Source organism: Leucobacter edaphi, assembly GCF_016522535.1.
GTDB classification, from domain to species: domain Bacteria; phylum Actinomycetota; class Actinomycetes; order Actinomycetales; family Microbacteriaceae; genus Leucobacter; species Leucobacter edaphi.
Genome location: NZ_JAEHOI010000002.1, coordinates 341,847 through 453,511, shown reverse-complemented (window position 1 = coordinate 453,511; position 111,665 = coordinate 341,847). Strand labels below are relative to the sequence as shown.

The window sequence follows — 111,665 nt, the reverse complement described above, 5'->3', positions numbered from 1 at the left end:
CATGACCTGCATAGAACCCTACCGCCGGGCGAGTCGCACACCGCCGAAACACGGCGCGAACACGCCGATCAGCGCGCTCACAGGGGCGGCGCGACCGCGATCCCCGCGAGCCCGAGTGCGGGGATCATGATCCCCGGAATGCAGAGCAGCGCGTTGACGAGGAAGTGGGCGAGCACGATGGGAAAGAGCCTTCCCTCACGGCGCACGGCGTACGCGGACATGATCCCCCACACGGAAAAGGCCACGAAGTAGATGACCGCGCCGGTCGCGGAGGCCGCGAACAGGGCGTGCTGCGCGCCGAACAGGACGGACACGAGCGCGGTGCCGAGCGGCCTGCCGATCCAGGGAATCACCCCCGTCAGCCCGTATCCCCGATACACGAGTTCCTCGGCCGGTGCGTTGGTGAGGAGGAACGGAACCGTGGCGAGCGCGGCGATCAGGAGCAGCCACGGCGGCGTGCTCGCGGGAACCGCTGCCGCCGCGAACAGGTATTCGACGGCCGCCGCGGGAGCCTGGGAGCCGAACATCACGAGCAGCATGATGGCGATCGCCGCAAGGAACGGGAGATTCACGACGAGCACCCACCGCAGGGAGCGACGAAGATCGGCGGCGAACGCGCCGGGCACCACCCCGAGCGCCTCCCGGAGCGAGCTCCCGCGCCGCGCAAGATCGCGTCGCATCACCCACAGGCAGAGCAGGTTCGCGGGAAGCAGCCCGATCGTTGCCCAGGTGCCGTTCAGAGGAAACCCAGCCCCGGCCGGCGTGCCGGCGAGGGCGAGCCAGAGCAGCACGGCAGCGGCGGCGACCGTCGCGAGTCGCATCCCGATGAGCGCGAGGGAACGCACGGGGCTGATCGCGAGTGGGAACCCCCGCGGCGGAACCGGCACGGGGCCGGCTCGCTTCGCTTCGCTGCCGCCCGTCCCGCTCATTCCATCAGAGTATCGAGCGAACGCCCCCGGTCAAGAGTGCATTCGACCGGCTCTGCTTCGGGGCTACTTCCGACGCCCGAACCAGCCCTTCCGCTTCGGCTTCTCCGCGGGCGACTCCTGCGCTGCGGTCAGCTCGGACGCTGGCACGAGGTTCAGTACGGCGCCCATGCCGATCTTGCTCTCACCCGTCACGAGCGCGTATTGAGCGCCGTCGATCGCGACGGTCATCCCACCGGCGGGCAGCGCGCCCCCGTCGAGCAGGTCGGCCACCGCTCCGCGCAAGCCGAGGTAGGCCTGTGCCGGGTCGAGAGCGTTCGAGACGAGCTGCACCTCGCTGCCTCCCAGGTGACCGAGGCCGATCGTGTGGGCGATCGCCGTCGACTCGTCGAGCTTCGCCGCCATCGTGTTAAACCAGACGAGCGTGGAGCGGTCCATCATGTCGTTCGTATAGATCACGTCGGTGGCGACGTAGTCGGCGTCGGGCAGCCACACGGCAAGACCGTTGTCGTCGTCGGCGTAGTACGCCGCGAGGTTCGCAAGGAGGTCGCTGTTCTCGAACAGGTCGCCGCCTGCCTCGACGCTCACCACCACGTAGCCGCCGTGCTCGGCGAGGATCGGCTCCAGCCGCGAGCGCTGCGCGGACTGGGCGACCGCGTACTCCAGCTCCTGTGCCCGCAGCGGCCCGTCACCGAGTTCGAGCGTCACCGGCGTACCGTTCACCCGCGTCGGCACGACGCGGAGGGTGGGGTCATCGATGTGGCTCGCGGCGTCCGGCACGAAGAGGCCCAGCGCCTCGGCGGCGTCGCCGAACGGGCGCTTGAGCAGGATGACGGAGCGGAGTTCCGGGGCAGCGGGGATTGCGTTCATTCGGGCACCTTTCGGGATCAATCCCGCCAGCCTATCTGCGATTCTGTGGACTCCCCCTGAAGTGTAGAGGCGTTGTCGATGAACAGTGAGCAACCGAATCGCGCGAAGCCAGCGCCGCAGCGGCCCTGGACGCTCCGGCCGCCGTTGCCTACGCTTGATCACATGACCTTCGCGAATGTGGGCACCCTCGGAACCGTCCCCGGCAAGCGCGAGGAGCTCGTGCAGATCCTCACGCGCCGCAGTTCCGAGCTCTGCGAGATGGGCTGCCTGCTGTACGAGGTGGGCACGAACGAGGACTCCCCCGACACGGTGTTCGTCATGGAGCTGTGGGAGACCGCCGAGGCCCATCGCGCCTCGCTGCAGCTCGACAGCGTGCGCGCCGCGATCGCGGAGGCCCGTCCGCTGCTCTCGGGCGAGATGGGCGGCTTCAGTTTCGACGTCGCCGGGTCGCCGCTCCGCGTCGAGTTGAGTTGAGTTGAGTTGAGTTGACCGTTCCCGCCCTCCCGGAAGCGCTGCTCGCCGGCCCGCGTGGCCGACGATTCTTGCTCGGCTTGGCCAGTGATCTGGACGAGAGGGAGTCTGGCGCCGGCGCGCGCGAGGGCCTGTTTGCCCTGATCCACGCGGCGTCCCACGCACTGGAACCGGAGCGGGGCCGCGCATCGGTGCCCCTTGCGAGCGAAGGTTCGAGGGGCAGAGCAGCGGCACCGATCGCCCCGGTCTCCACCGAGGAGATCGCAGCGGCGATCGATCGCCTCGAACTTCCTCGGCTCGAGGCAGGAGCAGCGGCGCTCCGCGAGGCGCTCGCTTCCGCCGTGCGAGCCGCGCGGTACTGGCAGTGGCCGGATGGAACCGACGCGCTCGCAGCGACCCCGATCGTGCGCGACGCCCTCGCCCGCATTTCGCGGCACGTGGCGGGCTCGCCCGCTGCCGAATATCTCACGGCTGAATTCTCCTCGCGCTCACAGGTCAGTACCGCGTTCGATGGAGCCGAGCACCCGGCCCCGCTCGGCGCGACGAGCCGGGTCCTTGCGGACTGGCATCGCGACACTGTTAGATCGGAGGGTGAGGCCAGCCTGGCGTACCCCGCGGACCCGGCGGACTGCCCCGGGGGTGAGTGGTGGTCGACACCGCCGTTCGGAGTGCCGATGAGCACACCGCGCGAGCCCGATGGAAGCTCCGCTGCACTCTGGTTCACCGAGGACGAATTCGGCTGGGAGCGGGCGCAACTGCAGCCCCTCGGGAGTCCGGCGGAGCTGCGCGTCTTCGAGATCGACGGTCCGGAGGCGTGGGCCGAACTGTGCCGCCGATTCCCGCTCGACGTCTCGGCGCTGGTGCGTCGCGACTGGTTCGAGACCACGGGCCGCCCCGGCGACTGGGTGGTTCCCGACTGGCACGCGGCGAGCAACCACTTCGACGCGATCCATCTCACCGTCCTCGGCTATCTCTCGGCAGCGGGATCGGCAATACCGGTCGATGCGGGGCGCGCGAGCGTGATCGCCGGGTGGACCCCAGGTGGCACCTCCTGGCTCACCGACCGATTCCGCTACCTCGGAGAACCCGAAACGTGGGCGCGCGAAGACACCGCGGGGATCGGGGCATGGAGGCGCGTCGGTTCCTGAGCGGAGACGCGCGCACCTGGTCCTCGGCCCACTCGGCCTACTCGGCCTCCCACAGCCGGCGATAGTAGGCGATGCGCTCGGGATCAGGATCGATGCCGTACGCCTCCCAGAACACGGCCTCGTCGTACTCCGGATAGTTCCACTCGAGCGACAGTGACATGACCGCAAGATCCGCCCAGCGATCCGCGAGCCCGAGGCGCGCGAGGTCGACGTGGGCGAGGAACGATCCGTCCTCGCCGAGCAGCGTGTTGGGCGCGCAGGGATCCCCCTGGCAGATGACCAGCCGATCGATGGGCGGCGCCTCACCAAGCTCGCTGACATCGCGGCCTGCGGAGCCGCCAGCGGCCAAGAGCCGCTGATCAACGCCCCAGTCGAAGGGGCAGTCGGCCGCGGTGAGGTCGTGCAATCGGCGAAGCCCTTCACCGAGGGCGCGCAACGCCCGATCCGGCTGGACTTTCCAGCGTTCCGAGACCGCGGATCGGCCCGGGAGCGCGCGGGTGAGCAGGATCTCTCCCGCCCCCGCCATGATCATCGCCTCGACGCTCGGGACCGGGTGCTTGCCAGCGAGCCAGCGCAGTCGCTCGGCCTCCCCGACCAGCGACTCGCCGCTCCCCACGGGATTCCACTTGACGAAGTACTCGGGAGAACCCGGCTCGACCGTAGCGGCAGGAATGACGGCGAAGGTGAGACCGCCGGCTTCGTTGCGCCACACCGGCTCGACCTTCGCCGAGCCCAGCCCCAGCGCCGAGAGGGCGGCCTGAAGTTCGGGCGGAACGGGGGTTTCTTCGGGCGGCGGGCCTGCGATGTCTGAGGGATGCACCATGCCGGCGATTCTTCCGCATGCGCCGGACCCGTCTCCCCGGCGCGCCGCTGAAGCGCCGGACGTAGACTGAGCGCCATGTTCGGGACGCCCACCCTTCCCATTCGCCGCGTCGAGGAGCATCGCCTGGCCCCGCTCGAGCGAGATCAGTGGCCGGCGTGGGTGCCCGCGGTGCGGCAACTCCTCGACGAGGGGCTCGATCTCGGACCGTTGACCATCCTCGCGGGCGAAAACGGTTCGGGGAAGTCCACGATCCTCGAAGCGATCGCCGAGGCCTTCGGCCTGAACGCCGAGGGCGGAACGCGGAACGCGATGCACCGCACCCAGCGCACCGAGTCGGGTCTTGCCGAGAACCTGCAGTTGGTGCGCGGCGCCGGAGCATCGAAGAAGGGGGTATTCCTGCGGGCCGAGACCATGCACGGCCACCTGGCTTACCAGTCGGAGATCAACGGCGGCCGGCACAACTTCCAGAGCCACGGCGAATCGTTCATCGAGTTCTTCAGCTCGCGGAGCATGATCCGCGGACTCTGGTTGTTCGACGAGGCCGAATCAGCGCTCTCGTTCACCGGCTGCCTCGCGCTCGTCGCCCACATCACCGGGCTGATCGAAACGGGATCACAGGTCATCGTCTCGACCCACTCCCCGATCCTCGCGGCGATTCCCGGGGCGGAGATTCTCGAGCTCGACGAACACGGCTTCCACCGTTGCGAATACGACGATCTCGAGCTGGTGCGCAGCTGGCGTCAGTTCCTAGATGGCCCGGATCGGTTCTTGCGGCATCTGGGGTGATTGTGGCGCGTGCGGCCGTCAGTCGGCCCGCTTCACCGTCCGGACTCGGCTGCACGACCCCGCGACGCGATCCCGTCGATGACCGCCGCGAGCCCGTACTCCCAGGCGCGCTCAACATCCCCGCCCAGATTGAAGCTCCCGCCCAGCTCCATCGCGATGAACCCCGTGGTCCAGGCGGTGAGCGTGCGCGCGGCTTCCAGGGCCTCCGCCTCGCCCGCGAGGGTTCCGGCGTGGCGCAGCACTTCCTCGCTCGCGCGCGCGAGGAGATCCTGATCAACGTCGGGATTCACTGTCCCGGGCGTCATCATGAGCCGGAACGCGGCCGGACGCTCGTGCGCGAAGGCGCGGAAGCGAGCGGCCAGCGCACGGGCATCCTCACTCCCTCGGAATCGGTCTTCGAGTTCGGCCATTCCAGCCTCGTTCACGAGCCTGATCAGCTCGTCCCGGTTGCGGACTCGCTTGTAGAGCGAGGGCGCGCGGACCCCCACGCGCTGCGCAATGGACTGCATGGTGAGCCCGTCGATCCCGTCGGCCTCGAGGATCTCTCGCGCGGCGAGCACGATGGCGTCGAGTGAGGTCTTGTCTGGTGCGGCCATACCTCAACTATAGCTATTGACATTAGCCATGATGGCTATGTAGCGTAGCCATCATGAAGCTGGACACCTCACTCCACCGGATCGGTAACGACATCATCGCCGCATATCTCGTCGTCACTCCCGAGGGCGTCACCGTCATCGACGCGGGGCTCGCGGGCCACTGGGGCGACTTCCTCACGGAGCTCGCCGCCGCAGGCAAGACGGTCGCGGACGTGCGGGGGCTGGTCCTCACGCACGGGGACGCCGATCACGTCGGCTTCGCAGAGCGTTTGCGTCGCGAGCACGGCGTCCCCGTCTACGCGCATGAGGCGGATGCCTCGCGGGCGCAGGGCGGACCGAAGCCGAAGAACGCGAAGCAGTCCCTGAAGCTCGGCCCGCTCCTGCGCTTCCTCGCCTACTCGATCCGAAAGGGCGGGCTGCGCACCACCTGGCTCACCGAGGTGCTCGAGATGCGCGACGGCGAGACGCTGCCGCTTCCCGGCTCGCCGCGGATCATCGGGCTCCCCGGCCACTCGGAGGGGAGCGTAGCGATCTCGGTCCCCGCCGTCAACGCCGTGTTCGTCGGCGACGGCTTCACGACCCGCAACGTCCTCACGGGCGCGACCGGACCGCAGCCCGCGCCCTTCACCGACGAACCCGAGCGGGCGATCGCCTCCCTCCGCCGGATCGCGGACACCGGCGCGAAGTGGGTGCTCCCCGGGCACGGTGCCCCCTGGAGCGGCGGCGTCGAGGCGGCGATTGCGGCGACCGTGGCCGCTGCCGCTGCCGCGGATGAGCCCAAGGATTCATAGGCACCCCTCCCCGATTTTCACCCGCCACGTTCAGATTCGCGTGGTTACGATACCCGCATGACCCCCACCCGAATCGTGATGACCGCACTCGGAACTCTCGCGGTGCTCGTCTACGCCGCATATGGCGCATTTCTGATGAACGAGGGCGAGGTCGTTGCGGCGAGCGAGCGACCACTGCAGGAGACGATCGCGGCAATGGAAGCGGCCGGTCAGCCGTACACGCCCGTTCCCGGAATCATCTTCGCGACCCTCGGGGCCGGCCTCGCGCTCGGGTGTGCCGTTCTCACGCTCGCGCCCCGCGTCAGACTGTCGGGCTGGTTCTCGCTGTCGATCCTCGGCGCCATCCTCGCCTGCGGTGCCGTCGCCTACTTCTTTACCTCGTTCACGAACATGAACTCCGTTGGCGACACGTTCGCCGATTGGAACGCCGACGCGGCCTTCGCACTGGCGGTGCCGCTCTATCTTGCGAGCGGGGTCGCCGCGCTCGTCTCGATCGCGGCCCTGATCGTCGGCACCGTGCAGTCTGTGCGCCGCCGCCCGTCTTCGGGTCCGGTCCCAATGCCCGTGCGAGCCGTCGGCGCGTAGCCGTCCGAAACAATCCCGCGCTACTCAACCCGGGAACCACTCACCGAGGCGTGCGCGCCGCCCGTTCCAGGTCCCGCTGGAGCCGAGGCTTCCGCCACCGCCCCACCTCCGAGAACCACTGCGTGAACGGGTAGGACAGCCGCACCACGAAGTAGTTGAGGTACTCGAATACGCCGAACGCCCACACGAGGAGCACGACGATCCCCCACGCGGTGATCGTGGGGAACCAGATCAGGATGCCCGCGAGCCCGCCGAACAGGAGCACCACGTTGAGCACGCGGAGCACACGGAAGAGCAGTGCCAGGGATCCCGGCATCGCCGAGCGTCCTACCCACGTCCGCGCGAGCAGCCAGTACGCGCCGCCCTGAAACAGGATCGCGAGGAGCGGGACGAGCGCCGCCCACAACGCATACGCGTCGCGTGCGGTGTCGAGCCGGGGCATGATCGAGAAGCGGGCGACCCCGAAGAACACCGCGACGGCGAACCACTCGCCAATCCCGAGGTTCAGGTACTGGCGTCGCGCCGTTGCAACTCGCTCATTCGTCATTGAGTGGATTGTATCGCCGGCGCGGCTCGAGAGCCGCGAGGACTCCCCGGCCGATCATCGCGAGGATCGGGGCTTTCCGATCCGAGCACACTGCAACGGCGCGTTCCGATCCGGATCGCCGAGATCGACCCGTGCGCCCGGCCAAGGCGAGCGCCGTATGGGCTTCTCTCCGGTCGGCAGAATCGCCGACGCCGGCGGCGTGCACTCGCTCACCCTGCTCACCGGTGCTCCGCCGGATCCGAGCGACGAAAAGGATGAGGAGCGTCCGCAAGAGAAACGCAAGAGAACCCCGAGGCGAATGCTCCGGGGTTCTCTGTGGTCAGGACTCAGTTGCGCTGCCCGCGGGCTTCCGTCGGCGCGGGTACTTCAGCTCCGTGACGCATGCTCGCCCGTTACGGGGTGAGCACAATGCGGCCTCGCACGTTCCCCGCTTCGAGCAGGCGGTGCGCGGTGACAGCTTCCTCCAGTGGCAGAGTGGCATGAACCCGCGGCGTAATGTGCCCGTTTGCCGCGTCGAAGAGCAACTGCGCCAGGCCGGATCCGTCGGGTGCCACCATAACCGCTTCGCTCTTGATGCCGCGGAAAGCCTCGGGAACCGCGGGCGGAATCACGCCAACGTAATGGCCATCATCAACAATGCTTGGGAGAACCTCCGGGCCGATCGCCGCCGCATCAAGTGCGGCATCGAAGGTCGACGAGGTGGGAAGCGTATCGATGAAGGATGCACCTGTGCCTGCGACGAACGCCTCGTCCGAGGACCTGGCAAGGCCAGTCACCCGGAATCCGAGTCGGACGGCAAGCTCGCACGCGTAGCCACCGACAGCGCCACCCGCGCCCGTGACCAGGAGGTGGCGCCCGTTCGGGGCGCCGAGCAGAGCGAGAGCTTGCCGCGCCGTGAGCGCGTTCAGCGGGATTGTCGCTGCAAGCACCTCGTCGAGACCGGCTGGTACCTGTGCAAGATCCGCTGCGTTCACGATAATCGCTTCCGCGCACGCGCCCGGGCCGCGGTCGACCCCATCGACGAGCGCTGCGACACGCTCCCCGCCCGCGAACCCATCGACCCCTTCACCCACCGCGTCGATGACCCCGACGACGTCCCAGCCCAGTCCGACTTCAGGCGATGAAATCCAGCCAAGCTCGTGGTACATGCCGCTCCGCGTCTGCAGATCGACAGGATTCACTGTCGCTGCTTCCACCCTGACTCGCACTTCTCCGGGACCCGGGCTGGGGACCGGAACGTTCACGAGCTCGATCGCATCCGGACCCCCGGGCGTCCGAACCATTGCCGCTCTCATCGTGCTTTCTCCCACCTGTTTCTCCATTCTGGGGGCCGTGTGACCGCTCCTGGTACCATCCTTCTCAACGCACTCTCTCTTGGGAAGTAGGCACCTGAAGGTGCGTTGGTTACCGATCATGCGCAAGGAGAGAGATGGCAACCAAGACAGCAGCCGAACGTCGAGCCGACGCGAAACTCGAGTACGACGCCTACCTGGCCGGATGCCCGAGCCGGCAGTTGCTCGATGCGCTGGGCGACAAGTGGGTTGTGCTGACTCTCTCCGCGATTTCTGACGGCCCGCAACGATATTCAGATGTTCGGCGGCGGATAGCGGGCATCAGCCAGAAAATGCTGACCCAGACCCTCCGCCGCCTTGAACGCGACGGGGCCCTCACCCGCACTGTAGAAGCAACCGTGCCCGCAACGGTCACCTACACGATCACCCCACTCGGTCTATCGCTGTTCGAGGTCGTGCAACCGATCAAACGGTGGGCCGAAGCCAACATGCTCGAAGTGCTGACCGCACGTGACGCATACGACGCAGCACGCACGACGTCCTAGATATCCCGGGCCGAAGCCCGGAACCATACAGCGTCATTCGATCCGCGACCGGATCGCCGAGATCGACCCGTGCGCCCGGTCGGGCCGCCCCTGACGCGTTTCCGTCTCTCGGACCGCGAATCCAGCAGCTTCGACACGCGCCGCAAGCTGCTCAACTGGCCAGAAGTAGGCGGGAGCAATCGCGTGCTCGAACCGTCCCGGCTCGGTTGCCGTGAAGAACCCGAGCAGCAGTCCCCCGCCTGGCCGAATCACGCGGGCGAACTCGACAAGCGCTCGGTCGATGTCTGCGGGCGGCATGTGGATCAGGGAATACCAGGCGAGCACCCCGCCGATCGCGCCGTCGGCTTCATTGAGCGATTCGCCACGTCCGAGGCGGAAACTCGACTCGGGGTAGCTGGCTTCTGCCAGCGCAACGAACTCGGGGACAGGCTCAACGCCCTCCACCCGCACGCCGCGCTGACTCAACCAGTCGGTCCACTGACCTGGTCCGGATCCGACGTCGAGCACCCGGCCCGCGATCCCCCTCGCCCACCGCAGCACGCAGTCGAGATCTGCCTGGTCGACGTGCTCCATGCGCCCGACCGCGGAAACATACTCCTCGGCGCGTGCGCCGTACGATGCGAAGACGCGCTCGTCTGCGGCTTCCCCGCTCGGTCGTTGTTCAGCGGTCATTTCCGAGGAACTTCCCTTTGGCCTTGCTCTTGTTCGCATAGTGCATCACGATCAGGGCGATTGACCAGCCCGCGATCCCCAGGCTCACGGTCGCCCCGAGGAGCGCGACGATCCCGGCCTCGGTGCTGAGATTGAACCAGCCCGCGACCACGAGACAGGGCAGCAGGATCGCGAGCATCGTGACCGTATGAACCAGCAGGCGCACCAGCACCGGCCAGCGCGCGATGTCGAAGATCGCCGTGCCAGTGAGCCCGGCGCCAAGGATCACCCCCGCGACCCGAGCGAGCACGGCGAGGTCGGGATCCGAGATGGAAAAAGAGAGCGCGACAAGGATCGCGAACACCCAGAGACCGGCGACGATCAACCAGAAGCTCCACCTCACAACGACAGCGTAACGTGGTGCGCACGGGGAGAACAGGGGCCCGCCGCTGCCAGTCGCTCGCCCGGTCTATTCGCGATAGTGGTCGGCGAGTCGCTGCGCCGCGGTGGCTGCGTCGAGTCCGGCGATCTCTTCGTCCGTGGCGCCGATCTCCACGAGGAGCCGGTACAGGTGCAGGGGAAGCGCCGAGCGGGGCCTGACTACCTCCGGCCCGCCCCGATCAGGAGTGATGGAGCGCAGGGCGCAGTCCCAGAACTCGGCGGGCGTCACCACCAACTGCTCGCGAAGGAAATGACCCCACACATTCGCGCCGCAGGTGGAGCCGTCGATCGGGCGCGAGATCCGTGTCCGCAGCACCCGCCCGCCCCAGAGCGCGAGCTCGTAGGTGCGGTGGTGAGTGGCCAGCTTTCCGATGGCGCCACGAATGAGCGTCCACTGCTCGACGGTGCAGAAATCGTCGTGGTGTTCGCTCGTGGGAGCAGGATACGTGCCCACCGTTATTCGCCGCTGGCTTCGATCCAGGACCGCAGCTCGTCATCGGTGGACAGCGTGATCAACTGTACGAGCGCCCAGTTCCCCCGGTGATTCGGAGCAGCACTCAGACGGGCCTCCCAGTCTTCCGCGTACTCACGGAGCTGGGTGATGAGATCGTCAAGCGCGGCATCGACGCTGGAGCCCTCGGAAACAACGGCCGATCACGAAGCGGGACCGCCCAGTGATCCTCTTCCCTGAACACCTCGGCACGCGCTTGCAGTGCCGACGCGAGGGAGTCCCGCAGCGGCGCGGCCGGCACGACCGCAGCGGTCTGCGAGAACCGGCGAAACGTTACCGCGCGCCCCCGCTCCGCGGAGTCGAGCACCGCACCGAGGTTCTTGCGGGCAGATGCCATCGATCCATAGTCCGGTACGAGGAGAAAGATGACCTTCCCTTCGCGGATCAGGATCCACAAGTTCGAAGGATGTACGTCGTGTACATCCAACTCGCGGTCGATGGGAAAGTCGATGGGGATCGTGCGGATCGCTCGCCCCAAAAGGCACGTGGCAGCATGCAGCACGCCCTTTGCAAGCCTCGAGCGTCTCCCTGCCCGGAGTACCGGCGCTCAAGGGCATGCGTCTCGCTGACGAGATAGGGGCGCCACTGCGTGGCTACCATGAAAAGGTGCACTGGAAAACCGAGGGCGAGGGGAAGCCCGTCCTGCTCCTACATGGTGGTGGTGTGTCGAGCTGGATGTGGCGCCCCCTACTCGACTTATCGGAAGGTAGTTTTCTGGCGATCGTGCCGGATCTTCCTGGGCACGGCCGAAGCACCGGAAAGACCTATAACACGCATGCGGAAGCGGTCGCCGAACTCGTAGCTTTGCTGGAAGAACTAGCACCGAGCGGGGCAATCGTCGTCGGGTTTTCACTTGGCGCCCAGCTCGCCACTGAGCTCGCGAGCGCGCATCCCGAGCTCGTCCATGGGGCGGTTATTGTGAGCTGCGAGGCGAAGCCAATGCGGGGACGCGGACTTGCTCTGACGTTGCTCAAATGGACGTTCCCACTCACACGCCTGAGGTGGTTCGCAAGGCTTCAAGCAAGGCAACTCGCGATCCCTGAGTTACTCATCGACGAGTTCGTGCACGAATGCAGAAAGATCGACGCAGACACGCTGCTGGCGAGCGTGGCCGAGAACATCAGCTACGAGTTGCCCCGCTCCTGGGCAAACTTCGCGAACCCTGTCAGCGTCCTCGTCGGAGCGAGGGAACGTCGCCTGATGCGCGACTCTGCGGCGCTGATTCAGGATTCACTTCCGTCTTCCAAACTCACCATCGTCAAGAACTCTGGTCATGACATCCCATTCACGAATCCGAAGCTTCTCGCCGCGACCATTCAGCGACTTGTTCGGGGAACCGGGTCTTGATGCTTCGTCCGGGGATTAGCCAGGAACTCAATCAGGGAGCAGCCGTTCAGCTCTGTAAGACGGCGCACGGAGATCGCCCGGGAGTGTTGAGGTGTGGCCTGCTTGCTTCATTCTTTTTCGATGCGACGGAAATCACCCCTAACGGACGAAACCAACTCGGAACCGGGACCGGTCTCGGGACCGAATGCTGACTTGCAATCAATCCCGCACTGCACCAAATCACTAGGTTCATCTGGAAGAAACTTTGATGGGCCCGAGCTCAAAGTTCGAGTCAAGCTCCTCTAAGCACCCCGTCCCCTATTTCCAAACCTCCACGGCTCCGACGTCCCAGAGTTCAATCTGCATCACACCGTTGTAGGAGGAAATCGTGCCGGTAGCACATACCTCCGTTCCGGTCGGCAGTGGCTCGACCCCGCCGACATCCCAGAGAACGATCGTGAAACGTGCGGGATCAGGATAGTCACGTCCGAGGTTCAAGAAGACATCGTCGTTGTCCGTGCGAGTCGACACGAGCGGACCGCACACCCGCTGCTCAGCGCCCAGGAAACCGGCCGCCACGTCCCACGAGAGACCACCAGCACGGCTCTCGCCGCGCTTCGTGGTTGATTCAACGCACTTACCATCGGCCCGAAGCAGATCAACTGCTTCTGGCCGAATTCTGGTGCCCCAGGTGGCACATGTCTCAAGCCGCCCGGAGGGTATTCCTCCACGAGATGAAAGATAATCAACCGCGACTTCATAGGCGTCCGGACAATAGTCAGCAAGGTATTGAAGATCGCTGTCAAGGTGCGATCCGGTGCTCCCCGAGCGCCCTTGCTGAATTGCTGAATTCAATGTTTGGTCGCAGGTTTGCTCCGGCTGAGGCGCCTCACTGGCATACCCGACACGACTGCATCCTCCCGCGGTCAACACGATCACGACAAATACGCCGACCAAAGACAACAAACGGAATTTCGCCATCGGTCAGCTCGCGAGGTCGCACGCCATCGCACTGTAGGAATGCAACGCTGGATCATCTGTTGCCGTGAAGTGGGAGTTCCCCTTCGGCTTGATCGTCAGACTTGCAAGGTGCGCACTTGGCATTGCTTTGTCGGCTTTGAGCGACACCAGGCTTCCATGACTGATCGTTGCATCAGCGTACATGCGGTTTCCGGCCTGATCGGTCAACACTTCATATTTCCCATCCGCGTTGACAAACACAGCCGTGCAACTATAGGAGCCGTCTTTCAAGCCAGCAAAGGACGACTGCGAATTAATCCACCAGATGCCCCCGATGCCAACGGCGACAATCACTGCGTAGGGTTTCCAAGTGCGCCAAACCGATTCACTCATTTTTACTTTCCAAAGCTAAGTTCAACAGGTTGCTGAGCACCAGCCTCGGAGCGCTCGAATGATCGCAGGCACGTCTCGCCCCTCTGCCAAAAGCGGACATAGAGCCAGGACTTATCTTAGCTGTGAATCTGCCGAATAGTTGGATTCACACCAAACTCCTTCAGAGTCCGAGGCGCATCTATGACGTACGTAATCATCTGCGTCGCTGACACCGTGTGCAGAAGTGCGATGAGCGACCGCCGATCACCAGACGCTCCATCAGAGTCCCGCAGCGTCTGCAGGGCTCCACGGTTTTTCGGTAGGCGTTGAGTGAGCGCGCGAAACACCCTCCCTATCCTCTCCTTATGCCTCCAGCTTTCAATTTGTCCTGTGGCACTGATGCAGGAGTAGGTGGCTGAACCGTCCCGGGTTTGATGACGCGTCCTTTTGAGTTGAGAGGTAGCTCCCAGGATTCTTGTCGAATCGGTCACAACCTGAAATATGACACTCGCTATTCCCACTTATGTGAACTAAAGCGAAATAGTTCGGCTCCGATTTCAGGTTGTGAGGCCCGCATGAACGAGACGCGTAGTCCCGCCACGCGTGAAGCTTCCGTACCCCTGCAGAGGCCCCGATTGAGCGCCACGGGGAGAAGATCGTCCCGTGGTCGCAAAAGGTACGGGACGGCGCTCGCGATGACCGGATGATGCGTGAAGTGACCATGAGCCTCCCCGCCAGGATTACTGGCCTCCAGTTCACCTTGCCGCCGGCCGCAACGGTAGCGTCTGACAAAGCCGTGGCCGCCATCACGCGCCTCGACTCTGAGCATGGCGAACATCTTGAAGCTCTCGCGGGGCTACTTCTGCGCGCGGAGTCCGTGGCCTCGTCGAAGACTGAAGATGTCGAGGCCTCAGCCGAAGACTTTGCCCGGGCCTTCTATGGCACTAAGTCGAACTCGTCTGCCACGTCGATGGTCGCTTCCACCCGCGCTCTGGGAGGACTCATCACAGAAGTCGGGGGAGGCGGTGCCATCACGTTGGAGAGCATCCTCGACGCCCACCGAGTACTCATGGCAGACGACCCAGGGGAATCGCACTATGCCGGACAGGTACGCGACATGCAGAACTGGATCGGAGGGTCAGACCATTCGCCTCGCGGCGCATCATACGTGCCGCCGCCGGCCGAGACAGTGCGGCCGTATCTTGAGGACCTCCTCGAGTTTGCCAATCGCGATGATGTCCCGGTGCTCGCGCAGGCGGCGATCATCCATGCACAGTTCGAATCGATCCATCCATTCACGGACGGCAACGGACGCATCGGACGCGCGCTCATCAACGCCGTACTGCGACGTCGCGGGGTCACGACAACCGTCGTGGTCCCACTCGCCTCAGCGCTTGTCGCCAAGAAGCCGACCTACTTCGACCTCCTCGCGGCCTTTCGCGAGGGTGACGCGGGGCCCATCATTCGCGCGTTCTCGCACGCAGCGGCCTCGTCTGCGCAGCAGGCAGTGGCCACAGCGCGCAGGCTGTCGGAACTGCCCGCCGAATGGAGCGACCAACTCCGCGAGGCTACCGGCCGCCAGCCACGCGCGGGGAGCGCCACAGTCGTGATCCTCGACCTGCTATTGCGCACGCCGTTCTTCACCGCCGAAGACATGAAACATCTCACCAACGCCTCCACCACGGCGGTGTACAAGGCGATCGCGGGGTTGACGGAGGCCGAAATCCTCAAGCCTCTGACGAACAAGAAGCGTGATCAGGTCTGGTGCGCGGCGGCGATCCTGGAAGAGCTCAATGACCTTGGGACCCGCATCGCGGCCGAAACGAACACAGATGATTTCTGGCTCGATACCCAAGGTACCGTGCAGCGATTCTTGCGCAGTTCGTGGTCGATTCGGTCCCGAAACATGGTGAGCGTTCGACAGCCGAGCGAGAATGCTCAGGGCACTGCTCCAAGCACCGAATGAGGTCAATCGGCGCAGTAACTCATCGCCGTTTCTGGCACACCGCGCAGTAATGCGCGGACCGGCCGCCCACCACGATCCGCCGGAGCAGACTAGCGCAGCGCGGGCACGGCTCGCCCCCGCGCCCATAGGCGTTCAGCGAGTGCGCAAAATAACCACCCTGCCCATTCACGTTCACGTACTGCTCGTCGAAGCTCGTTCCGCCCTCCGCGAGGGCCTGCGCGAAGACATCACGCATGTGCGCCAGCAGCTCAGTGAGGCGGCGCACGGAGATCGCGCGGCCCGCGGTTTCGGGGTGCAGGCGGGCGCGCCAGAGGGACTCGTCGGCGTAGATGTTGCCGACGCCGCTCACGAGCGACTGGTTCAGGATCAGGGATTTGATGCCGGATCCGCGGCCGCGGAGCGCCGCGATGAATGCCGCGTCGTCGAAGGACGGGTCGAGCGGGTCTCGCGCGATGTGCGCGGCCTGCGACGGCAGCAGCGGCGCGGAGAACGCGCCCAGCGCGGCGGCGGCGGTCTCCGGATCCGGATCGGCCGGATCCCTCCCCCGCAGCAACCCGGCCCCGGCGTATCCTGCGGGTGCGCCGTCGGCGGTCGGCTCGAGCGCGTCGATCGCGAGAGAGCCGAACAGCCGCTGATCGGCGAAGTCGAGGCGCAGCTCACCGTGGTCCGGGTGCTCGATCCAGAGGCGGATTCGCAGCTGGCGATCGTCCGCCGCGTCGACGGATCGCAGCAGCATCTGACCGCTCATGCCGAGGTGGGCGAGCAGCGCGGTCGTCGGCGCAACTGCGGGAGCGGGAGACACCGTGGAATCCCCTGCTCCCCCAACAGAACCGCCCGCGATCGGCACCCACAGGAACTTCCCGCGCCGCACCGGGCCGAGCAGCCGCGCCCCGGTGATGCGCCGCTCGAAGTCGGCGGCGCGCGCAGCGGCGGCTTCGACCGGCAGCGTGACGCCGTGCCCGCCGAGACCGTCGTCGCCGCCGAGTGGCACGTGTCGCTTCAGCGCGCGCCCGTCGAACACCTGGGCGCCCGTGACGATCGCTCCGGTGAGCGCCGGCGCGAGCCCCGCCCGCACCACCTCAACCTCGGGAAGTTCGGGCACGCTAGTTCTTCGGGCCGCCCAGCCGGGCCACGGCGTCGCGTGCGGCGGCCAGCTCGGCAGCCTTCTTGCTCGTGCCGCGCCCCTTGCCGGTCACGCCGTCGAGCGTGACGCGGGAGACGTAGCGGCGATCATGATCCGGACCGGATCCCTCGGTCTCGTATGGCGGATGCGGCAGACCGCGGCGCGCGGCCTCCTTCTGCAGCGAGGTCTTCGGATCGAGCGCCGTGGTGAAGCGGTTCGGATCGTCGAGCAGCGGCGCGACGAGGTCGAGCACGAAGCGGTTCGCGGTCGCCGGATCGGTCGACAGGAACACCGCCCCGATCACGGCTTCAACCGTGTCCGCGAGGATCGAGTCCTTATCGCGGCCGCCCGTCTGCTTCTCACCCTTGCCGAGCCGCAGCGACGCGCCGAGGCCGAGCCCGCGGGCCACCTCTGCGAGCGCGGCAGTCGAGACGAGCGCGGCGCGGCGCTTCGCGAGCTCACCCTCCGGCAGCTCCGGGTAGTCGCCGTACAGCTTCACCGTGACGGCCTGACCGAGGATCGAATCGCCGAGGAACTCGAGCCGTTCGTTGTGCGGCGTGCCGCCGTTCTCGTAGGCCCACGAGCGGTGGGTCAGGGCGAGTTCGAGCAGCGAAGGCTCAACCGCGACGCCGAAAGAATCGAGAAAGCCGCCGGGCTCACCCTGTGGCGACCCCGACGGCTTTCCCCCTTCGGCGGGCGGGAGCGAATCAACGTTCCCGTTCACACGAAACGACTTAAACGTCGGCGACCTTGCGGCCCTTGTACTCGAGGAAGAGGGCGTTGCCCTGCGAGTCCTCGACGACGCGAGCGCGGTGCGGGAGGCTGTAGACGGTGCGACCGTTCTCAACGGTCTTGACCAGCTTGGGGGCCTCGGCCTTCCACGCCGAACGGCGGTGACGGGTGTTCGAGCGCGACATCTTCCGCTTGGGAACAGCCATGGTGTTCTCTCCTACTTGCTTACGGATGCGGACTCGTCGTCCGCATCGGGTTCTTCATCAGCCTTGAAACCGGCCAGGGCTGCCCACCGCGGATCAACATCCGCAACAGGCGACTCTGCAGCCTCGGCCTCGCGCAGCTCACCGGACTCGGGATCGAGTCCCGGGCAGTCCGGGCGACACACAGGCTGGAACGGCAGTGCAAGCACTACCGCGTCTCGGAGCGGAGGTTCAAGATCCACGTGATCACCGTGAACCTCATACTCGTCGGCCTCCGTAGGAGTATACGCGAAAAGCTCCTGGAACTCGACTTGAAACGGCGTGGCGAATTCTTTGAGGCAGCGACCGCACTCGGCGTGGACCGTCGTCGAGACGTCGGCCGACACGAGGATCCCCTCGTGCACCGACTCGAGCCGGACGTCGAGATCCATGCGCTCACCGGCGCGAACCTCAGCGAGGCCCTCGCCGAGTTTCTCGGGGACGATCAGCTCGCGGGAACGCTCACGCATCTCCCCCGGCCGGTTGATCAGGTCCCGGATGTTCTCTTCGTATACGCGCGTCGTGCTCATCAGGCTGGCCTCGTCTTGTCGAGAAAACGGCCAACGGCCGCGGGAACGTAGGGCGAGACGTCGCCGCCGAGGGAGGCGACCTGGCGAACGAGCGTGCTCGAGACGTGGGCGTGCTGCGGATCGGGCAGCATGAACACGGTCTCGACGTTGGCGAGGCTGCGGTTCATGAGCACCATCGGGGTTTCGTAGGAGACGTCGATCTGCGAGCGGATGCCCTTCACGAGCACGCTCGCCCCGACCTCGGTGCAGTAGTCGACCAGCAGGCCCACCGACCAGGAAGCGACGAGGATGTTGTCCGGCATCTCCGGATCCTCGTCGATCGACTTCTGGATCAGCGCGACGCGCTCCGTGATCGGGAGCATCGCGTTCTTGCCGGGATTGTGGACGACAAGGACGTGGACCTGATCGAAGATCCCGGCGGCACGGCGGATCACGTCGAGATGGCCCAGTGTCACCGGATCGAATGACCCGGGTACGACGGCGATTCTGCTCATGCCTCTAGCCTACGGCCTCGGGCCAGCACTTTTCTGAGGCGGCACGCTCCCGGGTTGCGCGGGTGGCGAACTCGCCGCCTGCTACAGGCCGTGCTGCTTCGCGAAGATCACGGCGTGCACGCGGTCGCGGAGCTGGAGCTTCGCGAGCACGCGTCCGACGTGCGTCTTCACCGTCGACTCGGAGAGGAACAGTTCCCCGCTGATCTCGGCGTTGTTGCGCCCCTCCGCGATGAGCTTGAGCACCTCCGTTTCACGCTCGGTCAGCACCTCGAGCGCGGGATCGGGCTCGCCGGATCCCGCCTGAGCGATGCCCGCAAAGCCGACCGGCTCCCCGCCCGCGTTGCGGAGCTGCTCCATGAGGCGCCTGGTGACGCTCGGCGCCATCGTCGCGTCACCGGCCGCGACGCGATGGATCGCGTCGACGAGCTCGCTCGGGCGGGCATCCTTGAGGAGGAATCCGCTCGCCCCGGCCTGGATCGCGCCCGCCGCGTACTCGTCGAGGTCGAAGGTCGTGAGCACGATCACGCGCGTCGCCGGATGGCGGGCGACGATCCTCGTGGTCGCCTCGATCCCGTTCATTCCCGGCATGCGAACGTCCATGAGCACGATGTCGCAGCCGGAGCCTTCCGCAGCGAGGCGGTCGAGCACGGCGAGCGCGTCAATGCCGTCCGATGCCTCCGCGACCACTTCCATGCCGGGCTCGGCGAGCAGAACGAGCTTGAATCCGGTGCGGATCAGCTCCTGGTCATCGACGAGCATGATCCGGATCGTGCTCTCGCTCATTGCGCCTCCCTCATCGTGCGGTGCGTTCGGCGCCGCTGTAGTTCCATTCTGCCTGCCCGATCGGGGCCGGGGCGCCGCAGGGCGCGCAGGCCCACGCCCGGTGTTCCGGTCATCACGGGTTTTCTGGCGCCTGCGGATCCCCCCCAAGGAACACCGGCGCGCGTCGGCTGGCCGCGACCGGCAGTTCGGCCCAGAGTCGCCAGCCGCCGCCCTCAGCGGCCGGCACCGGACCCGATTCGATGCGCCCGCCGAACACGCGGGCGCGCTCGGCGAGGCCGGTGAGTCCGCGACCGGAGCCCAGCCCCTGCACGGGGAGGTCGGCGTTCGCGGGCCGGCCATAGTCCCGCACCTTCACCGTGGTCCGCATCGCTTCCTGCCTGATCGTCACCTCGACCCGCGCCCCGGTCCCCGCGTAGCGCAGCACGTTCGTGAGCCCCTCCTGCACGATCCGGTAGATCGCGAGTTCCTGGCCGCGATCGCCCGCTCCCTGCCCGTTCACCGTGCACTCGATCTCGAGACCGGCTCGACGGAAGCCCTCGACCAGGTCGTCGACCTGGTCGACGCCGGGCTGGGGCACCAGCTCTGCCTGTTCCTCGCCCGAGGAGTGGAGGGCGCCGAGCAGTCGCCTCATCTCCGTGAGCGCCGTCCTGCCCGTCTCGGCGCTGCGGCGCATCGCGTCGGCTGCCGCATCGGGAGCCGTCGCGGACGCGCGGGCGGCCCCCTCGGAGAGCGCGATCATGACCGAGACCGAGTGGGCGACGATGTCGTGCATCTCGCGAGCGATCCGCGATCGCTCCTCGGCGACCGCGAGCTGGGCGCGCTGATCCCGCTCCCTGGCGAGCTGGTGGGCCCGGTCGATGATCGCGGCGAGGTAGCGGCGCCGATTGCCGAGGTTGATGCCGAGCATGAGGATCGCGAGATACCAGACGGCGGTCATGACGATGATCAGGATCGAATCGTTTCCGGTGATCCCGGTTCCGATGCTCGTCGTCACCCCTTCGGTGCCGGTCCCGTCATTCACGCCGACACTCGGTCCCACCAGGGTCATTCCGCGGGGTCCCACGGGAACGTAGACCGCGAGCACCGCCCCGACGAGGGCAATCCCGTAGCCGAGCCAGCCGGCGCGCACACTGCGATACACCGGAACGGCGTAGATCATGAACAGCACGGCGACCGAGTTCGCCAGGTCTACGGCGCCCTGCGGCCCGAAGACCGCGAGCACCGCGACGATGAGGCCCGCGAGCGGGAACCGCCTGCGGAAGTAGAGCGCCGCGGCCACGGCGAGGGTGCGGATGACCGCGAACAGCAGGAGCGGCCAGGTCATCTGCGCCGGGTTCATGAACGGGGATGCCGGGTCGTTCACCAGAACCGTGACATCGATCAGGACGCCCAGTCCGGTTCCGATGAAGTACCAGATGACGATGAAGATATCGACGGCCCTCGGGTGCGCAGCGAGCGCCCGCCGGATCACTCCCGGCGGGCGCGGCAGGCGCACCTCGGCTTCGCTCATCACCCCCTCACCTTAGCCAAGCGCACCTGATCAAGCGGCTACTTCGCGTCGCGGCGGCGGAACGAGAAGAAGGCAGGGACGAGCGCGACGGCCGTCCAGATCGCCATCGTGAGCGCGGCGATTCCGTAGCTCGGCACCGTCTCGCCGGAGAACCCGCTCGACAGCGAGCTACCGAGTGGCAGCGGCAGGTACTGCATCGCGGTCTCGATCCAGGCCCACCCGGTGATCATGAGGACCTGGAAACCGATCGGGAGCACAAAGATCAGGCCGACGATCGCCGAGATGCCACCGGCAGTGGAGCGCAGCAGCGCCGCGATCCCGAACGCGAGCAGCGCGATCAGCACCTGATACACCACCGTGCCCAGGATCCCGGAGAGCACCTCCCAGGTGAGGATCTGCGAGGCCGACGCCGGGAAGTAGATGACCGCGATCAGCAGACCGACCGCTGCAATGATGAACGCCACGACCGCCGCGATGGCCGAGAGCACGAGCGCCTTCGCAACGAAGACCTGGCCGCGACGCGGCGCGGCGGCGAGCGTGGAGAGGATCATGCCGCTCGAATACTCGCTCGTGACCGAGAACACCCCGAGGACGCCGAACACCATCGCGAGGAACGGCGCGGCGAACGTCGAGACGGTCAGCAGGTACATCTGCAGGACAGTCGGGGACGGGTCGGCGCCGCCCTGGGCCTGCACCATCTCGAGTCCGGCGAAGCCCATGAGACCGGCGAGGCCGATCCCCATTGCAAGCGTCAGGAGCAGGGTGATCTTCACGCTGCGCAACGACAGGAGCTTGATGCGCTCCGAGCGGAGGACGCCGCCGAAGCTGAGACTCGAGCCGGGGGCGGCCCCCTGGCGCGCGGGCCGTCCTCCGTGGCGTGCCGCGGTCGCCTCGGCGGGCGATCCCTGCTCGGCGATCGGGGCGTCCGGTGCCGCGTCGAGAAGGAGCGAGCCACCCTGGGGGCTCGCGTCCGGTCCGGGGACGCCGACGGGGCCGCTCGCGGGGTTCGTGGGGAGATTCTGATGCGTCATGATGCTGTGCCTCTCGTGCGTTTCCGGATCAGGCGGCTGCGCCGGCCGGGGCGTACTCGATCTCCTCGCGGCTGAGCGCGAGGTAGGCGTCCTCAAGGCTGGCTGCGACGGGGCGCAGCTCGTGGAGGACGATCCCCTCGGCGGCTGCGATGCCGCCGATCTCGGGAGCGGTAATTCCGTGTGCGGAGAACCCGCCGCCCTCGGCGGGCGCAAGGTCGACTCCCGACGGGAAGGCGGCGAGGAGCGCCGCGGCGAGACGGGCGTCGTCGGGGCTGCGGACGATCACGTGTGCGCCACCGGCTCCGGTGACGAACTCCGAGATCGAGGCGTCGGCAATCACCCTGCCGCGTCCGAGGACGATCACGTGGTCAGCGGTTTGCGCCATCTCGCTCATGAGGTGGCTCGACAGCAGCACCGTGCGCCCCTCGGAGGCGAGATGCCGGAGGAGCTGACGGACCCAGAGGACGCCATCGGGATCGAGGCCGTTGACCGGCTCGTCGAGGATGAGCGTCGCGGGATCGCCGAGGAGCGCGGCCGCGATTCCGAGCCGCTGGCCCATCCCGAGGGAAAAGCCGCCGACGCGCTTGTTCGCGACGGCGGTGAGACCCGCGAGCGCGAGGACCTCGTCGACGCGGCCGTCGCTGATGCGGTGGGTCGCCGCGAGTGCGCGGAGGTGGCTGCGAGCGGTGCGCCCGGGGTGGACGCCCTTCGCGTCGAGCAGCACGCCCACCTCGTGGACGGGCGCGGCGAGCTCGCCGTAGCGCGAGCCGTTGACCGTGACGGTGCCGGACGTGGGGCGGTCGAGGCCGACCATGAGGCGCATGCTCGTGGATTTGCCGGCGCCGTTCGGGCCGAGGAAGCCCGTGACGGTGCCGGGCCGGACGGTGAAGGTGGCGTCGTCGACGGCGCGCTTCGCACCGTACGACTTGGTGAGGCCGCGTGCTTCGATCATGGGTTCCTCCTCGTGTTCGGGGACCACCCGCGATGGGCGATGGTTTCACGCTACGTGGATGGAGGGCGCTGCCGCGTCGCCCCGGGGTGCCTGGCAGTGGTACCGCGGTACCGTTCGGAGCGCACGCCGGGCCAGAACCCACGCGGGGCGTCGCTCAGGACTTGGCGAGGTTGTCGATGTGTCCGGCCGCGCGCTCGCGCGCGAGCAGCTCGGCGAGCCCGGGGGCCGCCACGAGTTCGGGGTCGGCTTCGAGGAGGGCGCCTGCGACATCGCGGGCGTGCTGGATGAGTTCGCCGTGCTCGGCGACCCGGAGGAGTTTGAGCGTTGATCTGCCGCCGGACTGCGCGGTGCCGAGGATGTCCCCCTCGCGGCGGAGCTCGAGATCGACCTCGGCCAGCGCGAATCCGTCCGAGGTCGCGGCGATCGCGTCAATGCGTTCGCGGGCGACGCTGCCCGCCTCGGCGCGGGTCATGAGGAGGCAGAGGCCCGCGTGTTCGCCCCGGCCGACGCGGCCGCGCAGCTGGTGCAGCTGGGAGATGCCGAAGCGGTCGGCGTCGCGCACGATCATGGTTGACGCGTTCGGAACGTTGACGCCGACCTCGATCACGGTGGTGGCGACGAGCATCCCGATCTCTCCCGCCGCGAACTCTGTCATGATCCGGTCTTTTTCGGGACCAGGGAGCGCGCCGTGGAGGCCCTCGATGCGCGCGCCCGCGTACTCGGGGCGAGCCCGCAGCTCGGCGACCGTCTCGGCGACGTTCGCGATGGGTCGCTGCTCCCCCGCGGCATCTCCCGCGTCTCCCGGCTCCTCACCGGACGGCGTCTCGGCCTCACCGGGAGCGATTGCGGGGCAGACGACATAGATCTGGCGGCCCTTCACGAGCTCCTCGGCGGCCCGCTCCCAGACGCGCGCCGCGCGGCGCGGCATCTCGATCTCGGGGACCGCGAAGGTCTCGATGCCCTGGCGACCGGGCGGAAGCTCGCGGATCGTGGTCACCTCAAGGTCGCCGAAGGCGGTGAGCGCGACGGTGCGCGGGATCGGGGTGGCGGTCATGGCGAGCACGTGGGGCTGGGTGCCCTTGCGGCGCAGCGCCTCGCGCTGATCGACGCCGAAGCGGTGCTGCTCGTCGACGACGATGAAGCCGAGGTCGAAGAACGTGACGTTGTCGCTGATGAGAGCGTGGGTGCCGATCGCGATCCGGGAGGTGCCCGAGGCGAGGGCGAGCAGGGCGCGCTTGCGCTCCGCGGCAGGCATGCGGCCGGTGAGCAGCACGGGGTTCATCTCGGACGCGAGATCGGGGCCGAGGGCCTCAACGACCGAGCGGAAATGCTGGGCCGCGAGCACCTCGGTCGGGGCGAGGAGGGCGCTCTGCCCGCCGCTGCCAGCGACCTGCAGCATCGCGCGCAGCGCGACGAGCGTCTTACCGGAACCGACCTCACCCTGCAGCAGCCGGTGCATGGGGTGCGGCTGAGCCAGCTCCGCGGCGATGGCGGCGCCGGCAGCGCGCTGATCCCCCGTGAGCTCGAACGGCAACGCGGCATCAAAGCGGGCGAGCGGCGCAGACTCGATCGGCCGCGGGGTGCTCGGCTCCCCCGCCGCGCGCCGCCGCCGGTCCAGGAGGGCGAGCTGCAGCTCGAACGCCTCGCGGAACCGCAGGCTCTCCCGCGCTCCCCGCCAGTCGGCGTCCGTGCGCGGCCGGTGCACGAGCTCGAGCGCGCGGCCCAGTGGCATGATCCCCTCCGAGCGGAGGATCTCCGCGGGGATCGGATCGTCGACGGGTCCGAGCGCGTCGAGCGCGAGTTCGACGGTGCGCTGCACGGTCCAGCTCGGCACCTGCGCCGTCGCAGGGTAGATCGGCACGGGAGTCTCTGACCAGGCCTTCGCGGCCGCCTCGTCCAGCTGATCGGCACCGGGGGCGTCTTCCCGATTCTCGAACAGCTCGTACTCGGGGTGCTGGAGCTGCAGCTGGCCGCGATACTCGCTGACCTTGCCAGCGAAGATGCCGCGACGGCCCGCAACGAGATCCCGCGCGCGCCACGCCTGGTTGAAGAACGTGAGCGAGAGCGTGCCCGTGCCGTCCGTGATCCGAGCTTCGAGGAGGCTCCCCCGCCGCCGCTGCATCGTGCGCTCGCGCACGTCGAGTACCTGGGCCACGACCGTGATGTGCTCGCCGGGAGGCAAGCCGGCGAGCGGTGTGAGCTCTCCGCGCCGCGAGTAGCGCCGGGGAATGTGGTGCAGCAGCTCGCCGACGGTGGTGACTCCGAACGCTTTGGCAAGCGGTTTCGCGGTGCGCGCACCCACGACCCCGTCGAGCGGGGTCTCGAGGGTCGCGGTGGTCATACGACCAGGCTATCGGCGACCGCTGACACTGACGGGCGCTACGCTCGTTCCGTGACCAGAATCATCGCCGGGATCGCCGGTTCCCTCCGACTTTCCGTCCCGAAATCGGGCACGCGCCCGACGAGCGACCGGGTGCGCGAGGCCATCTTCTCGTCGCTCGAATCCTGGGACCTCATCGACGGGGCGCGCGTGCTCGACCTGTACGCGGGTTCGGGCGCGCTCGGGCTCGAGGCGGCGAGCCGCGGAGCGCGGCGCGTCGAGCTCGTGGAGAAGCACCCTGCTGCGGCGAAGATCGCGCAGGACAATGCCAGGATCGTGCTCGCGGCGTTCACCCGCGGCGCCAGCGGCGCACAGGCGCCCGCGATCTCGGCGCTCAAGCACTCCGTGCAGAGTTACCTCGACGAGCAGGCCGCCCGACCGGCGCCTCCCGAGTGGGATGTTGCGCTTCTCGACCCGCCCTACGATCTCGCCGACGACGAGCTCACGGCGAACCTCGCGGCGCTCGCTCCCCTGATCGCGCCGGACGGAGTCGTGCTCGTGGAGCGCAGCACCCGATCGGGAGAGCCGCGCTGGCCCGCGGCGCTCGTCCCGCTCCGCGACAAGCGTTACGGCGAGACGGCGCTGTGGTGGGCCGAGCGCGCCGACCGCGCCGCTGATCAGGACTAACCGGACGCCGGGACGCCGGGCCGCGAACCGCCTCACGAATGGGTGCCGCCCACAACGCGCAATCGTCGCGGGCCGCGACCCTGGGGTGCGACTCACGACGCCGAAGGGGCCGCCGACCCCGCGCCGAAAACGACGCCCCCCAACGCGAAAGGGGCGCCGGATCCCAGTGGATCCGGCGCCCCTTGGTGCTCACGCGGTGATTAGCGCGGGATGAGCGTGTACTTCGAGGACAGGAACTCGTGGATTCCCTCGAAGCCGCCCTCGCGGCCGATGCCCGACTGCTTCACGCCGCCGAACGGTGCAGCAGCGTTGGAGACGAGGCCGGTGTTGAGACCCATCATGCCGGTCTCGAGCTTCTCGATCATCCGCATGCCGCGCCCGATGTTCTCGGTGAACACGTAGCTGATCAGGCCGTACTCGGTGTTGTTGGCGATCTCGACGGCCTCCTCCTCGGTGGAGAAGCGGATGATCCCGAGCAGCGGCCCGAAGATCTCCTCGCGCATGATCGCAGCCTGGGGGCTGATGTGATCGATCACGGTCGGCTCGAAGAAGTGGCCGGGGCCGTCCACGGCGTCGCCGCCGGTGACGATCGTGCCGCCGGTCTCGACCGCGTCCGCAACGAGGCGGGCCGTGTTCGTGACGGCCTTCTCCTCGACGAGCGCGCCGATGTCGTAGCCCTCTTCCGCGCCGCGGCCGACGGTCATCTTCGAGACGCGCTCGCCGATGCGGCGGGCGAACTCGTCGGCGACCGACTCGTGCACAATGATGCGGTTGGCTGCGGTGCAGGCCTGGCCGATGTTGCGGAACTTCGCGAGCATCGCGCCCTCGACGGCCTTATCGAGATCGGCGTCCTCGAACACGAGGAACGGGGCGTTGCCGCCGAGCTCCATCGAGGTGCGGAGCACGTTCTGCGCCGCGGCCTCGAGCAGCTTGACGCCGACCGGCGTCGAGCCCGTGAAGCTGAGCTTACGCAGGCGCGGGTCCGAGAGCAGAGCGCTCGACTGGGCGCTCGACTTCGAGGTCGCGACGACGTTCACGACACCGGCGGGGAGGCCGGCCTCTTCGAGCAGCTGCGCGAAGAAGATGGTCGTGAGCGGGGTGAGCGCGGCCGGCTTGATGACGACCGTGCAACCGGCAGCAAGCGCGGGTGCGATCTTGCGGGTGGCCATCGCGAGCGGGAAGTTCCACGGGGTGATGAAGTAGCAGGGGCCGACCGGCATCTGCGAGACGATCATCGTGCCGGTGCCCTCGGGGTTCTGGCGGAAGTCGCCGGGAACCCGGACGGCCTCTTCCGAGAACCAGCGGAGGAACTCGCCGCCGTAGTTGACCTCGCCACGAGCCTCGGCGATGGGCTTGCCCATCTCCATGCTCATCAGGAGCGCGAAGTCTTCCTTGCGCTCCATGAGGAGGTCGAAGGCGCGGCGGAGGATGTTGGAGCGCTCGCGCGACGAGGTCGCAGCCCAGCTCTCCTGCGCGGCGACGGCCGCGTCGAGCGCGCGAACCGCGTCCTCGACCGTGGCGTCGGCGATCGACTTGATGACCTCGCCGGTGGCGGGATCGTGCACGTCGAGGGTTGCCCCCGACGTCGACGGCTCCCAGGTGCCGCCGATGCCGAGACCGTCCTTGACGCTGTCGAGCAGTGCCTGCTCGTTGGGCTTCAGTGCCATGTTCGTTCGTCCTTTCGGGATCGAATTACAACAGGATTAGGCGTTCGCCTTGAGGCCCTCGGCCACGACCGAGAGGCCGTCACGGAGGAGCTCGTCCGAGATGGACAGCGGCGGGAGGAAGCGGACCACGTTGCCGTAGGTGCCGCAGGTGAGGAGGATGACGCCGTTCTCGCCGGCGAACTTCGCGAGCGCGGAGGTCAGCGCGGGGTTCGGCTTGGTGCTGCCGGACTCGACGAGCTCGACGGCCTGCATGGCGCCGCGGCCGCGGATGTCGCCGATGCGGTCATCGGTCTTCTGCAGCTCGGTGAAGAACTCCGTGATGATCGCGCCGATTTCGCGGGCGCGCTCCGTGAGGTTCTCCTTCTCGTAGGTCTCGATCGTCGCGAGGGCCGCGGCGCAGGAGATCGGGCTGCCCGTGTAGGTGCCGCCCAGGCCGCCGGCGTGAGCCGAATCCATGATCTCGGCGCGGCCGGTCACGGCCGACAGCGGCAGGCCGCCGGCGATGCCCTTCGCGGTGGTGACGAGATCGGGGACGACGCCCTCGAAGTTTGCGGCGAACAGGTCACCGGTGCGGGCGAAGCCGGTCTGCACCTCGTCGAGGATGAACACGACGTTGTTCTTGGTCGACCACTCCTGCAGCGCGGGGAGGAAGCCCTCGGCCGGGGCGATGAAGCCGCCCTCGCCCTGGATCGGCTCGATGATGATCGCGGCGAGGTTGTTCGCACCGACCTGCTTCTCGATGGCCGAGATGGTGTTGGCGGCTGCCTCGGCGCCGGTCATGCCGTCGCGGTAGGGGTACGAGGTGGGAACGCGGTAGACCTCGGGGGCGAAGGGGCCGAAGCCATCCTTGTAAGGCATGTTCTTGGCGGTCATGCCCATGGTGAGGTTGGTGCGGCCGTGGTAGGCGTGGTCGAACACGACGACGGCGTTCTTCTTCGTGAAGTGACGCGCGATCTTGATGGCGTTCTCAACGGCCTCTGCGCCGGAGTTGAAGAGTGCGGAGCGCTTCTCGTGATCGCCGGGGGTCACGGCGTTGAGCTTCTCGGCGACCTCGACGTAGCCCTCGTAGGGGGTCACGGTGAAGCAGGTGTGGGTGAACTGCTGGACCTGGTTGGTCACGGCCTCGACGACGGCGGGTGCCGCGTTGCCGACACCGGTCACGGCGATGCCGGAGCCGAGATCGACGAGCGAGTTGCCGTCGGCGTCGACCATGACGCCACCACCGGCCGCAACAATCGAGACGGGGAGGGCGACGCCGACACCGGCGGCGACGGCGGCGTTCTTACGGGCGAGGAGCTCCTGCGACTTCGGGCCGGGGATGCTGGTGACGAGCTTGCGCTCCTGCGGGAGCGAGGGTCCGCCGATGACATCGACCATGAGGTGTTCTCCATTCACTGGATCGGGCGGGGCCGCACGAAGTACCGGGCCCCAGGATTGGTTCGTGATCAGCGTACTCCTGGCGATGCGGGGCCGAGCGTGCCACAATGGCTTAGTTGGCAAGCATCTTTCGCCATACTGGCAGAACCGAACGGGGGCCGAAGTGAACGCGCAGCGCGCCGCACCGAGCGAGACCCAGGAAACACAACTTGACCAGGGATTCCAGCCCGGAGGAACCAGTTCTCCCACGATTCCCCTCGGCGAACTGCTGCATCAGTATCAGCTGGGACTCGTGACGATCGCCGGCAACTCCGCCGACGCCGGCGACCGCCCGGTGCAGTGGGTCCACGCGAGCGAGCTCAACGACCCGACGCCGTTCCTCACCCCGCGCACCGTTCTCCTCACCACCGGCGCCCGTTTCGATGATTCCCCCGATCAGGCCGACGCCGACGACTTCGTAGCCCGGCTCATCGACGCCGGCGTCACCGCCCTCGGGGTCGGCATCGGTCTGCACTGGGACCGCGTTCCCATGCGCTTCGTCTCGGCCTGCGACAGGCTCGGGCTGCCACTCTTCCGCGTGCCGTACGACACGGCGTTCATCGAGATCGTGCAGACGGCTGCCCGGCTGATCGACGCTGAGGAGCGCGCACGGGACCTCTGGTCGCTCGAGGCGCAGCGCGCGGTCTCCAACGCGGCCCTCCACCGCGACGGCCTCGGTGCCGTCGTGAGCGAGGCCGCCTCCAGGCTCGGCCGCTGGGTCTGCATCACGGATCGCAGCGGGCGCATCGTCGAGAGCGCGGGACTCGACCCGTCCGCGACGGAGTGGCTGCGTCGCGAAGCGCGACGGCTCGTCTCGCGCGGCGCCAGCGCGGCCCGCATTGAGGACGATCGCGGCGCGGGTGCGCGGCTCCAGACCCTCGGGCGCCAGCGCAGCGTGCTCGGTGTCCTCGCGATCTCGGACGACGGCACCCCGGACAGCGCCGACCGGGCGCTCCTCGGTCTCGTCTCCGCGCTCGCCACGATCCAGCTCGAGCACCGCGCCGGGATCGACACGGCCCAGGCCGCGCTGCGCACGGGCATCGTCAGACTGCTCGTCGAGGGAGAGACCCGGCTCGCCGGCCGCCTCGCCGCGAGCACCCTGGTCCGGCTCCCCGATGGACCGATCGTCGCGGCGCGCTACGCCGATTCCGACACGAGTGAGGCCTTCGAGCAGGATCTCCGCTCCCTCGACGCCGGAAGCGCCGGGCTCTTCGCCGCAACGCTCGAGGGGACGCCGCTGCTCATCGCGGAGGCCCGCCACCTCCCGGCGATCAGGCGGCTCTTCGGCGCGCACGGCGTGCCCGGCGGCGTGTCCGAGCGCGGTCGGCTGGCCGAGCTCGATGCCCTGATCCAGCAGGCGGAGCGCGCCTACGAGCACGCGAGCGCGCATGATGGCTCGGCACTGGTCGCGTACGTCCCGACGCTGCACGACGGGGTGCTCAGCATCCTCGACGCCAGCCAGGAGGCCCATCGCCGGGCGGCGATGCTGCTCGCCCCGATCAGGCAGCATGATCAGCGGCACGGCGATCGCATCGAGGAGGCACTGCGCGTGTGGCTCACCCATCACGGGCAGACGAGTCCCGCTGCGAGCGAGCTCGGAATCCATCGGCACACGCTCAAAGCGAGGGTGCAGACGGGCGCCACCCTGCTGCAGTCGGACTTCGACAACCCGGACACGCGCGCGGAACTGTGGACCGCGCTCAGGCTCTCCGCCCCGGATCAGCTCCCCGGCCAGCGCACGGTGTAGGGGTCCCAGCCGCTCGGCTCCAGAGGGGCCCCGTCGAGACGGAGCCGTGTCGCCTCGGACGCACCCGATTCTGCGACCCTCCCGATCACCCGGAAGCCCGCCGGCAGGGCCGCCCCGGCCGGGAACGCCGCGAGCAGCCCGTGGTCCTCTCCCCCGGTGAGCATCGCCGAGACGGGAACGTGCACGCCTCGCTGCTCGGAGAATCCTTCGGCGAGCAGGGAGGAGTCCAGCTCGATCGACACTCCGCTCGCCTCGGCCATTCTGGCGGCGTCGATCGACAGCGAATCGGAGACGTCCATCATGGCGCTCGCGCCCGCAATCGACGCGGCGACCCCGAGCCGGACCGGGGATTCCGGCGCGAGCTGCGCGGCGAGCGGCACCCCGAACTCGGCGTGCAACGCGTCGACCGCCCCGGCGAGCGCACGACCGTCCTCGTCGGCCGCCCGCTCGAAGAGGAGGGACAGCCCGAGTCCTGCGAGCCCCAGGTCGCCGGCGTAAGCGAGCAGCTCGCCCGGTCTGGCGCCGGTCCGCAACACGGGCTCGCGCCCCTCGAGATCGCCCAGGGCCGTGACCGCCGCCATCACGACGGGCGCGGTCCCGAGGTCTCCGCCGACCACGCCGCACCCCGGCGCGAGCGCGCGGCAGGCAGCGTCGAGGCCTGAGGCGATCGCCTCGAGGAACGCGACGGGAGTATCACGCGGCACCGCGAGCGAGACGGTGAGCGCGGTCGGGCGCGCGCCCATCGCCGCGACGTCCGAGAGATTGGTCGCTGCGAGTTTCCACCCGAGATCGCGGCCGTCGTGCCAGGCGGTCCGGAAGTCCGGCCCCTCGATCATCGTGTCGCTCGTCACCACGGTGTCGCCGGCCGAGCGCAGCACAGCGCAGTCGTCTCCCGGCCCGACCAGGGCGTTCTCCGCGTGCCCGAGGCGCGCGAGCACGCGCGCCAGAACGCCGCTCTCGCCGAGCTCGCCGACAGTCATGATCATTCGTCCAAACTACCCGAGCTAGGCTGGAGGGGTGAGTCGCAACGGGTTCAGGCGTGCCGCCGCCATCATCGCAGTGTCAACGCTCGCCGGGCTGCTCGCCGGCTGCGCGGGAGAAGTCCCGATGAAGCCAGCAGTTGACGCCGAGAACCCCGATTGCGCGAACGTGGTCGTCCGCCTGCCCAAGACCGTTGGCGGGCTCGAGAAGCGCACCACCAACGCGCAGTCCACCGGCGCGTGGGGCGATCCCGCCGCGGTGCTGCTCTACTGCGGGATCGAGCCGAGCGGCCCGACGACAGACTCCTGCGTGAACGTGAACGGCGTCGACTGGATCATCGACGAGTCGAAGGCGCCGCTGTACCGGTTCGAGGCCTATGGCCGTTCCCCCGGGCTCGAGGTCGTCGTCGACTCGCGGAAGTCGAGCGGCACCGAGGCCGTCGTCGACCTCAGCGCCGTGGCGAAGGAACTCCCCCAGACCCGCAAGTGCACGTCCCTGTCCGACACCTTCGACATCACGAAGGAGTAGGAAGGGCGCGTTCGCTCAGTAGGCGGGGCGCTTCTCGACGGCGAGCTCGATCAGCTCGGTGATCAGCTCGGAATAGCCCATTCCCGATTCCTCCCAGAGTCGGGGGTACATCGAGATCGGGGTGAAGCCCGGCAGCGTGTTGATCTCGTTGAGCACGGGGCCCTCCGCCGTGAGGAAGAAGTCGATGCGCGAGTGACCGGCGCACTGAGTGACCTCGAACGCGCGCACTGCCGCATCGCGGATCTCGGTGAACTCGGCCTCGGTGACGTCTGCCGGCAGGGCCAGTTCGACGCCCGCTGCGCCCAGGTACTTCGCCTCGAAGTCGTAGAAATCTCGGCCGGTGAACACGATCTCCCCGATCACGGAGCTCGTACGCGGGGCGGACTCGCCGCGGCCCTCGAGCACGGCGATCTCGACCTCGCGCCCCGTCACTCCGGACTCGACGAGCACGGTGCGGTCCTCGGCGAAGGCGATCTCCAGCGCCGCGGGGATGCCTGCTGGCTCCGTCACCCGGGTGACGCCGACGCTGGAACCCGCGCGGGCCGGCTTCACGAACAGCGGGTAGCTGAGGCCCTCGTCGACGCGTGAGGCGAGCGAGGGATCCCGCTCGAGCTGGGACTGGGTGATCGTGCGCCAGGGAGCCACCCGAATACCGGCGTCGGCGAGCACCGTCTTCACCACGTGCTTGTCCATGCACAGCGCGGAACCGAGCACGCCGCTGCCCACGTACGGCAGGTTCACGAGGTCGAGCATGCCTTGGATCGTGCCGTCCTCGCCGTAGGGACCGTGCAGCATCGGCAGCACGGCGTCCACCTCGCCGAGCGAGCGCATCGATCCGTCGGCCTCGATCACCGAGATCTCCCGGGTCGCGGTCGAGGCGGGCCACAGCACGCGCGTACCGTTCGCCGCGACCTGCGGCAGGTTCCCCGCCTCGAGCTGGTAATCGGCGAGATCGGACTCGGACATGAGCACCGTGGCACCGTCCGGCGTTATGCCGACGAGGATCACGTCGAATCGCTCGCGGTCGATCGCGTTGAGCACACCAGCCGCGGTGACGCAGCTGATCCCGTGCTCGCTCGAGCGTCCGCCGAACAGGATCACGACCGTGCGCTTGGCGTCCTCCACTGCAGTCCCGTTCACGAATTGCTTCCCTTCATCCAGTCCAGCATTCGGCGCCAGCGGCCCGGCTTCCCTCCGCCGAGACTGAGCTCGGCGCGCGGTACATCGTCCTCGGTGGCGAGGTGCGGGCCGAGGTTTTTCGGGGCCATCCGGCCGCTGAGCACCATTTCGACCTGTTCGACGATCGGCATCACGATACCGCGCTCGCGTGCGAGCTCGAGCACGGGGGCGACCGAGGTGATGCCCTCTGCGACCTGCTGCATCTGCTCCTTGGTCTCTTCCTGCGTGTACCCCTGGCCGATGAGGCGGCCAGCGGTATTGTTCCGCGAGAGCGGCGACTGGCAGGTGGCGATGAGATCGCCGAGCCCGGCGAGGCCCGACAGCGTCACCGGGTCGGCGCCGGAAGCGACCGCGAACTCGGTCATCTCGGCGAGCCCTCGGGTGATGATCGCGGCCTTCGTATTCTCGCCGTACCCCACGCCGTCGACAATGCCGATCGCCAATGCGATCAGGTTCTTCAGCACGCCACCAAGCTCGGTGCCCGTGACATCGGTGTTGACGTAGGTGCGGAAGTAGGGTGCAGAGGCCGCGGTTGCGATCTCCTGCGCCACCGAGAGCTCGGCGCACGACGCGACCGCACCGGTGGGCTGCTCCTTGGCGATCTCGAGCGCGATGTTCGGCCCGGAGACCACGCCGATCCGCTCGGGATCGAGGTCGAGCGTGTCGGCGATGACCTCGGACATCCGCATCGTCGTGGTCTTCTCGACGCCCTTTACGAGGCTCACGAGCACACTGCGGCGATCCAGGAACGGTTCGATGTCGAGGAGGTTCTGTCGCAGCGTCTGGCTCGGCACCGCGAGGAACACGAGGCGAGCGCCCCGGAGCGCGGTCTGCAGATCGCTCGTCGCCTTCAGCCGCTTCGGCAGGTTGATCCCCGGAAGATACTGGCTATTCCGGCGTCCGACCTGGATTTCCTTGGCAACCTCCGGGCGCCGGGCCCAGAGGGTCACGTCGCAGCCAGCGTCGCTCAGGATCTTCGCGAAGGTGGTCCCCCAGCTGCCCGCGCCGATGACGGCGACCTTGCGGCCCCGGTTGCGCGAGGTATTTGCGGTGACCACGGGAATCTGTCCGGTGCTCAAAAACGTCCCGTCTCGCTCTGCTGATGCTTGCTCGGATCCCAGCGCTCGGCGGGGGCCGGTTCGCCCCGTAGTTCTGCGAGGAGCGCGGTGATCGCGTCCATGAGCAAGTTGGTTGCCTCGCTGACCGTCTTCTGGTCGATGGTGCGACCGGTGAAGCGTGAGAGATCGAGGGGTTCACCCACCGACACGCGGATCGTCTTCCGCGGGAACGGGTGGATCTTCTTGCCGTAGCGCGGCATGAGCTCCTGCGTACCCCAGTGCGCCACGGGGATCAGGGGAATCCCTGAGACGAGCGCCAGCCGGACCGCGCCGCTCTTGCCGCGCATGGGCCACAGATCGGGGTCGCGGGTCAGCGTGCCCTCGGGATACACGATGACGCCGGCCTCGGCCGCGATGAGCGATTCGGCAGCACCGATGGGGTTCCCGCCGCGAGCGCTCGACCGGGCGGCTCCCTCCCGCTCGACCGGGATCTGGCCCGAGCGCCTCAGCAGCGTGCCGAGCACGGGCACCTTGAACAGGCTGGCCTTCGCCATGAAGCGGGGCAAACGGCCCAGGTGCCAGACGGCGGCGCCCATCGCGATCGGGTCGATCTCGCTGTAGTGGTTCGGGGCGAGGATGAACGGCCCCGACTCCGGCAGCTTCGACTGGGGAGTGAAGCGGTACCGGACCATCGCCGACCACAGGGGCAGAATCAAGCTTGCAAGCACCCAGAACACCGACGGTCGACGCTTCTCCGCCGACGACCGGCTCCGGAACTTCACCGTGTCAACCATGTCTCACATTATCCCGAAACAGGATCGCCGAGACGGAATGCCGTCCCGGCGATCGCAGATTCAGCGGTTTAGCTTTCGTAGACGAAATCTGCTCCGAGCAGGCGGAGCTTCTCGATGAAGTTCTCGTAGCCGCGCGAGATGATGCCGATGTTCGTCACCTTGGACTGCCCCTCAGCGGTGAGCGCGGCGATGAGGTGGCTGAAGCCGCCCCGGAGATCAGGAACCTCGATATCGGCTCCCGTGAGCGGGGTCGGCCCGGAGATGACCGCGGCCTGCTCGAACTCGCGGCGCTTCACACGCCGGTCGTCTGCGGCGAGGCCCTCCGGGTGGACCACAATGTTCGCGCCCATCTTGTTGAGCGCGTCGGTGAAGCCGAAGCGGTTCTCGTAGACGGTCTCGTGGATCGTGGACACGCCCTGCGCCTGCGTGAGCGCAACGACGAGCGGCTGCTGCCAGTCGGTCATGAAGCCGGGGTGCACGTCGGTCTCGATCGTGACGGGCTTGAGCTCGCCGCCGGGATGCCAGAAGCGCATGCCGTCGTCGTGGACCTCGAAGTCGCCGCCGACCTTGCGGAAGATGTTCAGGAAGGTCATCATCTCCTCCTGACGCGCACCTCCCACGAAGACGTCGCCCTTCGTGGCGAGGGCCGCGGCGGCCCAGCTCGCCACCTCGTTGCGGTCGAAGATCGCCTTGTGATCGTATCCGCGGAGCTCGTCGACGCCCTCGATGAAGATGACCCGGTTCGGCTCGACCGTGATGATCGCACCCATCTTCTGCAGGATGCAGATCAGGTCGATGATCTCGGGTTCGATCGCGGCGTTGCGCAGCTCGGTCTGACCCTTCGCGAGCACGCTCGTGAGGAGCACCTGCTCCGTTGCGCCGACCGACGGGTAGGGCAGCTCGATGTTCGCGCCGTGCAGGCCGTTGGGGGCCGTCAGGCTGATCCCGCTCGGGAGCTTCTCGACCACTGCGCCAAACTCGCGGAGCGCGTCGAGGTGGAAATCGATGGGACGATCGCCGATCCGGCAGCCGCCGAGGTCGGGGATGAACGCCTCGCCGAGGCGGTGCAGCAGCGGGCCGCAGAACAGGATCGGGATGCGCGAGGAGCCCGCGTGCGCGTCGATGTCGGCCTGGTGGGCCATCTCCACGTTCGACGGGTCGAGACGCCACTCGTCCTGGTTTTCGCTCTTCGTGATCAGCACACCGTGCAGCGCAAGCAGGCCGGCGACCACGCGAACATCCGAGATGTTCGGGACGTTGCGCAGCACGCTAGGGGTCTTGCCGAGCAGCGCGGCGACCATCGCCTTGGTGGCGAGGTTCTTCGCCCCGCGCACCTCGACGCGACCGGTGAGCGGGCGACCGCCGTTGATGATGATCTCATCGGACGTCAGGCCAACGCGGGCGCCGGCCTTCGCCGCGTCCTTCTTCAGACCAGCGGAAACGTCGGTGTCGGGGGTCGAAGCGCCGGATTCTCCCGCGATCAGCGGGGTCTCCTCCTGCAACTCGTCGCTTGCGTCGTTCATGCGGCCTCCACGGGGGTAGTTGTCGGCATCCAGCCGGGGCGCTTGGACTCGAAGTCCGAGATGGCGTCCTCGTTTCGCAGGGTGAGCGAAATATCGTCGAGGCCTTCCATCAGCCGCCAGCGAGTGTAGTCGTCCACCTCGAACGCGACGGTCAGGTCGCCGATCGAGACGGTGCGGTCTTCGAGGCTCACGGTCACGCGCGCCTCAGGATCGGCGTCCATGGCCGCCCAGATCCGCTTCACGTCGTCCTCGGCGACCTGCGCGGCGAGGAAGCCCTGCTTGCCGGCGTTGCCGCGGAAGATGTCCGCGAAGCGAGCCGAGATGACGACCTTGAAACCGTAGTCGCGGAGCGCCCACACGGCGTGCTCTCGCGACGATCCCGTGCCGAAGTCGGGGCCGGCGACGAGGATCTCAACGCCCTCGTAGCGGGGCTGGTTCAGGATGAACTCCGGATCCTGCCGCCAGTGGTAGAAGAGGGCGTCGTCGAAGCCGGTCTTGGTGACGCGCTTCAGGAAGACGGCCGGGATGATCTGGTCGGTGTCGACGTTCGAGCGCTTCAGCGGCGCGGCGATTCCGGTCAGCGTGGTGAATTTCTTCATGGTTCAGGCCTCGACCTTCTCGCTCGGTGCTGCAGTGTGATCGACGCCGTTCGCCTCATCGGCCTGGAGATCCCAGGGGCTCGACAGCGTCCCGCGGATCGCGGTCGCCGCTGCGACGAGCGGCGACACGAGATGCGTGCGCCCGCCCTTGCCCTGGCGCCCCTCGAAGTTGCGGTTTGAGGTGGAAGCGCAGCGCTCCCCCGGCGCCAGCTGATCCGGGTTCATGCCGAGGCACATGGAGCAACCGGCGAAGCGCCACTCCCCGCCGAACTCCTCGACGATCTTGTCGATGCCCTCGGCCTCGGCCTCCAGGCGAACGCGGGCGGAGCCCGGGACGACCATCAGGCGAACACCCTCGGCCTTCTTCTTGCCCTTGATCAGGTTTGCGAACGATCGCAGATCGTCGAGGCGGCTGTTCGTGCAGGAGCCCATGAAGACCGCGTCGACCGCGATCTCCTTCATGGGCGTACCCGCCTCAATGTCCATGTACTCGAGCGCGCGCTCAGCGGCCGCGCGCTCGTTCGGGTCCTCGAACTGCTCCGGATCCGGAACCGCGTCGCTCAGCAGGACGCCCTGTCCCGGGTTCGTGCCCCAGGTGACGAACGGCTCGAGCTCGCTCGCGTCGATGAAGACCTCGCGGTCGAACACCGCGCCCTCGTCCGTTGGCAGCGTCTTCCAGTAGGCGACGGCTTCGTCCCAGTCGGCGCCCTGCGGCGCGTGCTCGCGGCCCCTCACGTACTCGAACGTGGTCTCGTCCGGCGCGACCATGCCGGCACGCGCGCCGGCCTCGATCGACATGTTGCAGATCGTCATCCGGCCGTCCATCGACAGGTTGCGGATGGCCGAGCCGCGGTATTCCAGGACGTAGCCCTGGCCGCCGCCCGTACCGATCTTCGCGATCACGGCGAGGATGATGTCCTTCGCCGTGACGCCGGGCCGCAGCTCGCCCTCGACGTTGATCGCCATGGTCTTGAACGGCTTGAGCGGGAGCGTCTGCGTCGCCATGACGTGCTCGACCTCGCTCGTGCCGATGCCGAACGCCAGCGCGCCGAACGCGCCGTGCGTCGAGGTGTGGCTGTCACCGCAGACGACCGTGATGCCCGGCATGGTGAGGCCGAGCTGCGGGCCGACCACGTGGACGATGCCCTGCTCCTTGTCGCCGAGCGGGTGCGCGCGCACGCCGAACTCCTCGACGTTCTTGCGCAGGGTGTCGATCTGCAGGCGGCTCGTCAGGTCCTCGATCTGGCGGGTGATGTTCAGCGTGGGGGTGTTGTGATCCTCCGTCGCGATCATCAGGTCGACGCGGCGCAGCGGCCGATCGTTCATGCGCAGCCCGTCGAACGCCTGCGGGCTCGTGACCTCGTGGATGAGGTGGAGATCGATGTAGATGAGATCGGGCTCGCCGTTCTCGCCCTTCACCACCACGTGGTCATCCCACAGCTTCTCTGCGAGAGTTCGGGGCTGCTTCACTGCCTCGTCCTCGGATACGCGCACATCACTCATTTCAGGCTTCTCTTCTCGGTCTCAATGGAGTTCAACACCGGGCGGCGCGGATCTATTTCGGCACCGTGCGGTGGGTCGGCCATGCAAGCACTCCGCGACGGGTGGCCGATGGGCTAGACCCCGTCGCGGCTGTGAAGAAGAAGCTGCCGCCGCGGACGCATAGGACGAGTTTAGCACCAGCCGTCGCAATGCTCCGGCATCGCGAACTTTCCGTGTCGCTTTCGAAAACCTGCCCGGATCAGCGATCTTCGTGTTCCGCCGCGCCCAGACGGAGGTGTTCGCCCCGCGCCTTCGCATCCTTGTTCGCCTTCACGAGGCTCGCGATCGTGGCCACAGCCATGGCCACCACGATGAAGCCGAGCGACATTCCGGTCGTGATCTCAGGCACAGGAACGTGCTCGCCGCCGTTGATGAACGGCAGCTCGTTCTCATGCAGGGCGTGGAAGACGAGCTTCACCCCGATGAACGCGAGAATCGCGGCGATCCCGTACTTGAGGTAGGGCAGCCGCTCGAGCAGGCCGCCCAGCAGGAAGTACAGCTGGCGGAGACCCATGAGCGCGAACACGTTGGCCGTGAACACGATGAACGGGCTCTGCGTGATCCCGAAGATCGCGGGGATCGAGTCGAGCGCAAACAGCAGGTCCGTCGTCCCGAGCGACACGAGGACAAGCATGAACGGCGTCCACATCCGCTTGCCGTCGACCGTGGTGCGCAGCTTGCCGCCGTCGAAGTGATCCGTGATCGGGAGCACCTTCTTCAGCTGACGGATCAGCCAGCCGTCGCCGCCGTGCTCCTCCTCACCCGGCTTCACCTGCTGCCAGGCCGTCCACACGAGCCACGCCCCGAAGATGAAGAAGATCCACACGAAGCGCTCGATGAGCGCGGCGCCCGCGAGAATGAACACCCCGCGGAAGATGAGCGCCAGGACGATCCCGATCATGAGGGCGCGCTGCTGGTAGGCGCTCGGCACCTTGAACGAGCCAAGGATCAGCACGAACACGAACAGGTTGTCGATCGAGAGGCTGTACTCGGTGAGCCAGCCGGCCAGGAACTCGGTTCCGTGCTGCACATCCCCGAGCAGGAAGATCGCGCCGGCGAAGACGAGCGCGAGGGCCACGTAGACGCCCACCCAGATGCTCGCCTCCCGCATCGACGGAACGTGCGGGCGCTTGATGATGAGCAGGAGATCGACGGCAAGGATCGTGAGGAGCACGATCATCGAACCGATCTCGAACCAGAGCGGCAGAACAGAGGTCACAGGGAAAAACTCCTTCGGCGGGCACCCGCCCGGACGTGGAGGGTGCGCTGAACACCGAAAGTCTCTCCCCGACGCCGAACGGCGCCGCTCCGGACCGGCTGCACGATGGCGTGCAGCGTCTTGACGGCCACGGAGGAAGTCGGGATACTCCCCTTCGCTCAGACGAGTATATCCTCATGCGCCCCGAAACCCGCGCCAAACGGCACGGAATCGCCCAGCACCGGGAACTTTCGCTGCGCTACGCTGAACTCCAATCTGTCCGACGATTGGGAGATCGCCGTGAAATCAACACCCACCCCGCCCATCGAACGAGGCATCGAACGTGGGCCGGGGCCGGCCTCGCGCACACTCGCCGCTTTCATCTTTGCGAGCCGCTGGCTGCAGGCGCCCCTCTACCTCGGCCTCATCGTCGCGCAGGCCGTCTACGTCGTGCTGTTCTGCGTCGAACTGTGGCACCTCATCGAGCACTCCGTCATCGCCGGCAACTTCAGCGAAACCGACGTCATGCTGAGCGTGCTCGCGCTCATCGACATCGTCATGATCGCGAACCTCCTGATCATGGTGATCATCGGCGGCTACGAGACCTTCGTATCGAAGATCCGCGTCGAGGGCCACCATGACGAACCGGACTGGCTCTCCCACGTCAACGCGAACCTCCTCAAGGTCAAGCTCGCGATCTCGATCATCTCGATCTCCTCGATCCACCTCCTGAAGACCTTCATCGAGGTCGGACGGATGAACGACGGTCTTGTCACCGACGCGAGCGGCAAGGTCATCTACTCGTATGACGGGGTGTTCTGGGAGGTCATGATCCACCTCGCCTTCATCGTCTCCGCGCTCGCCCTCGCCTGGATCGACCGCATGAGCAAGCACGAGCCGCACGGCGGCGCGCACGCTGCCGCCCCGCGCCCGCAGGAGTTCAGCGTCGGCGCGCTCGAGGCGCAGCTCCGGCACCCGGGCGGCACCGCCGAGGCGACCGCGCCCGCGGCAGGTGCAGCGCAGCCTGCAGCCGCGCCTTCGCCGCCCGCCGGCGGGTTCATCACCGTGCAGCTGCCCGCGGGAGCCGTGCTTCCCGAGGGGGCGCGCATCGTCCGGGAAGGCGAATAAGGCACATCGCCTGCGGTCGAATCCCCCCGAGGTCAAGGGCCGAGCCCCGTGGCATCCACGCCGCGACCACCCGGTAAGGTGAATGCGGCGCCCCAACAGGGGCCACGCGCGAGTGGCGGAATTGGCAGACGCGCTGGATTGAGGTTCCAGTGTCCTCGGACGTGGGGGTTCAGCGGCGCGGTGGCGCCGCCGCGGCGGACGATCAACGCGACGCGTTGATCCCCAGCCCGCCGCGCTCCTCGCGCACACCCCAATCGCCTGCGAGTGAACTCCCAACACCCAAGACTTGCGCCCCGACCACATCCCCACCACCCACACCCGGTAGGGTGAATGCGGCGCTCTACGGCGGTCACGCGCGAGTGGCGGAATTGGCAGACGCGCTGGATTTAGGTTCCAGTGTCCTCGGACGTGGGGGTTCAAGTCCCCCCTCGCGCACAAAGAGAAAATGGTCTTTGATCAGGAGATACAAGCTCCGGATCGGGGGCCATTTTCGTTGAAAGTTCCCGAATGCGTGCGAAGCCTTGCCGAGGTCGACGGCTCGACCCAGGTGCACCTCGGCCCCGGTCCGCATGTCGATCCTGCTCATCTTGCCTCACTCATCGCCGCACTGCTGAACGGAAGCGAGTTGGAGGTCACCGAGCCGGGTGAGTCTGCGGACTTCGGTCTCGACTGGGCCGAGCCGCGAGCACAGACCGAGTTCGGAGAACCCGAAGCGACAGAACCGAGGGCATGGGCAGGGCCGCGCGCCTCGGTGACCGGACGCACCTGGGGAGGGTGCCCTGAGGTGCTCGACCAGATTGCACTGGCAAACCGGATGCCCGCGAACGACGATCTCGCCGGAGCGATCCTGCTGCTGGAAACCAGTGAGGAACGGCCCTCCGCGGAGACCGTGCGCGGAGGGATGGGTGCGCTGGGTGAGCGGGGCACGCTCTCCGTGCTTGCTGGGGTCGTTTTCGCCAGACCACCGGCCAGAAACCTCGGCGTACCCCGACCCGATGCTGACACGAGGGCCGCGTGGCGTGGTGCACAGCGCGATGCCATGATCAAGGAAATCAGCGCCTACGACCCGCACGCCGTGATCTGCAGCGCCCCCCATTAGGCCACACGCCGCACGCCGCACCAGTGGATAGGGCCCTACGGCGGAGAAATCACGCTCCATGGAGGCCGTCAGCGGCTCAGCGCCTCCTATCAGTGAGAATGCCACTTGCAGATTGTCAGCCGTCCATTCGGTGTTCCCAGTACCTCGGCTTCCGGCGGTGGTGAGCGTAGGCGACGATCACAACCTCTGTGTCAGTGAGGTAATAGAGCACTCGATACGGGAACACACGCACGCTTGCGCTTCGCACGACGGGCAACTCGGCCCAACCCGGAAACACCCGCGCCGCTTCCGGCCGATCGAGCACATCCCGCTCTGCGTCCTCAACCTCGGAAAGAAAATCATCACCGAGGTTCGTGCGCGCCCTTTCGTACCATTCGGCAGCTGCCAACAGCTCCGAGGCCGCCTCAGGGTAGACGCGGCGCGTCAGCGTCACTCGCGCATTGCCGCGAGCTTGGCACGGATCTGCGCGTGAACTTCGTCCGCGTCGAGCAGTTCGATTTTTCCGCTCTCGATGTCGTCAATTCGACGGCGAAGCTCCGAACGCCAGGCCGCATCGATTTGGGCCTGCTCATCGTCGCTGATCTGCAGGAGTGCGACCGCTGCAAGCTCGCGTTCATCGACAGAAAGGCTACGGCCTTCTGCGATGTATTCGGTGAGCTTCGGTGTCATGCCGTAAGTCTACCGCTGAGGGCCGACATTGGAGAGGGCCCGAATGATGATTGTCTTGCCGCTCTCGTCGAGCACTGCGTACTCGACCCCCGCCCTGTAACTCACATAGTGGCTCTCGGCCCGCGGGCGGTCGCCCTCGACACAGCGCAGCACATCAGCCTGGCGACCCGATATAGAAGCACGCCGTCTTTCTTTCACAAGGATCAGCACCTGATCTTCCTACCAAAGAAACCAACGTGTCTACCAAGGTGGCACACGTTTGTCTGGCTGATAGTGGCGAAGATTGGGAGTGGTGTTCGCGGCGAATATCGAATGAGAGCTGCTCCGAAAACTGCCACGGCACTCGGCAACGGCATGGATTGGCTGCGAAAAGCGCTCACGAAAGTGCCAGGCAAGGTGCAGTCCGGGGTACGGCTGTGGGGCTCGACACAGGCCAGATGCCATGGATCGTTGATTTTATGAGACAGGCCGCTCGGTCAAGATTCACGGCGCGAGGTGTCGAGGTCAGTTCAAGTCCCCCTCGCGCACACAGTCCACATAAGGCGGCACTGGGCTGTGGGCCCGTGCCGCCTCATCTCTCAGCGCACTGCTGGTCCTTTCTCGAAAGCTCTTGAAGTTCATTCAATAAGCGCGCATACTAAACGCACGGAACCGCGAACCGAACACCCGGTCCCGACAGATTCGAGGAGCGTGCAACATGAGCAACGGATGGCTGGGCGTCGTCAGCGCCGCCCACGTACGGCGCGGCGTGGAGCTGGGAATCGCGCAGATCAACCACGGGAAGCGTGCCGGTCTCGCGCGGATGCGGCCGGGCGACACGCTCGTCTACTACTCCCCCACGGAGCAGCGCGGCGATCGCGCCCCGCTGCGCGAGTTCACGGCGATCGGCACGCTCCCGGATGACGAGATCTGGCAGGCCGACGAGGGCTGCTTCAAGCCGTATCGTCGGCGGGTGAACTACCGAGACGCTGGTCCGATCCCGCTCGAGGACGTCCGGGATCGTTTGCATCTCACCCAGCAGCCGAACTGGGGATATCAGCTGCGATTCGGGCTGGTTCCGCTCGACGAGCACGACATCGAGGTGCTCGGATCGGCCATGCTGCGATGACGGGCGCCCTCGAGTCCCGGTTTCCGACGCCCGAACGCAGCACGGGACTCATGCTGTGGCGGGTGACGAACGCCTGGCAACGGGAGATCCGCGCGGCGCTCGCCCCGTTCGACTTCACCCACGTGCAGTTCGTACTGCTCGCAGTGCTCGCCTCCGCGCAGCACGACGAGCATCTGACGCAGCGCGAGCTTGCGGATCGCGCCGCGACCGACCCCATGATGACCTCCCAGGTGCTGCGCGCGCTCGAGGCGAAGGGGCTGGTGGATCGGCGCCCGCACCCGAGCGACGGTCGCGCCATCGCCCTGAGCGCGACCCCACAGGGCGTCACGCTCGCGAACCGAGCAAACGCGGCGGTCGAAGCCGCGGACCGGGCGTTCTTCGCACCGCTCGCCCCGGGCACCGAACGGTTCACCGTCGATCTCGGGCGGCTGCTCGCCTCCTGATCGGGGATCCCGCCGCGCCATCCCGCCGGCGCGCGTTCCGGCCGCTAGCCTGAAGCCGTGCCAGCCTCCCGCCGTTACGCGACCCGCAAGCCCTCGGCGGCCGCCCGTGCGCGCGCGGCGAAGCGACGTAAGGGACGCCTCTCCCGGGTGGAGAACGATCTCACCGAGGCGCAATGGGACCTGCTGCTTGAGCTATGGGCGGGATGCGCCTATTGCCGCGCAACGGACACTGCGCTGCAGCGCGACTGTATCCAGCCCGTCTCACGAGGCGGCCGCTACACGATCGGCAACGTCGCACCCGCCTGCCGATCCTGCAACGCGAGCAAGAACAACAGCGAGGTCACGGGCTGGCTGCGGCGCAGGAAACTCGACGAGCGGGCCTTCCTGCTCCGCCACGCACAGATCCTGGCAGAGCTCGCGGACAGAGAACCTGCCGCCGACGCGGGAGAGGCCGCCCCGGCCGATGCGGCTGCGCCAGAAGCGCCCCTGCGCTGCGAGTGACCGCGTTGGGCGGCTGCGTCGCGCGCGGGAACGACTCGTGAACGTTCCGCTCGCGCGCTCGACGGCCGGATCGCGCGGGGTTATCGTGAGGCCATGAACAACGTCATCGCAGCGATCCTGGTGTGCGCGTTCTTCATCGCCGCCAGGATCTGGAAGTTCCGAGAAGATCTACGACACGGGAAGCCGAGTCGCGACGAAACGCTCCGGGCCGGCGGCCCGGAGCTCCACAGCCCCGAGCGAGCCGCACGGCGCGCGCAGGGCACGACCGCCTGGACGCGAATTTCGGGGCCGTAGCAATCAGTCGAGCACCTGCCGGAATTCGAGCCACTCCCCATCCGGCAGCCCATCGGCGCCGGGACCGGCCGAGAGTTCCGCGGCGATCTCGAGCGCACGGTCGCGGCTCGCAACATCGACGACGAGCCAGCCAGCCGTGAGCGCCTTCTCCTCGGCGACCGGGCCCAGCTCGCGGGGCGGACGCCCGGGACCGTCGAAGCGCACCCACGAGGCCGCTTCCGCGAGCGCGGTCGTGGACACGAACTCCCCCGTGGCGCGGAGGCGATCCATAAGCTCGTTCATGTGGGCGACATGCGCCTCCCACTCCTCAGCGGTGCGCGGGCCGTCGTTGGCCATCGGGGGCGCTCCGCGGTAGTGCTTGAGCATTGCGTACTTGGGCATCATCGCTCCGATCACCGCCGGCCGCGCAGATTGCGGCCCGAACAGGACAATTTTCCCGCTCGAACCGCTCAGGCGTCAAGGCGATCGAGCGCGAGCGGTCTTACGCCGTGGCCTCTCCGCTGTGGGAGCGGAGCCAGGCGAGTACGCGCTGCTTCGCCTCTCCCTCGAGCCCCCGAACCGGGCGCGGGAGCGAGTTCGGGCCCGCGAGTCCGAGTTCCTCCGCAACCGCGGCCACCACGCGCAGACTCCCGTACGCGGCGTTCGCTTCCCACAGGCCGCCCATCCTGGCGTCGGCCTCGCGTGCGGCGACCTCGTCCCCGGCGAATGCCGCGCGGGCGATCCGGATCGCGGCTTCCGGGAGCGTGCCCGCGATGACCGAGTACCAGGCGTCCGCGCCCGCGAGCAGCCCGTCCGCAGCTGACGCGTCGCCCGAGAGCCCGACGATGGTGCCCGCGGGCAGCATTCCCCGCAGCTCAGCGAGCCGGCGCTCCTTCTCCGCGCGCGTCGAAGGGAGCGGCGGAACCTTCACCGCGGCAACGGCAGGGATCTCGCCGATCCGCGCGAGCAGCTCGTCGCTGAAGGTGAAGCGCGTCGTTCCCGGATTGTCGTACAGCACGATCGGGAGTTCGCTGCCCTCTGCGACATCCGCGAACAGCCCGTAGACCTCGTCGTCCGAGAGCGCCTGGTATTGGAGCGGGGCGAGCAGGACCGCCCGGGCCCCGGCAGCGGCTGCGTCGCGGGCGTTGCGCACCGCGTCCCGCGTGCGAAGCGCGGCGACGCCAGCGATGACCGGCACCTCCCCGGCGTGCCGCGTCCCGATTTCCAGCGCCCTGAGGCGCTCGTCGCGCGACAGGTAGGGCCCGGAACCCGTGGATCCGAGCACCGTGATCGAATCGACTCCGGCGTCGCGGAGCCGGATCATGATCCGCGCAGCGGCCTGATCGTCGAGTTCCTCGTCACGCAACGGGGTCAGCGGGAACGCGCTCAGGCCACGCAGGAAGTCCGTGCTCATCGCGTCACCCGGATCGCGGAAGGCCGCCGCCGTTTCGGCGGGACGGCCACGACAGCACGTGCGCCAGGCACTTCGACACTCATGTGTACCTCCATGATCAGGGTAATCGCGGATGCGAGGAAACACTCAAGCCGGATGCGAGACCGGACCGATGCACTCGTCCTCGGGGTGGAGGGTGTCGCCCGCGACGCGCTGGCCGAGGCAGGAGCTCTCGACAACGATCACGAGAGCGACCATCACCATCGCGGCGAACACCACGGCGTGCGGGAGCAGCGCCGTTGCCGCGAGTGCCACCGCACCGATCGGCACGAGCACCCGGCGCACGCCGTGCAGACGGTGCCGCAGGATGAGCGCCCACACCCCCAGCACGAACAGCGCCACCGGCACCGTGAGCGTCGCGGCAGACGCGACGGCGCCGAGCTTCCCGGTGCCGTCCTCGAGGCCGATCAGCACCGCGATCCCCGCCGAGAACGCGCCCGCGGAGGCGAACACCAGGTAGTGCCCGTAGCCGAACGGAAGCGCGGTCTTCACGACCCCGAGCTGGTCGATGACATCGGTCGCGAAGTAGACCCACCACATGCCGGCCGCGATCACGAAGCCGCCGGCCCCGAGCAGGACGAGGCCGCCAACGTGCTCCGCCTCGCCGAGCGCGTTCGCGATCGCCGTGGTCGAGGCGAGAACCGATTCGCCCAGCACGATCAGGGTGAACGACCCGTAGCGGTCGGCGATATGGTTCGGGTTCCAGGGCGTCTGCCGCGCAGACTCCGCGAACACCGGAACGGCGAGCTCGCACAGCGCGAGCAGAACGAACACCGGAATCTTGAACCCCTGCGGGGTGAGCGGATAGAGCACCCAGAGCGGCTGCACGATGAGGATCCCCGTGACATAGCGCAGCGCCGTCTTGCGGAACGCCGGGTGGCTCCGAGAGGCCCGCAGCCACTGCCCGCACAGCGCGAGCCGCATGATCACGTATCCGGCGATGATCAGGCTGAAGTCACCCGAGCGCATCGCGGGCGTCGTGCCGACGGCGAGCACCACGACGCCGGCCATCTGCGTCAGGGCGAGGACGCGATACGGCCAGTCGTCAGTGTCGAAGGCGCTCGCGAACCACGTGAAGTTCATCCAGGCCCACCAGATCGCGAAAAACACGAGCAGGTACTCGACAACGCCCTGCCCAGGCTTCCCACTGAGGCCCATCTGCCCGAGCTGCGCCGAAGCCAGCGAGACCGCGACCACAAAGATCAGGTCGTAGAAGAGCTCGAGCGCGCTCGCGGAGCGACCCTCCTCGCGCGGATCTCTGGGCCGCATCCTGCGCATGCCGAATCTGAGGAGGTCGCTCACCGCGGGGTCTGCCATCTGGGATTCCTTTGTGTTTCGAACGTCGCGATCATAACGCAACGGCCCCGCGAAGCGATCGGCCCTTGGGTCTTGCCCCCGGCTGATGCTAGGGTTCCAGCGGGCTGCCCGGTCTCGCAGCCCGCCGAGCCGCTTCGCGCGGCCGGCTCCCGGATCGAACCGAATGAGGTGATCGCGTGCAGAGCGACAGTTGCTCTCCCCAGCCGGGCCCCGCTCGCGTCGCCCGTCGGCTCACCAGCTGACGCGCTCTGCGACTTCGCCCGGCGTCCCAGAGCGTGACCCACCCGCCTCCGTCACGGAGGGGAGGCACGCTTCATCGGTCGGGGCGATCGCTCCGACCTCAACTCCCCCGCGGGGCTGATCCCGCGCGGTGACGGCGAAGGAACGAGCCCATGGCAACCGAAACCCCACTGACGATCGATGAGCGGATCGAAGAGATCGAGCGGCGACTCAACGACGAGGACCTGCTGGCGCTCTCTCAGGTCCTGACCGACACCCCCACCGCCGACCTCGTCGTCGTCCTCGAGCGACTGGGGCGCAAGCAGCGGGCGATCGTCGAGCGTCTGCTGTCGAAGGAGCGCGCCCTCGAGGTGTTCGAGGGTCTCGACCCCTCGCTCCAGAGCGATCTGCTGCACGACCTGCAGGATCACGAGGTCGCGAGGCTCTTCGAGGAGCTCGACCCCGATGACCGGATGTGGCTCCTCGACGAGGTGCCCGCTGCCGTCGCAACGCGTCTCCTCCGCGGACTCCCCGCGGAGGATCGCGCCCTCACGGCCTCGCTCCTCGGATACCCGCAGGGCAGCGTCGGACGCAGGATGACGCCCGAGTACGTGTCCGTGCGCGGCTCGCTCACGGTGGCCCAGGCGCTCGACCGGGTGCGCGCGCGACTCGACGACGCCGAGACCGTGTACACGATCCCCGTGCTCGACGACGCTCGCCGTGTCACCGGGATCGTGAGCCTCCGCGGTCTGCTCGCCGCGGACCCCGCCGCGACCGTCGCCGAGCTCGCCGTCGAAGCGCACACCGCGCGGGTCACCGACGACGACGAGGACGCGGCGCGCCGCTGCGCCGACCTCAGCCTCCTCGCGCTCCCGATCGTGGACCGCGAGAACCGGCTTGTCGGCATGCTCACGATCGACGACGCCGTCCGCATCCTCGAGCACGAGGAGAGCGAGGATGCGGCGCGCCAGGGCGGATCGGAACCGCTGCGACGCCCCTACCTCTCGACGCCGGTGACGAGGATCGTGCGCTCCCGCGTCGTGTGGCTGCTCGTGCTCGCCGTCGGCGCGACGCTCACCGTGCAGGTCCTCTCGGCGTTCGAGGCGACCATCAGCGAGGTCACGGTTCTCGCACTGTTCGTGCCGCTGCTCATCGGCACCGGCGGGAACACCGGCAACCAGGCCGCGACCACCGTCACCAGGGCGCTCGCGCTCGGCGACGTTCGTCCGCGCGATCTCGGTCGCGTGCTCTCCCGGGAACTCCGCACCGGCGCGCTGCTCGGCCTGCTCCTCGGCAGCCTCGGCTTCACGATCGCGACCCTCGCCTACGACTTCCACATCGGACTCGTCATCGGGCTGACGCTCCTCGCGATCTGCACCGTCGCCGCGGCCGTCGGTGGCTGCATGCCGCTCCTCGCGCGCGCCGTCCACGTCGATCCCGCGGTCTTCTCGAACCCGTTCATCTCGACCTTCGTCGACGCCTCGGGTCTCGTGATCTACTTCATGATCGCGCGGAGCGTGCTCGGTCTCTGACCGCCCGGAACGCCGCCGTGCACACCGCGCGGCGGCGGCCGGGGGCTCACTGATGCTCGGCGCGAGTCGCCATCCCCCAGCCGAACTGGGAAGATGGGCGTCATGCCCGCCCTGAGTGATCGACCGCCGCCCGCGCCCGTCGAGCCTCGCAGGGGTGAGGGGATGACGGCGTGAGCCCTTCGGCCTGGAGCGGTTTGGTGATCGCCTGGATCGCGGCCATCGCCCTGCCCGGACCCGACGTCTTCCTGCTGCTGCGCCTCGCCGTGCGGGAGCGGCGCGCTGCCGTGCTCGCGGCGCTCGGCATCATGACGGGGAACCTGATCTGGATCCTCGTCTCCGTGCTCGGGATCACGGCGCTGTTCGCGGTGCTGCCCGGCCTGCTCCCCGTCATGCAGGTGCTCGGGGCGCTCGTCCTCGTGTGGCTCGGCGTCCAGTCGATCCGGAGCGGGATCGCGCTCCTGCGGGCGCCCGCAGAACGCGCCTCGGCCGGGAGGGTCGTGCACCCCTGGCTGCTCGGCCTCACCACCAACCTCGCGAATCCGAAGGCGCTGATCTTCTTCACGGCGCTGCTCACCCAGTTCCTGCCCCCGCACGCGGGGATCGGCGAGCGGTCGGCGATCACGCTCGTCATGGTGGCGATCGGGGTGGCCTGGTTCGTCGGGATCGCGCTCGCGTCGTCGGGGGCGGCTTTCCGGCGCTGGTTCGGGCGGGCGACGCCCTGGTTCGACGTGGTCGCGGGAGCCCTCTTCGTGCTCGTGGCGCTCGTGCTCCTCGGCGAGGTCGTGTTCGGTCTCCTGCAGCGCTGATCGCCGGATCGCGGCGAGGCTCCTGATCAGCGAGTAGGAGCCGCGCCGCGATCCGGATGGTCTGGTTCGAGCGACCCTTCGGGCGCCGCGGTTACCAGCCCTCGGTGAGGACGAGGTCGAGCGCCGCCACCACGTAGTCCGCGCTCTCAGCGGTGAGGCAGAGCGGCGGCTTCACCTTGAGCACGTTCGAGCGCTCGGAGGTGGTGAGGACCACGACGCCGAGCTCTTTGAGTCGCTCGCAGATCGCGGCCGCCTCGGCCTGCGCGGGTTCCATCGTCTCGCGGTCGCGCACGAGTTCCACGCCGAGGTAGAGCCCCTCACCGTGCACCGGACCGATGATCGCGTGCTTCTCGGCGAGCGAGCGGAAGCCGGCGGCGAGGCGCTCCCCCACGACGCGCGCGTTCTCCTGGAGACCTTCCTCTGCCATGGCGTCGAGGACGGCGAGGCCCACCCGGCAGCTGAGCGGGTTTCCCCCGGCCGAGGAGAAGAACTGGCCCTGCGAGGCGAGCGCGTCTGCGATCTTCTTGGAGGTGATGACCCCACCGATCGGGAACCCATTGCCCATGGGTTTCGCGATCGTGATCAGGTCGGGGAGCACTCCCGACTGTTCGAATCCCCAGAAGCTCGAGCCCATGCGGCCGAAACCGACCTGGACCTCATCAGCGATGCAGAGGCCGCCAGCCGCGCGCACGCGCGCGTAGGCGTCGGCGAGATAGCCCTCGGGAAGGAGGACCCCGCCGGCGTTCCCGAGGACCGATTCGCAGATGAAACCGGCGATCTCACGGCCATCGGCGGCGAGCCGTTCGAGATCGGCCCCGAGGTCCGCGGCGTATGCCGCGCCGGTGTCGGCGCCGCGATAGGTGCCGCGGAACCGGTTCGGCACGTCGGCGACGTGCACCCAGTCCGGGCGGGTGGCGATCGCGTACGGATTGTCGTAGGCGCTCGTGGTGACCGCGTCGGAGGCCATGGTCCAGCCGTGATACGCCTCGCGCAGGGAGACGATCGTCTTGCGGCCCGTCGCCGCCTGGGCGAGCCGCAGCGCGAGGTCGACGGCCTCGGACCCGCTGTTCACGAGGAGCACGGTGTCGAGGCCGCTGTTCTCCGGCAGGAGCGCGAGCAGACGCTCGCTGTACTCCGCGAGTTCCCGGTAGAGGAAACGCGAGTTCGTGTTGAGGATCCGGATCTGGCGGTTGACGGCATCCGCAACCCCGGGATGGCCATGGCCGAGCCCGGTGACGTTATTGACCATGTCGATGTAGCTGCGACCCGTGGTGTCGACGAGGTGGTGCTTCCAGCCGCGTTCGATCTGCATCGGGCGCTCGTAGTAGCGTTCCTGCGCGCTCGCGAAGATCCGCTCGCGGCGCGCTTGCTCATCGCCGGCCTCGTCGCGCTCGGCGCGGCCGGCGATGTCGAGGAGCGCTGCGGGATCGTGTGTGAAACGCGACCAGGCCGGCACTCGCTCCGGGCCCACCAGCTGTGCCCGGCCGGGCTCCGGGACATCGACCGCGAGGATCGGGGGCTCGTGACCGAGAAGCGCGTCCGAGCGGCAGAGCGTCACGGCGAGGCTCCGCTGGCGGTCCGAAGCCGCGAGCGTGCCGATCGCCTCACCCGGGGCGATCGCCCCGCCCTCCGCCACATCGACCACAACGCCGTCAATCGAGAGGAACCAGCCGCCGGAGAGCTCGATCAGCGCCCCGCGCTCATTTGCGACCGCGACCGTCCCGGCGACGGGGGCTGCGATCCCCAGTGCGTCGCCGGCGGGCAGCCTGACCTCGGTCCCAATCGGCCAGGTCTCCGCGCCGTCCGGCGCATCGACGGCCGTGCGCGTGAGACGGTACACGCCGTAGGGCAGCACGGCAGCGGCGGCACCGGAACCGAGCGCCGCCGCGGCGAGCCGCTCCTCGGCGTCCTCCGCGAGCCACGCACCCCCGGCGAGATCAGCCGACTCGACGCCGGGATCCAGCAGCTGCACGGGGCCGTCCAGGCCGACGATCAGGCCTCCGAGCGGCACGGAATCCGAGCTTCCCCGCCCGCCGAGCAGCTCAGCGGGCAGCGACGCGAGCGCGAGTCCTGCGCCATCGGGGCGGCCCTGGAAGCCGATCCTCGCGAGCACCTGCTCGGTCGCTTCCACGAGCGGGATGGACGTCGCCGCGTCAAAAATCGCCTGTTCACCAGCGATGCGCTCTCGCGCGTACTCGTTGTCCCCGTCAATCGCCAGCTGGTGCCAGCCGCTCGCGACGAGAACCGCAGCGCGCAGCACGATCAGCGGCCACAGCGCACGCGCCTCGCTCGCCTCGAGCGGCACCTCCGCGTGGAACGCGTCGAGCGTCTCGAGCAGGCGGAGCGGCCGCTCGGGCTCGTGATGCAGCATCGAGGACGCCGTCACCGCGAGCTCGGAAACGCGCCAACCGTAGGCGAGGTCGCCGAGATCGAGGACCGTAGCGGGGTGCACGCGGGAGTCCGCGCCGCGCACACCCATGACGTTGTCGTCGGTCAGGTCACCGTGGATCGCCTGCGTCGGCAGCGCGTCCGAGACGAGGGCGAGCTGCTCCCCCGCCTCGAGCGCGGCGGCGAGGACGCGGTCGCGCAGCTCCTCATCTGCGATGGAGGGGGCGAGCTTGATCGTCTCGTCGAGCGCCGCCCGCATGACCCACATGTGGGCGCGGTCCAGACCGGGATGCCGCAGTTGAGCGAGCGCGAGCACCGAGGCGGCGGCGAGCGAGCCGAACTCGGCGAGCACCACCGGGGCGAAATAACCGAGGTCCACCATCGGCTCCCCCGCTGCGAACTCGCTGCGGCGCACCGCGAACCCGCCCCAGCGCTGAGTCGCCTCGCCGTCCAGCCCGGGGATCACTCCGGCGACGCTCACACCGGCGGCGCGGTAGGCGTCAAGCGCGGCATGCTGCGCATCCCGCTCTTCGTCGGTGAAGACGGGGTGATCGACGCGCAGCACGCTTCGCGTGCCGTCGGCTTCCTCGAGGAGGAAGTTGCGATCCTGGTTGCTGCCCAGTTCAGTGGCGGTAACGGTGATGCCGTATCGCTCGGCGGCGATGACGACGGCATCGGCCTCGGTCACGGCCGGGCGTACGAGCCCGCCCTGCACTTCGTCTGACACGACGTTCCCTCTCTCAGTGCTCTAGTTCGCTACGGATTCCGCGCCGTCGACCCGCTCTCGGATCTCCTCCGCGAGCGCGGAGAACGCGCGCGTCCGGTGCGACAGCAGGTCTTTCTCGGCTGGCGTCAGCTCGGCTGCCGACCTGGTCTCGCCCTGAGGCTGGAACACCGGGTCGTAGCCGAACCCGCCTGCCCCGGCCGGCGCGCGGAGCACCGTGCCCGGCCACACGCCGAGCCTCGTGGCCTGCGCGCCATCGGGCATGACGAGCGCCGCGGCGCAGACGAAGCCGGCCTGCCGGTGATCGTCGGCGACGTCGCTGAGCTGCCACAGCAGCAGCTCGACGTTCGCGGAGTCGCTGCGGGCCGGGCCGCCCCAGCGGGCCGAGAAGATGCCAGGGCAGCCGCCCAGCACGTCGACGGCGATCCCCGAATCGTCCGCGATCGCGGGGAGACCCGTGTGTTCCGCCGCGGCCCGCGCCTTGAGCAGGGCGTTCTCCTCGAAGCTCAGGCCGTCCTCGACCGGCTCAGGGCCGTCGTACCCGATCAGTTCGATGCCCGGAATGAGCGGGCCGAGGATCCTGCGGAGCTCCTCGAGCTTGTGCGCGTTGTGAGAGGCGAGGACGACCGTGGCACCCATGATCACGCCGCCTCGGACAGCACAGCGCGCTGCAGCTCGGAGAGCTCGCTCGCGCTCGCGAGGGCGAGATCGAGCAGGGCGTCGAGTTCCGCCCGGTTGAAGGGCACGCCCTCGGCGGTGCCCTGCACCTCGACAAAATCTCCCGATCCGGTGACCACGACGTTCATATCGGTCTCGGCGCGCGAGTCCTCGACGTAGGCGAGATCACTCATCGGGGTTCCGCCGACGATGCCGACGGACACTGCGGCGACGCTGTCCTTCAGCGGTTGCGCCTTCTTGGCGATGTGCCCCTCGGCGCGGGCCCAGGAGATCGCCTCCGCGAGGGCGACGTAGGCTCCCGTGATGGATGCCGTGCGGGTGCCGCCGTCGGCCTGGAGCACGTCGCAGTCGATCACGATCGTGTTCTCGCCGAGCGCCTTCGTGTCGATGACCGCGCGCAGGCTGCGCCCGATCAGACGGGAAATCTCGTGGGTGCGTCCGCCGATCTTGCCCCGCACGGACTCGCGCTGCATGCGATCGTTCGTGGAGCGCGGCAGCATGGCGTACTCGGCGGTGACCCAGCCGGTCCCCTTGCCGGTCAGCCAGCGCGGAACGCCGGGGGTGAAGGACGCCGTGCACAGCACCTTCGTGCGGCCGAAGGAGATGAGGGCGCTGCCCTCGGCCTGCTCGCTCCAGCCGCGCTCGATCGTGACGGCGCGCATCTGTTCGGGGGTGCGGCCGTCGGCCCGCGTGAGGTCGCTCATGGTCGGTTTCCCTCTTCCTGCTCGGTGATGGGTGGGACGAAAAGCCTGTTAGTCGGTGGCGGCGATGATGCCGGTCTGCACGCGGTCGACGGAATCGATGCCGATGCCGAGCATCCGCTTCGCCAGCTCGACGAAGTGCTCCGTGTCGGTGCCGGTGGCCTCATAGCGCAGCACCGGCTCCCCCGAGGAGGCCGGCCTGAGCAGCCCCCGCGCCGTGAGGACCTCGTACACCACGCCGGCCGTCTCGATGTCGCTCGACACGAGCGCCACATCCGGCCCGACCACCTGGCGGATGGCGCCGCGCAGGAACGGGTAGTGGGTGCAGCCGAGCACGAGCGTGTCGATACCAGCGCTCACGAGGGGCGCCAGGTACTCCTCAGCGGTCTCGATGACGCCGGGACCCGAGGTCTCGCCCGCCTCCACGAGCTCGACGAAGCGGGGTGCCGCCGCCGAGGTGAGTTCGATGTCCGGGCGCATGGCGAAGAGGTCGTCGTAGGCGCGGGACTGGATCGTGCCGCGCGTGCCGATGAGCCCGACCCTGCCGTTGCGCGTGATCGACATCGCGCTCCGCACGGTCGGTGCAATCACCTCGATGACGGGGACGTCGTATCGCTCGCGGGCGTCGCGCAGCACGGCGGCCGACGCCGTGTTGCACGCGATCACGAGCATCTTCACGCCCTGCGCCACGAGATCGTCGAGGATCTCGAGTGCGAACCGACGCACCTCGGCGATCGGACGCGGGCCGTAGGGCGTGCGCGCCGTATCTCCGACGTAGATCATCGACTCGCTCGGCAGCTGGTCCCGGATCGCCCTGGCGACCGTGAGACCGCCGACACCCGAGTCGAACACGCCGATCGGCGAGTCCGAGGTGATGGTTTGCGAGGTCACTCATCCAGCCTAGCGCGCGCCACCGACACGGACGCGTTGCGAGGCGGCTCGACCCGCAAGCCGAGAATCGAACGGCTGATCAGTGCTTGATCCAGGTCGCTCGATGCAGTTCGGTGAGACCGTGCGCGGCGATCGCTTCGTAGTGCGCCTTCGCCCCGTACCCCTTGTTGGAGGCCCAGCCGTACTCGGGATGCGCCTCGTGCGCCTCACGCATGAGCGCGTCGCGCGCGACCTTCGCCCGGACGGACGCCGCGGCCACGCTCGCGCACTGGCGATCCGCGCCCACCATCGTGCGGATCTCGAGCGGGCGCTTGAGCGCCGGCGTCAGCCAGTCGTGCGAGCCGTCGAGGAGAATCACCGCGCGCCCCACCGGCACGCCAGCGCGGTGCAGTTCGAGGAGCGCCCGCCGCGCCGATTCCGCGAGGCACGCTCCGATCCCTGCGTGATCGATCTCCTCGGCGCTCGCAAAACCGACGGCGCCGGCACCCCACTCGTGCACGAGCGGGGCGATCACGTCCCGCTTCTTCTCGCTGAGCAGCTTCGAGTCGCGCAGGCCCTCGGGAAACGTCTCGGTGCCCGCGACCACCGCGTGCACCCCGACCGCGACGGGCCCAGCGACCGCTCCGCGGCCGACCTCGTCGACGCCGATCACGAGCGAGGCCCCTTCCGCGAACAGGGACCGCTCGACGAGCAGCGTCGGATCCTTCGAGACGTCAGCCCCGGCGGCCACGCGCTAGTTCCCGCTCGACTTCGCCTGCTCGACGCCGGTGAACGTCGCGTCGGGGCGGCCCAGCCAACTCATGCGATCGAGCGGCCAGTTGCGGAAGAACGCCCGGCCGACGATCTCCTTCTCCGGCACGAAACCCTTGCCAGGCTGATCCTGGTTGTACCGCGAGTCCTTGCTCTGGTAGCGGTTGTCGCCCATCACCCAGACCGAGCCCTTCGGCACCGTGACATCGAAATCGATACCCGACGCTCGGGTCTCGCCCTGGGGCAGATGGATGTAGGGCTCGTCGAGCGGCACGCCGTTCACGGTCACGCGGCCCTGCGCGTCGCAGCAGGCCACGTGGTCGCCGCCCACGCCGATCACGCGTTTCACCACGTACTCGTGGCTGGTATCCGCCGCGAGGCCGATCGTCTGCATAAACTTCTCGAGCCCGGTGGGCGGGTTCGTGGAGCTCGGGTAGAGCCAGCCGCCCGGATCCTTGAACACCACGATGTCGCCCCGCTTCACGTCCATCACGTCGGGGACGAGCTGGTTGACGAGGATGCGGTCGTCGATCTTGAGCGTCTCCTCCATCGACTGCGACGGAATGAAGAAGCTCCGGACGAGGAACGTTTTCAGCAGGAAGGACGCGACGAAGGCGACGATCACGATGATCGCGAGATCCCTGAGGAAGCCGAGGAAGCCGCCGCCCCCTCGCCGCTGGCGGGAGGTGCTCGCCGAATCGCTCATCTGGCTGTTCCTGTCGCTCGATGTTCATCGCCCCACGGGGCTGCGTAAGACACCTCAGGCTCCCATACCCAATCGGGAGGGAGCCTGAGAGTGGATCTTCGCGGCGCCAGGTGACGCCGCGAAGCGGTTCCGCTTAGCGGTCGCGCTTCTCCTTGATCTTGGCCTTCTTGCCGGTGAGACCGCGGAGGTAGTAGAGCTTCGCGCGGCGGACGTCACCCTTGGAGACGACCTCGATCTTGTCGATCGCCGGGGAGTGGATCGGGAACTTACGCTCGACACCCACCTGGAAGCTGATCTTGCGGACCGTGAAGGTCTCGCGGACGCCCTCGCCGTGGCGGGCGATCACGATGCCCTGGAACACCTGGACACGCGAGCGGTTGCCCTCGACGATGTTGACGTGCACCTTGACGGTGTCGCCGGCACGGAACTCGGGAATGTCGCTCTTCAGCGACGCGGCATCGACGTGGTCGAGCTTCTGCATCTTGATCTCTCTCTGCGCCCACCGCAAGCTGGAACGCGGAATTTCGAAAAGTAAAAGGTGTTGGGCTCACGGTTCGTGCGGACCCTCGCGGCAGTACCGCACCGTGGCACAAGGATCAATTATGCCACATTCCGGGCGCCCCCGCGCCCAGGCCTCGCCCGCGCGTTTTCCGCCGGCGACGCGCCGCGCCAATCGCCTCGCCGAACTCGGGACTCGCGATCCTGGCCGCCTGAAACTCGTCGTGTTGGATCCCCGCTCGATCCGGGCCGAGGAGTTCAGGAAACGCGCATCGTGTTGCCACCGAATTCCCGTGACCTTTCCGTTATCATTGACGCATGGCTGAGAACATCACGGCAGAGTACGTCGCCGAGAGCGCGCAGATCGAGGACATCCCTTCGGTCGAGGCCGAGCAGACCACCTCACGCGAGATCGTGACCGGCTCGGTACTGGGCGTCGCGGCGCTGTCTTCGGTCGTCCTCGTGGGCTTCGCCCTCGCGACCGTCGCCCTCTACACGGTGACCGTGTTCGCGGCGATCTTCAGCACCGGGAGCTAAGCGCCCGCCGATCCGCGTCCCTCAGCTCTGGCACTTCGGACACCAGTAGAGCTTCCGTCCCCCAAATTCCTCGAGCTGGATCAGCGTGCCGCACCGCTTGCACGGCTGCCCCTCGAGCTTGTACACCCAGTGCCGCTCGTCGCGCTCCACGAGCGCCCGCTCGTAGTCCGCGCCCTCGAGCCCGTCGATCGTCATCATCTGGCCGACCGTGATCCCCGTGTCGAGCAGAGCGGCCCAGTCGTCCCAGAGCGATTCGAGCACGGTGCGATCCACCGTGTTCGCGGGCTGGTGCGGGTCGAGACCGGCGCGGAAGAGCATCTCGGCGCGGTACACGTTCCCGATTCCCGCGACGACCGACTGGTCCATGAGCACGAGCCCGATAGGCGTGCGCTTCTTCCCGGCACGGGTCACGAAGCGATCCCGCTCGGTCGGCGTGTTCGCGTTCGCGGGGTCGGGGCCGAGGCGCTGCACGACCGCGTCGACCTCCGCGGGCGTCAGCACCTCGCAGGCAGTGGGGCCGCGCAGATCCGCGCACACCGTTTCGTTGAGGAGTCGAACGCGCACCTGACCCACCGGATCCGGCGGGAAAGCGCCGGCGATCTCGCCTTCCTTGTCCGCCTCTGCCATGCGCACGCGGGTTCTGCGGGGCGCGCCGATCGAGGTGACCGAGTCCTCGGCGTCGCGGTCGACCGGCTTGGGGCCACCCGGGCCGGCGTTCTCACCGTTCTGCCCGAGTTTCGAGTGCCCGGGGGTGTGCCCGTGAATCTGAATCGACGGATCGATCCGCACCTCACCGGCGAAATCCCACGCCCCGTAGATCCCGAGGTGCACGCGGAGCCACCGGTCCCCCGAGAATTCGAGGAACATCTGCTTGCCGACGGCGCGCGCATCGGTCATTTCCCGCCCCGTCAGCTGCTCCGCCCCGAGCGCGAATCGGCCCTGCGGACTCGTGACCTCGGGCGCGGTTCCCACGAAATTGGCGGTGAACTGGCGCGCGATCCTGTGTACGGAATGGCCCTCGGGCACTTCGCCTCCTGATTCTGCGCCCGGCTGACGTCGGGCTCGAAGAAAACGGCGAGGGCCGCCGCGCGAACGCGACGGCCCCGCCCACAACCTACAGCGCGTCGACCTGCTTGCCCGCGATGAGTCCGGTGCGCTCGTACTCACCGAGCTGGCCGATGCGGCGCACGTGGCGCTCGTCGCCGGGGAACGGCGTCGCGATGAAGAGATCGATGAAACGGATCGCGTCTTCCACCGAGTGCTGGCGCGCGCCAATGGAAATCACGTTGGCGTTGTTGTGTTCACGGGCGAGTTCCGCCGTCGACTCGTTCCACACGAGCGCCGCGCGGATCCCCTCGACCTTGTTCGCCGCCATCTGCTCGCCGTTGCCCGAACCGCCGAACACGACGCCGAGTGCCTCGACCCCGTCCCGCTCGTCGCGCGCGACCCCGATCGCAGCGTTGATACAGAACGACGGGTAGTCGTCGAGGGCGTCGTACTCGGCCGGGCCGTGGTCGATCACCTCGTGCCCCTGCTCGCGCAGGTGCTGCTGCAACTGCGTGCTGAATTCGAGTCCGGCGTGGTCGGTGGCGACGTGGATGCGCATGCCTGGAATTCTACCCGGACCGGGGATCAGAACTGCGGTCCGACCTTGCGGCCGCGCTTCAGCTCGTAGAAGCCGTCAACGCTCGCGGCGGCGTAGATCCCGTCCCACAGCTTGAGCGCCTGCTCCCCCGAGGGCGCCGGAGTGACGACGGGACCGAAGAAGTCGACCCCGTCGATCGAAATGATCGGCACGCCAACGTCGGGTCCTGCAATGTCCAGCGCGTGATCGGTGTTCTCGCGCAGCTGAGCGTCGTACTGCTCGTCATCTGCCGCAGCGGCGAGGCCCTCGTCGAGCCCCATCGCCTGCAGCGACTCGGCGATGATGGTCTCGGTGTCGCGCTGGCCGCCCGGGTGGATCCGGGTGCCGAGCTCGGTGTAGAGCTTGCCGACGATCTGCTCCCCCACTGCGCGGCGCGCGGCCTCGACGACGCGGCCCATGCGGCGGCCCTGCGCGTAGCTCTCAGCGTGATCGTTCGGCTCGCGGCCCTCGTTGATGATCTCCAGGCTGATCGGGTGCCACTCGATATCGAACCCCCGTGCCTTCGATACCTCGTCGGCCCAGCGGCTGGTCATCCAGCACCACGGGCAGATCGGATCGAACCAGAACTCAACGGCGGGGGTATCGGTGCTCATGCGGCAAGCCTAGCCGAGCGGAATCGCTGAGCACAGGGTGTTCGCCGAACGCGATCCCGCCTGTGGAAAAGCGGACTTTGCGGGCGTTTCATCCACTTTCCCCGGGACTCGCCGGGCAGCGATCAGGCCCACGGGCATAGGCTGGAACGGTCTATTTGAACCGAGTCGCAGGAGTACACGTGCCAGGAACGAATCTCACCCGCGTCGAAGCGCAGGAGCGCGCCGCAACCGTTACGCTCGACACCTATCGTGTCGCGCTCGACCTCACGACGAGCCCCGAAACCTTCGCGGCCGACACCACGATCGAATTCGCCGCGCAGGAGGGCGCGACGACCTTCATCGATGTGATCGCGGACTCCGTGGAGAGCATCGAGCTCAACGGCGCCTCCGTCGATCCCGCGACGGCCTTCGCCGATTCCCGGATCCAGCTGCCGGCGCTCGCCGCCCAGAACACGGTCCGCATCCGCTCGACGCAGCGGTACACCAACACGGGCGAGGGCCTGCACCGCTTCGTCGATCCCGTCGACGGCGAGGTCTACCTCTACTCGCAGTTCGAGGTTCCGGACTCCCGGCGGATGTTCCCGGTGTTCGAGCAGCCTGACCTCAAGGCCACGTTCGAGTTCACGATCACCGCACCGGCGCGCTGGCAGGTGGTCAGCAACCAGCCCACTCCCGAGCCCACGCCCGCGGGCGAGGCGAACGGTGAGGCCATCGCCACGTGGGCGTTCGAGCCGACCCCGGTCATGTCGAGCTACATCACCGCGCTCATCGCCGGGCCCTACCGCGTGGTGCGCTCCGAGCTCACGAGCCGCGACGGCCGCACGATCCCCCTCGGCGTGTTCTGCCGCGAATCGCTCGGCGAGCATCTCGACTCCGACTACATCTTCGACAAGACGCGCGAGGGCTTCGCGTTCTTCGAGGAGCAGTTCGACTACCCGTACCCCTTCGACAAGTACGACCAGCTGTTCGTGCCCGAGTACAACATGGGCGCGATGGAGAACATCGGCGCGGTCACCTTCACCGAGGCATACGTCTTCCGCAGCCAGGTCACCGACGCGATGCGCGAGCGCCGCGTCGTGACGATCCTGCACGAGCTCGCGCACATGTGGTTCGGCGACCTCGTCACGATGCGCTGGTGGAACGACCTGTGGCTCAACGAGTCCTTCGCCGAGTACATGTCGACGCTCGGCGTCGCGGAAGCGACCGAGTGGACCGAGTGCTGGACCACCTTCGCCGCCTCGGAGAAGTCCTGGGCGTACCGGCAGGATCAGCTTCCCTCGACGCACCCGATCGTCGCGGAGATCCGCGACCTCGAAGACGTCCTCACCAACTTCGACGGCATCACCTACGCCAAGGGGGCCTCGGTTCTGAAGCAACTGGTGGCCTGGGTCGGCCGCGAGCCGTTCATGCGCGGCGTGCACGACTACTTCGTCAAGCACAACCACTCGAACACCGAGCTGCCCGACCTGCTCGTCGAGCTCGAGGCGCAGAGCGGCCGCGATCTCACTGAGTGGTCGAAGCTCTGGCTCGAGACCGCAGGCGTCAACACGCTCCGGCCCGTGTTCGATATCGATGACGACGGCAACTTCGTGAACTTCGCGATCGAGCAGACCGCGATCGCGGACTACCCGACGATCCGGCCCCACCGGATCGCGATCGGCCTGTACTCGGTCGAGGGCGACGCCGTGCGCCGCGTTGAGCGCATCGAGCTCGACGTCGCCGGCGAGCGCACCGAGGTGCCCGAACTCGTCGGCAAGCCGCAGCCCGCGCTCCTGCTGCTCAATGACGACGATCTCACCTACGCGAAGATCCGACTCGACGAGCGCTCACTGCAGACCGCCGCGGCTCAGCTCGGCAACGTCGAGGACTCGCTCGCTCGCGCGCTCCTCTGGGGCACCCTCTGGGACGCGACGCGCGACGGCGAGTTCCCCGCGAGCCGTTTCGTCGACATCGTCCTCGCCCACCTCTCCCGCGAGAACGCCTCCACGACGCTCCGCACCGTCCTGGGACAGCTGATCCTCGCGGCCTCGAGCTACGTCGCCCCCGCCAAGCGCGCGGCGACGCTCGAGCGCGTGGCGGACGCCCTGTGGCAGCTCGCGGTGGACGCCGAGCCGGGTTCCGACAACCAGTTCCAGTTCGTGAAGGCGTTCGGGCAGCTCGCCGCGACCGACGAGCAGCTCGACACCGTGCAGCGCCTGTTTGACGGCGCGCTCCCGCTCGACGGGCTCGACATCGACACCGATCTCGGCTGGGAGCTCCTCATCGCGCTCGCCGCCGGCGGTCGCGCCACGGAGGAGCAGATCGAGGCACGCCTCGCGGAGGACCGCACGGCGACGGGCAACCAGTCCGCCGCGCACGCGCGCGCCGCGCTGCCGACCGCGGAGGCCAAGGCGAAGGCATGGGCCTCAGTGTTCGATGAGACGGACAAGCCGAACGCGATCGTGCGCGCCACGGGGCTCGGCTTCACGCGGGCCCAGGACCTCGGCCTGCTCGAGGCCTACGTGCCCCGCTTCTTCGCGGCGCTCCTGCCCGTGTGGGAGTCGCGGAGCTACGCGATCACCGAGGAACTCGTCGAGGGCTTCTACCCGTCGCCGCTCGCGAACGAGGCGCTCGCCACGGCGACGCGCGAGTGGCTCGGTGCGAACCCCGAGGCTCCGGCGGCGCTTCGCCGGATGATCACCGAGCATCTCGCCGGCGTCGAGCGCGCCCTCCGCGTGCAGGCAGCCGACCAGGAGAACTAGGTGAACTTCTTCGCAGAGGCCGAGCAGGTGGAGAAGGTGGTCGGGAATGCCTTTCAGGAGTTCCTGACCACCTACCACCGCCCGCTGATGATCGCCGCGATCATCATCTGCGCGGTGATCCTGAACTGGGTGCTGCGCCGACTACTCATGCGCGCGGTGACGCAGATCGTCCGAGGCGTGAAGCGCGCCCAGGACGTCGACACGACGTCGGAGATGCAGTCAGCGCCGTATGTGAACGCGCGCGCCGTCCAGCGCACGCGCACGCTCGGTACCGTCGGCAGGGTACTCATCACCTGGATCATCGCGATCATTGCGATGATCCTGATCCTGAACCAGCTCGGGGTGAACCTCGGGGCGGTGCTCACCTCAGCCGGCATCGTCGCAGCCGGTCTCGCGTTCGGGGCGCAAAACCTCGTGAAGGACATCCTCAACGGCATCTTCATGGTGTTCGAGGACCAGTTCGGCGTGGGCGACTACGTCACAACGGGCGAGATCAGCGGCACCGTGGAAGACGTGGGCATCCGCGTGACCCAGGTGCGCGCGATCGACGGGACGCTGTGGTTCATCCGCAACGGCGAGATCCTCACGCTCGGCAACTCGTCGCAGGGCTGGGGCAGGGCGCTCGTCGACGTCACCGTCGACGCCCACCAGGATCTCGGCAACGTGTCCGAGCTGATGGTCGAGTCCGCGCAGGCGCTCATGCGTTCCGAGAAGTACGCCAGGAAGGTCACGGGAGAGCCCGAGGTCCTCGGCCTCGAGAGCGTATTCGGGGATCGGGCGACGCTCCGCCTCGCGGTGCGCACCCGACCGGAGGCCCAGTGGGAGGTGCAGCGCGGGATCCGTGCTGAGATCAGGCGCCGCTTCAAGGACGCTGATATCAAACTCGCGGACGAGCTGCCCAAGCAGCAGGGAGGTCAGAAGTGAGCGAGAACGAGCAGGCGGGGCCCCCGGCACCGCGACTCACCCTCCGCTCCGGCGAACAGGGCGACGCCGTGACGGAGACGCTCTGGCAGCAGGTCGGCGGCACCCCCACCTTCGAGCGCATTGCGTCCGAGTTCTACCGACGGGTTCGGGAGGACGAGGTGCTCGCCCCCATGTACCCCGACGAGGACTGGGAGGGGGCCGAGTGGCGCCTCCGCACCTTCCTCGAGCAGTACTGGGGAGGACCGACCGCGTACTCCGAGGAGCGGGGCCATCCTCGCCTGCGCATGCGGCACGCCCCGTTCCCCGTCACCCCCGAGGCGAAGGAGCATTGGCTGCGGCACATGCACGCGGCCCTCGACGCCGCGGAGCTGCCGCCCATGCACGACGCGGCCTTCCGCGACTACATCGAGCGAGCCGCGCTCGCGATGGTGAACCGCTTCGACTAGCGCGAGCGCTCCACCGCGTCACGGAACGGGCCCCCGGAATTCACTCCGCGGGGCCCGTTTCGTGCTTTTTCCCGGCCGCAACCCCTGATCCAACGCCTCAAACTTCCATAAAGCAGAAATAACGGGAATCTTCACCCCCGGAAACGCCGGGCGTGGGTGTCCCGGGTACCCCAAAGTAGGAAGTACCCCAACCGGCACGCAATGACCGCGGCCGGAAGCCCAGACGCAAAGGACACAGAATGAGCGCGTTCCAGCAGGACATCGAGGCAGTGCAGGCCCTCAAGGAGGAGAACGGCAGCGCGTGGGATGCGATCAACCCCGAGTACGTCGCACGTATGCGGGCGCAGAATCGCTTCAAGACCGGCCTCGAGATCGCCCAGTACACCGCGGACATCATGCGCCGCGACATGGCCGAGTACGACAACGACTCCTCCGTCTACACGCAGTCGCTCGGCGTGTGGCACGGCTTCATCGGCCAGCAGAAGCTGATCTCGATCAAGAAGCACCTCAAGACGACGAACAAGCGCTACCTGTACCTCTCCGGCTGGATGGTCGCGGCGCTCCGCTCCGAGTTCGGCCCCCTCCCCGATCAGTCGATGCACGAGAAGACCTCGGTCCCCGCGCTCATCGAGGAGCTGTACACCTTCCTCCGCCAGGCCGACGCCCGCGAGCTCGACCTCCTCTTCACGCAGCTCGACGACGCACGCGTCGCCGGCGACGAGACCGCGGTCGAGTTCATCCAGTCGCAGATCGACAACTTCGAGACCCACGTCGTCCCGATCATCGCCGACATCGACGCCGGCTTCGGCAACCCGGAGGCCACCTACCTCCTCGCCAAGAAGATGATCGAGGCTGGCGCATGCGCGATCCAGATCGAGAACCAGGTCTCCGACGAGAAGCAGTGCGGCCACCAGGACGGCAAGGTCACGGTCCCCCACGAGGACTTCATCGCGAAGCTCAACGCGGTCCGCTACGCCTTCCTCGAGCTCGGCATCGACAACGGCGTGATCGTCGCCCGCACCGACTCGCTCGGCGCAGGCCTCACCCAGAAGCTCGCCGTCACCCAGACCCCGGGCGACCTGGGCGACCAGTACAACTCGTTCCTCGACGTCGAGGAGATCTCCGAGGCCGAGCTCGGCAACGGCGACGTCGTCATCAAGCGGGACGGCAAGCTCCTCCGCCCGAAGCGCCTCGCGAGCAACCTCTACCAGTTCCGCAAGGGCACCGGCGAGGACCGCTGCGTCCTCGACTGCATCACCTCCCTCAGGAACGGCGCTGACCTCCTCTGGATCGAGACCGAGAAGCCGCACGTCGAGCAGATCGCCTCGATGGTCGATCGCATCCGCGAGGAGATCCCGAACGCGAAGCTCGTCTACAACAACAGCCCCTCGTTCAACTGGACCCTCAACTTCCGTCAGCAGGCATACGACGCGCTCGCCGAGGCCGGCAAGGACGTGTCCGCATACGATCGCGACAAGCTCATGAGCACCGAGTACGACGGCACCGAGCTCGCCGAGATCGCCGATGAGAAGATCCGCACCTTCCAGCGCGACGGCTCCGCCCGCGCCGGCATCTTCCACCACCTCATCACCCTGCCGACCTACCATACGGCGGCGCTGTCGACCGACAACCTCGCCAAGGGCTACTTCGGCGACGAGGGCATGCTCACCTACGTCCGCGACGTGCAGCGCCGCGAGATCCGCGAGGGCATCGCGACGGTCAAGCACCAGAACATGGCCGGCAGCGACATCGGTGACAACCACAAGGAGTACTTCGCCGGCGACGCGGCCCTCAAGGCCGGCGGCAAGGACAACACGATGAACCAGTTCTAAGGATCATCCGCTCCGCGAGGGCGGGGCTCGGGCGAAAGCCTGGGCCCCGCCCTCGTCGGTTGTTGTGAGGCAAATTGGGCCTGGCGTTCGTGTTCGGCCCGATCCGGTTCCCGCATTCCCAAAAGCCGTTTGCACGCCATCTGACCGAAAGCGACTGTCGCGAGATTGCAATTGCGCTCGCTGCCATCGAATTCTCGTCATCTCGGAACTGATCAGGATCGGGGGCGTTCTGGCGACATCGCCCCGTCGTTCACCTTCGCGGTGTAAAACTCGCTGAGCCAGCTATCAGGAGTTCACCGAACTGAACACGTGCTTTTCACCTCTCCGCGTTATTGACTCAGCAAACACGCTTCTCGTGCACGCATGAGACTTCCTGATTGGTGTTGCTATTGCACGGATCGCGCAAAGAACTCTCTGAGCAGCACGGCGACTCTTGCCGGTTTCCCGCCGTTTACAGCGCCCAGGTGGCCCACCCGTGAAAGGGTGCGGCGCTCGGTAGAGGGCAGGCTTCGGTCGAGGGCGTCGAGTGCGCCAACAAGGGGTTCGGCGGCGCGATCACCATTTACGAGCAAGAACCGGGTCTTGCCCGCGGGCAACTGCCGAGCAGTCTCGCGAGCCTCCTGAACCACCCTCGCGTCCTGCGCAAATGTGGGAACAATTACCGATAGCGGATCACCGTTCGCGCTCCTGCCGAATCGGATTGCAACCTTCGATGCGAAACGCAGAACGCTGCGCGGCAGCAACCGGACGATCGGGTGGTCAGCGATGACTTCAATCATCAGCGTGAGGGCATCGACGCATCGACCAGCGTTGAGCAACTCCCCAACGTCATCAATCCAATCAAAATCGTTCGCATATTCCGGAGTTGCGAGCGGGGGTTCGTAGAGCACGACGGCATCGAGATCCTCCGATGCAAGTTCCGCAGCCCTGAGCGCGATGAGAGCGCCACTCGACAGGCCAAACAGCAACTGGGCATCGAACGCCCGTGTCACGGCGAGGATGTCATGAGCCTCGGCGTCGAGGCCGCCCAACGGCGGGAGATCACGGCTGTCGCCTCGTCCGCGACGATCAACCGCGATCGCTGTGAAGTCACCTGCTAAATGCGAGGCGAGCCGGTCAAAATCTGCTGCCGTCTGCAGCCCTCCAGGGACGAGCACGATAGCTGGGCCATCACCCCAAACACGGACGGCAATGGGCGCGGTCGCCGTGTCGAGTCTGAAACTTTCAGCAGTCATTACACACAGACTAACCAAGTGCCCGTGGGCCAGCCGACGGCATCGAGCACCGCCTTCCCGCACGGTTCTCCAGGCGGAGAGTTGTTCCAACGGCTCTCCATCAGCACAGCATGCGATGACACTCGCGGTGCAATACTGGGTGGCATGGAGCTCCACCTCACCGATGACGCCGCCGCGGACCACCTGCTCAGCGAGAACCCCTTCGCCCTGCTGATCGGCATGCTGCTCGATCAGCAGGTCGCCATGGAACTCGCGTTCTCGGGGCCGCTCAAAATCGAGCAGCGCACCGGCGAGGTCACTCCCGCGCACATCGCGGCCGCCGATCCTGAGGCGTTCGCCGCGGCGTTCAAGGAGACGCCCGCGGTGCACCGCTTCCCCGGCTCGATGGCGGAGCGGGTGCAGTCGCTCGCCTCCGCGATCGTGGAGAAGTGGGACGGAAACGCCGCCGCGATCTGGACGGATGGGGATCCTGACGGGCGCGAGGTACTCAAGCGGCTAAAGGCGCTGCCCGGCTTCGGGGATCAGAAGGCGCGTATCTTCCTGGCGCTGCTCGGGAAGCAGTGCGGGTTCGACGGCGCGGGCTGGCGCGAGGCGTCCACCCCGTACGGCGAGGAGGACAGCTTCCGGTCCGTTGCCGACATCACCTCACCTGAGACGCTCGCGAAGGTGCGCGAGACCAAGCGCGCTGCGAAGGCGGCCGCGAAGGCCGCGAAGGGCTGATCGCTCGCGCGGAATGCTCGAGCTGTGCGGCCTCACTGCCCGCTCGGGTCCTCGGCCCGCGGCGCGGCCTGTGCGGTCCGTGCTGCGGGGAGCGCGAGCTCGTCGAGATGGGCACCCAGCACCCGCGTGAGCCCCTCGCCATCGATGGCGGAGTTGGCCCACACACCCCGCATCGCGAGCCCGTCGAGGAGGGCGCGCAGGCGTTCCGCCTCAAGTGACGGGTCGCGGTCGGCACTCAATTCTCCGGCGTCCGCGAGCAGGGTGATCGCCGCGACGCACGCTCGCTGCACACCCTGGCTCAATCGCTCCGCTGCCCCGCGAGTGCGCTCGTCGGTCAGGGCGAGCATGCTGAGCTGCAATTGGGCGATGAGCTCGAGACGCCGTTCGCCGTCGACCGGGAGGAGCTGAGCCAACAGGTGTTCCACGCGAGCGCGACCCGTCGCAGAACTCGCCATGATGCGCGCGGTGGTCCGCTCCTCGATGATCTCGAGGCAGCGATCTCTCAGCGCCTGTTGGGTGGGGAACGCGCGCCGCAGGGATGCCGGGGCGATCCCCGCCTCCTCGGCCACCTTTCGCACGGACAGCCCGGCGAGCCCCTCGCGCTCGAGCACCCGAAGCGATGCATCCGCGATCTCCTCGTCGCGCTTGCCGTGATCGATCCGCCTGGGCATCAGCTCCCCGCTCCCGGGCCTCGCTCCCCCGCACTCGCGGCGTGAACGGACACCTCACGATCCGAGGACTCACCGTGGGTCGCTGGCGCATCCGGCTTCGGCCAGATCGTGTAGCCGACCGCCCAGAGGAAGTCGATCGCGAAGATGATCCCGAGGACCCGGAAGAAGTCGGACAGCGCGGCGGTGCGCGTGGGGTCCGAAACCAGAAGGATCAGTCCCCCGAGCACCGCGGCGGCGATCACGACCATGATCACCGTCCTGCCGACGTTCTGCCAGCACGCCACGGTGTAGCGCCTGCCCGTGAGCTGCTCCGGGGCGGGACCCCCGGAGAACCGATGCGCGAAGCGCACGTCGGCCCAGGCAACCATGCGTCGACCGTAGGCAACGGAAAGGCCGAGGTAGATCGCCGCGAGGCCGTGTTCCCAGGAGGCCGTCGCGCCTCGGAGAAGGTCGATCGCGACGAGACTGAGCAGCGCGACGTCGATGACCGGGACGAGGAGCAGGAGTGCCGCTCCGAGACGAGGTTTTCGCGCCAGGTACCGGGCGGACAGGCCGCCGACGAGCACGATCCAAAACGCGACTTCACACGCGACAATCGCTGCCAGGATCATGTGACCACCCCTCCAATTGATTTAGCACGACTGTACCTCTACGGTGCGGCGATCGCAACGCCGGAATCCCGACTGGGCCTCGGCGTGCGAGGGCGGGGCCGCTCACGGTGTACGCTCGATGCGTCGCCTCCGTAGCTCAGTGGATAGAGCAACGGCCTTCTAATCCGTTGGTCGCAGGTTCGAATCCTGCCGGGGGCACTCAGCTTTCCCGGTGCCGCTGGGCGCGGATGGCGCGAGCGAGCGTCCAGGTGAACAGTGCCGCTCCGGCACCGACGCCCGCCATCCACCAGGGCACAGGAACACCCGATTCGCGGGAGTGCCCGGCGGACTCCGGTGCGGTGGGCACCCGTTCGGCGTGAACGAGAAGCCGGTGGGTGTTGATCCCAATCGGGGTGCAGGTGATCAGGGTGACGAGGTCACGATTGGGGACCACGCCGAGCTGGGAGATGTCCGTCGGAAGCACGGTCTTGCTCTCGGACACACGATAGGTGAGCGTCTCACCGAGCACGTCGATCGTGAACTCGTCGCCGTCTCGGAGCTTGTGGAGTTCCGTGAAGAGCTCGGCCTCGGGAATGCCTGAGTGCGCGGTGAGCACGGAGTGGGTTCCCGGCCCCCCGATCGGCAGCGATGACCCGTAGATGTGGCCGGCTCCCGCGCGCAGGACCGCGTCGGTTGCGCCGTGCGAGACGGAGAGTTTCACGCCGAGGCGCGGGATGGTGATGGTCGCCATGATCCCGTTGCCCGCGGGATCGAGCTCCGCGAGGTATCGCCTCGCGTCGTCGTCGAGGGCCGCCTGTTCGGTCGCGGTTCCGAAGGGGTCGACGATGAGCCCGTGCGTGAGCGTCCCGTTGTATTTCGCGGCAGATTCCTTGATCTCCTGGAGTTTCTGCTTCGGAATCTTGTCGACCTGCTCGACGTGCGCATCGACGAGGGCGCTCTCGCGAAGCGCGAAGAACCAGCTCGAGGCCGGCGGGTACAGCATGAGCAGAACGCCCATGAGGACGATCCCCGCGAGGACGACGTTCAGCCAGCCCCCGGAGGGGGTACCGGCCGACGACGATTTGGGGCCGGTCCTCCGCGTCCTGGGGGTGGTACGCGGAGGACACTGGTCATCGTCGTCGGCCGGTCGGCCGGGGAATAGTTCCTCGGCCCGATGAGCAGGCGGGATCGGGTGGGGGGACTCTTTCACCCGCCTGCCCACCGGTCTTACTCCTCGCTCACGAGCCGGGTACGGCGCCGGCGCGCGATGAGGAATGCGGTTGCGGCCGCGGCGAGCAGTGCGCCGCCACCGATGACGAAGAGCGCGGTTCCCTGACCACCGGTCAGCGGCAGGGTGAACGGCGGAACCTGCGTGTTCGCCACCTTCACGATGACCGCGTCGGTGATCGAGCCCGCCGTCACGTCCACGCGAATCGGCGTCGCGTCGAGCTCGTAGCCGGCCGGGGCCTTCGTTTCAACGAGCCAGTAGCTGCCCACCTTCAGGCCCTCGACGAGTGCGATGCCCTGCGCGTCCGTGGTCACCTGGGTGAGGATCGGCGTTGCGCCCGGGTTCTGCGCGGGATCGACCGCGTAGATGCTGAACTCGGCGCCCGCGAGAGTCTTGCTCTCGTCGCCGTCCGCGAACTTCAGGATCTTCAGTCCGCCCCAGTGGGTGACGGCGGGCTCGGAGGTGTGCCCGTTCTTCGGATCATTGATGAACACGGTCGCCTCGTTCTCGATGTTGCCGTTGCCGAGCGAGAGAATCGTGGTGGTGAGTTCAGCGTGCACCTTCGCGCCAGCACCAGCCGTCGCCAGCTTGGCGAGGCCCGCCGCGGTGAAGTCGGCCCGAACGTCGCCGGAGGCGCCGGTGGCCGGCGCGGTCAGCGTGTAGTCGGTGCCCGCCACAAGATTCGTGGTCGTGTTGCCCACGAGCGTCAGTGCGATGGACTGGAACCCGAGGCGCGGATCGAGCGAATCGGAGACCTGGTAGGAGGTGTACGACGTGCCTTCCGGCAGCGTCGGAACTCCGGCCTCGATCGTCCAGGTGACGGCGTCGCCGATCTTCTGAGCGTCCGAGTCATCGACCGTCTTCGTGATGGTCGAGAGCGCGTTCTTCGGGTACACGTGCACGTTCGCGTTCCACGTTCCGTCGCCGGTCGGGCTGGGGAGCGGAAGCGCCACGAGGAAGGGCACCGCGGGCTCGACGATCGGGTTCGGCCCGCTTGCCGTCTCACGGACGAGGTAGAGGCCAATTTCGACGTCGGGCTTCGCGAGCTCGATCTTGCCCGCGTTGTCGGTTACCCGCACGATCTCGTTGCCGAGCGGGTACTTCGCCGGGTCGCCCATAACGTCGGAGGCCTTCAGCCCGTCGACGGCGGCCCAGCCCTCGTTCGTGAGGAGATCGATGTTCGTCACCTTCTGGAAGGTGAACTCGACCCCCTCGAGGGGCGTGCCGCTGGGGTTCGGGATCTCCGTGCCATCGTTCGGCCCGAGGTTCCCCGCCCCCGGCTGCTCGTACTTGTGCAGGGTCAGGGTGACATCGGCGTTCGGGTCGATGTTCGCCGGCGCCGCACTCGCGGGGAGCGCGATCCCCAGGACCGCGACTCCCGCGGCCAGGGCACTCGCCCCGAGGCGTACGATCCGCCTCTTCATCGTGTCTTGCATCTTCGTTTCCCTTTCGTTTGGACTGGTTGGTGGTCGGTGGGTCACAACGGTCATGCCACTTCCTTCCTGCGGCGCTGCAGCACGGACAGCGCCGTGAGCACGGTCAGGCCGGCCCCTGCGGCGAGCGCGCCCCACAGGGCGTGGTCCCCGCTCCCCGGACCGCCAGCTTCTGGAAGCGCAACGGTGCGGGCGTCGTTGACGCGGATCGTCGTGAGGTCATCGCTCAGTTCGATCAGCGGATCGGGTTTTCCGATCAGTTCGAGTGCCCCGTTCGGGTGGGTCTTGTTGTGGATCACGCTGAACGGGACGGGTTCCACCAGGCGGGCGTATCCCGCGGGTGCCTTCGTCTCCAGGAGCCAGTAGCTTCCCGGCGCGAGTCCGCTGACCGTGAAGGTTCCTGTGGAGTCGGGCGACACCGCGTCCACGACTTCGTCACCGGGCGCTCCCCCGTCGTCGCGATGGATCGCGAACTCGGCTCCGTCGATCAGCTCGGGCGCGCTGCTTCCCTGGTCCGCGAACGCGTACTTCTCGATCGCGAACGTGAGGAGCTTCCGGTTGGTGACTGCGGGGAGTTCGACCTCGTGTTCCGTGCTGGCGATCGTGAACGGGATCTTCGCTCCGTTGGTGATCTCGTATCCCGCGGGTGCCTGGGTCTCCTGGAGCGTGTAGTCACCGCGGCTCAGCGTGCCGACCGAGAGCTTGCCCGGGGCGGGGTCGGTGTCGAGTCCCGTGTATCCGCTGTCTCCGACGTGGTCGACGACCGTGCGTTTTCCGCCTGGCCCCTCGATGGTCCATTCGGATCCGCCGATCGGTTTTTCGGTGACGCTGTCGGTCTTTGCCCATTTCACCGATCCGGGCAGGTCGGTATTGGTGAGGGTGCAGACCGATTTGGCGTTCGCCGGGAGGGTGACCTTCCCGTCGGGAGAGACCGGGAGGGGTTTCCCGTTCGCTTCGCAGCTCACGTCCTTCAGCTCATAGCCCTTCTGGGTGTCCTCGCCGATCGTGTGCACTCCGACATCGACCTGCTTGGTCTCGCCCGAGGCGAAGTCGACGCGAGATCCGCCCTCCGGTGTCGCGTGGAGGGTCCAGTTCTCCGGCTTCGCTTCGGCGCCGTATTCGATATCGAAGTCCTTCACGAGCGTGAGCGTGCCCCGCGCCTGGTTCGTGAAGTCGCAGACGATTCGCGGTCCGACCGTTGATGTCGCCGTGGGTATCGTCAGGTCTCCGCTCGTTCCGGTGCCGCGGGCGAGCTCTGCGCCCGTTGTCTCGTTCCGACACACCCACTCAGAGTCGTAGTCCGCGAGGTCGGCGCCCGCCGCCCCGGTTTCGGAGATTCGGTAGGTGTCGCCGCTCACCACGGGAGTGGGCCCTGCGGTCTCGTGTTGGACACCGAGGCGGTTTCCCGTTGTGACCTGGCTGTCGAGTTCGGTGGCGCCTCGGCTAATGGCGAGTTTGAACTGATCCGACGGGGCGGACCGGGAGACCAGGTTCTTCCGCAGCGTCAGGGAAGCAGGCGAGGCGCAGTTCGCGAGATCCGTGCTGCCCTGCAGATCCCTCGTCCGCGATTCGATGACTCGCCACGTGTTCGGGTCGTGCCGGTTCACGGACCGCTCGGCTCCCAGGTTGACGGTGCCGTCAGCGTCGAACGCGATGCCGTTGGTGGCAGGGATCGCCACGGGGGCGGTTGGGGTAGCGTGGGCCTGGAGCTCGCCGCCCAGATTGTCGCGGAGTTCCTCGGCGGTGACCGTGTAGATGTTCATCGTGGTCGCGCTCGCACGAACCGCGTACAGGTTTCCGACGGCGTCGAAGGCCATGTCGCCGTTCGCCGCCGGTGTGGGCTCCCAGGCCTGGTACGTGTGTCCGGTCCAGAAATACCCGATCGGCGTGAATGCCTGGGGGGTCCCACTCTTTGCCGGGTCGTATTCGAAGAGTTGGAACCGGAGTTCATAGCGCCCCGGCCCGCGGTTGACGCCCTCGAAGCCTCCGAACCAGTACTTCCCCGTGGACAGATCGACTGCTCCAGCAATGAGGTTGCCGTTGATCTTGGTGTTGTAGAAGTCATCGGTGTTGCGGAAGGCGCCTGTCGCGGCGTCGTATCGGAGGATCGTCGCACCTCGGGCCTGGCCGTGGTTGGAGGAATCATGCCAGCGCTCGTACGCGAACGCCTCCGTGCCGCCCTGCGAGATTCCGAGGCCGTTGATGCTCGAGCCGCGCCACTTGCCGCTCCCGACCTGGGTCACTCTGCCGGCAGGGTCGATCTCGCGGAGGTAGCCGTCCTTCGAGACCGAGTAGGTGTATCCGGCCTCGCAACGCAGCGCGGAGTCGGCCTCGGCCTCGGGGGCCTCGGAGCCCAGCACGACACTGGTCGCCAGGACGGCACCTGCCATGAGCACGACCCCCACTCTCCGACTGAGCGCTCGAACACGTTCCTTGGCGCGGCGGCTTCGCATCGACCGGCCTTGATGGCGGCCCGGTGCCGCAATCGCGGCAGTTGCGCGAGGCTTCCGCTGCTTCCCTCGCTCCTGGCTCGGGATGCACTTCGATTTCCTCTCCGGCGTTTCGGCCGGATCGCGATCCATCACTCCCTGACTCCGTTTCCTCGTCACCGGGCACGCGTCACCGCCCCACCCCGGGCATGCCGGAAGACGGGAAGATGTACCCCTGTGCGGTCGTCGGCGGAGCGACTTCACGGCCCCTACCCGTGCGGCTCCTGCCCTCGTATTCGGTCCGCATCTGGGCGAACCTAATCCCAGGCTGACACAAGCGGAATCTTCACGCCCAGGCGGAAGGATGAACTCAGCCCAATCTCACCCCTCGGGTGGTCTATACAAGTGAATAGGGTGAGGACTCCTCGGCGATTCACTTTCCACAACTCACCCCTGGTGGCGACAAAAGTCGCTCTCACCGGGCACTTCCCTTTTTGGGGAGGGTGAGAAGAAGGGCGTCGCCCACAACCAAGTTGTTTGGACAATCTCTCCACAGATCAGAGCATTGGGTCCAAGTTGATGACCTAAATCGCCATATGGTCATAGATGATCAGCTGCCGATGCGGCAGTGCTCGTGGGGGCGAGGAGGGGTGATGTGGTATTCGCGGGAATGGCGTGGGGAAGACGATCGCTGGATCATCAGTCACGTCGAAAATGAGATTCGTCTTGCTCACCGTGACGGCGAACACGGCCGGGCCCTCGGCATTATCTCCTCTCAGCCGCTCGAGGCCTGGTTCGCGCTCGCCCCGAACGAGCTCTCGGACATCCTCGCCGCGGCCACGCCGCGGCAGCGACGCTCCCTCACTCCGGCGCACGCGCTCGACGCCTATTTCCGGGGCGACCGCACCGTACTCCTGACCATGATGGGGGCCGCCGAGACCACGGGCGGGAGCGGCAACGAACGCGCTCGAAAGCTCTGGAACGCCCGGCAGCCGAACGACTGCAGCTCCCTGCTCGCCGGGCTGCTCGATGCGCTGCTGCTCAGGAGGCTCGGCCAGCCGGCCCGCGCCGCGACGCGCCTCGGCGAGCTCCTCGAATCACTCCCCCAGAGCGCATCGCAGCACGAGGCGACGAAGTTCTATCACCCGTTTATCGTGCACGAGTACGGCGTCTCCCTGTGCCTCGCGGGACGCTGCGACGAGGCGCTCAGGGCCTTCGTCTCCGTGCAAGACGCGTCACTCCCCCAGCTCCCCTTCATCGTGAGGGACGCCCGGGTCCGCGCCGCCCTCATTCACGCGGCCTTCGGAGATCCTCGCGTGGCCCGTGGCCACCTCGATGTCGCTGAGGAGCTCCCGCGGACGGGAAGCTGGTACGAGGCGGTCATCGACGTCACGACGCGGCTCGCTGAGGCCCTCCTCGCTCCCCCCGCGCAAAGCCTCGAACTCCTCGATCGGGTGCCGACGCACCTCATCGGCGAGGCCTGGCCGTTCCTCGTAATCACGGAGCAGATCCTCCTCAGCAGGGCCGGGAGGATCCACGAGGCCGCGCTGCGCCTGCGCCAGCGCAGCGCGGCGCACCCCGTCCCGCACCGGGCGGACGGATTCATCAGAAGCGCGTTCCGGCTGGCCTCGGCCAAGCTCGCAATCGCGGAGGGGGCGTTCGACGCCGCACGGGCGCACCTGCTCCACGCAGATCCGGAGCTCGTCTTCACGAAGCTCTTCCTGGCCCAGGCCGACCTCGAATCCGGAGACACGAAATCCGCGCTGCTGGCCGCAACGGCACTCGCCGATCACACCGCGGAGCTGCGTCGACTCGACCTCGTTCGCGTCTCGCTCATCGCGGAGGTGCACCTCAGGCGCGGCCGGCCAGCCTTCGCCGCCGAGGAGCTCGATCGCGCGGCGCACCGGTGGGGCGGGCTCACCGAACCCGACCTCACCGTCTTCCCCGCGCCCGTCCGGCGGCTGCAGGTGCTGAGCAAGGCACAGGTCGAGGAGGAGACCCTGACGCACCTCCCGGGACCGGGCATTACCGCGGTGCCGCTCTCGCTCACCCGGCGGGAATCGGAGGTCCTTGCAGAGCTCGCGAGCGGCCGCAACCGCAAGGAGATCGCGGCCAGGCTCTTCATCTCGGAGAACACGGTGAAGACGCATCAGCGCTCCGTATTCAAGAAGCTCAACGCGAAAACACGGAGCGACGCGATCGGCAGGGCGGCCCTGCTCGGGCTGCTCTCCGACAGCCAGGTGAAGCCTCCACCGCACCCGGCCCCAGATAGGCTGGAGTGATGGCCAGCGCTCCTCGGACTCGACTCCCGTTCGAGGTGTGGGCGCTCGTCGCCGGAGGCTTCACCGTCGCGCTCGGGTACGGCGTTGTCGCTCCCGCAATTCCCCAGTTCGCGCTCGAATTCGGGGTCTCGAGCTTCGCGGCGTCGGCGATCGTCAGCGCCTTCGCGCTGATGCGGCTGCTCTCCGCCCCGCTCGCCGGATGGGTGGTCGGCCGCTTCGGCGAGCGGATGAGCTACACCGCGGGGATCCTGATCGTCGCCGCCTCGACCGGCGCCGCAGCGCTCGCCCAGGACTACACCCAGTTCGTGATCCTCCGCGGGATCGGCGGCATCGGATCGACGATGTTCACGGTCGCGGCGACGGCGCTGCTCATCAAGGTCAGCCCGCCAGCAGCGCGCGGCCGCGTGGCGAGCCTCAACGCGGCGGGGTTCCTGCTCGGCGGCCTGCTGGGTCCGGTGTTCGGAGGAATCGTCGCGGGCTTCGGCCTGCGGGCGCCGTTCGTCTTCTACTTCGTGACCCTCCTCGCCGCCGCGACCGTCGTCGCGATCGCCCTGCGCAACTCCCCCTCCGCGGCGAGCCCGGTGCGGGGTGCAGAAGCGGAGTCCGAGCTCACCCTTCGCGAAGCGCTCCGTGTCCCCCAGTACCGCGCGCTGCTGCTCTCGGTGTTCGCGTTCGGCTGGTCGTCCTTCGGCGTGCGCGTCTCGGTGATCCCGATCCTCGTCGCCGTCGCCCACGGAGGGGACGCGGCAGCTGCGGCGTGGGTGCTCGCAGCGTACGCGGCCGGCAACGCCGTCTTGATCTTCCCGTCAGGCCGCTGGAACGACACGGTCGGACGCAAGCCGATGCTCGTGATCGGTCTCGCGGTCCTCACCATCACCTACGCCGCGCTGCCGGCGTCGCCCACGATCCTGATCGCCGCAGCCGTCATGCTGCTCGCGGGTGCCGGTTCCGCGCTCGCCAACCCCGGGCAGCAGGCCGTGCTCGCGGATGTGCTCGCGCAGCGCAGGGGCGGCAACGTCGTCGCGGCGTACTCCATGACGAGCGACCTCGGCGGCGTGCTCGGTCCGCTCATCGCGGGAGCCCTCGTCGACGTGGCCGGATTCGGGTGGGCGTTCGGCGTCACCGCTGGCCTGATCGCTATCGCGGCTATGACCTGGCTCGCCCTCCCCGACTCCCGCACGCTGCAGGAGGACACGCGACCGAAGGGCTAGCCCTCGAGGTCGTCGCGCCCCGGAAGCCAGCTCAGACCCGGCTTGCCCCAGCCGTTCTTGCGCTCCGCCTTCTGGGCGCCCCGGCTCTCCGGGTGCACGAGACGATCGACGTAGAGCAGCCCCTCGAGGTGATCGAACTCGTGCTGCAGGATCCGGGCGAACCATCCGCTCGCCTCGATCTCGAACGGCTTCCCGTCGATATCGTGGGCCCGCAGCAGCGCGCGTGCCGAACGACGCAGGGCGAAGCGCTCACCGGGGAAGGACAGGCATCCCTCCACCTCGTCCTCGCCCGGCAGCCCGGGCTCGATCGGCGCGATCCACAGCTCCGGATTGATCGCCACACCGTTCTCCGGCGCTTCATCCTGATCCTCGTACATCCACACGAACAGACGCTTCCCGATGCCGACCTGGGGCGCTGCCAGACCGACGCCCGGCGCCGCGAGGGTGGTCTCAAACATGTCATCGACGAGTGTGCGGAGCGAAGCGTCGAACTCGGTGACCGGCGCCGCGGGGCGGTGCAGCACGGGATCGCCGCAGATCGTAATGGGAAGAACAGCCATGCAGACCAGCATAGAGGCGCCTCGGTCCCGCACTGTCCCCCTCGATAGACTGTTTCCTCGGGGCGCCGCCCCGAGAGCAATACCGAGCATTCGAGGAGCCACAGTGTCGAACACCCCCGCGGAGCAGATCGTCTGGATCGACTGCGAGATGACCGGGCTCGACGTCGACGCCGACGGCCTGTGCGAGATCGCCGTGATCGTCACCGATTTCGATCTCACCCCGCTCGATCCGGGCTTCGAGATCGTCATCAATCCGGGCGCCGAGGCGCTCGCCCACATGAACGACTTCGTGCGCGGGATGCACGAGGCCTCCGGGCTGCTCACTCGGATCGAAGCCGGAGTGACCGTCGAGGAAGCAGAACGCCGGGTCATCGAGTACCTGCGCGGTCTCGTCACCGCCGGCCGCCGGCCGCTCGTCGCGGGCAACACGATCGGCATGGACCGACGATTCATCTCGAAGTACATGCCGACGCTCGACGAGCGCCTGCACTACCGCAGTATCGACGTCTCCACGATCAAGGAGCTCAGCCGCCGCTGGTACACGGCAGCGTACTTCTCGGCCCCGGAGAAGCGCGGCGGCCACCGCGCGCTCGCCGACATCGCGGAGTCGATCCAGGAGCTCGCCTACTTCCGGGACGCCGTCATGATCGCGCAGCCTGGCCCCGACAAGGCCGCCTCCGATGCGCTCGCGAAGCCGCTCCTGGAGCGGTACGCTCCCCTGATCGACGGCCCCTCCGAAGCGCCCGAGAGCGAGAGCGAGATCCAGGCCTAGGAGCCGAGCCGCGGATCGTCCTGGCGGGTCCATGCGATCGCGATGAGTTCCCGCAGCACGTCGAGGTCGATGTCCTCCAGCTTGCGCACGTAGACGCAGCCCGCGCCCTCCGTGTACTTCCCGAGCGCCGGCAAGCGCTCTGCGCCCGCTGGCAGGTCCTTGAGCCCGTAGATCGACAGCTGCGCCTTCCTGGGCGAGAACCCGACCTTCGGCCAGTCCCCCGTGCGCCGCCCATCCGGCGACAGGTAGCGGTAGCTGCCGTACCCGACAATCGTCGGCCCCCACATCACGGGCTCGACGCCCGTGACCTCGCGGAAGATCTCGGCGAGCGCGAGCCCGTCGACGCGGCGCTTCGCCGGGACGGCGGCGTCGAGGAACTCCGCAACGTCTGCGCCGGTCGGATGCGTTTTTACGTCAGATCCCATGGCACGATCATGCCGTATCGGCCGAGCCGTCGCGACCCACCATGATCGCCAGCACCGACTCGAGGATCGCCGCCAGCCAATCGAACACGAGCACCGTGCCGCGGGTCTCCTCGTCCTCACGGAGGCGCGCGTGGTCCGCGTCGGACTCCAGGCCAATCCTCGCGGCGATCGCGAGGCGCAGCGCCGTGACGGTGCGCACCCAGGCCGGCAGCGATGCCGGGGTGATCTCCACCTCGACCGAGGTTTTCTCGTCCTCTTCGCCCCCGAACCCCCGGAGCGTGTCGACCCCGAGCGCCGAGGTGACCTCGAAGGCGTCCTGCAACTTGCGGTTCAGCAGCCCCTGCTCGGACACGCGCCGGAAGCGCGAGGCATCCGCCTCATCCTCGAACGCGTCGGGGAAGAGCCGCGCGAGCGCCGGATCGTCCGGCGTCTCCTCGGTGCCGCCGACCTCGAGGCTCGCGAACAGCGGATCGGGATCCATCGACGTGCCGCTGTGGCTCTGCAGCAGCTGAATGAGCTGCACGACGAGCTGGTCCAGCATGCCCGCCTCATCGCCGTCGAGAATCAGGACCAGCGAGCCGCCCGGTACGGGGCGCAACTTCACGATTCCCCCTCGCGTCCCACCGTCGCCCACAGTCCGTAGCCGTGCATCGCCTCGACGTGCATCTCCATCGCCTCACGGCCCCCCTCCGCGACGACCGCGCGTCCGACTGTGTGCACCCGCAGCATGAGTTCCTCAGCCTTCCCCTGGTCGAAGCCGAAATGCACGCGGAAAACATACGACACGTAGGACATCAGGTTGACGGGATCGTCCCACACGATCGTCTGCCACGGGCGCTCGGGCGCGAGTTCCGTTGCTCCGCTCGCCTGCGATGCTGACTCGGCGCCGACCATCAGCCCCACCCGAGTTCGTGAATGCGCTCCTCGGTGATGCCGAAGAAGTGCGCGATCTCATGGACCAGCGTCACACGGATCTCCCGCACGAGCTCCTCCCGATCCTCGCAGTGCGCGAGTAGATTCTCCCGGAACAGGATGATCCGATCGGGCTCCTCACCGAAGCCGTACGCCCCGCGGTCCTGCAGCGAATATCCCTCGTACACGCCGAGCAGGTCGCTGCCGTCCTCCGGGTGATCCTCGACGAGGAAGATCACGTTGTCGAGCTGCGACATCATCTCATCGGAGAGCGAGTCGAGGCCGTCCGCGACCAGCGACTCGAACTCCTCGTGCGACATCTCGAGCATGTCTTCACCCTACACACCGGCCCGGAAAATCCCGACGAAACCGGACAGCTCGCCCGGGTCACGCGCCAGTTCGCGATCGGGGGCACGAATGGGTTATGATCATGGGGTTGCCTCGCACGCCTCGGCGCGCTTGGACAGCATGGTGGCTATAGCTCAGTCGGTAGAGCACCGGCTTGTGGTGCCGGTGGTCGCGGGTTCAAGTCCCGTTAGCCACCCCAAGTGAAATCCCCCGCTCCGGCGGGGGATTTCGTGTTTTCGTGCGTGCCGCCGGCTGCGGGTACCGCTAGTGCTCGCCCCTGATCACGAAGTAGGATCCGCGGATCTCGCCGGCGAGCTTGGACCGCTGGCGCGCGAACCTGAAGCGGCCCTCGAGCTCCTCGGGAACCGGCACGCCCTCCGACAGCTTGAAACCGACGGCGCGTTTCCCGCCGTCCTCGATCGTGTACATCACGTTGATCGCGAGCCCCGACTCGTAGAAGACGTAGCCGAAGCGGATCCCGCCCGCCTCGAAACCGCTCACCTGGAGCGCGGGACTCGCGATCTCGATGTCCCGCTCGCTGCGCAGAACCTCCTCAACCCAGGCGAGGGTGCCGGGATCCTCTGCTGGCGTCGAGACGGTGAACACGTGATCGTACTTGTTCGCGAAGTAGCGCGCTTCGTTCGCGCGAAGCCCCGCAAGGGCCGGCGCGACGGGCGAGGATTCGAGCCCCTCCTCCGAGACGGTGCGGAAGTCGACGATCTGCGGCATGGTGCCCCCTTCGGGTTGAGGGGTTCAGTCTATTTCGCTCGGAGGGGGTGTGCGGCAGAAATTGTGTGCCGGGGCGCGGCGGAGTTCCCGATCAGGGGCGCGGCGTCGCGGCGAGGCGCTCGAGTCCGTCGAGGATCAGTCCGAGGCCGATCTCAAACTCGGCAGCGTAGGAGTACTCCCCCGTGGTCATGAGTTCGCCGACCATGCGGCCGAGGTGTGGCAACCCGCTCAGGTCGAGACTCGCCGCCATCTCGTTCTCGTGTCCGCTGTCGGGGGCGAACGGCAGATTGACCTCGGTGAGAACGAAACCGTAGATGTAGGCGTCGAGGATCGCGAAGGCGTGGGCGGCCATGCGGACATCGAATGCCGTGTAGAGCGTTCCGAGCACGGCGTCGTGGTGCCGCGGCACGGTCAGATCGGCGATTCCCCGAGACTCGATCATGCCCAGGCCCCAGGGGTGCGCCGCGAGCACGTTCCGCCGGGAAATCGCGCTGCGCTGCATCTCCTCGCGCCAGTTCCCGGCGGGATCGGGCAGATAGAACTGCCGCGCAACCCAGCTGGCGAGCCCGTCGAGCAGCGCTTCCTTGTTCTTGACGTGGTAGTAGAGCGACATCGCTTCGACGCCGAGCTCCCTGGCCACGGTGCGCATGCTGACCAGCTGCAGCCCGCCGCGGTCCGCGACCCTCGCGGCCGCCTCGACGATGCGCGCGGGGGTGAGTCGCTGCTTGCGCGGGCAGCTCGGCTTTTCCTTGGACTTCATACATACGTAAGGTACACTCTTTCGCATCACCTTACGGGCGTACGAGGGAGTCGTCGTGAAAGCAGTCGTCGTCAGGAAATACGGCAGCCCCGAGGATGCCGTCGTCGCGGAACTCCCCGATCCCACCATCGGTCGCGATGAGGTGCTCGTCCGCGTGGAGGCCGTGAGCGTCACCGCTGGCGACGCTCGGCTCCGGGCCGGGCGCTTCCCCCGCGGCTACGGGGTGCCCGCCAGATTGGCGCTCGGCATCCGCGGGCCGCGCCACCGCGTCCTGGGTTCGGCGTTCTCCGGCGTGATCGAGCAGGTCGGCAGCGCCGTATCCGGTTTTCGTCCCGGCGACGAGGTGGCCGGCATGAACGGCATCTCGATGGGGTTTCACGCCCAGCTCGCGGCGATCGCATCGAACAGGATCGTTCCGAAGCCCTCCGGGATCGGCCACGACGAGGCCGCGGCCGTGCTGTTCGGCGGGACGACGGCCCTGCACTTCCTGCGCGACCGCGTGCGCCCCGGCGCTCGGGTGCTCGTCAACGGAGCGAGCGGCGCCGTGGGCACGAGCGCTGTCCAGCTGGCGGCCCTGGACGGGGCACGGGTGACGGCGGTCACGAGCGCTGCGAACGCCCCGCTCGCGCGACGGCTCGGCGCGGATGCCACGTTCGACTACCGCTCACGCTCCCTGGAGGACCTCCCTCAGCACCGCTTCGACCTCGTGTTCGACGCCGTCGGCAACATTGACCGCCGGATCGGGCTCCGGCTCGCCACCCCCGAGGGTCGTGTGGCCCTCGCGGTCGCCGATCTCTGGAACACGATTCGCGCCCGCGGCAGGGTAATCGCGAGCCCCTCCCAGGAATCACCGGGCGACATGGCTCGGCTGCTCGCGCTCGTCGCGGAGGGGCGTCTCGATCCCGTGGCACGAACGCTGGGAGGACTCGAGACCATCGTCGAGGCGTATCGCATGATCGATTCGGGTCGGAAGGTCGGAAATATCGTCGTGCGACCGTGGGCGTGACCCCTCGGTCGTTCGTGAGCGGTGACCTCACGGGATTCGCCTGCGTGTCTCGGCCGCGAGGATCGCCGGGGTCGGACCTCCCCCATCGATTCGCACGCCGCCCGGCAGCTAGGCCGGCGGCTGCAACGACCGCGGATCGACAACCTCCTCGCGCTCCTGCAGCAGGCGGGCGGGCTTGAGCCCCACGTCGGAGAAGCGATCCCGCACCCGGTCCGCCGCCTCGTCGACCGCCTTCCAGCCCTCGTCCTCGCTCCAGAGCGCTGCGAAGTCGCTGCCCGCCGGCTGCAGTTGCTCGGCCCGCACCCCGATAAGCCGCACCGCGCGCTCGCCCGAGCCGAGCGCCTCGAAGAGCTCGGAGGCGGTGCGGAAGATTCGATTGCCCGCGTTCGTGGCCTCCGAAAGTGTGCGCGATCGGGTGATCGTCTCGAAGCTGCCCCACCGCACCTTGATGGCGATCGTGCGCGCCTCCAGCTCCGCCGCCCGGAGCCGCTCCCCCGTTCGCGTGGCGAGCCGCAGCAGTTCGCGCTGCAGGACCGATCGATCCGCTTCGTCGCTCGCGAAGGTCTCCTCGTGGCCGATGCTCTTCTCGACGCGCGTGGTCTCGACGCCGCGGGCGTCGCGGCCGTTCGCCAGCTCGTGCAGCTTCCGGGCGCTCGCCTCGCCGACGATGCGGGTGAGCGAGGGCAGCGGCTCGGCCGCCAGCTGCGCGACGGTGTGGATGGCCCGCCCCTTGAGCGCTTTCGCGGTGGCCGCTCCGACGCCCCACATGGCCTCGACCGGGAGCGTGTGCAGGAATTCGAGGGTGCGAGACGGGGCGACGACGAAGATCCCGTCGGGCTTGGCCCGCTGCGACGCGAGCTTCGCGACGAACTTGGTGCCCGCGAGGCCGACCGATGCCGGCAGCCCGGTCTCCTCGCGGACCCGCTCCCTGATCAGCTTCGCGATCTCGCGCGGATGACCGAAGAGCCGCACCGTTCCCGCCACGTCGAGGAACGCCTCGTCGATGCTCAGCGGCTCGACGAGCGGGGTGAATTCCTCGAAAATCGCCATGACCTTGCTCGAAGCCGCCCGGTACTTCTCAAATACCGGCGGGATCAGGATCAACTGCGGACAGAGCTGTTTTGCGCGCGCGACGGGCATCGCGGAGCGCACCCCGAAGCGGCGCGCCTCGTAGCTCGCACTCGACACCACCGAGCGCACCGTGTCGTGCGCTGCCGCGACCGGTTTTCCCACGAGATCCGGCCGATCGAGGAGCTCGACGGAGACGAAGAAGGAGTCCATATCGACGTGCAGGATCGAGGGGATCTCGCGCGGGGAGTCGGACATGCCTCCATTGCACCACACACCACTGACACGGACGGGGACTCAGGCGCTCGACGGGGCAAGACCGCTAGCGTTAGACGTGGAAGCACCCTCAGTGAAAGGTGAAGTACCGCAATGACCGAGCCGTACCCGACCACCGAACGAGCCGCCGTCTCCGCGCTCCGCGCCCGCCCCCAGGCCGATGTCCTGATCATCGGCGGCGGCATCAACGGGCTCGCCGTCTACCGTGAGCTCGCGCTGCAGGGCATCGACGTGGCGCTGGTCGAGCGCGACGACTTCGTCTCCGGCGCGTCATCCGCGTCGAGCCACATGGTCCACGGCGGAATCAGGTATCTCGAGAACGGGGAGTTCCGACTCGTCAAGGAGGCCGTGCAGGAGCGCAATCGCCTGATCCGCAACGCCCCGCACTACGTCAAGCCGCTCCGCACGACGATCCCGATCTTCACGACCTTCTCCGGGATCCTGACCGCACCATTCCGCCTCCTCGTCACCCACGGCCGCGGCAAGCCGCGCGAGCGCGGTGCCCTGCTCATCAAGGTCGGGCTCGTGATCTACGATCTGTTCTCGCGCGGGGGCGGCCGGGTGCCGCGCCACAAGTTCTCGGGGCGGGAGCGCTCGCTCCGGGACCTGCCGCGGCTGAACCCCGCGATCAAGTACACGGCCACCTACTTCGATGCGTCGATGCACGATCCGGAGCGGCTCGCGCTCGACGTGCTCGCCGATGGCACGGCGGCCGGCGTATCCCGGAAGAACGAACGGGCCCGCGCCGCGAACTACCTGCCGGCCGTCGGTTTCGCGGACGGGGCCGTGCGGCTGCGCGACGCCGTCTCCGGCGAGGAGTTCTCGTTCACCGCACCGGTCGTCATCAACGCGAGCGGCCCGTGGACCGACCTCACGAACGCCGACCTCGGCCTCCCGACCCGCTTCATGGGCGGCACGAAGGGGTCACACATCGTGCTCGATCACCCCGAGCTCCTCGACGCGACCGCTGGACGCGAGCTGTTCTTCGAGCACTCGGACGGGCGCATCGTGCTCATCTACCCGCTGAAGGATCGCGTCATGGTGGGGACGACCGACATCGACGCGGATCCCGCGGCGCCGAGCGTCTGCACCGACGACGAGATCGACTACTTCTTCGACCTGATCCCGCACGTCTTCCCGGGCATCTCGGTCGACCGCTCGCAGATCGTCTACACCTTCTCGGGTATCCGCCCGCTCCCCCGCCACGACGACACCGCGCCCGGTTTCGTCTCGAGGGACTACCGGATCGAGCACGGCTGGGTCGGTGGCGTGCGCACGCTCAGCCTCGTCGGGGGCAAGTGGACCACGTTCCGCGCCCTCGCCGAGCACCTCTCGAACGAGGCGCTCACGCTGCTCGGCAAGCGGCGCACCACGTCGACCCGCACGACCGCGATCGGCGGCGGCGCCGGCTATCCCAAGGATCGGGCCTCGCGCAAGATCTGGGTGTCCCGGCACGGGCGCGGACACGATCGCACACTGGTCGACGCGCTGCTCGAACGCTACGGCACGCGAGCAGCAGAGGTCCTCGAGGCCCTTCCCGCGGAGCCGACCCCGCTACGTCACGCGCCCGGATACTTCGCCGAGGAACTCGCGTTTCTCGCCACGAGCGAGGACGTCGTGCACCTCGATGACCTGCTGCTCCGCAGGACTTCCATCGCCTTCGTCGGCGGCCTGAGCCGGGACACCCTCGATGAGGTCGCCGAGGCCGTCGCGCCGGCGCTCGGGTGGAGCGACGCCGATCGCACGCGCGAGGTCGAGCGGGCCGAGCGGATTCTCCTCGAGCGCCATCGCGTCACGCTCGGCGAGCCCGGAGTGGCTTCGCTCCCCCAATAGTCCGCCCGATCCAGCCGAATCACCGCGTTCCCGCGGCGCATCGCCCGGAACCCGGCTCAGCACCGTCCGAGCAGAGGAGCTCACATGGCAGAGCACGTCATCTCCATTGACCAGGGAACCACGTCGACCCGCGCGATCGTGTTCGACCGGCGGGGCAACGTCGTATCGGTGGGCCAGCAGGAGCACCAGCAGATCATGCCCGCCGCCGGCCACGTCGAGCACGACCCGCTCGAGATCTGGCAGCACGTGCAGGAGGTGATCGGCACCGCGCTCGGCCGCGCCGATCTCACCGAGCGCGACATCGCGGCGATCGGGATCACGAATCAGCGCGAGACCACGATCGTGTGGGATCGGGCGACCGGTGAACCCGTCGCGAACGCGATCGTGTGGCAGGACACGCGCACTCAGCCGATCATCGACCGGCTCGCCGCAGACGGCGGGGTCGATCGTTTCAAGTCCGTGACGGGGCTCCCGCTCGCGAGTTACTTTTCCGCGTCGAAGATCGCCTGGATCCTCGAGAACGTCCCCGGAGCCCGCGAGCGCGCGGAGCGCGGTGAGCTGCTCTTCGGGACGCCGGACACCTGGGTGCTGTGGAATCTCACGGGCGGCGTCGACGGCGGCGTGCACGCGACGGACGTGACGAACGCCTCACGGACGCTGCTCATGGACCTCGAGACGCTCTCCTGGCGCGACGATCTGCTCGAGGCGTTCGGAATCCCGCGATCCATGCTCCCCGAGATCCGATCCTCATCCGAGGTGTACGGCACGGCCGAGTCGTCTTCGCTCCTCCGCGGCACCCCCGTCGCGGGGATCCTCGGCGACCAGCAGGCTGCGACGTTCGGGCAGGCGGCATTCTCCGCGGGCGACTCGAAGAACACGTACGGGACCGGCTGTTTCCTCATCTTCCAGACCGGCACCGAGATCGTGCACTCGAGCAACGGGCTCCTCACGACCGTGGGGTATCAGCTCGGCGACGGCCCGGCGCACTACGCGCTCGAAGGGTCGATCGCGGTCACCGGCTCGCTCGTGCAGTGGCTGCGTGATCAGCTCGGGATCATTCGCAGCGCCGCCGAGGTGGAGCAGCTCTCTCGGTCGGTCCCCGACAACGGGGGCGTCTACGTCGTCCCGGCCTTCTCGGGGCTGTTCGCCCCGTACTGGCGGCCCGACGCCAGAGGCGCGATCGTGGGCCTCACCAGGTATTCAAACCGGGGGCACATCGCGCGCGCCGCGCTCGAGGCCGTCGCGTATCAAACCCGCGACGTACTGGACGCCGTGAACGCCGATGTGGAGGTGCCGCTCGCCGAGCTCCGGGTCGACGGCGGCATGGTGGCGAACGACACGCTCATGCAGTTCCAGTCGGACATGCTCGGGGTGCCCGTGGTGCGGCCCCGGATCGCCGAGACCACGGCGCTGGGCGCGGCATATGCCGCGGGGCTGGCGGTCGGGTTCTGGGGCGGTTTGGACGAGCTCCGCGCGAACTGGGGCGAGGATCGTCGGTGGGAGCCGTCCCTCGAGACGACCGAGCGTGACCGCCTCCTGCGGCAGTGGCGGAAAGCGGTTTCGAAGTCGATGGACTGGGTGGACGAGGACACGCGGTAGGCGCGTACCGCGCGCGGAAACGCCGAAACGGGCGGGACGGGGTACGTGTGCACCCCGCCCCGCCCGTTTCCGCGGCCGCGAGCTCCCGGCTACGACTCCCGGTTGGGAGCCCGCCGAGACGTCTCGCGAGCCTACGCCTGCGACGCGCGCTCGAGGACGAGTTCGCGGACGCGGGCGGCGTCAGCCTGCCCGCGCATCGCCTTCATCACGGAGCCGATGATCGCGCCTGCCGCCTGCACCTTCCCGTCGCGGATCTTCGCGAGGACGTCAGGCTGCTCGGCGAGGGCGGCATCGACTGCGGCGATGAGGGCGCCGTCGTCGGAGACGATGGCGAGTCCGCGGGCCTCGACGATCTCGGCCGCGGTTCCCTCGCCGTCGATGATGCCCTGGATGACCTGGCGGGCGAGCTTATCGTTGAGGGTTCCCTCGTCGACCAGCGCGACCACGGAGGCGAGCTGCTCCGGGGTGATGAGCTCGGAGGCGACCACGCCGCGCTCGTTCGCGATGCGGGCGATCTCACCCGTCCACCACTTGCGCGCCGTCTGCGCGGGAACGCCCGCCTCGACGGTGGCCTCGACGGTGTTCAGCAGGCCGGAGTTGACGACGTCCTGGAACTCGAGCGGGGTGAACCCCCAGGCGGCCTTCAGCCGGCGACGGCGGAGGGTCGGGTGCTCGGGAAGCTCGGCCCGGAGCTCCTCGACGAGCTCGCGCGAGGGCGTGAGCGGGGCGAGGTCGGGCTCCGGGAAGTAGCGGTAGTCGTCCGCGTCGCTCTTCGGGCGGCCGGGCGAGGTCTCGCCCGTGTCCTCGTGCCAGTGGCGCGTCTCCTGCGTGATGCTGCCGCCGTCCGCGAGGATCTGCGCCTGGCGCTGGATCTCGAAGCGCACCGCGCGCTCGATGGAGCGGAGCGAGTTGACGTTCTTCGTCTCGGTGCGCGTGCCGAGCACGCTCATGCCAGCGTCCTCGTTGCCGCGCGGGCGGAGCGAGACGTTGGCGTCGCAGCGGAGGTTGCCGCGCTCCATGCGCGCCTCGGAGATGCCGAGCGCGATCACGATCTCGCGGATCGTGGCGACGTAGGCCGCCGCGATCTCCGGGGTGTCTGCCTCGCCGCCGAACACCGGCCGGGTGACGATCTCCACGAGCGGCACGCCAGCACGGTTGTAATCAACGAGCGAGTACTCAGCGCCCTGGATCCGACCCGTCGAACCGCCGACGTGGGTCAGCTTGCCGGCGTCCTCCTCCATGTGCGCGCGCTCGATCGGCACGTGCACGACGCGCCCCTCCGCGAGCTCGATCTCGACGGAGCCGTCGAAGGCGATCGGGTCGTCGTACTGCGAGATCTGGTAGTTCTTCGCCATGTCCGGGTAGAAGTAGTTCTTCCTGGCGAAGCCGGAGACCTCCGCGATCTCGCAGCCGAGGGCGAGGCCGAGGCGGATCGATGACTCGACGGCCTTCTGATTGATCACGGGCAGCGAGCCGGGCAGGCCGAGGCAGACCGGCGTGAGGTTGGTGTTCGGCTCGGACCCGAAGAGGTTCGGCGCGGAGGAGAACATCTTGGTCGCGGTGTTGAGCTCGACGTGCACCTCGAGGCCGATGACGGGCTCGAACAGTTCGAGCGCGCGCTCGAAGTCCATCAGCTTGGTCTTTGCCATTACAGCGCCGCCTTTCCGGTCTGCGCGCCCGCGAGGGACGGTGCCTGAGCCCAGAACGGCGTGCCGTCCCGGTCGGCGATGAGCGATTCGATTGCGGCGCCCGCGCGGTACAGCCGCGCGTCCTCGTAGGCGGGCGCCATGAGCTGCAGCCCGACGGGCAGCCCGTCCTCAGCGGCGAGGCCGATCGGGAGGCTGAGCCCCGGAATTCCGGCGAGGTTCGCCGGAATCGTGGTGGCGTCGTTGAGGTAGTCCTGCATCGGGTCCCCGCTGTGCTCGCCGAGGCACCACGCGGTCGTGGGCGCGGTGGGCGATGCGATCACGTCAACCTGCTGGAAGGCCTGCGCGAAATCGCGCTGGATCAGAGTACGGACCTTCTGCGCGCTGCCGTAGTAGGCGTCGTAGTACCCGGCGGAAAGCGCGTAGGTGCCGAGGATGATGCGTCGCTTGACCTCGGCGCCGAAGCCGGCAGCGCGGGTGTCGCTCATCACGGTCTCGACCGTGCCGCCGCCCTCGGGGGTGACGCGGAGGCCGAAGCGCACCGAGTCGTACTTCGCGAGGTTGCTCGAAGCTTCGGCGGGCAGGATCAGGTAGTACGCCGCCACGGCGTACTCGAAGTGCGGTGCGTCGATCTCGACGATCTCAGCCCCCTGCGCCTCGAGCAGCGCGAGCGACGCCTCGAAGCTCGCCTTCACGCCGGGCTGCACCCCGTCGATCATGAGCTGCTTCACCACGCCGACGCGGAGGCCCTTCAGGGTGCCCGGATCGGCGCCGCCGCGCGCGGCCTGCGCCATGGACGGCCAGGCGAAGTCGAGCGACGTCGAGTCGTGGTGATCGTGACCGGCGATCACGTCGTGCAGCAGCGCCGTGTCGAGCACGGTGCGGGCGACGGGCCCGATCTGATCGAGCGACGAGGCCAGGGCGATAGCGCCGTAGCGGCTGACGCCGCCGTAGGTGGGCTTCGCCCCGACCGTGCCCGTGAGCGCCGCGGGCTGACGGATCGAGCCGCCAGTGTCAGAGCCGAGCGCGAGCGGTGCCTCGAACGCGCCGACCGCGACGGCAGAACCGCCGCCCGAGCCGCCGGGGACGCGATCCCCCGCCCACTGATTTCGGGTGGGGCCGTAGGCCGAGTTCTCCGTGGAGGAGCCCATGGCGAACTCGTCCATGTTGGTCTTGCCGATGTTCACGAGACCGGCTGCCCGGGCCTTCGCGACGCTCGTGGCGTCATACGGCGATCGGTAGCCCTCGAGGATCCGCGAGCCGGAGGTCGCGGGCATATCGGTGGTGACCAGGACATCCTTGATGGCGAGCGGAACGCCCGCGAGCTCGCCGAGCTCCTCGCCTGCCGCGCGGCGCTCGTCGATGGAGCGGGCCGCTGCGAGCGACGCCTCAGGGTCGGTTGCGAGGAAGGCGTGCAGAGAGCCATCGACGGCCTCGATCTGTTCCAGATGCTCGCGCGCGGCCTCGACGGCCGAGACCTCGCCGGAACGGAGCTTCGCGGCGAGATCCGCCGCCGTGAGTCGGATCAGTTCTCCCATTACTGCTCCTCCCCCAGGATCGAAGAGACTCGGAACATGCCGTCCGTGGTCTCGGGCGCGTTGGCGAGCGCCTGCTCGCGCGTGAGGACATCGGCGATCTCGTCGGCCCTCGTGACGTTGTTGATCGGGATCGGGTGGCTCGTAGCGGGAACATCGGGGCCCGCCACCTCACTCACCTTGGCGATGTTCGTGAGGATCGAGCCGAGTTCGGTCGTGAGTGACGAAACCTCGGCCTCCGTCAGGGCGATCCGGGCGAGGCCGGCGAGATGCTGCACGGTCTCGACCGTGATCTCTCCGCTCGCGGCGGCCGCTCCGGCCGCAGGGGTGTCAGACATGCTGCTCCATCGTGAGGTGGGCTGTTCGGGAACCCTCCTATCTTAGCCAGCGGAGCGCAGCGGCTCCCCGAGAGGCGCGGCCGTCGGAGGGAGCGGGGCGGCGAGGCGCAGCGGCGCGCTGCTCCTGGTGCCGTCGACATTCCACAGTCCGGAGCAGCCGCGGCGGTGGCTGGTGAGGATGTGTTCGTCGGCGATGCCGATCGCGGTCATCAGGGCGTACGCCGTGGTGGGGCCGACGAAGGCGAAGCCCCTCCGTTTGAGTTCCTTCGCGAGCGCACGGGACTCCGCGGTGCTCGCGGAAACCTCGGCGTCGGAGCGCGGCGCTGGCGAGCGCGCGGGCATGAAGGACCAGACCACCTCCTGCAGCGAGGTCCCCGCCTCGCGCAGCGCGAGCGTGGCGCGCGCGTTCCGCACGGTCGCCTCGATCTTCTGCCGGTTGCGAATGATCCCCTCGTCGTTCAGCAGCCGCGCGACATCGATCTCCGTGAACGCGGCAACGGCCTCCGGATCGAAGCCCGCGAACGCTCGCCGGAAGGCCTCACGCTTCTTGAGCACCGTCAGCCACGACAGCCCCGCCTGGAACGCCTCGAGGCTCAGCCGCTCGAAGACCCCCGCCTCGTCAGTGACCGGGAGGCCCCATTCCGTGTCGTAGTAGTCGCGGAGCAGCGGATCCTGAGCGGCCCATTCGGCGCGGACCGGAACTGACTTTTGCGGCATGCTGCCTCCTCGCGTGCGGTAGACCTCGTTCGCCGGACTCGTGGCCGGTTTCGCTCAGCGTAGCGGGGGCCGCGGCTCCCGATCTCGCCGAGGCGGACACTGTGGAGAATCCATCTTCAGCTTCGCCTGTGGGCGAAGCGGTTCAGGACTCCGTACTGGCTCCCAGCCCGAGTGCAGCGGGTCCCTCCGTGACGAGCACCGCGAACTGCGCGGCATCGAGTACGGGGATGCCCAGCTCCTCGGCCTTCGCGAGCTTGGAGCCCGCTCCCGGCCCAGCCGCCACGAAGTCGGTCTTCTTCGAGACGCTCGACGCCGCCTTCCCTCCGGCCTGAATGATCGCCTCCTTCGCCCCGTCCCTGGTGAAGCCGTCGAGCGAGCCGGTAGCGACGATCGTGAGGCCGGCGAGCACGCCACCGGCCTCGGCGGCGGCGCCCGGTCCCGGATGACCGGGAGTGGACCACTGCACGCCGGCCCGGCTCCATCGCTCGACGATCTCGCGATGCCAGTCCACCTCGAACCACTCGATCAGCGACTCGGCGATGATGGTGCCGACGCCATCAACCTGGGCGAGGTCCTCGAGCGAGGCCGAGCGAATCGCTTCGAGCGAGCCGAACCAGTCCGCGAGCGCCCGGGCCGCAACCGGCCCGACATGGCGGATGTTGAGCGAGACGAGCAGCCGCCACAGCGGCTTGGTCTTGGCCTTCTCGAGCTCGGAGAGGAAGGTCTCCGCGGTGAGTGACGGCAGCACCGTCCGGTGATCCTTCCGGATCTTCGCGGCTCGGCGCTCGGCGGGGGTGGCGTCCTCCCAGCCGGGCGGATAGCTCATGACGATCCGCTGGAAGGGCGCGCGCCTGACCGGCTCACCGGTTTCCGGGTCCGTGCGGAACTCGCCCGTCTCCGCGTCGCGGACCACGACAACGATCGGCACGATCTCCTCGAGCGTGAGATCGAACAGCCCGGCCTCGGTTTCGAGCGGCGGAACCGACGGGGTCTCCGGCTGTGTCAGGGCCGCCGCGGTGATCTCCCCGAGCACCTCGATGTCGAGCGCGCCGCGGGAGCCGATGTGTTCGACCCGCCCGCGCACCTGCGCCGGGCAGCCGCGCGCGTTCGGGCAGCGGAGGTCGATGTCCCCCTCCTTCATCGCGCGAAGGGGGGTGCCGCACTCCGGGCACTCCGCGGGCATGACCCACTCGACCTCGGTGCCGTCCCGCAACTCGACGACCGCGCCGAGCACCTCGGGAATCACGTCTCCCGCCTTCCGCAGCACGACCGTGTCGCCGATCAGGACGCCCTTGGCTTTGACGACCTCGCGGTTGTGCAGGGTGGCCTGCCGGACCGTCGACCCGGCGACCTTCACCGGCTCCATGACCGCGTACGGCGTGGCACGCCCCGTGCGGCCGACGCCGATGCGGATGTCGAGGAGCACCGTGTGCACCTCCTCCGGCGGGTACTTATAGGCGATCGCCCACCGCGGTGCACGGCTCGTCTCCCCCAGTTCAGCGTGGAGATCCAGCTCGTCGATCTTGACGACGATGCCGTCGATCTCGTGCTCGACATCGTGCCGGTGCGCCCCGCGCTCCTCGATGTAGGCCGTGACCTCCTCCGTGGAGTCGAACACCTTGGAGTGCGGGGACACCGGGAGACCCCAGGAAGCGAGCAGGCGATAGGCGTCGGACTGATTCGCGAACTCCGGATGCGACCAGGCGCCGATGCCGTGCACGTAGAGCGAGAGCCGGCCGAGACGGTCCCGCATGAGTTCGAGCTCGGCCTCGGTCTTCTTCTCCGCGCGCTGGCGCAGGCTGCCCGCCGCCGTATTGCGAGCGTTCGCAAACTCGGGGAAACGGATCGGGATCTGGTCTTCTGCCTTCCCCCGAGCGCGCTGTTCAGCGACGAATTCCTCCTGCAGCCGGTGCTGGCGCTCGTTCAGCGCCTCGAAGTCCTCCGAGCGCAGAAACACCTCGCCGCGGGCCTCGAAGAACTCGGGGATCCCCTCGCCCGTCAGCTCCCGAGGGATGACGGGGATGAGATCGATGTTCTCCGTGATGTCCTCGCCGACCCGACCATCGCCCCGCGTCGTCGCGGTCTCGAGCACGCCGTTGCGGTACGCAAGGCTGATCGCGAGGCCGTCGATCTTGAGCTCGGTGAGCCAGCGCACCGGGCGCCCGGCGGCCGCCCGGGTCTTGGCGGCCCACTCCTCGAATTCCGCGATCGAGAAGACGTTGTCGAGGCTGAGCATGCGCTCCGCGTGTTCGTGCTCGGGGAAACCGGCCGAAACGATGGCTGCGCCCACCTCGCGCGTGGGGCTGTCCTGGCCCGCGAGCTCGGGAAACGCCCGCTCGATGGCCTCCAGCCGGTGGAACAGTTCGTCGTACTGCGCATCCGAGACGAGGCTCGTGGCCTCCGAGTAGTAGGCAAGGCGCAAACGCTCGATCTCGACGGTGAGCGCCTCCGCCTCGGCGCGAGCGGCCGCGAAGTCTGCGGGGATTTCCGAGCTGATTTCCATCACGGAACCAGTCTAGGAGGCGACCACCGACACTGACGGGGACTCGGCGGGATCCGTCTCCTCGGAACGCCCGGCGCGCAGTTCCTCGCACGACTCCGGGGCGGCGATCGCCCGGTCGATCGTGAACTGGCCGAGCACCCGCGTGCCGAGATACAGCACCGCGGTCTGCCCCGGCGCCACGCCGAGCAGCGGCTCGGCGAGCGCGAGATCGATGTCGACGACGATCTCGTGCGTCGCGTCGGCCCGGTGCTGCTCCGTCCGCTCCTCCTCGAGGATCGGGACGAGCCGCGCGAACGCGGGCACCGGATCCGCGTGCGCCCTGATCTGCACGTCGCAGGAGAAGGTCTCCCCCAGGTCGAAGCCCGGTTCGCCCGCGAAGCTGTAGCGGCCCCCGGCGATCCGCGAGATCGCGAGCCGCTCCTTCGGTCCGACGACGACCTGGTTCGACACCGGCCGGATCGAGAGCACGTACCGCGGCTTGCCATCCGCGGCGGGGCGTCCGAGCTGGAGCCCGCGGCGCTGGCCGACGGTGTAGCCGTGCGCCCCGTCGTGGCGTCCGACGACCTCGCCGTCCTCGTCGAGGATCTCCCCCGGCTCACGATCCACGTACTCCGACAGCCACCCACGTGTGTCCCCGTCCGGGATGAAGCAGATGTCGTGGCTGTCCGGCTTCTTCGCGATCTGGAGGCCGCGCTCCGCGGCCTCGGCGCGGACGAGCTCCTTCGAGGGGGTGTCGCCCAGCGGGAAGTAGCAGTGGGCCAGCTGTCGCTCCGTGAGCACGCCCAGAACGTACGACTGATCCTTCGCCCAGGCGGAGGCGCGGTGGAGCTCGGGTCCCGTCGGGCCCGGCACCAGCGTCGCGTAGTGCCCCGTCGCCACGGCGTCGAATCCGAGCGCAATGGCCTTCTCGAGCAGCGCCTGGAACTTGATCTTCTCGTTGCAGCGCATGCAAGGATTCGGCGTGCGGCCGGCGGCGTACTCGGCGACGAAGTCGTCGACCACGTCCTCTTTGAACCGCTCGCTCAGGTCCCACACGTAGAAGGGGATGCCGATCGTGTTGGCCACGCGGCGCGCGTCCATGGCATCCTCGATCGTGCAGCAGCCGCGCGAACCGGTGCGCAGCGTCCCGGGCATGCGGCTCAGCGCGAGATGCACGCCGACGACCTCATGCCCGGCATCGACGGCGCGCGCCGCGGCCACCGCGGAGTCGACGCCGCCGCTCATCGCAGCCAGAATCCTCATCCGGGAAAGTCTACGCCAGTCCGGCGGTTCTCGCCCGCTCCAGCGCGGCCGGCAGAGCCTGCAGGAGCGCGTCGATCTCGTGGTCAGCTGTCGCGTGACCGAGGGTGAAGCGCAGCGCCCCAGCGGCCTCGTCCTCCGAGATCCCCATGCCGAGCAGGACGTGCGAAAGCTCAGCGACGCCGGCCTGGCACGCCGACCCGACCGAGGCAGAGACACCCGACATGTCGAGCAGGTAGAGGAGCGAGTCGCCCTGACACCCGGGGAAGGTGAAGTGCGCGTTGCCCGGCAATCGCTGTGCCCCCGGGGCCGGACCGCGCAGCACGGCACCGGGATCGATCTCGCGAACCCCCTCGATGAGCCGATCGCGGGAACGCGAAAGCGCGGCGATCTGATCCGGATCCGGGGTTCCGTCCTCGCCGACCACGAGGGAAAGCGCGGCTGCGAACGCCGCTGCACCCGCGGCGTCCTGGGTTCCGGATCGGCCCCGCTGCTGCGTGCCGCCGTGCAGGAGCGGAACCGCGCTCGCCCGCCGGCCGAGCACGAGGGCTCCCACGCCCACCGGTCCCCCGATCTTGTGCGCCGAGACGCTCAGCGCCGCGGCGCCGGATCCCGCGAAGTCGATCCTGAGCTGCCCCAGCGCTGCAACCGCGTCGACGTGGACCGGGATCCCGTTCGCGGCGGCGATCCCGCACAGTTCTGCCACGGGCTGGACGGCGCCGACCTCGTTGTTCGCCCACGAGAAGCTCGCGAGTGCGACTCGCTCCGGCCCGACGTCCTCGATCGCCACCGCGAACGCCGCGGGATCGATGAGTCCCTCCGGGTCGATCGGCACGGTGACGAGCTCCGCGCCCTGTGCGTCACGCAACCACTCGGCGGCCTCCAGGGTCGCGTGGTGCTCGCCGTCAGCAATGAGCACCACGGGTCCGGAGCCCGCACCGCGCCGCGCCCAGAACAGGCCCTTGATCCCGAGATTCACCGACTCGGTGCCGCCTGCGGTGAGGATCGTCTCCGCCCGATCGCAGCCGAGCGCGCGCGCAATCCGCTCGCGCGACACCTCGAGCAGCTCGCTCGCCCGCTGCCCGTCTGAGTGCATCGAGGCCGGGTTCCCCACCGTGCGCAGCGCATCCGCGTACGCCGCGACAACCGCCTCCGGCATTGGCGAGGTGGCGGCGTGGTCGAGGTAGGCGCGCCTCTCGGTCATCTCCTGCTCAGCGGGTCAGTAGAGCAGATTCGCGAGGCGCCCGCGGGCCGCGATCACGCGCGAGTCCGCGACACCGACGACCTCGAAGAGCTCGAGCAGCCGCTCCCGGATCCGGGCGCGATCATCCTCGTTCGCGGTCGCGAACAGCTCGAGCAGGCGCAGGAAGGCGTCCTCGACGTGTCCGCCCGAGACATCGAGGTCGGCGACGCTCAGCTGGGCGTCAACGTCGCTCGGATCGGCCGCGGCAGCCCCGCGGATCTCGTCGACGGTGAGCCCGTCGAGGCGCGACAGCAGCCGCACCTGCACGAGGGCTGCGCGCGCGACGGCATCGGCTGGCGCCTTCTGCAGCACGGCCTCCCACTCGCGGATCGCGGTCTCGAAGTCTCCGCGCTCGCCAGCCTCGACCGCTGCGAGATGGGCCTCGGGGATCTCGGGCTCGGCGGCCGCTGCTGCAGCGCCGTCTCCGGATCCGCCGCCCGGGGCGTTCACCCGTCCGGTGACCCCGTGCTGCTCGGCGAGTTGCAGCAGCTGGCCGAAGAAGTCGCGCGCTTCCGCCTCGGCGACCGCCCCCTGGAACAGGGGAACGGGCCGACCGCCCACGAGGGCGACCACCATCGGGATCGACTGCGCCTGGAAGGCCTGCGCGAGACCGGGGTTCGCGTCGACATCGACCTTCGCGAGCATGATCCGGCCGTCCAGTTCCCTGGTGACCTTCTCGAGCACGGGGCCGAGGGTCTTGCACGGCTCGCACCATTCCGCCCACAGGTCGATCACGACGGGCACGATCGTGGAGAGCTGCGCGGCCTGCTCGAACGTGTCGTCCGTGAGGTCGATCACGAGCGACGGGACGTCGACGACGGACGGCGCAGCGCCGGGCTGGCCCTGCGGGGCCTGACCGGGCGCTCCGGCGCCTGCCGCCGCGCCCTGGCCGCGCGCGGCGAGGTGGCTCAGATCGATCCCGCCACCGGGGATTCGCTCGGGCATCGGCTGGTTCATTACTTGTTCCTCACTCCCACGAGCTCGCTCGTCACTCCGAGGAGCTGAATCTTGCCGTCCCCGCTCTTGCTCGGGACGTAGAAGAGCATCTGGTGCGCGACCTCCTGAACGAGCTTGTTCTGCTCGCCCTTGAGTCCGGAAATCGCGGTGACCGCGTCCTTCGCCTGCGGCTTGTAACGGCCGCCGTCGGAGTCGACGATCTGTTCCTCGATCACGGTGGTCGCGACAAGCGCCCCGCCGGTGCCGGTGGACAGCGCGACCGGCGCCTCGTCCGACTGCTTGGCCACGACCGAGAACTTCATGGTCTGACCCTTGTCATCGGACTGCTTCTGCGAGGCTTCGGCTCGCGCCTTGCCGTAGTTCTTGAGCAGCGTGTCCGTGGTGAGGTCGAACTTGTCGGCGTCCGCGGCCTTGTCGCCCTCCTGGAGGAGCTTCGCGTAGGCCGTTCCGACCTCTCCGGGCGGCATGAGCAGCGTGGCAGTGTCGTTCGCGAGCACCGCGGTGCCCTCCGAGGCCGGTGCCGCATCGGGCATCGAGATGCCGCCGCGCAGGGAGACCACGCGCGACACGACGAAGTTCTGATGGGGGTCGGCCTGCGTCAGCATGAGCGCGAGGGACGGCGAGGCCTCCGGCTTCGGGTCCTCGGCGGGTGCATCCGCGGTCGGCGAAGGGCTCGGCGACGCCGTCTCCTTCTTCTTGTCGGCGTCCTTCCCGGAGGTCGATGCCACCGTCACGAAGATGGTGCGCGGCCAGGACTCCGTGCTCTGCACGAGCGCGTAGTCGAGTTCGTCGTCGGTGAGCCGCGGGGGCACGACGGCGTAGTCCGCCATCTCCTTGCGGATCTTGTAGTTGGCCTCGCGCTGCGCGAGCGCCGACCCGGTGAAGCGGGTCTTCAGCGCCCCGGCGTCGAGCTTGTCGTCGGCCTCGTTCGACACCGAGGCGACGTTCTTCACGATCTTGGTGATCTGACCGCTCGTCACCGGAACGGGGGCGACCTTGGTCGGCTGCGGTTCCGGGGCCTTCGTGGTCGTCTGGGGTCCCACCTGCGGCCAGTAATCGGCCGAGCAGCCGCTCAGCCCCAGCACCACAGCGAGGCCCACGGCGGGAATGGCGAGCCGGCCGGCGCGACGCTTCGCGTGCGCGGTGTGCTTCGCCCGGCCCTGGGTGGATGAGGATCCCGATCCCGCAGCGCTTCCCGACCGCCCGGAGGGTGCCCCCGAGCGGGCCTTCTTCCCACCAAACGCGTTGCGGATGCCCTGGAACGGACCGCGGCGGCCACGACGGGGCCCGAGACCGCGGCGATCGTAGTCGACGGCGAGCAGGTAGAGGATCCCACCGACCAGGGCGAGCACCCCGCCCGCCACGAGCATCGGACCGGCCCACGGCGTCTGGCGATCCTGCACCCACACGAGACTGAGTTCGCCCGGGATCGGCTCCTTGCCATTCGAGGCGACGATGATCGACTGATCAGACGCGAGCGCGACGGGGAGGCGGAGGCGATCCTTCTCGGTGCCGTTGCCACCCGTCTGATCGATCATGCGCTCCTCGAGCCAGAGGTCGCTGCCACGCGGGTCACCATCGCCCACGTCGGCGGCGGTGTCTCCGCCGTCGGCCTCCGCGGAGTCCTTCGCCTCGATCTTCTCGCCGACGAGCCGCTTCTTCTGATCATCGACCGTGAGCTGATCGTGCGTGAAGGGAGCGACCCAGGCCTCGACATCGCGGGTCATCCCCGTTGCGACGAAGGCGTTCGCCCCCTCTACGACCACGTTGGCCTGTCCCGGCACCTTCGCGAGCTCCGCGCCGTCGATCACCGCGTATCCCGCCTGGGATTTGGCTGCGACGGGGTAACTGATCTCGGCAGGGCCGGCGAGGAAGGTGCGCTGGCCGAGGCCAAGGAGCAGCAGAATACCGGCGAGTACCAGGGTTGCGATCGCAAGCGCATGTCGCACGAGGTCTCCTCTTCACTTTCACGGCCCGAGCGGGATTCCGGAACTGCCGGAGCGCCTGGACACGATACTTCAGCATGCAACGCTACCGGAGCTTCCCGAGGGTCGCCCTGTTTTCTCCCCAGCGCGAACGCATCCGGGAGAGAAAAAAGGGACACTGACCCCCGCCGCACCGCGCGCGGCCCCGGGCCTGCGGTCACTCGGCGCAACCGTGCAGGGCAATTTGAACTATCATTATCGAGATATTGCCCGCGCGGGATTTCGCCGGCGCGGAACGAAGCCTCGTCGACTCCCGGAGGGCCCGTGTCCGAATCAGCCCAGCAATTCTCCCCTGCCTTTCGCGGGTACAACCGCGAGGAGGTCGACGAGCGCGTCGGATCGCTCACCGGGCACATCGCAACGCTCCAGTCGCACATTCAGGCGCTGCAGGAGGCCCACCAGCAGTCGACGCGCACGGACGAGGAGCAGCGCAGGCTGATCGCCGATCTGCAGGAGCAGATCGCCGAGTTGGGCGCCACGGGCTACTCGGGCCTCGGGCTCCGCGTCGAAAAGAGCCTCAAGGTCGCCGAGGATCACGCCCAGCGCCTCATGGCCCAGGCGGACCTCGACGCGGAAAAGGTGCGCCGCACCTCCGAGGAGGAGAGCCGCAGGGTGCTCACGCAGGCGCAGCAGCGCGCCGACGACCTCCTCAACTCCGCGAATGAGCAGGCGGAGATCATCATCTCCGGTGCGCGCAACGACGTCGCGGCGAACACGGCCGCCGCGAACGCCGAGCGCGAGCGCCTCCTCGAGGAGGCGAAGCGCGCCGCCGAGCTCGAGCGCAGCTCCGCCGTGCGCGAGGCACTCGCCGAGCGCGAGACCGCGCACCGGGACTCGCTGGCGCTGCTCGCCGGTGCCCAGTCCGAGGCCGATCGCATCGTCTCCGGCGCGCAGGCGACGGCGAACGAGCTGCGCTCGCAGAACGAGATCCATGCCGAGAAGCTCGCTCGGCAGCAGGCGGAGAACGAGCGCGAGGCCGAAACCGAGCGCGCACGCCTCGTCCGGGAGGGCGAGCGCGCACGCGCCGAGTTCGAGGCGCGCCGCCAGCGCGAGGAGGCCGAGCTCGAGGAGCGTTTCACCGAGCGGGAGCGGACGCTCACCGCGGAGACGGACGCGCTGCGCCGCTCGCTCACGACCGAGATGGATTCGCTGCGCGAACGGATCGCCCAGGAGCGTTCGGAGCACGACGAGGCGATCGCCTCAGAACGTGAGCAGCACGATCGGCGGATCGCCGCGGAACTGACCGCCCACACCGAGCGCATCGCTCAGGAGCGCTCGGAGCACGAGGCGGCCGTCGAGCGTCAGCGCGAGAAGGCGCAGGCGGAGATCGCCTCGCTCACCGAGCAGGGCCAGCGCGAGCGCGAGCGCTCAGCGGCCCAAGCGGAAGAGGATCGGGCCCACGAGCGGGAGCGTTTCGACGCGGAACTCGCCGAGGCCCGCGAGGCGCAGGAACGGGAGCTCGCCGCGTCTCGCGCGGAGCACGAGGAGCGGATCGCCGGCGAGCGTTCGGCGCACGACGCGAGCGTGAAGCAGGAGCGCCAGGCGCACGAGGACGCGATCCGCGCAGGACTCGCCGAGCACGAGGCCACGCTGAGCCGCGAGCGCGACGAGCAGGAGACCCGCCTCGCCGAGGAGCTCGCGACGCACCAGATGCGCCTCTCGAACGAGCGCAGCCAGCACGATGAGGCGATCGCCTCAGAGCGCGCCGAGCACGACGCCGCGATCGCTTCCGAGCGCGCCGAGCACGAGTCCGCCCTCGCCACCGAACGCGCCGAACAGGAAGAATCCCTCGCGGCACAGCGCGCAGAGCACGAGGAGCGCATCGCCAACGAACTCGACGAGCATCGCGAGACGATCTCCCGCGAGCGCGCCGAGCACGACGCCACGATCGCCGAGGAACTCGCGGCACACCGCAACCGCCTCGCCACCGAGCGCGACGCGCAGACCGCCGAACTCGACGAGGCCAGGGCCGCGCAGACGCAGGCGCTCGCGGACGAACGCGCGGCGCAGGCTGCCGAACTGGCCGACGCCCGCACCGCCCACGAGGCGGCCATCGCCGACGAGCGCGCGGCCCACGAGTCGCGGATCGGCGAGGAACTCGCGGCGCACCAGGACCGCATCGTCTCCGAGTGGGACGAGCACCGCGGCCGCATCGAGTCCGAGAGCTCCGCGCACGAGAAGCAGCTCCGCCTCACGGCCGAGGACTCGGAGCGAGAGCTCTCCCGCGCTCGCGCCGACCACGAGGCCCGAATCTCCGACGAAACCCGCCTGCACGAGGAGCGCATCGCAACGGGCCTCGCCGAGCACGAGCGCCGCATCGCCGACGAATCCGCAGCGGAGGCCGAACGGATGCGGATCGAGCGCGAAGCCGCTGCCGAGGCCCTCGGCATCCAGCGCGAGGAGCTCGAACTGCGGATGGAGCGCGAGCGCACCAAGCTCGCCTCCGATATTGCCCGCGAGCGCGCCGATCACGAGCGCACGATCGCAGCCGAGCTCGCCCAGCACCACGAGGACCTCGCCCGCGAGCGGGCCGAGCGGACCGCGGCGATCGAGCGCGAGGTCGCCGCACGGCGAGCAGCGGTCACGGAGGAGACCGATCTCCTGCGCGCCGATACCGTCGCTGAACTCGCGGAATACCGCGGAAGCGAGGAGTCGAGCCTCGCGGCGCTGCGCACCGAGACCGAGGACGCCGCACGTGCGCTCCGCGAGCAGATCGAGCGCGACACCGCCGAGTTCCAGACCTCGTCCGCCGCGCAGCGCGAGGCCCTCGAGAAGGAGCTCGCCGAGCGCCAGCGCGAGGCCGCCGAAACCGCACAGCGCGAGATCGCGGCAACGAAAGCCGAGCTCACGGAGTTGCGCAGCCAGCTCGAGACGGCGCGCGCCGAATACGAGCGACTCAGCACCCAGGCCGTGCAGGACGCCGCGAACATGCGTGCAGAGGCGGAGCGCCGCGCGGCCTCCATCATTCTCGAGTCCGAGCAGCGCGCGCAGGTCACCTTCGCGAACGCCGAGGACCGTGCCACGAAGGTCCTCGCCGCCGCCGAGGATCGCATGACCCAGCTGAAGGTCGAGCGCGGAGCCGTCGCCCGCTACTTCGAGAGCCTCGGCGAGGTCATCACGAACGCGCAGAAGATGAGCACGGTTGCCGGCCGACTCGTCGAGCAGCCCGTCGCGAGCTCGCTGTCCGAGGAGGGCGCCCGCACCGGCGCGCAGCAGGCCGGAGCAGGCGCGGACGCCGGCGGAGAGGCCGCCGACTCGGCCGACACCGTCGCCATCCAGCGCCTGGACCCGGAGCAGCCCGCTCCGGAGTCCGCACCGGGCGCCGGCGAGAGCGCGGAGCACACGAAGTAGTCAGCGCGCACCCGTCTCACGCGAAGGGGCCGGCTGCACCGAACAATCGGTGGAGCCGGCCCCTTCGCGATCCGGATCGGCGCCACGGATCAGTGGTCCGCCGAAACGGAGCGCCCGGTCACCCGGCGAGGAGCTCGTCGGGGACGGCGGTCGGGAGCGGGGTCGCGGCAGTTCCCACCGCGGCTACGATCTCATTGAGCACCCGCTGCACCTGCTTCTCCCCCACCCACAGGTGACGTCCGCCGTCGACGGCGACGAGTTTCGCGCGCGGAACGCCCGCGAACCGCTCTGCCGCCTCGGCCGGTCGCAGGTAATCGTCGAACTCGGGGACAACGATGACGAGCTCGGGTGCGGCGTCGCGCCACGCGGCGACCTCATCCGCGCCGGCGCGGTGCAGGGGCGGCGAGAGCAGAATCGCCCCGCGGATATCGTGCTCGAGGCCGTACTTCAACGCGAGCTCGGTGCCGAAGGACCAGCCGAGGAGCCACGGGTTCGGCAGGCCGCGCTCCGCGACGAATCGCATCGCGGCTGCGACATCCTCCCGCTCCCCGATCCCCTCCTCGAAGGCGCCGTCGCTCGTGCCGCGCGGAGACTTCGTTCCGCGCGTGTTGAATCGGAGCACGGCCAGATCCGCCAGTTCGGGGAGGCGATTCGCGGCCTTCCGCAGAATGTGGGAGTCCATGAAGCCACCGGCCGTCGGAAGCGGATGCAGCGTCACGAGCGTCGCGCGCGGCGGACGATCAGCGGGCAGCGCGAGCTCGCCGACGAGCGTCAGCCCATCGGCGGTCCGCAGCTCGATGTTCTCGCGGACACCGCGCAGCACCGTGTTACTCGTGATCTCAGCCATTCGGCCCCCTTGAATTCCGGCGTACCGGTCCAGCCTAGCGTTCGAGGATCACGGCCTCTGGCAGGATTGGTGGCATGACTCTCACGGCTGCAGCAGACGGATCCGCCCTCGGAAACCCCGGGCCGGCCGGCTGGGCGTGGGTGATCGACGAGGACCGCTGGCGTGCGGGCGGCTGGCCCAGGGCGACGAACAACCAGGGCGAGCTCATGGCCGTGCTCGACCTGCTCAACGCCACGGCCCATCTCGGCGACGAGCCGCTCCTGATCCTCTGCGACAGCCAGTACGTGATCAACTCGGTCACGCAGTGGATGCCCGGCTGGAAGCGGCGCGGCTGGCGCAAGGCCGACGGGAAGCCCGTGCTCAACCGCGAGCTGCTGGAGCGGCTCGACGCGGCGCTCAGCGGGCGGAACGTTAGATTCGAGTGGGTGAAGGGCCACGCCGGTCACCCGCTGAACGAGGCGGCGGACGATCGGGCGCGCGCCGCCGCGACGGCGTATCAGGCCGGCCGCGAGCCGGAGCGGGGGCCGGGCCTCGCGGATTCGGCCGGCACCGAAGAGGTGTCCGTCGACGCGCCTGCCGCTCCCCCGACGCTGTTCTGATCGCGGTCGATCGCGGCGCGGGCGCCTCAGGCCGCTGAGCCGTGCGGCGTCCGCCAGAGTGCGTGGCGCGCGCACGCGTCCGAGCGCTCGGCCCCGTCCGTGGCCCAGCAGCGTCAGCGGCTCAGGCGAGCCGCCAGCAGTGCGCGTGATAGTGACGGCGATCCCGGATCGCCGCGTCGTCGCCAAAGAAATTCTCGGCGCTCCACGCCACGACGTGCGCCTGCCCTGGCGGCACCTCGGTGCCGCATTCCGGGCACCGATACGCCTTTTCGGCCCGGTGTGCCGGAATATCGCGGACGAACCACTCGGTTCCCCGCCGGAACTGCTTTCGCGCGCCCCCGTGGGCGAGCCGCGTGACGTCGCTGGGCTCCGAGCGCGCCGCCCGCCGATGCTTACGCGGCATGAGCGATCGAGCTCATCGCCTTACCACCAGTGGTTGGCGGTCCAGAACTGGTAGGCCGCAGCCCAGCTGCCGTAGCGGTCCTTCGCGTAGCCGCTCGCCCAGCGCAGGTTGTCCACCGGGTCGTATCCGTTGCCGGGGACCTTGCTGCACGGCAGCGCCTGAATGAGACCGCACGCGCCCGAACTCGCGTTCGTGGCGTTCGGGTTCCAGCCGCTCTCCTTGGAGGCGATGTAGTCGACGTAGGCCCAGTCGCTCTTCGCGATGCCCGCGGCGGCCATCCACTCGGCGGGGGCTCCGCCGCCCGTGTAGCGCGGCGGGGCGCCGGCTTCGGCGGGCTGCTGCGCCTGCTGATCCTGCGAGTTCTCGGCGGCGCCCTGCTCCGCGGTGTCGGAGCTCAGCGCAACCGCGGCGGGCTTCTTCTGGGGCTTCGGATCCGGCAGCTTCTCAACCGGGATCTCGGCGTACACCAGGTCTTGCTCGGGCGAGGCGTTCGGCGTGAATTCCTGATGGATGCGCTGCTCGAACGCCATCGTCTCGGCGTCGGCCGGGGCGATCGGCATAGCGAACGGGGCGACCACAGCGGTGCCGAAGATCGCAGCTACTGCGACCGCGGCGAAGGGTGCGCGAATTCGAGACCAGCGGGAGACAGTGGGAGCTTGAGTTGAAGACACAATATAACGATTCTATCTCAGAGGCGGGACGCGATCAATGCCAAGTTCCGGGTGTGTTGCCGCACCGGCTCAGCGCGTGGCGAGGATCATCTCGACGACCGCGTCGAGGAGCGCATCGACCTGGTCCTCGTCGTAGCCGCGCCACTGCGAGTGGAACACCACATCGCGCACCTCGGACGGCTGAATCTCGATCTCGCGCCGCTCAAACATCCCCGAGATCCGATCGAGAAACGCATCGACCTGCGAGCGCCGGTACCCCGTCGCGAAGAGTCCCCGCTTGCGGAAGCGCTGTCCGCGCGGCCTGCGCATGCGCCCCCGCACCTCGGAGAGCAGCTGGCGCGTCTCCTCCCACCAGGCGTCCTCGCCGTCGGAACGCACGCGCTCGCGGCGTTCCCGCTCGAAGAACACCTCCTCGAGCCGATCCATCGCGGCGTCGACGTATCGCGCGGAATACCCGCCGCGCTTCACCGGGAACGCCATCCTCCTGACGTCCTCGGACGTCATGCGATCCCCGGCCTCCGGCGCTGCGCCGTCGTAGGTCGTGCGGGCGGCCTCGAGGAACTGATCCACCTGCTCCTGGTCGTAGCCGAGCTGGGATCCGGTCGCGAGCGGGAAGGATGTCTGCACCGCACCATTCTGCCCGGTTCGCTTCGGGCCCTGCTGTGAGCTGCGACTCATGCCACGACTCCGAGCACGAGCGCGACACCGTACACGCCAACTGCGGACGGCAGCAGCGAGTCGAGACGATCGAGGAAGCCGCCGTGACCGGGCACCCAGGAACTCATGTCTTTCACTCCGAGATTTCGTTTGATCAGGGACTCCGTGAGGTCACCGCCCGTCGCGGTGAGGAGCACAACAGCGCCGATCACCACGCCGACCCACCAGGGCTGCTGCAGCGCGAGCACCGACACCGCGACTCCGGCGGCCACCGCGACGACCGCTGCGCCGGCGAAGCCCTCCCAGGTCTTGTTCGGGCTGATCCGCGGCGTCATCTTGTGCTTGCCCATCGTGACACCGGCGGCGTAGGCGCCAATGTCCACCGAGACGACGACGAGGACGAGCGCGAACACCCACCACTCCCCGAGCGGAGCTTGCACGAGCAGCACCGCGAACGACGCGAGGAACGCGACGTAGACCAGGGTGAACAGCCCGGAGAAGACATCTCGGACAAGGGTGCGCGGGGGCGTCTCCCATGCCGGCACGAGTCCCTCGATGAGGCGCCACACCGTGAGCAGCGCGGAACCCGCGAACAGTCCGAGCAGCATGCCGGCAGCGCCCCAGAAGTAGGCCCCGGCGACGATCACGAGACCGCCGAGCACCACGCCGACGCGCGGAACGCGACGGCCCGCCGTCCGAAATGCCGTGGCGAGCTCCACGAGCGCGACGCTGACGAGCGCGGCCACGAGCAGCGCGAAGATCTCCTTGACGAGGAACAGGCTCGCGAGAAACACCGCGCCGAAGATCAGGCCGGACAGAACCGCGAAGAAGAGGTTCCGTCCAGCTTTTTCTTCGATGCGGGCGTTCGTGGCCTCGAGCTGTGCGCGGCGCTCACCGAGCTGAGCCTTGAGCTCGCGTCGTCTTTCCGAGCGCCCCATCCGATCAGACCTCCAGGAGCTCTGCCTCTTTGCGCTTGAAAGCGTCGTCGATCTGCTCGATGAACTGCTTCGTGACCGCCTCGAGTTCCTTCTCGGCGCGCACCACGTCGTCCTCGGGAAGCTCGCTCTTCAGCGCGTCGAGGTCATCCATGCCGCTGCGGCGGACGTTGCGGATCGCGACGCGCGCGTCCTCGGCGCGGGTCTTCACGATCTTCACGAACTCCTTGCGGCGCTCTGCGGTCAGCTCGGGAAGCGTGACACGAATGACGCTGCCGTCGTTCGTGGGGTTCGCACCGAGATTGGGCATGTCGCGGATCGCCTGCTCGATGTCCTTCATCGCGCCCTTGTCGTAGGGAGTGATGAGGAGGCTGCGCGCGTCCTGGTTCTGCACCGAGGCGAGCTGCGCGAGCGGGGTCGGCGTGCCGTAGTAGTCGACCTGCACGTTCTGGAGCAGCGAGGGGTTCGCGCGGCCCGTCCGAACAGTCGCGAAGCCGTCCTTCGCGGACTCGACCGCCTTCGTCATGCGGTCCTTAACATCGGCGAAGACCTCTTCGATCACGGTGCGCTCCTTCGTGTGTGCGGGAATAGTTCAAGCTTAGTGGTGACGGCCCTGTTGCCGCTGATCAGCGGTGAACGAGCGTGCCGAGCTTCTCGCCACGGATCGCCGCGGTCACGTTGCCAGCGGGTTCCATGCCGAACACGCGCATCGGCATGCCGTTGTCCATGCAGAGGCTGAAGGAGGTCGAGTCGACGACCTTGAGGCCGCGCACCAGCGCGTCGTTGTAGGTGATCTCTTCGATGAGCGTGGCCTCGGGATCCTTGTTGGGATCTGCGGTGTAGACGCCGTCGACGCCGTTCTTCGCGACGAGCACCTCGTCGGCGTGGATCTCGAGCGCGCGCTGCGCCGCGACCGTGTCGGTGGAGAAGTAGGGCAGCCCCGCGCCCGCGCCGAAGATCACGACGCGGCCCTTTTCGAGGTGGCGGATCGCGCGGAGCGGGATGTAAGTCTCGGCGACCTGGGTCATGGTGATGGCGGACTGCACGCGGCTGGACACGCCGGCCTGCTCGAGGAAGTCCTGCAGCGCGAGCGCGTTCATGACGGTGCCGAGCATGCCCATGTAGTCGGCGCGGGCCCGATCCATGCCGCGCTGGGAGAGCTCGGCGCCGCGGAAGAAGTTGCCGCCGCCGACCACAACGGCGACCTCGGAGTGCTCCACCGCCGCCGCGATCTCGCGGGCGATCTGGCTGACCACGTCGGGGTTGACGCCGAGCGTGCCGCCTCCGAACGCCTCACCGGAGAGCTTGAGGAGGACGCGGCGCTTGCGTGCTGGGGCGGTGGTCATGTGGCTTCTCCTTGGTGGTGCGGGGGGCGAGTCCGGGTGTTTCGGCCTGGTGGCGAGGCGATTCGGAGCCAGCTGCTCGTGGTCGCGCGCCGGGCGGTGTCGGCCTTGGCCAATACTAGTGCCGACACACGACAGGACCCGGGCCGTGTGGCCCGGGTCCTGTGCGGTGGTGCTAGGCGCCGACCTTGCTGCGCGCGAAGCCGGTGACGGTGATGCCTGCGGCGTCAGCGACCTTCTTCACGTCGCGCTTCTCGTCGTCGAGCGCGTGGACCTGCTCGGTGAGGACGACCTGCTTGAAGAAGGCGTTGAGGCGACCCTCGACGATCTTCGGCAGGGCGGCCTCCGGCTTGCCCTCGTTCTTCGAGATCTCGGTGACGATATCGCGCTCCTTCTCGACGTCCGCCTCGGGAACCTCGTCGCGGTTCACGTAGAGCGGATCGGCGAAGGAGATGTGGCGCGCGATGGAGAGCGCGGCCTCTGCATCGTCGCCCTCGTAGCCGACGACGACGCCGATCTGCGGGGGAAGATCCTTCGAGGTGCGGTGCAGGTACACCGAGGTCGCGGGGGCCTCGATACGGCTGACCTTGCGGAGAACGATGCGCTCACCGATGATCGCGGACTCGTCGGTGATGACGGCCTCGACGGTCTTGCCCTCGAGCGGAGCCGCGAGCGCGGCCTCGACATCGGCGGCACCCGCCGCTGCGATCGCGTCGACGACGCGGTCGGCGAGAGCGATGAACTTCTCGTTCTTCGCGACGAAGTCGGTCTCGCAGACGAGCTCGATCATCGTTGCGGCGCCCTCGGTCTCCTTGACCGCGACAAGACCCTCGCTCGCCTCGCGGTCGCCGCGCTTGGCAACGCCCTTGAGGCCCTTGAGGCGAAGGATCTCGATCGCCTTCTCGATGTCGCCCTCAGCTTCGATGAGTGCGTTCTTGCTGTCGAGCATGCCGGCGCCGAGGCGGTCGCGCAGCTCCTTCACAGCGGCCATGCTTACTGCAGCCATGTGTGACTCCTTAGTGGATGGTTCGACGAAAGTTGAATTACTCGGCAGCGGGGGTCTCGGCTGCAGGAGCCTCGACCTCTGCGACCTCGACCTCGACGGCCTCGGCCGCGGGCTCTTCGGTCTTCTGCTCGGCACCGAGGAGCTCGACCTCCCACTCGGCGAGCGGCTCGGCGGCGGCCTCGCCCGACTCCGGCTTCTGGTGGCGCTCCATGAGGCCCTCAGCAGCAGCGTCGGCGATCACGCGGGTGAGCAGCGCGACGGAGCGGATCGCGTCATCGTTGCCCGGGATCGGGTAGGTGACCTCGTCGGGATCGCAGTTGGTGTCGAGGATCGCGATCACGGGGATCCCGAGCTTCTTCGCCTCGTCGATCGCGAGGTGCTCCTTCTTGGTGTCGACCACCCAGAGGGCCGACGGGGTCTTCGTCATGTGACGGATGCCGCCGAGCGACTTCTGGAGCTTCTCGAGCTCGCGCTTCTTGAGGAGGAGCTCCTTCTTGGTGAAGCCGCTCGTGGTGCCCTCGAAGTCGAGCTGCTCGAGCTCCTTCATGCGCTCCAGACGGCCGGTGACGGTCTGGAAGTTCGTGAGGAGGCCGCCCAGCCAGCGCTGGTTGACGTAGGGCTGGTTGACGCGGGTCGCCTGCTCGGCGATGGCCTCCTGGGCCTGCTTCTTCGTGCCGACGAAGAGGATGTTGCCGCCGCGGGCAACGGTCTGCTTGACGAACTCGTAGGCAGCGTCGATGTAGCCGAGCGACTGCTGG

The 111,665-nt window shown here is 68.2% G+C and carries 112 protein-coding genes and 4 tRNA genes (1 of these 116 only partly in view); 37 read left to right on the top strand and 79 right to left on the bottom strand.

Annotated elements, in window-relative coordinates; all coding sequences use genetic code 11:
* Nucleotides 1-77: 77 nt before the first annotated feature.
* Entirely contained in the window at nt 78-929 is an 852-nt protein-coding gene (locus JD292_RS03470) for a CPBP family intramembrane glutamic endopeptidase (RefSeq protein WP_200131327.1), read from the bottom strand.
* 63 nt (nt 930-992) lie between these two features.
* Entirely contained in the window at nt 993-1,796 is an 804-nt protein-coding gene (locus JD292_RS03465; protein WP_200131326.1) for a hypothetical protein, read from the bottom strand.
* Between the two features lie 162 nt (nt 1,797-1,958).
* Between JD292_RS03465 and JD292_RS03460 the strand changes: the two genes are divergently transcribed.
* On the top strand, nt 1,959-2,270 hold the full coding sequence (locus tag JD292_RS03460; protein ID WP_200131325.1) for a putative quinol monooxygenase: 312 nt from the start codon (nt 1,959-1,961) through the stop codon (nt 2,268-2,270).
* A gap of 77 nt (nt 2,271-2,347) precedes the next feature.
* Complete coding sequence (locus JD292_RS03455; protein WP_200131324.1) at nt 2,348-3,415, top strand: hypothetical protein; 1,068 nt, start codon at nt 2,348-2,350, stop codon at nt 3,413-3,415.
* 37 nt (nt 3,416-3,452) lie between these two features.
* Here JD292_RS03455 and JD292_RS03450 read toward each other — a convergent pair whose 3' ends face one another.
* On the bottom strand, nt 3,453-4,238 hold the full coding sequence (locus tag JD292_RS03450; protein WP_200131323.1) for an aminoglycoside 3'-phosphotransferase: 786 nt from the start codon (nt 4,236-4,238) through the stop codon (nt 3,453-3,455).
* Between the two features lie 75 nt (nt 4,239-4,313).
* Between JD292_RS03450 and JD292_RS03445 the strand changes: the two genes are divergently transcribed.
* Nucleotides 4,314-5,024, top strand: coding sequence for an AAA family ATPase (locus JD292_RS03445; RefSeq protein ID WP_200131322.1), 711 nt, complete (start codon nt 4,314-4,316; stop codon nt 5,022-5,024).
* 32 nt (nt 5,025-5,056) lie between these two features.
* On the opposite strand, the gene JD292_RS03440 is transcribed toward JD292_RS03445, so the two are convergent.
* Nucleotides 5,057-5,620: a TetR/AcrR family transcriptional regulator gene (locus JD292_RS03440; protein ID WP_200131321.1), complete on the bottom strand. Its 564-nt coding sequence runs from the start codon at nt 5,618-5,620 to the stop codon at nt 5,057-5,059.
* A 53-nt stretch (nt 5,621-5,673) separates the two neighbouring features.
* Here JD292_RS03440 and JD292_RS03435 point away from each other — a divergent pair, with 53 nt between their 5' ends.
* Together JD292_RS03435 and JD292_RS03430 are read left to right on the top strand one after the other, a co-directional pair.
* Complete coding sequence (locus JD292_RS03435; RefSeq protein WP_200131320.1) at nt 5,674-6,411, top strand: MBL fold metallo-hydrolase; 738 nt, start codon at nt 5,674-5,676, stop codon at nt 6,409-6,411.
* 57 nt (nt 6,412-6,468) lie between these two features.
* The gene (locus JD292_RS03430) at nt 6,469-6,996 is read left to right on the top strand and encodes a hypothetical protein (protein WP_200131319.1); all 528 of its coding nucleotides are present in this window, start codon (nt 6,469-6,471) and stop codon (nt 6,994-6,996) included.
* Between the two features lie 40 nt (nt 6,997-7,036).
* Here JD292_RS03430 and JD292_RS03425 read toward each other — a convergent pair whose 3' ends face one another.
* Both JD292_RS03425 and JD292_RS03420 read right to left on the bottom strand, forming a co-directional pair.
* Complete coding sequence (locus tag JD292_RS03425; RefSeq protein WP_200131318.1) at nt 7,037-7,543, bottom strand: hypothetical protein; 507 nt, start codon at nt 7,541-7,543, stop codon at nt 7,037-7,039.
* 392 nt (nt 7,544-7,935) lie between these two features.
* Nucleotides 7,936-8,826: an NADP-dependent oxidoreductase gene (locus JD292_RS03420; protein ID WP_233613448.1), complete on the bottom strand. Its 891-nt coding sequence runs from the start codon at nt 8,824-8,826 to the stop codon at nt 7,936-7,938.
* Nucleotides 8,827-8,972: 146 nt separating this feature from the next.
* Here JD292_RS03420 and JD292_RS03415 point away from each other — a divergent pair, with 146 nt between their 5' ends.
* Nucleotides 8,973-9,380: a winged helix-turn-helix transcriptional regulator gene (locus JD292_RS03415; protein WP_200131316.1), complete on the top strand. Its 408-nt coding sequence runs from the start codon at nt 8,973-8,975 to the stop codon at nt 9,378-9,380.
* Between the two features lie 33 nt (nt 9,381-9,413).
* Here the strand turns inward: JD292_RS03415 and JD292_RS03410 are convergent, their stop codons facing one another.
* The 3 genes from JD292_RS03410 to JD292_RS03400 form a co-directional block, all read right to left on the bottom strand.
* Nucleotides 9,414-10,052, bottom strand: a complete 639-nt coding sequence (locus tag JD292_RS03410; RefSeq protein WP_200131315.1) for a class I SAM-dependent methyltransferase — start codon at nt 10,050-10,052, stop codon at nt 9,414-9,416.
* Nucleotides 10,042-10,434: a DUF3021 family protein gene (locus JD292_RS03405; RefSeq protein WP_200131314.1), complete on the bottom strand. Its 393-nt coding sequence runs from the start codon at nt 10,432-10,434 to the stop codon at nt 10,042-10,044. The genes JD292_RS03410 and JD292_RS03405 overlap by 11 nt, the downstream gene beginning before the upstream one ends.
* 66 nt (nt 10,435-10,500) lie before the next feature.
* A complete protein-coding gene (locus tag JD292_RS03400; RefSeq protein WP_200131313.1) occupies nt 10,501-10,926 on the bottom strand; it encodes a hypothetical protein in 426 nt (141 codons plus the stop codon).
* 663 nt (nt 10,927-11,589) lie between these two features.
* Here JD292_RS03400 and JD292_RS03395 point away from each other — a divergent pair.
* Nucleotides 11,590-12,330, top strand: coding sequence for an alpha/beta fold hydrolase (locus tag JD292_RS03395; protein WP_200131312.1), 741 nt, complete (start codon nt 11,590-11,592; stop codon nt 12,328-12,330).
* Between the two features lie 297 nt (nt 12,331-12,627).
* On the opposite strand, the gene JD292_RS03390 is transcribed toward JD292_RS03395, so the two are convergent.
* From JD292_RS03390 to JD292_RS03380, 3 genes are all read right to left on the bottom strand, one after another.
* Nucleotides 12,628-13,290, bottom strand: coding sequence for a hypothetical protein (locus JD292_RS03390; protein WP_200131311.1), 663 nt, complete (start codon nt 13,288-13,290; stop codon nt 12,628-12,630).
* 3 nt (nt 13,291-13,293) lie between these two features.
* The gene (locus JD292_RS03385; RefSeq protein WP_200131310.1) at nt 13,294-13,662 is read right to left on the bottom strand and encodes a hypothetical protein; all 369 of its coding nucleotides are present in this window, start codon (nt 13,660-13,662) and stop codon (nt 13,294-13,296) included.
* Nucleotides 13,663-13,855: 193 nt separating this feature from the next.
* Nucleotides 13,856-13,951, bottom strand: coding sequence for a zinc finger domain-containing protein (locus JD292_RS03380; RefSeq protein ID WP_200131309.1), 96 nt, complete (start codon nt 13,949-13,951; stop codon nt 13,856-13,858).
* A gap of 411 nt (nt 13,952-14,362) precedes the next feature.
* Here JD292_RS03380 and JD292_RS03375 point away from each other — a divergent pair, with 411 nt between their 5' ends.
* Nucleotides 14,363-15,607, top strand: coding sequence for a Fic family protein (locus JD292_RS03375; protein WP_233613440.1), 1,245 nt, complete (start codon nt 14,363-14,365; stop codon nt 15,605-15,607).
* A gap of 19 nt (nt 15,608-15,626) precedes the next feature.
* Here JD292_RS03375 and mutM read toward each other — a convergent pair whose 3' ends face one another.
* The 10 genes from mutM to JD292_RS03325 form a co-directional block, all read right to left on the bottom strand.
* Nucleotides 15,627-16,709, bottom strand: a complete 1,083-nt coding sequence (gene mutM / locus JD292_RS03370) for a bifunctional DNA-formamidopyrimidine glycosylase/DNA-(apurinic or apyrimidinic site) lyase (protein WP_200131307.1) — start codon at nt 16,707-16,709, stop codon at nt 15,627-15,629.
* Between the two features lies 1 nt (nt 16,710).
* Nucleotides 16,711-17,454, bottom strand: a complete 744-nt coding sequence (gene rnc / locus JD292_RS03365) for a ribonuclease III (protein WP_200131306.1) — start codon at nt 17,452-17,454, stop codon at nt 16,711-16,713.
* 10 nt (nt 17,455-17,464) lie between these two features.
* The gene (rpmF, locus tag JD292_RS03360; protein WP_200131305.1) at nt 17,465-17,668 is read right to left on the bottom strand and encodes a 50S ribosomal protein L32; all 204 of its coding nucleotides are present in this window, start codon (nt 17,666-17,668) and stop codon (nt 17,465-17,467) included.
* 11 nt (nt 17,669-17,679) lie between these two features.
* The gene (locus JD292_RS03355; RefSeq protein WP_200131304.1) at nt 17,680-18,234 is read right to left on the bottom strand and encodes a YceD family protein; all 555 of its coding nucleotides are present in this window, start codon (nt 18,232-18,234) and stop codon (nt 17,680-17,682) included.
* Complete coding sequence (gene coaD / locus JD292_RS03350; protein ID WP_200131303.1) at nt 18,234-18,728, bottom strand: pantetheine-phosphate adenylyltransferase; 495 nt, start codon at nt 18,726-18,728, stop codon at nt 18,234-18,236. The genes JD292_RS03355 and coaD overlap by 1 nt, the downstream gene beginning before the upstream one ends.
* Nucleotides 18,729-18,809: 81 nt before the next feature.
* Entirely contained in the window at nt 18,810-19,511 is a 702-nt protein-coding gene (locus JD292_RS03345) for a response regulator (protein WP_200131302.1), read from the bottom strand.
* A 112-nt stretch (nt 19,512-19,623) separates the two neighbouring features.
* Complete coding sequence (locus JD292_RS03340; protein WP_200131301.1) at nt 19,624-21,021, bottom strand: sensor histidine kinase; 1,398 nt, start codon at nt 21,019-21,021, stop codon at nt 19,624-19,626.
* A gap of 38 nt (nt 21,022-21,059) precedes the next feature.
* Nucleotides 21,060-22,052 (bottom strand): DUF2705 family protein, encoded by a 993-nt coding sequence (locus tag JD292_RS03335; protein ID WP_200131300.1) that lies wholly within the window; start codon nt 22,050-22,052, stop codon nt 21,060-21,062.
* 28 nt (nt 22,053-22,080) lie between these two features.
* Nucleotides 22,081-23,004 carry an ABC transporter ATP-binding protein gene (locus JD292_RS03330; protein ID WP_200131299.1) on the bottom strand — a complete coding sequence of 308 codons (924 nt, stop codon included), beginning with the start codon at nt 23,002-23,004 and terminating at the stop codon, nt 22,081-22,083.
* 154 nt (nt 23,005-23,158) lie between these two features.
* Nucleotides 23,159-25,345: an ATP-dependent DNA helicase RecG gene (locus JD292_RS03325; protein ID WP_200131298.1), complete on the bottom strand. Its 2,187-nt coding sequence runs from the start codon at nt 25,343-25,345 to the stop codon at nt 23,159-23,161.
* Between the two features lie 51 nt (nt 25,346-25,396).
* On the opposite strand from JD292_RS03325, the gene JD292_RS03320 reads away from it, so the two are divergent.
* Complete coding sequence (locus tag JD292_RS03320; RefSeq protein ID WP_200131297.1) at nt 25,397-26,011, top strand: RsmD family RNA methyltransferase; 615 nt, start codon at nt 25,397-25,399, stop codon at nt 26,009-26,011.
* A 200-nt stretch (nt 26,012-26,211) separates the two neighbouring features.
* On the opposite strand, the gene JD292_RS03315 is transcribed toward JD292_RS03320, so the two are convergent.
* Entirely contained in the window at nt 26,212-27,678 is a 1,467-nt protein-coding gene (locus tag JD292_RS03315; protein WP_200131296.1) for an NAD-dependent succinate-semialdehyde dehydrogenase, read from the bottom strand.
* A gap of 36 nt (nt 27,679-27,714) precedes the next feature.
* Nucleotides 27,715-29,055 carry a 4-aminobutyrate--2-oxoglutarate transaminase gene (gene gabT, locus JD292_RS03310; RefSeq protein ID WP_200131295.1) on the bottom strand — a complete coding sequence of 447 codons (1,341 nt, stop codon included), beginning with the start codon at nt 29,053-29,055 and terminating at the stop codon, nt 27,715-27,717.
* A 163-nt stretch (nt 29,056-29,218) separates the two neighbouring features.
* On the opposite strand from gabT, the gene JD292_RS03305 reads away from it, so the two are divergent.
* On the top strand, nt 29,219-30,841 hold the full coding sequence (locus JD292_RS03305; protein ID WP_369411124.1) for a PucR family transcriptional regulator: 1,623 nt from the start codon (nt 29,219-29,221) through the stop codon (nt 30,839-30,841).
* Here JD292_RS03305 and thiL read toward each other — a convergent pair.
* Nucleotides 30,814-31,827: a thiamine-phosphate kinase gene (thiL, locus tag JD292_RS03300; RefSeq protein WP_200131294.1), complete on the bottom strand. Its 1,014-nt coding sequence runs from the start codon at nt 31,825-31,827 to the stop codon at nt 30,814-30,816. The genes JD292_RS03305 and thiL overlap by 28 nt on opposite strands.
* Nucleotides 31,828-31,858: 31 nt before the next feature.
* On the opposite strand from thiL, the gene JD292_RS03295 reads away from it, so the two are divergent.
* Nucleotides 31,859-32,350 carry a DUF3515 domain-containing protein gene (locus JD292_RS03295; protein WP_369411123.1) on the top strand — a complete coding sequence of 164 codons (492 nt, stop codon included), beginning with the start codon at nt 31,859-31,861 and terminating at the stop codon, nt 32,348-32,350.
* 15 nt (nt 32,351-32,365) lie between these two features.
* Here the strand turns inward: JD292_RS03295 and JD292_RS03290 are convergent, their stop codons facing one another.
* From JD292_RS03290 to JD292_RS03260, 7 genes are all read right to left on the bottom strand, one after another.
* A complete protein-coding gene (locus JD292_RS03290) occupies nt 32,366-33,490 on the bottom strand; it encodes a D-alanine--D-alanine ligase family protein (protein ID WP_200131293.1) in 1,125 nt (374 codons plus the stop codon).
* The gene (locus JD292_RS03285) at nt 33,487-34,608 is read right to left on the bottom strand and encodes an NAD(P)H-dependent glycerol-3-phosphate dehydrogenase (protein WP_200131292.1); all 1,122 of its coding nucleotides are present in this window, start codon (nt 34,606-34,608) and stop codon (nt 33,487-33,489) included. Before JD292_RS03285 ends, JD292_RS03290 begins: the two co-directional genes overlap by 4 nt.
* Nucleotides 34,605-35,381, bottom strand: coding sequence for a lysophospholipid acyltransferase family protein (locus JD292_RS03280; RefSeq protein ID WP_200131291.1), 777 nt, complete (start codon nt 35,379-35,381; stop codon nt 34,605-34,607). Before JD292_RS03280 ends, JD292_RS03285 begins: the two co-directional genes overlap by 4 nt.
* Before the next feature lie 68 nt (nt 35,382-35,449).
* Nucleotides 35,450-36,904, bottom strand: a complete 1,455-nt coding sequence (murA, locus tag JD292_RS03275; RefSeq protein WP_233613256.1) for a UDP-N-acetylglucosamine 1-carboxyvinyltransferase — start codon at nt 36,902-36,904, stop codon at nt 35,450-35,452.
* Nucleotides 36,901-37,503, bottom strand: coding sequence for a 3-isopropylmalate dehydratase small subunit (gene leuD, locus JD292_RS03270; protein ID WP_200131290.1), 603 nt, complete (start codon nt 37,501-37,503; stop codon nt 36,901-36,903). The genes murA and leuD overlap by 4 nt, the downstream gene beginning before the upstream one ends.
* 3 nt (nt 37,504-37,506) lie before the next feature.
* On the bottom strand, nt 37,507-39,006 hold the full coding sequence (gene leuC, locus JD292_RS03265; protein ID WP_200131289.1) for a 3-isopropylmalate dehydratase large subunit: 1,500 nt from the start codon (nt 39,004-39,006) through the stop codon (nt 37,507-37,509).
* 238 nt (nt 39,007-39,244) lie between these two features.
* Nucleotides 39,245-40,264 carry a TerC family protein gene (locus tag JD292_RS03260; protein ID WP_200131288.1) on the bottom strand — a complete coding sequence of 340 codons (1,020 nt, stop codon included), beginning with the start codon at nt 40,262-40,264 and terminating at the stop codon, nt 39,245-39,247.
* 279 nt (nt 40,265-40,543) lie between these two features.
* Between JD292_RS03260 and JD292_RS03255 the strand changes: the two genes are divergently transcribed.
* From JD292_RS03255 to JD292_RS03240, 4 genes are all read left to right on the top strand, one after another.
* Nucleotides 40,544-41,371, top strand: a complete 828-nt coding sequence (locus JD292_RS03255; protein ID WP_200131287.1) for a TIGR00645 family protein — start codon at nt 40,544-40,546, stop codon at nt 41,369-41,371.
* Between the two features lie 106 nt (nt 41,372-41,477).
* Nucleotides 41,478-41,617: transfer RNA gene (locus JD292_RS03250), tRNA-Leu, on the top strand.
* Nucleotides 41,618-41,724: 107 nt separating this feature from the next.
* Nucleotides 41,725-41,806, top strand: a tRNA-Leu gene (locus JD292_RS03245).
* A gap of 10 nt (nt 41,807-41,816) precedes the next feature.
* Entirely contained in the window at nt 41,817-42,470 is a 654-nt protein-coding gene (locus JD292_RS03240) for a S66 peptidase family protein (protein ID WP_200131286.1), read from the top strand.
* 115 nt (nt 42,471-42,585) lie between these two features.
* Here the strand turns inward: JD292_RS03240 and JD292_RS03235 are convergent, their stop codons facing one another.
* A complete protein-coding gene (locus JD292_RS03235; protein WP_200131285.1) occupies nt 42,586-42,903 on the bottom strand; it encodes a type II toxin-antitoxin system RelE/ParE family toxin in 318 nt (105 codons plus the stop codon).
* On the bottom strand, nt 42,900-43,139 hold the full coding sequence (locus tag JD292_RS03230) for an addiction module protein (protein ID WP_200131284.1): 240 nt from the start codon (nt 43,137-43,139) through the stop codon (nt 42,900-42,902). Before JD292_RS03230 ends, JD292_RS03235 begins: the two co-directional genes overlap by 4 nt.
* Before the next feature lie 697 nt (nt 43,140-43,836).
* Between JD292_RS03230 and JD292_RS03225 the strand changes: the two genes are divergently transcribed.
* From JD292_RS03225 to JD292_RS03210, 4 genes are all read left to right on the top strand, one after another.
* Nucleotides 43,837-44,247: an EVE domain-containing protein gene (locus tag JD292_RS03225; RefSeq protein WP_200131283.1), complete on the top strand. Its 411-nt coding sequence runs from the start codon at nt 43,837-43,839 to the stop codon at nt 44,245-44,247.
* The gene (locus tag JD292_RS03220; protein WP_200131282.1) at nt 44,244-44,690 is read left to right on the top strand and encodes a MarR family winged helix-turn-helix transcriptional regulator; all 447 of its coding nucleotides are present in this window, start codon (nt 44,244-44,246) and stop codon (nt 44,688-44,690) included. The genes JD292_RS03225 and JD292_RS03220 overlap by 4 nt, the downstream gene beginning before the upstream one ends.
* Before the next feature lie 57 nt (nt 44,691-44,747).
* Entirely contained in the window at nt 44,748-45,191 is a 444-nt protein-coding gene (locus tag JD292_RS03215) for an HNH endonuclease (RefSeq protein WP_200131281.1), read from the top strand.
* A gap of 93 nt (nt 45,192-45,284) precedes the next feature.
* Nucleotides 45,285-45,485: a hypothetical protein gene (locus JD292_RS03210; RefSeq protein WP_200131280.1), complete on the top strand. Its 201-nt coding sequence runs from the start codon at nt 45,285-45,287 to the stop codon at nt 45,483-45,485.
* Between the two features lie 3 nt (nt 45,486-45,488).
* On the opposite strand, the gene JD292_RS03205 is transcribed toward JD292_RS03210, so the two are convergent.
* The 3 genes from JD292_RS03205 to JD292_RS03195 all read right to left on the bottom strand — a co-directional run bounded on the left by JD292_RS03205 (nt 45,489) and on the right by JD292_RS03195 (nt 48,234).
* A complete protein-coding gene (locus JD292_RS03205) occupies nt 45,489-45,866 on the bottom strand; it encodes a YciI family protein (RefSeq protein WP_200131279.1) in 378 nt (125 codons plus the stop codon).
* A 100-nt stretch (nt 45,867-45,966) separates the two neighbouring features.
* The gene (locus JD292_RS03200; RefSeq protein WP_200131278.1) at nt 45,967-46,878 is read right to left on the bottom strand and encodes a dihydrodipicolinate synthase family protein; all 912 of its coding nucleotides are present in this window, start codon (nt 46,876-46,878) and stop codon (nt 45,967-45,969) included.
* Between the two features lie 126 nt (nt 46,879-47,004).
* Complete coding sequence (locus tag JD292_RS03195) at nt 47,005-48,234, bottom strand: low temperature requirement protein A (RefSeq protein WP_233613248.1); 1,230 nt, start codon at nt 48,232-48,234, stop codon at nt 47,005-47,007.
* A 392-nt stretch (nt 48,235-48,626) separates the two neighbouring features.
* On the opposite strand from JD292_RS03195, the gene mgtE reads away from it, so the two are divergent.
* Together mgtE and JD292_RS03185 are read left to right on the top strand one after the other, a co-directional pair.
* A complete protein-coding gene (mgtE, locus tag JD292_RS03190; RefSeq protein WP_200131277.1) occupies nt 48,627-49,985 on the top strand; it encodes a magnesium transporter in 1,359 nt (452 codons plus the stop codon).
* Nucleotides 49,986-50,155: 170 nt separating this feature from the next.
* Entirely contained in the window at nt 50,156-50,791 is a 636-nt protein-coding gene (locus JD292_RS03185; RefSeq protein WP_200131276.1) for a LysE family translocator, read from the top strand.
* 91 nt (nt 50,792-50,882) lie between these two features.
* Here the strand turns inward: JD292_RS03185 and JD292_RS03180 are convergent, their stop codons facing one another.
* The 7 genes from JD292_RS03180 to rplS form a co-directional block, all read right to left on the bottom strand.
* On the bottom strand, nt 50,883-53,906 hold the full coding sequence (locus JD292_RS03180) for an aminotransferase (protein WP_200131275.1): 3,024 nt from the start codon (nt 53,904-53,906) through the stop codon (nt 50,883-50,885).
* Nucleotides 53,907-53,927: 21 nt separating this feature from the next.
* Nucleotides 53,928-54,542: an RdgB/HAM1 family non-canonical purine NTP pyrophosphatase gene (gene rdgB, locus JD292_RS03175; protein WP_200131274.1), complete on the bottom strand. Its 615-nt coding sequence runs from the start codon at nt 54,540-54,542 to the stop codon at nt 53,928-53,930.
* Nucleotides 54,543-54,544: 2 nt separating this feature from the next.
* A complete protein-coding gene (gene rph / locus JD292_RS03170) occupies nt 54,545-55,285 on the bottom strand; it encodes a ribonuclease PH (protein WP_200131273.1) in 741 nt (246 codons plus the stop codon).
* 48 nt (nt 55,286-55,333) lie between these two features.
* The gene (gene murI / locus JD292_RS03165; protein ID WP_200131272.1) at nt 55,334-56,173 is read right to left on the bottom strand and encodes a glutamate racemase; all 840 of its coding nucleotides are present in this window, start codon (nt 56,171-56,173) and stop codon (nt 55,334-55,336) included.
* 79 nt (nt 56,174-56,252) lie between these two features.
* The gene (gene rnhB, locus JD292_RS03160) at nt 56,253-56,903 is read right to left on the bottom strand and encodes a ribonuclease HII (RefSeq protein ID WP_200131271.1); all 651 of its coding nucleotides are present in this window, start codon (nt 56,901-56,903) and stop codon (nt 56,253-56,255) included.
* 3 nt (nt 56,904-56,906) lie between these two features.
* On the bottom strand, nt 56,907-57,629 hold the full coding sequence (gene lepB / locus JD292_RS03155) for a signal peptidase I (protein ID WP_200131270.1): 723 nt from the start codon (nt 57,627-57,629) through the stop codon (nt 56,907-56,909).
* 133 nt (nt 57,630-57,762) lie between these two features.
* Complete coding sequence (gene rplS / locus JD292_RS03150; protein WP_200131269.1) at nt 57,763-58,110, bottom strand: 50S ribosomal protein L19; 348 nt, start codon at nt 58,108-58,110, stop codon at nt 57,763-57,765.
* A gap of 335 nt (nt 58,111-58,445) precedes the next feature.
* On the opposite strand from rplS, the gene JD292_RS03145 reads away from it, so the two are divergent.
* Nucleotides 58,446-58,664 carry a hypothetical protein gene (locus JD292_RS03145; RefSeq protein WP_200131268.1) on the top strand — a complete coding sequence of 73 codons (219 nt, stop codon included), beginning with the start codon at nt 58,446-58,448 and terminating at the stop codon, nt 58,662-58,664.
* A gap of 21 nt (nt 58,665-58,685) precedes the next feature.
* On the opposite strand, the gene JD292_RS03140 is transcribed toward JD292_RS03145, so the two are convergent.
* From JD292_RS03140 to JD292_RS03130, 3 genes are all read right to left on the bottom strand, one after another.
* Nucleotides 58,686-59,690, bottom strand: a complete 1,005-nt coding sequence (locus JD292_RS03140; RefSeq protein WP_200131267.1) for an Fpg/Nei family DNA glycosylase — start codon at nt 59,688-59,690, stop codon at nt 58,686-58,688.
* An 88-nt stretch (nt 59,691-59,778) separates the two neighbouring features.
* On the bottom strand, nt 59,779-60,270 hold the full coding sequence (locus JD292_RS03135; RefSeq protein ID WP_200131266.1) for a ribose-5-phosphate isomerase: 492 nt from the start codon (nt 60,268-60,270) through the stop codon (nt 59,779-59,781).
* A 26-nt stretch (nt 60,271-60,296) separates the two neighbouring features.
* A complete protein-coding gene (locus JD292_RS03130) occupies nt 60,297-60,902 on the bottom strand; it encodes a mycothiol-dependent nitroreductase Rv2466c family protein (protein ID WP_200131265.1) in 606 nt (201 codons plus the stop codon).
* Between the two features lie 179 nt (nt 60,903-61,081).
* On the opposite strand from JD292_RS03130, the gene pepN reads away from it, so the two are divergent.
* From pepN to JD292_RS03110, 4 genes are all read left to right on the top strand, one after another.
* Complete coding sequence (pepN, locus tag JD292_RS03125; protein ID WP_200131264.1) at nt 61,082-63,643, top strand: aminopeptidase N; 2,562 nt, start codon at nt 61,082-61,084, stop codon at nt 63,641-63,643.
* Nucleotides 63,644-64,567: a mechanosensitive ion channel family protein gene (locus JD292_RS03120; RefSeq protein WP_369411122.1), complete on the top strand. Its 924-nt coding sequence runs from the start codon at nt 63,644-63,646 to the stop codon at nt 64,565-64,567.
* Nucleotides 64,564-65,013 carry a globin gene (locus tag JD292_RS03115; protein WP_369411121.1) on the top strand — a complete coding sequence of 150 codons (450 nt, stop codon included), beginning with the start codon at nt 64,564-64,566 and terminating at the stop codon, nt 65,011-65,013. The genes JD292_RS03120 and JD292_RS03115 overlap by 4 nt, the downstream gene beginning before the upstream one ends.
* Nucleotides 65,014-65,252: 239 nt before the next feature.
* Entirely contained in the window at nt 65,253-66,845 is a 1,593-nt protein-coding gene (locus JD292_RS03110; RefSeq protein ID WP_200131263.1) for an isocitrate lyase, read from the top strand.
* Between the two features lie 386 nt (nt 66,846-67,231).
* Here JD292_RS03110 and JD292_RS03105 read toward each other — a convergent pair whose 3' ends face one another.
* Nucleotides 67,232-68,080 (bottom strand): alpha/beta fold hydrolase, encoded by an 849-nt coding sequence (locus JD292_RS03105; protein WP_200131262.1) that lies wholly within the window; start codon nt 68,078-68,080, stop codon nt 67,232-67,234.
* A gap of 144 nt (nt 68,081-68,224) precedes the next feature.
* On the opposite strand from JD292_RS03105, the gene JD292_RS03100 reads away from it, so the two are divergent.
* Nucleotides 68,225-68,800 carry an HhH-GPD-type base excision DNA repair protein gene (locus JD292_RS03100; protein WP_200131261.1) on the top strand — a complete coding sequence of 192 codons (576 nt, stop codon included), beginning with the start codon at nt 68,225-68,227 and terminating at the stop codon, nt 68,798-68,800.
* Between the two features lie 32 nt (nt 68,801-68,832).
* On the opposite strand, the gene JD292_RS03095 is transcribed toward JD292_RS03100, so the two are convergent.
* Nucleotides 68,833-69,471, bottom strand: coding sequence for a TetR/AcrR family transcriptional regulator (locus tag JD292_RS03095; RefSeq protein ID WP_200131260.1), 639 nt, complete (start codon nt 69,469-69,471; stop codon nt 68,833-68,835).
* Entirely contained in the window at nt 69,471-70,082 is a 612-nt protein-coding gene (locus JD292_RS03090) for a hypothetical protein (protein WP_200131259.1), read from the bottom strand. The genes JD292_RS03095 and JD292_RS03090 overlap by 1 nt, the downstream gene beginning before the upstream one ends.
* Before the next feature lie 125 nt (nt 70,083-70,207).
* Between JD292_RS03090 and JD292_RS03085 the strand changes: the two genes are divergently transcribed.
* Nucleotides 70,208-70,280, top strand: a tRNA-Arg gene (locus JD292_RS03085).
* A gap of 1 nt (nt 70,281) precedes the next feature.
* On the opposite strand, the gene JD292_RS03080 is transcribed toward JD292_RS03085, so the two are convergent.
* The 3 genes from JD292_RS03080 to JD292_RS03070 form a co-directional block, all read right to left on the bottom strand.
* Complete coding sequence (locus JD292_RS03080; RefSeq protein ID WP_200131258.1) at nt 70,282-71,079, bottom strand: class C sortase; 798 nt, start codon at nt 71,077-71,079, stop codon at nt 70,282-70,284.
* Nucleotides 71,080-71,288: 209 nt separating this feature from the next.
* Nucleotides 71,289-72,725 (bottom strand): SpaH/EbpB family LPXTG-anchored major pilin, encoded by a 1,437-nt coding sequence (locus JD292_RS03075; protein ID WP_200131257.1) that lies wholly within the window; start codon nt 72,723-72,725, stop codon nt 71,289-71,291.
* 50 nt (nt 72,726-72,775) lie between these two features.
* Nucleotides 72,776-75,112 carry a SpaA isopeptide-forming pilin-related protein gene (locus JD292_RS03070; protein ID WP_233613422.1) on the bottom strand — a complete coding sequence of 779 codons (2,337 nt, stop codon included), beginning with the start codon at nt 75,110-75,112 and terminating at the stop codon, nt 72,776-72,778.
* Nucleotides 75,113-75,804: 692 nt separating this feature from the next.
* Between JD292_RS03070 and JD292_RS12365 the strand changes: the two genes are divergently transcribed.
* Together JD292_RS12365 and JD292_RS03060 are read left to right on the top strand one after the other, a co-directional pair.
* On the top strand, nt 75,805-77,433 hold the full coding sequence (locus JD292_RS12365) for a helix-turn-helix transcriptional regulator (RefSeq protein ID WP_304599281.1): 1,629 nt from the start codon (nt 75,805-75,807) through the stop codon (nt 77,431-77,433).
* Entirely contained in the window at nt 77,433-78,644 is a 1,212-nt protein-coding gene (locus JD292_RS03060) for an MFS transporter (protein WP_200131255.1), read from the top strand. Before JD292_RS12365 ends, JD292_RS03060 begins: the two co-directional genes overlap by 1 nt.
* Here the strand turns inward: JD292_RS03060 and def are convergent.
* Complete coding sequence (gene def, locus JD292_RS03055) at nt 78,641-79,204, bottom strand: peptide deformylase (protein WP_200131254.1); 564 nt, start codon at nt 79,202-79,204, stop codon at nt 78,641-78,643. The genes JD292_RS03060 and def overlap by 4 nt on opposite strands.
* Before the next feature lie 103 nt (nt 79,205-79,307).
* Between def and orn the strand changes: the two genes are divergently transcribed.
* Nucleotides 79,308-79,976, top strand: a complete 669-nt coding sequence (gene orn, locus JD292_RS03050) for an oligoribonuclease (RefSeq protein WP_200131253.1) — start codon at nt 79,308-79,310, stop codon at nt 79,974-79,976.
* Here the strand turns inward: orn and JD292_RS03045 are convergent.
* The 4 genes from JD292_RS03045 to JD292_RS03030 are packed head-to-tail and all read right to left on the bottom strand — an operon-like array spanning nt 79,973 to nt 81,642.
* Nucleotides 79,973-80,401 (bottom strand): DUF1801 domain-containing protein, encoded by a 429-nt coding sequence (locus JD292_RS03045; protein ID WP_200131252.1) that lies wholly within the window; start codon nt 80,399-80,401, stop codon nt 79,973-79,975. The genes orn and JD292_RS03045 overlap by 4 nt on opposite strands.
* A 7-nt stretch (nt 80,402-80,408) precedes the next feature.
* Nucleotides 80,409-81,005 (bottom strand): DUF2017 family protein, encoded by a 597-nt coding sequence (locus tag JD292_RS03040; RefSeq protein WP_200131251.1) that lies wholly within the window; start codon nt 81,003-81,005, stop codon nt 80,409-80,411.
* Nucleotides 81,002-81,295: an ATP-dependent Clp protease adapter ClpS gene (gene clpS / locus JD292_RS03035; RefSeq protein ID WP_200131250.1), complete on the bottom strand. Its 294-nt coding sequence runs from the start codon at nt 81,293-81,295 to the stop codon at nt 81,002-81,004. The genes JD292_RS03040 and clpS overlap by 4 nt, the downstream gene beginning before the upstream one ends.
* A complete protein-coding gene (locus JD292_RS03030; RefSeq protein WP_200131249.1) occupies nt 81,295-81,642 on the bottom strand; it encodes a metallopeptidase family protein in 348 nt (115 codons plus the stop codon). The genes clpS and JD292_RS03030 overlap by 1 nt, the downstream gene beginning before the upstream one ends.
* 142 nt (nt 81,643-81,784) lie before the next feature.
* Here JD292_RS03030 and JD292_RS03025 point away from each other — a divergent pair.
* Nucleotides 81,785-81,860 (top strand) — tRNA-His (locus JD292_RS03025).
* A 65-nt stretch (nt 81,861-81,925) separates the two neighbouring features.
* Here the strand turns inward: JD292_RS03025 and JD292_RS03020 are convergent.
* On the bottom strand, nt 81,926-82,390 hold the full coding sequence (locus tag JD292_RS03020) for a DUF8821 family protein (RefSeq protein ID WP_200131248.1): 465 nt from the start codon (nt 82,388-82,390) through the stop codon (nt 81,926-81,928).
* 91 nt (nt 82,391-82,481) lie between these two features.
* The gene (locus tag JD292_RS03015; protein ID WP_200131247.1) at nt 82,482-83,150 is read right to left on the bottom strand and encodes a TetR/AcrR family transcriptional regulator C-terminal domain-containing protein; all 669 of its coding nucleotides are present in this window, start codon (nt 83,148-83,150) and stop codon (nt 82,482-82,484) included.
* Between the two features lie 55 nt (nt 83,151-83,205).
* Between JD292_RS03015 and JD292_RS03010 the strand changes: the two genes are divergently transcribed.
* Nucleotides 83,206-84,156, top strand: coding sequence for an NAD(P)-dependent alcohol dehydrogenase (locus tag JD292_RS03010; protein WP_200131246.1), 951 nt, complete (start codon nt 83,206-83,208; stop codon nt 84,154-84,156).
* A 108-nt stretch (nt 84,157-84,264) separates the two neighbouring features.
* Here the strand turns inward: JD292_RS03010 and dinB are convergent, their stop codons facing one another.
* Nucleotides 84,265-85,482 (bottom strand): DNA polymerase IV, encoded by a 1,218-nt coding sequence (gene dinB, locus JD292_RS03005; RefSeq protein ID WP_200131245.1) that lies wholly within the window; start codon nt 85,480-85,482, stop codon nt 84,265-84,267.
* 111 nt (nt 85,483-85,593) lie between these two features.
* Between dinB and JD292_RS03000 the strand changes: the two genes are divergently transcribed.
* Both JD292_RS03000 and glpK read left to right on the top strand, forming a co-directional pair.
* Nucleotides 85,594-87,333: a glycerol-3-phosphate dehydrogenase/oxidase gene (locus tag JD292_RS03000; protein ID WP_200131244.1), complete on the top strand. Its 1,740-nt coding sequence runs from the start codon at nt 85,594-85,596 to the stop codon at nt 87,331-87,333.
* An 84-nt stretch (nt 87,334-87,417) separates the two neighbouring features.
* Complete coding sequence (gene glpK / locus JD292_RS02995; RefSeq protein ID WP_200131243.1) at nt 87,418-88,932, top strand: glycerol kinase GlpK; 1,515 nt, start codon at nt 87,418-87,420, stop codon at nt 88,930-88,932.
* Between the two features lie 131 nt (nt 88,933-89,063).
* On the opposite strand, the gene gatB is transcribed toward glpK, so the two are convergent.
* From gatB to JD292_RS02950, 9 genes are all read right to left on the bottom strand, one after another.
* Nucleotides 89,064-90,581, bottom strand: a complete 1,518-nt coding sequence (gatB, locus tag JD292_RS02990; RefSeq protein WP_200131242.1) for an Asp-tRNA(Asn)/Glu-tRNA(Gln) amidotransferase subunit GatB — start codon at nt 90,579-90,581, stop codon at nt 89,064-89,066.
* Nucleotides 90,581-92,116 carry an Asp-tRNA(Asn)/Glu-tRNA(Gln) amidotransferase subunit GatA gene (gene gatA, locus JD292_RS02985; RefSeq protein WP_200131241.1) on the bottom strand — a complete coding sequence of 512 codons (1,536 nt, stop codon included), beginning with the start codon at nt 92,114-92,116 and terminating at the stop codon, nt 90,581-90,583. The genes gatB and gatA overlap by 1 nt, the downstream gene beginning before the upstream one ends.
* Nucleotides 92,116-92,451: an Asp-tRNA(Asn)/Glu-tRNA(Gln) amidotransferase subunit GatC gene (gene gatC, locus JD292_RS02980; protein WP_200131240.1), complete on the bottom strand. Its 336-nt coding sequence runs from the start codon at nt 92,449-92,451 to the stop codon at nt 92,116-92,118. Before gatC ends, gatA begins: the two co-directional genes overlap by 1 nt.
* Before the next feature lie 42 nt (nt 92,452-92,493).
* Nucleotides 92,494-93,168 (bottom strand): DNA-3-methyladenine glycosylase I, encoded by a 675-nt coding sequence (locus tag JD292_RS02975; RefSeq protein WP_200131239.1) that lies wholly within the window; start codon nt 93,166-93,168, stop codon nt 92,494-92,496.
* Nucleotides 93,169-93,310: 142 nt separating this feature from the next.
* On the bottom strand, nt 93,311-95,671 hold the full coding sequence (gene ligA / locus JD292_RS02970) for an NAD-dependent DNA ligase LigA (protein WP_200131547.1): 2,361 nt from the start codon (nt 95,669-95,671) through the stop codon (nt 93,311-93,313).
* A gap of 12 nt (nt 95,672-95,683) precedes the next feature.
* Entirely contained in the window at nt 95,684-96,913 is a 1,230-nt protein-coding gene (gene mnmA / locus JD292_RS02965) for a tRNA 2-thiouridine(34) synthase MnmA (protein ID WP_200131238.1), read from the bottom strand.
* A 10-nt stretch (nt 96,914-96,923) separates the two neighbouring features.
* The gene (locus tag JD292_RS02960) at nt 96,924-98,114 is read right to left on the bottom strand and encodes a cysteine desulfurase family protein (RefSeq protein WP_200131237.1); all 1,191 of its coding nucleotides are present in this window, start codon (nt 98,112-98,114) and stop codon (nt 96,924-96,926) included.
* A gap of 15 nt (nt 98,115-98,129) precedes the next feature.
* Nucleotides 98,130-99,110, bottom strand: coding sequence for a tetratricopeptide repeat protein (locus tag JD292_RS02955; RefSeq protein WP_200131236.1), 981 nt, complete (start codon nt 99,108-99,110; stop codon nt 98,130-98,132).
* Nucleotides 99,110-101,059, bottom strand: coding sequence for a DUF8094 domain-containing protein (locus tag JD292_RS02950; RefSeq protein WP_200131235.1), 1,950 nt, complete (start codon nt 101,057-101,059; stop codon nt 99,110-99,112). Before JD292_RS02950 ends, JD292_RS02955 begins: the two co-directional genes overlap by 1 nt.
* Before the next feature lie 300 nt (nt 101,060-101,359).
* On the opposite strand from JD292_RS02950, the gene JD292_RS02945 reads away from it, so the two are divergent.
* Complete coding sequence (locus tag JD292_RS02945; protein WP_200131234.1) at nt 101,360-104,446, top strand: hypothetical protein; 3,087 nt, start codon at nt 101,360-101,362, stop codon at nt 104,444-104,446.
* Nucleotides 104,447-104,564: 118 nt separating this feature from the next.
* On the opposite strand, the gene JD292_RS02940 is transcribed toward JD292_RS02945, so the two are convergent.
* Nucleotides 104,565-105,293: an alpha/beta hydrolase gene (locus JD292_RS02940; protein WP_200131233.1), complete on the bottom strand. Its 729-nt coding sequence runs from the start codon at nt 105,291-105,293 to the stop codon at nt 104,565-104,567.
* A gap of 74 nt (nt 105,294-105,367) precedes the next feature.
* Here JD292_RS02940 and JD292_RS02935 point away from each other — a divergent pair, with 74 nt between their 5' ends.
* The gene (locus JD292_RS02935; RefSeq protein WP_200131232.1) at nt 105,368-105,892 is read left to right on the top strand and encodes a ribonuclease H family protein; all 525 of its coding nucleotides are present in this window, start codon (nt 105,368-105,370) and stop codon (nt 105,890-105,892) included.
* A gap of 121 nt (nt 105,893-106,013) precedes the next feature.
* Here JD292_RS02935 and JD292_RS12555 read toward each other — a convergent pair whose 3' ends face one another.
* The 8 genes from JD292_RS12555 to rpsB form a co-directional block, all read right to left on the bottom strand.
* On the bottom strand, nt 106,014-106,295 hold the full coding sequence (locus JD292_RS12555; protein WP_500778654.1) for an Rv1322 family protein: 282 nt from the start codon (nt 106,293-106,295) through the stop codon (nt 106,014-106,016).
* A 20-nt stretch (nt 106,296-106,315) separates the two neighbouring features.
* A complete protein-coding gene (locus tag JD292_RS02930; protein ID WP_200131231.1) occupies nt 106,316-106,966 on the bottom strand; it encodes an aggregation-promoting factor C-terminal-like domain-containing protein in 651 nt (216 codons plus the stop codon).
* Nucleotides 106,967-107,035: 69 nt separating this feature from the next.
* On the bottom strand, nt 107,036-107,644 hold the full coding sequence (locus JD292_RS02925; protein WP_200131230.1) for a DivIVA domain-containing protein: 609 nt from the start codon (nt 107,642-107,644) through the stop codon (nt 107,036-107,038).
* Nucleotides 107,641-108,561, bottom strand: coding sequence for a phosphatidate cytidylyltransferase (locus JD292_RS02920; protein ID WP_200131229.1), 921 nt, complete (start codon nt 108,559-108,561; stop codon nt 107,641-107,643). Before JD292_RS02920 ends, JD292_RS02925 begins: the two co-directional genes overlap by 4 nt.
* Before the next feature lie 4 nt (nt 108,562-108,565).
* Nucleotides 108,566-109,120: a ribosome recycling factor gene (gene frr / locus JD292_RS02915; protein ID WP_200131228.1), complete on the bottom strand. Its 555-nt coding sequence runs from the start codon at nt 109,118-109,120 to the stop codon at nt 108,566-108,568.
* A gap of 64 nt (nt 109,121-109,184) precedes the next feature.
* Nucleotides 109,185-109,904: a UMP kinase gene (pyrH, locus tag JD292_RS02910; RefSeq protein WP_200131227.1), complete on the bottom strand. Its 720-nt coding sequence runs from the start codon at nt 109,902-109,904 to the stop codon at nt 109,185-109,187.
* Between the two features lie 172 nt (nt 109,905-110,076).
* Entirely contained in the window at nt 110,077-110,907 is an 831-nt protein-coding gene (gene tsf / locus JD292_RS02905) for a translation elongation factor Ts (protein WP_200131226.1), read from the bottom strand.
* 37 nt (nt 110,908-110,944) lie between these two features.
* On the bottom strand, nt 110,945-111,665 hold the 3' portion of the coding sequence (gene rpsB, locus JD292_RS02900; RefSeq protein ID WP_200131225.1) for a 30S ribosomal protein S2. Its footprint extends 128 nt past the window's final position; only the last 721 of its 849 coding nucleotides appear in the window; its start codon lies beyond the right edge, outside the window; the stop codon is at nt 110,945-110,947.

Coding starts and splice junctions, on each gene's coding strand:
- JD292_RS03060 (WP_200131255.1), top strand. CDS start 77,433: ATGGCCAGCGCTCCTCGGACTCGACTCCCGTTCGAGGTGTGGGCGCTC.
- JD292_RS03415 (WP_200131316.1), top strand. CDS start 8,973: ATGGCAACCAAGACAGCAGCCGAACGTCGAGCCGACGCGAAACTCGAG.
- JD292_RS03420 (WP_233613448.1), bottom strand. CDS start 8,826: ATGGTTCGGACGCCCGGGGGTCCGGATGCGATCGAGCTCGTGAACGTT.
- JD292_RS03325 (WP_200131298.1), bottom strand. CDS start 25,345: ATGACCACCGCGACCCTCGAGACCCCGCTCGACGGGGTCGTGGGTGCG.
- JD292_RS03195 (WP_233613248.1), bottom strand. CDS start 48,234: ATGGCAGACCCCGCGGTGAGCGACCTCCTCAGATTCGGCATGCGCAGG.
- JD292_RS03080 (WP_200131258.1), bottom strand. CDS start 71,079: ATGGGCGTTCTGCTCATGCTGTACCCGCCGGCCTCGAGCTGGTTCTTC.
- rph (WP_200131273.1), bottom strand. CDS start 55,285: ATGAGCGACCTCACGCGGGCCGACGGCCGCACCCCCGAACAGATGCGC.
- JD292_RS03210 (WP_200131280.1), top strand. CDS start 45,285: ATGAACAACGTCATCGCAGCGATCCTGGTGTGCGCGTTCTTCATCGCC.
- JD292_RS03470 (WP_200131327.1), bottom strand. CDS start 929: ATGAGCGGGACGGGCGGCAGCGAAGCGAAGCGAGCCGGCCCCGTGCCG.
- JD292_RS02940 (WP_200131233.1), bottom strand. CDS start 105,293: ATGGCTGAGATCACGAGTAACACGGTGCTGCGCGGTGTCCGCGAGAAC.
- JD292_RS02955 (WP_200131236.1), bottom strand. CDS start 99,110: ATGAACCAGCCGATGCCCGAGCGAATCCCCGGTGGCGGGATCGATCTG.
- JD292_RS02920 (WP_200131229.1), bottom strand. CDS start 108,561: ATGGGGCGCTCGGAAAGACGACGCGAGCTCAAGGCTCAGCTCGGTGAG.
- murA (WP_233613256.1), bottom strand. CDS start 36,904: ATGAACGACGCAAGCGACGAGTTGCAGGAGGAGACCCCGCTGATCGCG.
- JD292_RS12555 (WP_500778654.1), bottom strand. CDS start 106,295: ATGCCGCGTAAGCATCGGCGGGCGGCGCGCTCGGAGCCCAGCGACGTC.
- JD292_RS02960 (WP_200131237.1), bottom strand. CDS start 98,114: ATGACCGAGAGGCGCGCCTACCTCGACCACGCCGCCACCTCGCCAATG.
- leuD (WP_200131290.1), bottom strand. CDS start 37,503: ATGAAGAAATTCACCACGCTGACCGGAATCGCCGCGCCGCTGAAGCGC.
- rplS (WP_200131269.1), bottom strand. CDS start 58,110: ATGCAGAAGCTCGACCACGTCGATGCCGCGTCGCTGAAGAGCGACATT.
- JD292_RS02925 (WP_200131230.1), bottom strand. CDS start 107,644: ATGAGTCGCAGCTCACAGCAGGGCCCGAAGCGAACCGGGCAGAATGGT.
- JD292_RS03090 (WP_200131259.1), bottom strand. CDS start 70,082: ATGATCCTGGCAGCGATTGTCGCGTGTGAAGTCGCGTTTTGGATCGTG.
- JD292_RS03045 (WP_200131252.1), bottom strand. CDS start 80,401: ATGGGATCTGACGTAAAAACGCATCCGACCGGCGCAGACGTTGCGGAG.
- JD292_RS03110 (WP_200131263.1), top strand. CDS start 65,253: ATGAGCGCGTTCCAGCAGGACATCGAGGCAGTGCAGGCCCTCAAGGAG.
- gabT (WP_200131295.1), bottom strand. CDS start 29,055: ATGGTCGATGTCATCGGCGGACCCTCGCTCCCGCAGGAGCGCAAGCTC.
- JD292_RS03375 (WP_233613440.1), top strand. CDS start 14,363: ATGAGCCTCCCCGCCAGGATTACTGGCCTCCAGTTCACCTTGCCGCCG.
- JD292_RS12365 (WP_304599281.1), top strand. CDS start 75,805: ATGTGGTATTCGCGGGAATGGCGTGGGGAAGACGATCGCTGGATCATC.
- def (WP_200131254.1), bottom strand. CDS start 79,204: ATGGCTGTTCTTCCCATTACGATCTGCGGCGATCCCGTGCTGCACCGC.
- JD292_RS03030 (WP_200131249.1), bottom strand. CDS start 81,642: ATGCTCGAGATGTCGCACGAGGAGTTCGAGTCGCTGGTCGCGGACGGC.
- JD292_RS03450 (WP_200131323.1), bottom strand. CDS start 4,238: ATGGTGCATCCCTCAGACATCGCAGGCCCGCCGCCCGAAGAAACCCCC.
- JD292_RS02935 (WP_200131232.1), top strand. CDS start 105,368: ATGACTCTCACGGCTGCAGCAGACGGATCCGCCCTCGGAAACCCCGGG.
- gatC (WP_200131240.1), bottom strand. CDS start 92,451: ATGTCTGACACCCCTGCGGCCGGAGCGGCCGCCGCGAGCGGAGAGATC.
- coaD (WP_200131303.1), bottom strand. CDS start 18,728: ATGAGCAGAATCGCCGTCGTACCCGGGTCATTCGATCCGGTGACACTG.
- JD292_RS03020 (WP_200131248.1), bottom strand. CDS start 82,390: ATGCCGCAGATCGTCGACTTCCGCACCGTCTCGGAGGAGGGGCTCGAA.
- JD292_RS03095 (WP_200131260.1), bottom strand. CDS start 69,471: ATGCCCAGGCGGATCGATCACGGCAAGCGCGACGAGGAGATCGCGGAT.
- JD292_RS03225 (WP_200131283.1), top strand. CDS start 43,837: ATGAGCAACGGATGGCTGGGCGTCGTCAGCGCCGCCCACGTACGGCGC.
- JD292_RS03100 (WP_200131261.1), top strand. CDS start 68,225: ATGGAGCTCCACCTCACCGATGACGCCGCCGCGGACCACCTGCTCAGC.
- thiL (WP_200131294.1), bottom strand. CDS start 31,827: ATGATCATGACTGTCGGCGAGCTCGGCGAGAGCGGCGTTCTGGCGCGC.
- leuC (WP_200131289.1), bottom strand. CDS start 39,006: ATGAGTGATGTGCGCGTATCCGAGGACGAGGCAGTGAAGCAGCCCCGA.
- JD292_RS03315 (WP_200131296.1), bottom strand. CDS start 27,678: ATGGCACTGAAGCCCAACGAGCAGGCACTGCTCGACAGCGTCAAGGAC.
- clpS (WP_200131250.1), bottom strand. CDS start 81,295: ATGGTCGGCGCCGAGTCAGCATCGCAGGCGAGCGGAGCAACGGAACTC.
- JD292_RS03390 (WP_200131311.1), bottom strand. CDS start 13,290: ATGGCGAAATTCCGTTTGTTGTCTTTGGTCGGCGTATTTGTCGTGATC.
- mnmA (WP_200131238.1), bottom strand. CDS start 96,913: ATGAGGATTCTGGCTGCGATGAGCGGCGGCGTCGACTCCGCGGTGGCC.
- JD292_RS03130 (WP_200131265.1), bottom strand. CDS start 60,902: ATGAGCACCGATACCCCCGCCGTTGAGTTCTGGTTCGATCCGATCTGC.
- gatA (WP_200131241.1), bottom strand. CDS start 92,116: ATGGGAGAACTGATCCGACTCACGGCGGCGGATCTCGCCGCGAAGCTC.
- JD292_RS03230 (WP_200131284.1), bottom strand. CDS start 43,139: ATGACACCGAAGCTCACCGAATACATCGCAGAAGGCCGTAGCCTTTCT.
- lepB (WP_200131270.1), bottom strand. CDS start 57,629: ATGAGCGATTCGGCGAGCACCTCCCGCCAGCGGCGAGGGGGCGGCGGC.
- JD292_RS03385 (WP_200131310.1), bottom strand. CDS start 13,662: ATGAGTGAATCGGTTTGGCGCACTTGGAAACCCTACGCAGTGATTGTC.
- JD292_RS03340 (WP_200131301.1), bottom strand. CDS start 21,021: ATGAGCGAAGCCGAGGTGCGCCTGCCGCGCCCGCCGGGAGTGATCCGG.
- JD292_RS02975 (WP_200131239.1), bottom strand. CDS start 93,168: ATGCCGCAAAAGTCAGTTCCGGTCCGCGCCGAATGGGCCGCTCAGGAT.
- JD292_RS03070 (WP_233613422.1), bottom strand. CDS start 75,112: ATGGCAGGTGCCGTCCTGGCGACCAGTGTCGTGCTGGGCTCCGAGGCC.
- gatB (WP_200131242.1), bottom strand. CDS start 90,581: ATGGCAAAGACCAAGCTGATGGACTTCGAGCGCGCGCTCGAACTGTTC.
- JD292_RS03280 (WP_200131291.1), bottom strand. CDS start 35,381: ATGGTTGACACGGTGAAGTTCCGGAGCCGGTCGTCGGCGGAGAAGCGT.
- JD292_RS03445 (WP_200131322.1), top strand. CDS start 4,314: ATGTTCGGGACGCCCACCCTTCCCATTCGCCGCGTCGAGGAGCATCGC.
- JD292_RS03135 (WP_200131266.1), bottom strand. CDS start 60,270: ATGCGCATCCACGTCGCCACCGACCACGCCGGACTCGAATTCAGCACG.
- JD292_RS03000 (WP_200131244.1), top strand. CDS start 85,594: ATGACCGAGCCGTACCCGACCACCGAACGAGCCGCCGTCTCCGCGCTC.
- JD292_RS03425 (WP_200131318.1), bottom strand. CDS start 7,543: ATGACGAATGAGCGAGTTGCAACGGCGCGACGCCAGTACCTGAACCTC.
- JD292_RS03440 (WP_200131321.1), bottom strand. CDS start 5,620: ATGGCCGCACCAGACAAGACCTCACTCGACGCCATCGTGCTCGCCGCG.
- JD292_RS03465 (WP_200131326.1), bottom strand. CDS start 1,796: ATGAACGCAATCCCCGCTGCCCCGGAACTCCGCTCCGTCATCCTGCTC.
- JD292_RS03335 (WP_200131300.1), bottom strand. CDS start 22,052: ATGACGCATCAGAATCTCCCCACGAACCCCGCGAGCGGCCCCGTCGGC.
- JD292_RS03460 (WP_200131325.1), top strand. CDS start 1,959: ATGACCTTCGCGAATGTGGGCACCCTCGGAACCGTCCCCGGCAAGCGC.
- JD292_RS03200 (WP_200131278.1), bottom strand. CDS start 46,878: ATGAGCACGGACTTCCTGCGTGGCCTGAGCGCGTTCCCGCTGACCCCG.
- JD292_RS03015 (WP_200131247.1), bottom strand. CDS start 83,150: ATGAAGTCCAAGGAAAAGCCGAGCTGCCCGCGCAAGCAGCGACTCACC.
- JD292_RS03330 (WP_200131299.1), bottom strand. CDS start 23,004: ATGATCGAAGCACGCGGCCTCACCAAGTCGTACGGTGCGAAGCGCGCC.
- JD292_RS03205 (WP_200131279.1), bottom strand. CDS start 45,866: ATGCCCAAGTACGCAATGCTCAAGCACTACCGCGGAGCGCCCCCGATG.
- pyrH (WP_200131227.1), bottom strand. CDS start 109,904: ATGACCACCGCCCCAGCACGCAAGCGCCGCGTCCTCCTCAAGCTCTCC.
- JD292_RS03345 (WP_200131302.1), bottom strand. CDS start 19,511: ATGAGCGAGAGCACGATCCGGATCATGCTCGTCGATGACCAGGAGCTG.
- JD292_RS03105 (WP_200131262.1), bottom strand. CDS start 68,080: ATGACTGCTGAAAGTTTCAGACTCGACACGGCGACCGCGCCCATTGCC.
- rpmF (WP_200131305.1), bottom strand. CDS start 17,668: ATGGCTGTTCCCAAGCGGAAGATGTCGCGCTCGAACACCCGTCACCGC.
- JD292_RS03240 (WP_200131286.1), top strand. CDS start 41,817: ATGGTCTTTGATCAGGAGATACAAGCTCCGGATCGGGGGCCATTTTCG.
- glpK (WP_200131243.1), top strand. CDS start 87,418: ATGGCAGAGCACGTCATCTCCATTGACCAGGGAACCACGTCGACCCGC.
- JD292_RS03435 (WP_200131320.1), top strand. CDS start 5,674: ATGAAGCTGGACACCTCACTCCACCGGATCGGTAACGACATCATCGCC.
- rdgB (WP_200131274.1), bottom strand. CDS start 54,542: ATGGGTGCCACGGTCGTCCTCGCCTCTCACAACGCGCACAAGCTCGAG.
- JD292_RS03355 (WP_200131304.1), bottom strand. CDS start 18,234: ATGAGCACGACGCGCGTATACGAAGAGAACATCCGGGACCTGATCAAC.
- ligA (WP_200131547.1), bottom strand. CDS start 95,671: ATGGAAATCAGCTCGGAAATCCCCGCAGACTTCGCGGCCGCTCGCGCC.
- JD292_RS03075 (WP_200131257.1), bottom strand. CDS start 72,725: ATGCAAGACACGATGAAGAGGCGGATCGTACGCCTCGGGGCGAGTGCC.
- JD292_RS03145 (WP_200131268.1), top strand. CDS start 58,446: ATGGCTGAGAACATCACGGCAGAGTACGTCGCCGAGAGCGCGCAGATC.
- mgtE (WP_200131277.1), top strand. CDS start 48,627: ATGGCAACCGAAACCCCACTGACGATCGATGAGCGGATCGAAGAGATC.
- dinB (WP_200131245.1), bottom strand. CDS start 85,482: ATGTCCGACTCCCCGCGCGAGATCCCCTCGATCCTGCACGTCGATATG.
- JD292_RS03410 (WP_200131315.1), bottom strand. CDS start 10,052: ATGACCGCTGAACAACGACCGAGCGGGGAAGCCGCAGACGAGCGCGTC.
- tsf (WP_200131226.1), bottom strand. CDS start 110,907: ATGGCTGCAGTAAGCATGGCCGCTGTGAAGGAGCTGCGCGACCGCCTC.
- JD292_RS03430 (WP_200131319.1), top strand. CDS start 6,469: ATGACCCCCACCCGAATCGTGATGACCGCACTCGGAACTCTCGCGGTG.
- JD292_RS03220 (WP_200131282.1), top strand. CDS start 44,244: ATGACGGGCGCCCTCGAGTCCCGGTTTCCGACGCCCGAACGCAGCACG.